79 protein-coding genes, 1 tRNA gene, 3 pseudogenes and 3 CRISPR repeat arrays are annotated in these 86715 nt (G+C 70.3%); of the genes and pseudogenes, 36 read left to right on the top strand and 47 right to left on the bottom strand.

Going from position 1 to position 86715, the window contains the following annotated elements; all coding sequences use genetic code 11:
* The 5 genes from HCJ92_RS00670 to HCJ92_RS00650 all read right to left on the bottom strand — a co-directional run.
* Nucleotides 1–1864: type I polyketide synthase (locus HCJ92_RS00670; protein WP_167931355.1), on the bottom strand; the 1864-nt coding region annotated here is incomplete at its 3' end.
* A gap of 295 nt (nucleotides 1865–2159) precedes the next feature.
* Nucleotides 2160–3428, bottom strand: coding sequence for a nucleotide disphospho-sugar-binding domain-containing protein (locus tag HCJ92_RS00665; RefSeq protein ID WP_167931354.1), 1269 nt, complete (start codon nucleotides 3426–3428; stop codon nucleotides 2160–2162).
* Between the two features lie 13 nt (nucleotides 3429–3441).
* The gene (locus HCJ92_RS00660) at nucleotides 3442–4419 is read right to left on the bottom strand and encodes an NAD-dependent epimerase/dehydratase family protein (protein WP_167931353.1); all 978 of its coding nucleotides are present in this window, start codon (nucleotides 4417–4419) and stop codon (nucleotides 3442–3444) included.
* Between the two features lie 119 nt (nucleotides 4420–4538).
* On the bottom strand, nucleotides 4539–5858 hold the full coding sequence (locus tag HCJ92_RS00655; RefSeq protein ID WP_167931352.1) for an activator-dependent family glycosyltransferase: 1320 nt from the start codon (nucleotides 5856–5858) through the stop codon (nucleotides 4539–4541).
* An 88-nt stretch (nucleotides 5859–5946) separates the two neighbouring features.
* Nucleotides 5947–7167 (bottom strand): FAD-dependent oxidoreductase, encoded by a 1221-nt coding sequence (locus HCJ92_RS00650; protein ID WP_167931351.1) that lies wholly within the window; start codon nucleotides 7165–7167, stop codon nucleotides 5947–5949.
* 335 nt (nucleotides 7168–7502) lie between these two features.
* Between HCJ92_RS00650 and HCJ92_RS00645 the strand changes: the two genes are divergently transcribed.
* Complete coding sequence (locus HCJ92_RS00645) at nucleotides 7503–8834, top strand: cytochrome P450 family protein (RefSeq protein ID WP_167931350.1); 1332 nt, start codon at nucleotides 7503–7505, stop codon at nucleotides 8832–8834.
* On the opposite strand, the gene rfbA is transcribed toward HCJ92_RS00645, so the two are convergent.
* Nucleotides 8806–9753, bottom strand: coding sequence for a glucose-1-phosphate thymidylyltransferase RfbA (gene rfbA, locus HCJ92_RS00640; RefSeq protein WP_167931349.1), 948 nt, complete (start codon nucleotides 9751–9753; stop codon nucleotides 8806–8808). The genes HCJ92_RS00645 and rfbA overlap by 29 nt on opposite strands.
* A gap of 402 nt (nucleotides 9754–10155) precedes the next feature.
* Here rfbA and HCJ92_RS00635 point away from each other — a divergent pair, with 402 nt between their 5' ends.
* From HCJ92_RS00635 to HCJ92_RS00625, 3 genes are all read left to right on the top strand, one after another.
* On the top strand, nucleotides 10156–11265 hold the full coding sequence (locus HCJ92_RS00635; protein WP_167931348.1) for a DegT/DnrJ/EryC1/StrS family aminotransferase: 1110 nt from the start codon (nucleotides 10156–10158) through the stop codon (nucleotides 11263–11265).
* Nucleotides 11266–11514: 249 nt separating this feature from the next.
* A complete protein-coding gene (locus HCJ92_RS00630; RefSeq protein WP_167931347.1) occupies nucleotides 11515–12999 on the top strand; it encodes an NDP-hexose 2,3-dehydratase family protein in 1485 nt (494 codons plus the stop codon).
* A 28-nt stretch (nucleotides 13000–13027) separates the two neighbouring features.
* A complete protein-coding gene (locus HCJ92_RS00625) occupies nucleotides 13028–14236 on the top strand; it encodes a methyltransferase domain-containing protein (protein ID WP_338053942.1) in 1209 nt (402 codons plus the stop codon).
* 83 nt (nucleotides 14237–14319) lie between these two features.
* Here the strand turns inward: HCJ92_RS00625 and HCJ92_RS00620 are convergent, their stop codons facing one another.
* The 3 genes from HCJ92_RS00620 to HCJ92_RS00610 form a co-directional block, all read right to left on the bottom strand.
* Nucleotides 14320–15678, bottom strand: coding sequence for a carotenoid oxygenase family protein (locus tag HCJ92_RS00620; protein WP_167931346.1), 1359 nt, complete (start codon nucleotides 15676–15678; stop codon nucleotides 14320–14322).
* Between the two features lie 86 nt (nucleotides 15679–15764).
* Nucleotides 15765–16595, bottom strand: coding sequence for an ABC transporter permease (locus HCJ92_RS00615; RefSeq protein WP_167931345.1), 831 nt, complete (start codon nucleotides 16593–16595; stop codon nucleotides 15765–15767).
* Nucleotides 16592–17569, bottom strand: coding sequence for an ATP-binding cassette domain-containing protein (locus HCJ92_RS00610; protein ID WP_338053941.1), 978 nt, complete (start codon nucleotides 17567–17569; stop codon nucleotides 16592–16594). Before HCJ92_RS00610 ends, HCJ92_RS00615 begins: the two co-directional genes overlap by 4 nt.
* 166 nt (nucleotides 17570–17735) lie before the next feature.
* Between HCJ92_RS00610 and HCJ92_RS00605 the strand changes: the two genes are divergently transcribed.
* Nucleotides 17736–18500 carry a TetR/AcrR family transcriptional regulator gene (locus HCJ92_RS00605; protein ID WP_167931343.1) on the top strand — a complete coding sequence of 255 codons (765 nt, stop codon included), beginning with the start codon at nucleotides 17736–17738 and terminating at the stop codon, nucleotides 18498–18500.
* A gap of 16 nt (nucleotides 18501–18516) precedes the next feature.
* Here the strand turns inward: HCJ92_RS00605 and HCJ92_RS00600 are convergent, their stop codons facing one another.
* From HCJ92_RS00600 to HCJ92_RS00590, 3 genes are all read right to left on the bottom strand, one after another.
* The gene (locus HCJ92_RS00600) at nucleotides 18517–19833 is read right to left on the bottom strand and encodes an activator-dependent family glycosyltransferase (RefSeq protein WP_167931342.1); all 1317 of its coding nucleotides are present in this window, start codon (nucleotides 19831–19833) and stop codon (nucleotides 18517–18519) included.
* Between the two features lie 30 nt (nucleotides 19834–19863).
* Nucleotides 19864–21144: an activator-dependent family glycosyltransferase gene (locus HCJ92_RS00595; RefSeq protein WP_167931341.1), complete on the bottom strand. Its 1281-nt coding sequence runs from the start codon at nucleotides 21142–21144 to the stop codon at nucleotides 19864–19866.
* A gap of 447 nt (nucleotides 21145–21591) precedes the next feature.
* Nucleotides 21592–22161 carry a TetR family transcriptional regulator gene (locus HCJ92_RS00590; RefSeq protein ID WP_167931340.1) on the bottom strand — a complete coding sequence of 190 codons (570 nt, stop codon included), beginning with the start codon at nucleotides 22159–22161 and terminating at the stop codon, nucleotides 21592–21594.
* 102 nt (nucleotides 22162–22263) lie between these two features.
* On the opposite strand from HCJ92_RS00590, the gene HCJ92_RS00585 reads away from it, so the two are divergent.
* Both HCJ92_RS00585 and HCJ92_RS00580 read left to right on the top strand, forming a co-directional pair.
* A complete protein-coding gene (locus HCJ92_RS00585) occupies nucleotides 22264–23172 on the top strand; it encodes an alpha/beta hydrolase family protein (RefSeq protein WP_167931339.1) in 909 nt (302 codons plus the stop codon).
* Nucleotides 23173–23563: 391 nt separating this feature from the next.
* Nucleotides 23564–23971, top strand: coding sequence for a hypothetical protein (locus HCJ92_RS00580; protein ID WP_167931291.1), 408 nt, complete (start codon nucleotides 23564–23566; stop codon nucleotides 23969–23971).
* Between the two features lie 1076 nt (nucleotides 23972–25047).
* On the opposite strand, the gene HCJ92_RS00570 is transcribed toward HCJ92_RS00580, so the two are convergent.
* The 5 genes from HCJ92_RS00570 to HCJ92_RS00550 all read right to left on the bottom strand — a co-directional run bounded on the left by HCJ92_RS00570 (nucleotide 25048) and on the right by HCJ92_RS00550 (nucleotide 29303).
* Complete coding sequence (locus tag HCJ92_RS00570; protein WP_167931364.1) at nucleotides 25048–26178, bottom strand: hypothetical protein; 1131 nt, start codon at nucleotides 26176–26178, stop codon at nucleotides 25048–25050.
* Nucleotides 26179–26180: 2 nt separating this feature from the next.
* Nucleotides 26181–26489 carry a helix-turn-helix domain-containing protein gene (locus HCJ92_RS00565; protein ID WP_338053940.1) on the bottom strand — a complete coding sequence of 103 codons (309 nt, stop codon included), beginning with the start codon at nucleotides 26487–26489 and terminating at the stop codon, nucleotides 26181–26183.
* A complete protein-coding gene (locus HCJ92_RS00560; RefSeq protein WP_167931338.1) occupies nucleotides 26486–27229 on the bottom strand; it encodes a hypothetical protein in 744 nt (247 codons plus the stop codon). Before HCJ92_RS00560 ends, HCJ92_RS00565 begins: the two co-directional genes overlap by 4 nt.
* 280 nt (nucleotides 27230–27509) lie before the next feature.
* Nucleotides 27510–28253 carry a hypothetical protein gene (locus tag HCJ92_RS00555; RefSeq protein ID WP_338053939.1) on the bottom strand — a complete coding sequence of 248 codons (744 nt, stop codon included), beginning with the start codon at nucleotides 28251–28253 and terminating at the stop codon, nucleotides 27510–27512.
* 153 nt (nucleotides 28254–28406) lie between these two features.
* Nucleotides 28407–29303: a cyclic nucleotide-binding domain-containing protein gene (locus tag HCJ92_RS00550; RefSeq protein ID WP_167931336.1), complete on the bottom strand. Its 897-nt coding sequence runs from the start codon at nucleotides 29301–29303 to the stop codon at nucleotides 28407–28409.
* A 134-nt stretch (nucleotides 29304–29437) separates the two neighbouring features.
* Between HCJ92_RS00550 and HCJ92_RS00545 the strand changes: the two are divergent.
* Nucleotides 29438–29680 (top strand): annotated as a pseudogene (locus HCJ92_RS00545) (transposase family protein); the annotation flags it as partial.
* Between the two features lie 115 nt (nucleotides 29681–29795).
* Here HCJ92_RS00545 and HCJ92_RS25475 read toward each other — a convergent pair.
* The 3 genes from HCJ92_RS25475 to HCJ92_RS25465 form a co-directional block, all read right to left on the bottom strand.
* Nucleotides 29796–30197, bottom strand: coding sequence for a CRISPR-associated endonuclease Cas1 (locus HCJ92_RS25475; protein WP_338053938.1), 402 nt, complete (start codon nucleotides 30195–30197; stop codon nucleotides 29796–29798).
* Nucleotides 30198–30442: 245 nt separating this feature from the next.
* Nucleotides 30443–30625, bottom strand: coding sequence for a type I-E CRISPR-associated protein Cas6/Cse3/CasE (locus tag HCJ92_RS25730; protein ID WP_420824654.1), 183 nt, complete (start codon nucleotides 30623–30625; stop codon nucleotides 30443–30445).
* A complete protein-coding gene (locus tag HCJ92_RS25465) occupies nucleotides 30600–30845 on the bottom strand; it encodes a hypothetical protein (RefSeq protein ID WP_338053943.1) in 246 nt (81 codons plus the stop codon). The genes HCJ92_RS25730 and HCJ92_RS25465 overlap by 26 nt, the downstream gene beginning before the upstream one ends.
* Nucleotides 30846–31220: 375 nt before the next feature.
* Between HCJ92_RS25465 and HCJ92_RS00525 the strand changes: the two genes are divergently transcribed.
* The 4 genes and pseudogenes from HCJ92_RS00525 to HCJ92_RS00510 all read left to right on the top strand — a co-directional run.
* Nucleotides 31221–31487, top strand: a complete 267-nt coding sequence (locus HCJ92_RS00525) for an integrase (protein WP_167931335.1) — start codon at nucleotides 31221–31223, stop codon at nucleotides 31485–31487.
* A 108-nt stretch (nucleotides 31488–31595) separates the two neighbouring features.
* Nucleotides 31596–31973, top strand: a pseudogene (locus tag HCJ92_RS00520) (hypothetical protein); the annotation flags it as partial.
* 101 nt (nucleotides 31974–32074) lie between these two features.
* Nucleotides 32075–32671, top strand: coding sequence for a YdcF family protein (locus tag HCJ92_RS00515; RefSeq protein ID WP_167931334.1), 597 nt, complete (start codon nucleotides 32075–32077; stop codon nucleotides 32669–32671).
* Between the two features lie 146 nt (nucleotides 32672–32817).
* Nucleotides 32818–33114: pseudogene (locus tag HCJ92_RS00510) on the top strand (HAD family hydrolase); the annotation flags it as partial.
* Between the two features lie 569 nt (nucleotides 33115–33683).
* Nucleotides 33684–34598: direct repeats of the CRISPR family, unit length 37 nt; unit sequence GTTGCGATCCTCGACCGCCCCGGAGGACGGTCGCCAC.
* A 108-nt stretch (nucleotides 34599–34706) separates the two neighbouring features.
* A CRISPR array of direct repeats spans nucleotides 34707–37820; the repeat unit is 37 nt; unit sequence GTTGCGATCCTCGACCGCCCCGGAGGACGGTCGCCAC.
* A gap of 144 nt (nucleotides 37821–37964) precedes the next feature.
* Here HCJ92_RS00510 and cas2 read toward each other — a convergent pair.
* The 11 genes from cas2 to HCJ92_RS00455 all read right to left on the bottom strand — a co-directional run bounded on the left by cas2 (nucleotide 37965) and on the right by HCJ92_RS00455 (nucleotide 49720).
* Entirely contained in the window at nucleotides 37965–38255 is a 291-nt protein-coding gene (cas2, locus tag HCJ92_RS00505) for a CRISPR-associated endonuclease Cas2 (protein WP_167931333.1), read from the bottom strand.
* On the bottom strand, nucleotides 38255–39289 hold the full coding sequence (cas1c, locus tag HCJ92_RS00500) for a type I-C CRISPR-associated endonuclease Cas1c (protein WP_167931332.1): 1035 nt from the start codon (nucleotides 39287–39289) through the stop codon (nucleotides 38255–38257). The genes cas2 and cas1c overlap by 1 nt, the downstream gene beginning before the upstream one ends.
* Entirely contained in the window at nucleotides 39286–39948 is a 663-nt protein-coding gene (gene cas4 / locus HCJ92_RS00495) for a CRISPR-associated protein Cas4 (RefSeq protein WP_167931331.1), read from the bottom strand. The genes cas1c and cas4 overlap by 4 nt, the downstream gene beginning before the upstream one ends.
* On the bottom strand, nucleotides 39945–40889 hold the full coding sequence (cas7c, locus tag HCJ92_RS00490) for a type I-C CRISPR-associated protein Cas7/Csd2 (protein WP_167931330.1): 945 nt from the start codon (nucleotides 40887–40889) through the stop codon (nucleotides 39945–39947). The genes cas4 and cas7c overlap by 4 nt, the downstream gene beginning before the upstream one ends.
* A 67-nt stretch (nucleotides 40890–40956) precedes the next feature.
* Entirely contained in the window at nucleotides 40957–42771 is a 1815-nt protein-coding gene (gene cas8c, locus HCJ92_RS00485; RefSeq protein ID WP_167931329.1) for a type I-C CRISPR-associated protein Cas8c/Csd1, read from the bottom strand.
* A 3-nt stretch (nucleotides 42772–42774) separates the two neighbouring features.
* Complete coding sequence (gene cas5c / locus HCJ92_RS00480; protein ID WP_167931328.1) at nucleotides 42775–43593, bottom strand: type I-C CRISPR-associated protein Cas5c; 819 nt, start codon at nucleotides 43591–43593, stop codon at nucleotides 42775–42777.
* 142 nt (nucleotides 43594–43735) lie between these two features.
* Nucleotides 43736–46021 carry a CRISPR-associated endonuclease Cas3'' gene (locus HCJ92_RS00475; RefSeq protein ID WP_167931327.1) on the bottom strand — a complete coding sequence of 762 codons (2286 nt, stop codon included), beginning with the start codon at nucleotides 46019–46021 and terminating at the stop codon, nucleotides 43736–43738.
* A gap of 303 nt (nucleotides 46022–46324) precedes the next feature.
* A CRISPR array of direct repeats spans nucleotides 46325–47019; the repeat unit is 37 nt; unit sequence GTGGCGACCGCCCTCCGGGGTGGTCGAGGATCGCAAC.
* Between the two features lie 280 nt (nucleotides 47020–47299).
* Nucleotides 47300–47920 (bottom strand): hypothetical protein, encoded by a 621-nt coding sequence (locus HCJ92_RS00470; RefSeq protein ID WP_167931326.1) that lies wholly within the window; start codon nucleotides 47918–47920, stop codon nucleotides 47300–47302.
* Nucleotides 47917–49119, bottom strand: coding sequence for an MAB_1171c family putative transporter (locus tag HCJ92_RS00465; RefSeq protein WP_167931325.1), 1203 nt, complete (start codon nucleotides 49117–49119; stop codon nucleotides 47917–47919). Before HCJ92_RS00465 ends, HCJ92_RS00470 begins: the two co-directional genes overlap by 4 nt.
* Nucleotides 49120–49125: 6 nt before the next feature.
* Complete coding sequence (locus HCJ92_RS00460) at nucleotides 49126–49449, bottom strand: M48 family metalloprotease (protein ID WP_167931324.1); 324 nt, start codon at nucleotides 49447–49449, stop codon at nucleotides 49126–49128.
* 112 nt (nucleotides 49450–49561) lie between these two features.
* Nucleotides 49562–49720, bottom strand: coding sequence for a hypothetical protein (locus HCJ92_RS00455; protein WP_167931323.1), 159 nt, complete (start codon nucleotides 49718–49720; stop codon nucleotides 49562–49564).
* 823 nt (nucleotides 49721–50543) lie between these two features.
* On the opposite strand from HCJ92_RS00455, the gene HCJ92_RS00450 reads away from it, so the two are divergent.
* Nucleotides 50544–50894, top strand: coding sequence for a Scr1 family TA system antitoxin-like transcriptional regulator (locus HCJ92_RS00450; RefSeq protein ID WP_167931322.1), 351 nt, complete (start codon nucleotides 50544–50546; stop codon nucleotides 50892–50894).
* Between the two features lie 572 nt (nucleotides 50895–51466).
* On the opposite strand, the gene HCJ92_RS00445 is transcribed toward HCJ92_RS00450, so the two are convergent.
* Complete coding sequence (locus HCJ92_RS00445; RefSeq protein ID WP_338053936.1) at nucleotides 51467–52891, bottom strand: MFS transporter; 1425 nt, start codon at nucleotides 52889–52891, stop codon at nucleotides 51467–51469.
* 577 nt (nucleotides 52892–53468) lie between these two features.
* Between HCJ92_RS00445 and HCJ92_RS00440 the strand changes: the two genes are divergently transcribed.
* Together HCJ92_RS00440 and HCJ92_RS00435 are read left to right on the top strand one after the other, a co-directional pair.
* Nucleotides 53469–54683, top strand: a complete 1215-nt coding sequence (locus tag HCJ92_RS00440; protein ID WP_420824653.1) for a tyrosine-type recombinase/integrase — start codon at nucleotides 53469–53471, stop codon at nucleotides 54681–54683.
* A 798-nt stretch (nucleotides 54684–55481) separates the two neighbouring features.
* Nucleotides 55482–56291 (top strand): hypothetical protein, encoded by an 810-nt coding sequence (locus HCJ92_RS00435; protein ID WP_167931320.1) that lies wholly within the window; start codon nucleotides 55482–55484, stop codon nucleotides 56289–56291.
* Nucleotides 56292–56803: 512 nt separating this feature from the next.
* On the opposite strand, the gene HCJ92_RS00430 is transcribed toward HCJ92_RS00435, so the two are convergent.
* A complete protein-coding gene (locus tag HCJ92_RS00430; protein WP_167931319.1) occupies nucleotides 56804–57268 on the bottom strand; it encodes an NUDIX hydrolase in 465 nt (154 codons plus the stop codon).
* A gap of 17 nt (nucleotides 57269–57285) precedes the next feature.
* On the opposite strand from HCJ92_RS00430, the gene HCJ92_RS00425 reads away from it, so the two are divergent.
* The 15 genes from HCJ92_RS00425 to HCJ92_RS00355 all read left to right on the top strand — a co-directional run bounded on the left by HCJ92_RS00425 (nucleotide 57286) and on the right by HCJ92_RS00355 (nucleotide 66742).
* Nucleotides 57286–58065 carry a GntR family transcriptional regulator gene (locus tag HCJ92_RS00425; RefSeq protein ID WP_167931318.1) on the top strand — a complete coding sequence of 260 codons (780 nt, stop codon included), beginning with the start codon at nucleotides 57286–57288 and terminating at the stop codon, nucleotides 58063–58065.
* Between the two features lie 131 nt (nucleotides 58066–58196).
* Nucleotides 58197–58526: an SCO3933 family regulatory protein gene (locus HCJ92_RS00420; RefSeq protein ID WP_167931317.1), complete on the top strand. Its 330-nt coding sequence runs from the start codon at nucleotides 58197–58199 to the stop codon at nucleotides 58524–58526.
* A 3-nt stretch (nucleotides 58527–58529) separates the two neighbouring features.
* Nucleotides 58530–59882 (top strand): FtsK/SpoIIIE domain-containing protein, encoded by a 1353-nt coding sequence (locus HCJ92_RS00415; protein WP_338053934.1) that lies wholly within the window; start codon nucleotides 58530–58532, stop codon nucleotides 59880–59882.
* Between the two features lie 74 nt (nucleotides 59883–59956).
* The gene (locus HCJ92_RS00410) at nucleotides 59957–60133 is read left to right on the top strand and encodes a hypothetical protein (protein WP_167931316.1); all 177 of its coding nucleotides are present in this window, start codon (nucleotides 59957–59959) and stop codon (nucleotides 60131–60133) included.
* A gap of 38 nt (nucleotides 60134–60171) precedes the next feature.
* Nucleotides 60172–60882, top strand: a complete 711-nt coding sequence (locus HCJ92_RS00405; RefSeq protein WP_167931315.1) for a DUF2637 domain-containing protein — start codon at nucleotides 60172–60174, stop codon at nucleotides 60880–60882.
* A gap of 12 nt (nucleotides 60883–60894) precedes the next feature.
* Nucleotides 60895–61080, top strand: coding sequence for a mobile element transfer protein (locus HCJ92_RS00400; protein WP_167931314.1), 186 nt, complete (start codon nucleotides 60895–60897; stop codon nucleotides 61078–61080).
* A 20-nt stretch (nucleotides 61081–61100) separates the two neighbouring features.
* Nucleotides 61101–61415 carry a SpdD-like protein gene (locus HCJ92_RS00395; RefSeq protein ID WP_167931313.1) on the top strand — a complete coding sequence of 105 codons (315 nt, stop codon included), beginning with the start codon at nucleotides 61101–61103 and terminating at the stop codon, nucleotides 61413–61415.
* Nucleotides 61416–61429: 14 nt separating this feature from the next.
* Nucleotides 61430–61669, top strand: coding sequence for a hypothetical protein (locus HCJ92_RS00390; RefSeq protein WP_167931312.1), 240 nt, complete (start codon nucleotides 61430–61432; stop codon nucleotides 61667–61669).
* A gap of 88 nt (nucleotides 61670–61757) precedes the next feature.
* The gene (locus tag HCJ92_RS00385) at nucleotides 61758–62288 is read left to right on the top strand and encodes a diguanylate cyclase domain-containing protein (RefSeq protein ID WP_167931311.1); all 531 of its coding nucleotides are present in this window, start codon (nucleotides 61758–61760) and stop codon (nucleotides 62286–62288) included.
* A gap of 97 nt (nucleotides 62289–62385) precedes the next feature.
* Nucleotides 62386–62562, top strand: a complete 177-nt coding sequence (locus tag HCJ92_RS00380; protein ID WP_167931310.1) for a hypothetical protein — start codon at nucleotides 62386–62388, stop codon at nucleotides 62560–62562.
* On the top strand, nucleotides 62559–62741 hold the full coding sequence (locus HCJ92_RS00375) for a hypothetical protein (protein WP_167931309.1): 183 nt from the start codon (nucleotides 62559–62561) through the stop codon (nucleotides 62739–62741). Before HCJ92_RS00380 ends, HCJ92_RS00375 begins: the two co-directional genes overlap by 4 nt.
* On the top strand, nucleotides 62738–63814 hold the full coding sequence (locus HCJ92_RS00370; protein ID WP_167931308.1) for a DNA cytosine methyltransferase: 1077 nt from the start codon (nucleotides 62738–62740) through the stop codon (nucleotides 63812–63814). Before HCJ92_RS00375 ends, HCJ92_RS00370 begins: the two co-directional genes overlap by 4 nt.
* On the top strand, nucleotides 63814–65199 hold the full coding sequence (repSA, locus tag HCJ92_RS00365) for a replication initiator protein RepSA (RefSeq protein ID WP_167931307.1): 1386 nt from the start codon (nucleotides 63814–63816) through the stop codon (nucleotides 65197–65199). The genes HCJ92_RS00370 and repSA overlap by 1 nt, the downstream gene beginning before the upstream one ends.
* On the top strand, nucleotides 65196–65483 hold the full coding sequence (locus HCJ92_RS00360; RefSeq protein WP_338053933.1) for a helix-turn-helix transcriptional regulator: 288 nt from the start codon (nucleotides 65196–65198) through the stop codon (nucleotides 65481–65483). Before repSA ends, HCJ92_RS00360 begins: the two co-directional genes overlap by 4 nt.
* Entirely contained in the window at nucleotides 65483–66742 is a 1260-nt protein-coding gene (locus tag HCJ92_RS00355) for a tyrosine-type recombinase/integrase (protein WP_167931306.1), read from the top strand. The genes HCJ92_RS00360 and HCJ92_RS00355 overlap by 1 nt, the downstream gene beginning before the upstream one ends.
* A 70-nt stretch (nucleotides 66743–66812) precedes the next feature.
* On the opposite strand, the gene HCJ92_RS00350 is transcribed toward HCJ92_RS00355, so the two are convergent.
* The 3 genes from HCJ92_RS00350 to HCJ92_RS00340 all read right to left on the bottom strand — a co-directional run bounded on the left by HCJ92_RS00350 (nucleotide 66813) and on the right by HCJ92_RS00340 (nucleotide 68618).
* A tRNA-Pro gene (locus HCJ92_RS00350) sits at nucleotides 66813–66886 on the bottom strand.
* 174 nt (nucleotides 66887–67060) lie between these two features.
* On the bottom strand, nucleotides 67061–67465 hold the full coding sequence (locus HCJ92_RS00345) for a PPOX class F420-dependent oxidoreductase (RefSeq protein ID WP_167931305.1): 405 nt from the start codon (nucleotides 67463–67465) through the stop codon (nucleotides 67061–67063).
* 91 nt (nucleotides 67466–67556) lie between these two features.
* A complete protein-coding gene (locus HCJ92_RS00340) occupies nucleotides 67557–68618 on the bottom strand; it encodes an ATP-dependent DNA ligase (RefSeq protein ID WP_167931304.1) in 1062 nt (353 codons plus the stop codon).
* 169 nt (nucleotides 68619–68787) lie between these two features.
* Here HCJ92_RS00340 and ligD point away from each other — a divergent pair, with 169 nt between their 5' ends.
* Nucleotides 68788–69804 (top strand): non-homologous end-joining DNA ligase, encoded by a 1017-nt coding sequence (gene ligD / locus HCJ92_RS00335; RefSeq protein ID WP_167931303.1) that lies wholly within the window; start codon nucleotides 68788–68790, stop codon nucleotides 69802–69804.
* Nucleotides 69805–69892: 88 nt separating this feature from the next.
* Here ligD and HCJ92_RS00330 read toward each other — a convergent pair whose 3' ends face one another.
* The 5 genes from HCJ92_RS00330 to HCJ92_RS00310 all read right to left on the bottom strand — a co-directional run bounded on the left by HCJ92_RS00330 (nucleotide 69893) and on the right by HCJ92_RS00310 (nucleotide 74897).
* On the bottom strand, nucleotides 69893–71020 hold the full coding sequence (locus tag HCJ92_RS00330; RefSeq protein WP_167931360.1) for an FAD-dependent oxidoreductase: 1128 nt from the start codon (nucleotides 71018–71020) through the stop codon (nucleotides 69893–69895).
* Nucleotides 71021–71154: 134 nt separating this feature from the next.
* Nucleotides 71155–71463 carry an FAD-dependent oxidoreductase gene (locus HCJ92_RS25725; protein WP_420824652.1) on the bottom strand — a complete coding sequence of 103 codons (309 nt, stop codon included), beginning with the start codon at nucleotides 71461–71463 and terminating at the stop codon, nucleotides 71155–71157.
* Between the two features lie 127 nt (nucleotides 71464–71590).
* Nucleotides 71591–73048, bottom strand: a complete 1458-nt coding sequence (locus HCJ92_RS00320; RefSeq protein ID WP_167931302.1) for an HTTM domain-containing protein — start codon at nucleotides 73046–73048, stop codon at nucleotides 71591–71593.
* Nucleotides 73045–73866, bottom strand: coding sequence for a DUF5819 family protein (locus tag HCJ92_RS00315; protein ID WP_167931301.1), 822 nt, complete (start codon nucleotides 73864–73866; stop codon nucleotides 73045–73047). The genes HCJ92_RS00320 and HCJ92_RS00315 overlap by 4 nt, the downstream gene beginning before the upstream one ends.
* Before the next feature lie 221 nt (nucleotides 73867–74087).
* On the bottom strand, nucleotides 74088–74897 hold the full coding sequence (locus tag HCJ92_RS00310) for a (2Fe-2S)-binding protein (RefSeq protein ID WP_167931300.1): 810 nt from the start codon (nucleotides 74895–74897) through the stop codon (nucleotides 74088–74090).
* A gap of 249 nt (nucleotides 74898–75146) precedes the next feature.
* Here HCJ92_RS00310 and HCJ92_RS00305 point away from each other — a divergent pair, with 249 nt between their 5' ends.
* Nucleotides 75147–76073, top strand: coding sequence for a 3-hydroxyacyl-CoA dehydrogenase family protein (locus HCJ92_RS00305; RefSeq protein WP_167931299.1), 927 nt, complete (start codon nucleotides 75147–75149; stop codon nucleotides 76071–76073).
* A gap of 39 nt (nucleotides 76074–76112) precedes the next feature.
* Here HCJ92_RS00305 and HCJ92_RS00300 read toward each other — a convergent pair whose 3' ends face one another.
* On the bottom strand, nucleotides 76113–77282 hold the full coding sequence (locus tag HCJ92_RS00300) for an MBL fold metallo-hydrolase (RefSeq protein WP_167931358.1): 1170 nt from the start codon (nucleotides 77280–77282) through the stop codon (nucleotides 76113–76115).
* A gap of 436 nt (nucleotides 77283–77718) precedes the next feature.
* On the opposite strand from HCJ92_RS00300, the gene HCJ92_RS00295 reads away from it, so the two are divergent.
* The 4 genes from HCJ92_RS00295 to metG all read left to right on the top strand — a co-directional run bounded on the left by HCJ92_RS00295 (nucleotide 77719) and on the right by metG (nucleotide 84420).
* A complete protein-coding gene (locus tag HCJ92_RS00295) occupies nucleotides 77719–79134 on the top strand; it encodes a transglycosylase family protein (protein WP_167931298.1) in 1416 nt (471 codons plus the stop codon).
* A 285-nt stretch (nucleotides 79135–79419) separates the two neighbouring features.
* The gene (locus HCJ92_RS00290) at nucleotides 79420–80232 is read left to right on the top strand and encodes an SAM-dependent methyltransferase (protein WP_167931297.1); all 813 of its coding nucleotides are present in this window, start codon (nucleotides 79420–79422) and stop codon (nucleotides 80230–80232) included.
* Nucleotides 80229–82388: a putative bifunctional diguanylate cyclase/phosphodiesterase gene (locus HCJ92_RS00285; protein WP_338053932.1), complete on the top strand. Its 2160-nt coding sequence runs from the start codon at nucleotides 80229–80231 to the stop codon at nucleotides 82386–82388. The genes HCJ92_RS00290 and HCJ92_RS00285 overlap by 4 nt, the downstream gene beginning before the upstream one ends.
* 313 nt (nucleotides 82389–82701) lie before the next feature.
* A complete protein-coding gene (gene metG, locus HCJ92_RS00280; protein WP_167931296.1) occupies nucleotides 82702–84420 on the top strand; it encodes a methionine--tRNA ligase in 1719 nt (572 codons plus the stop codon).
* Here metG and HCJ92_RS00275 read toward each other — a convergent pair.
* From HCJ92_RS00275 to HCJ92_RS00255, 5 genes are all read right to left on the bottom strand, one after another.
* Nucleotides 84389–85033, bottom strand: coding sequence for a GAF domain-containing protein (locus HCJ92_RS00275; protein ID WP_167931295.1), 645 nt, complete (start codon nucleotides 85031–85033; stop codon nucleotides 84389–84391). The genes metG and HCJ92_RS00275 overlap by 32 nt on opposite strands.
* Entirely contained in the window at nucleotides 84987–85616 is a 630-nt protein-coding gene (locus HCJ92_RS00270; RefSeq protein ID WP_167931294.1) for a GTP-binding protein, read from the bottom strand. Before HCJ92_RS00270 ends, HCJ92_RS00275 begins: the two co-directional genes overlap by 47 nt.
* Nucleotides 85594–85974: a DUF742 domain-containing protein gene (locus HCJ92_RS00265; RefSeq protein ID WP_167931293.1), complete on the bottom strand. Its 381-nt coding sequence runs from the start codon at nucleotides 85972–85974 to the stop codon at nucleotides 85594–85596. The genes HCJ92_RS00270 and HCJ92_RS00265 overlap by 23 nt, the downstream gene beginning before the upstream one ends.
* Entirely contained in the window at nucleotides 85971–86387 is a 417-nt protein-coding gene (locus HCJ92_RS00260; protein WP_167931356.1) for a roadblock/LC7 domain-containing protein, read from the bottom strand. The genes HCJ92_RS00265 and HCJ92_RS00260 overlap by 4 nt, the downstream gene beginning before the upstream one ends.
* A gap of 116 nt (nucleotides 86388–86503) precedes the next feature.
* Nucleotides 86504–86715: hypothetical protein (locus HCJ92_RS00255; protein ID WP_275942223.1), on the bottom strand; the 212-nt coding region annotated here is incomplete at its 5' end.

The raw sequence follows: 86715 nt of genomic DNA, 5'->3' as shown, positions 1-86715 counted from the left end.
CAAACGCAAACAACGACGACTGCGCCCACACCGTCTCGTTCAACCGCTCACCACCCCCCGCAACCACCTCACCAACCGAGCCCCCAAGATGCCGATCCAGCTCCCCACACACCTCATCAAAAGCCGCCCCGAAAACCGGGAACGCCCCACCAAGCCCCTCACCCATACCCGCCCGCTGCGACCCCTGCCCCGCAAACAAGAATCCTGCAGCGCCCTCACCACGAGCCACACCGGTCACCACACCACCGGCCGACTCACCATCCGCCACCGCCAGCAACCCCGCCAACAGCTCCTCACGACCGCCACCCATCACCACAGCGCGACGCTCGAAAGCCGTGCGGGTCGTGGCCAAGGCAGTCGCTACCGCTGCCGGTTCGTGGTCGGGGTTCGCCGTCGCCCAGGCGACCAACTGCCGGGCCTGGGCCCGGAGCGCCGCGTCCGAACCAGCGGAGACCAGCCAGGGGTGCGCTGCACCGTGGGGCAGGGGTTCTGCCGTCGGCTTCGTGATGTGCGCCGCGGGCGGTTCCTCGACGATCACGTGGGCGTTGGTGCCGCTGATCCCGAACGACGACACACCCGCCCGGCGCGGCCGGTCGCCGTCCGGCTCGGGCCATTCCCGGGCCTCGCTCAGCAGCTCGACACCACCCGCCGACCACTCCACCCGCGACGACGGCGCATCCAGATGCAACGTCGCGGGAAGCCGCCGCTCCCGCATCGCCAGCACCATCTTCATCACCCCGGCCACCCCGGCCGCCGCCTGGGCGTGCCCGAGGTTGGACTTCGCAGAACCGAGCCAGAGCGGTCGTTCGACGCTGCGTCCGCGGCCGTAGGTCGCCAGCAGCGCCTGCGCCTCGATCGGGTCACCCAGCATCGTGCCCGTACCGTGGCCTTCGACGGCGTCCACGTCGGTCGTCGTCAGACCCGCCTGGGCCAGCGCCGCTCGAATGACCCGTTGCTGGGCGGGGCCGTTGGGGGCGGAGGGACCGCTGCTGGCACCGTCCTGGTTGACCGCGCTCCCCCGGATCACCGCCAGCACCCGACGACCGTTGCGCTGCGCGTCCGACAGCCGCTCCAGGACCAGAACTCCGGCTCCCTCGGACCAGCCGGTCCCGTCGGCGGAATCCGCGAAGGACCGGCACCGCCCGTCCGCAGACAGTCCGCGCTGCTCGCTGAAGGCGATGAACGTCCCCGGGGTCGCCATCACGGTGACACCTCCGGCCAGGGCGAGCGGGGTCTCACCGCGCCGCAGGGCGTTGGCCGCCCAGTGCATCGCCACCAGGGAGGAGGAGCAGGCCGTGTCGATGCTGACGGCCGGGCCCTCCAGGCCGAGGGTGTAGGCGGTGCGACCGGAGACCGCACTGCCGAGGCTGCCGCCGGCGGAGTAGTCGTGGTACATCACCCCGGCGAAGACGCCCGTCGCACTTCCCCGCAGGGTTCGCGGGTCCACCCCCGCACGCTCCAGCGCCTCCCACGAGCTCTCCAGGAACAACCGCTGCTGCGGGTCGAGTTCCGCAGCCTCGCGCGGGCTGATGCCGAAGAACCCGGCGTCGAAGTCGCCGGCCTCGTAGAGGAACCCGCCGGAGCGCGTGTACGTCTTCCCGGGCCTGCCCGGCTCCGGGTCGTAGATCCGCTCCGTGTCCCAACCACGGTTGGTGGGGAAATCCCCGATCGCGTCACGGCCCTCGGACAACAGCTCCCAGAACTCCTCCGGAGAGGTGACGCCGCCGGGGAACCGGCAGGCCATGCCGACGATCGCGATCGGCTCGTCGTTCCGCCGGCGCAGCTCGGTGAGGCGCTGGCGGGACTCCCGGAGATCGGTCGTGGCGCGTTTCAGGTATTCGAGGAGCTTCGTCTCGTTGTCCATGCTTCACCCGGAGTCGACTCAAGAGCTCGTGTGTGTGAGAGGAAACCTCCTTCCCCTCCCCCTTAACGACCCCAGCGGCCCCCTAAGAGCCGCCGGTCGGTCGCCCCGTGGCCGCCCGGCGGCTGGGCCGCGGGGCGGCCGGCCGCGTACGGGGTGCCGGACCGCTGCCCCTGCCGTCGTCGCGCGGTGGCAGGGCAACGGGCCCGCGAGGGCTCGGAGTGGCGGCGACTGCCGCCCGCGGCGGTCCGGGGCGGGACGGCTGCTCTCGACCGCGACGGGGAGGTGCGCCCGCGGGTCAGGGGGCGGGGCGGCGGTTCCCTGCGGTCAGTGCTTCGAGGCGCGGCACCAGGTCGTGCGGGCTGGGGGTGGCCAGCATGTCCTTCTGGACCTGCGCGGCACCCTCCCGGAACGACGGGTCCTCCAACAGCTGCTTCAGCTGCTCGATGAGGCGGCTCTCGTCGGCGACCAGGCCGGCGCGCCGGGCTTCGAGCTTGCCCATCATCAGGGACTCGCCCCACATGTTTCCCGGGATCCCCAGCTGGGGGACGCCGTGCGCCACGGAGGCGGCGACGGTCCCGGTGCCGCAGTAGTGGACGATCGCCGCGCAGGTGGGCAGCAGGGGGTTCAGCGGAACGAAGTCGAAGAGCCTGACGTTCTCGGGGATGCGGGTGCCCGGCGGCACCTGATCCGCGTTGAGTGTGGCGATGACCTCGATGTCCAGCGTGGACAGGCCCTCCAGCACATCCTCGACCAGCAGCTTCTCACCGCCGACCGATCCGTGCATGCCGAGGCTGCGCCGCATGGAGCCGAGGGTCAGGCAGACCCTGGGGCGTCGCGGCTTCTTGCGCAGCCACGTGGGGATGACGGTGGGGCCGTTGTAGGGGACGTGCCGCAACGGCCAGTGGTCGACGTCGGGCAGGTCGTACCGCAGACAGCCCGGCATGGGGTCGAGCGTCGCCTGGCCGACGACCATCTCGTGGTCGAACTCGGCTCCGTAGGCGGCGAGTTTTCCACCGAGGTAGTCTGCGAGCGGGTCCGGTCCGGGGTCGTCGGGGTGCTCGGCAGCCAACTCCCGGTAGCGCGCGTACATCCGCGCCCAGTGGTCGGTGGCGGGCAGGATCCGCACGTGCGCGGCACCGACGACGCGCGCCAGGACCGGTCCGGCGTAGTTGTGGGCGTCCCACACGACGAGGTCGGGTTTCCAGGAGCGGGCGAAGCGCACCAGGTCCTTGAGCATCGCGTCGTCGGCCATGTACTCGCAGACCTGTTGCGTGTAGGCGGTCAGGGTGTCGCGGACGTAGTCGAGGGTGAGCACCTCGGGCCGGGTCTCGGCGATGTCGTAGCCGAGCCCGAAGGGGGTGTCGGGGTCGTTCTCCAGCCCTTTGGAGCCGGTCAGTTCCTCGCCGACGGGGACGAAGGTCAGCCCGGCGCTCTTGACCGACTCGGCGAAGTTCGGGTGGCTGGCCACGCACACCTCGTGCCCCGCGGTGCGCAGCGCCCAGGCCATCGGCACCAGGTTGTTCAGGTGGGAGTCGACCGCTGACGTGGTGACAAGAACGCGCATGGTTTCTCTCCGATCAGTGGTACCGGCGGTACCACTCGACTGTCTGTTCCAGGCCCTCCCGCAGGGGACGCGGGGCAAAGTCGATGAGGCCGTACAGCCTGCCGACGTCCAGCGTCCGGCTGGCGCGGCCACCGGAGCGGGAGAGGTCGAAGGTGATCCGCTCGGGTTCTCCGAGCGCCTGGCAGACGTACTGGGCCAGTTGCAGCACCGAGACGGTCTCGGAGGTGCCGATGTTCATGGTCTGGTGCTTGTTCGTCTCGACCATGCGGAGGATCGACCGGACGAGGTCGGTGACGTACATGTAGGTGCGCGTCTGGCTGCCGTCGCCCCAGATCTGGATGTCCTCGCCCGCGACGGCCTTGGCGAACATGCTGGGCACCACGCGGTCGGTGTCGGGCTCGAAGTTGTCCCTCGGCCCGTAGACGCTGGTCAGCCGGGGCAGGAAGATGTTCATGCCGTACTGGGTGCGGTAGGCCTCGGCCAGGATCTCCGCGTAGTTCTTCGCGAGGAAGTAGCCGTCAGGGGCGTAGCGCATCTGCTTGGTGAAGTCGTCCGACTCGTGGATCGGGTCGGTCTGCGAGGCGGGGTAGATATCGCTGGAGCTCAGCAGCACCACTTCGGGCACCTGGTGGTCGCGGGTGCCGCGGAGGATGTGGGAGACGGCCCGCATGTTGTCGTCGAGGATGCGCGCGGACTGGTCGCGTCGCGCCTCGACGCTGCCGGAGACGACGGCGCAGTGCACGAAGGTGTCGATACCGCCGGGGGTCTCGGCGAGCAGGCGGCGCAGCGCCTCCTCGTCGAGCAGGTCCAGCCGGACGGTGGTGAGCCGGTCGGTGACCGGTAGTTGGGGCAGAACGCCGCGGTTGTCGCGGCGGTAGAGGCAGATGACGCGGGCGCCGAGACCGAGCAGTTCCTCGATGACGTGTGACCCGATGAAACCGGTGCCTCCGGTGACGGCCACCGTCTTCCCGTCCCAGTGTCCTGTTGACATGTTCTTCCTTCCCACTGCGGGCGGTCTGGCGGAGCTCCGTGCGGTCCGTGCGGTGCACGGGGTTCTTGCGGTGGGCCGGCCGGTGGTGCCAGTGCGGCCGTCGGGACCGTCGGGAGGACCTAGCTTCGGTGTGCGGCCGTCAGCTCCTCGAGCTGCGGCACCATTTGGTGAGGGCTGGGGGTGGTGTGCATCTCGTCGCGGACGGCTGCGGCGTTCTGGCGGAACGAGGGGTCCTCCACCAGGCGGGAGAGCTTCTTCTGGAAGGAGCTGCCGTCGAGCTCGCTGCGCAGTCCGTCACCGGACAGCTGCTGGTAGTCGAGGAGCAGCCCGGCGCCGCGCTCCTCCAGGCGTCGGCCGAAGTCGACCTCGTCCCAGTAGCGGCCGGGTGCGACGAGGTGCGGGACACCGTGGGCCAGGGCGTTGCCCAGGGTGCCGAAGCCGCCGTGGTGGATGATCGCCGAGCAGCTCGGCAGCAGCTCGTTCAGCGGGACGAAGTCGACGGCGCGTACGTTGGGCGGTAGCGGGCCGCCCTCGGCGAGCTGCCGGGTGTCGAGGGTGGCGACCAGTTCGATGTCCAGTTCCGCCGCGGCCTCGATCATGTCGGTCACGGAGAACACGTCGCCGCCGAGCACCTCTCGCGCGGTCATACCGAGGGTGAGGCAGACGCGCGGACGCTGCGGCTTCTCGCGCACCCAGTCGGGGACTCCGGTCGGCCCGTTGTAGGGCAGGTACCGCAGCGGCCGTACGTCCAGGTCGAGGTCGGTCTGCATCCAGGGCGGCGTGGGGTCGATGGTCCACTGGCCGGTCATCTGCTCGGCGGTGAGCTCCGGTTCCCAGGTGCAGCCGAAGCGGTCGAGCCGTCCGGCGGTCCAGTCGCCGAGCACGTCGTCGCGGCGCTCGGGAGGCTGCTCGGCGAGCAGTCTCCGGTACACGCCGTACATGCGGCCGATGTAGTCGACCCCGAAGAGCATCCGGGCATGGGCGGCACCGGCGGCGCGGGCGGCGACGGGGCCGGCGAAGGAGAGGGCGTCCCAGATGACCAGGTCGGGCTGCCAGGAGCGGGCGAACTCCACGGTGTCGTCGAGCATGGTGCGCCCGCCGGTGGCGTGCTCGTAGTGGATGGAGCAGGCGATGGTGAAGGTACCGAGCACGTAGTCCCAGGTCAGTGCCTCGGGTCTGGTCTCGGTGATGCCGGCGTTGAGGTCCCGCCAGGACGTCCCGTTGGTCACGGCGGCGTCGCTGTCGGTGGTGGTGCGTTCCTCGGAGTCGGCCGCCTCTCCCACCGAGACGGCGGGCAGGCCGGTGCGGGCGATGGCGGGAACGAGTTCGGGCTGGCTGGCGACGCACACCTCGTGGCCGGCGGCACGCAACGCCCAGGCGAGCGGCACCATGTTGTAGAAGTGCGTCTTCGCGCCGTACACCGTGAACAGCACGCGCATCGTGGTCCCTCTCCGCCCTCTCTGTCGCTCGCTCGGCCCCGGTACGGCCCGGCCGCGCCGTCGGGCGGCGGCCGGGCGGTGTCTGTCGTCAGGTGGTGGGGCGCGGTACGTCGGCGTCCACGGGGGTGTCCCAACTGATGCGGTGGTCGTAGAGCCAGCGCATCTCGTCCAGGTCCTTCATCGCCGCCTTCTGGCTGAGGGCGAAGCGCATGAAGACGTCGCGGCCCACGCGCCGGAAGGAGTTGCGCACCTCCAGGGCGCGTCCGCACTCACGGCCGAAGCTCACGACCCGCTCCACCCGCTCACGGCGGATCTCCTCGTACGCGGCCAGCGCGGAGGGGATGTCGGGGATGTCCCGCAGGCACTTGCCGAGCACGATGGCGTCCTCGATGGCCATGGAGACGCCCTGCCCGGCGGAGGGGGACACCGCGTGGCAGGCGTCGCCCATGACGACCATCCGGTCGTTGCGCCATTTCGGGAGGTGCGGGATGTCCTGGATGGGGCGGGGCGGCCAGATGGAGTCGGTGGCCTTGATGATCTCGACGGCGGCGCTGTCGTCGCCCTCGAAGAGCTCCACCAGCTGGGTGCGCCAGTCCTCGGCGGAGATCGACGCCAGCTCCGCAGCGGTCGGCTCGTCGGGGCGCGTGATGCTGGCGTACCACCAGACCTGGCCCTCGTCGTCGGGGATGTAGCAGAAGAAGGCCCGCTTGCCGAGGTACATGAACTCGGTGCCGCGCTTGTGCGGGACGGAGACACCGGTGGCGTACCCGCCGGTGGTCATCAGACCGCCGTAGCGGAAGTCCAGTCCGGACGGGTCGATGACCGTGCGGGTCACGGAGTGCAGGCCGTCGGCCCCGATCAGCACGTCGCCCTCGGCCTGCGAGCCGTCGTCGAAGTGCGCGATGACGCCGTCGTCGGTCAGCTCGGCGTCGACCAGCCGCTTACCGAAGTTGATCTCGATTCCGCGCTCGATCGCGGCGTCGCGCAGCGTCGCGTAGAGGTCGGACCGGGTGATGGCGCGCGCCGTGGAGCCGTCGGGGAGCGGAGAGCCGTTGGGGACCTCGCAGAGCTGCTTTCCGTTGCCCAGGTGGAACCGGTATCCGGGAATGTCGAATCCCTCGGCGAGGTGGGAGACGCCGAGTTCCAGGAGGGCGCTGTAGCCGTTGACGGCCAGCACGAGGTTCTGCCCGATTCCGTCCGCGCCACGGTCGTAGGCCTCGTAGACGACGGCATCGAACCCCGCTTTCTGCAGAGCAATGGCGCTACTGGGTCCGGCGACACCGCCGCCGATGATCAAAGCCTTGGCCATGGGAATCCAATCGTCCGGTGTGGTGGCCGTCCGTCATCGTCCGGGCGGTCGCTGATCCGGCGCGTACGGCGCGATTTCCGACACCGGCTGCATTTCCGGTCACCAGCTCGCGCATTCCGGCGCGCTGCGACTGGTACTGGCAGCACCTTCACACAGGGGTACCGGCGAGTCAGCCCCTATCCACCCCTCTTCGCGCGGGTCGCGGGGGTGCGGCCGGCCCGCCGGGAGAGGCAGGGGTGGCACTGGCGGCGGGTTCGGACTAGGAACGGACGGGTGGAGCTGTGTGCCGATGGCCCGCTCGCGCGATGTGCTCCCGTCGAATGGAGGTCCGCACCATGACCAAGCACCAGATCGATCCGCGGCAGTGTTCGGACAGCGACCTGACCCGGCATCTGCTGGCGGCGCGCGGCACCCAGTGGATGCGCGGCAACCGCGGCGACCCGTACGCGCTGATCCTGCGGGCACAGGGCATCGACCCGCACTTCCTCTACCGGGGCATGCGTGGCCAACCGGTGCTGCGGCAGGCGGAGTCGGACGTCTGGGTCGTCGCCGACCACGCGGCAGGCGCGCAGATCCTCGCCGACGAGCGGTTGGCACCGGCGGCACCCGGCGGCGGGCGGCGACGCCGGCCGCGGGTCTTCGGCATCGACTCGTCCAGCACGCTGAAGCACGTGCTGTCCGTCGACGACAGCCTGCTCGCCCTGGACCACGAGGAGCGGCGGCGGCTGACCGAACTGGTGGGGCCCGCGCTCGGCGTGGCCGGCCTGGAGCGGTGGCACGGCCCGGTGCGGGAGGAGTTCACTGCCGCGTTGGACGCCGCGGGCGACTCCTTCGATCTGGTGAACGACGTCCTGCGGCCCGGTGTCGCGGCCGTGCTGGACCGGATGCTGGGCCTGGGTCCGGAGCGGCGCACGCGGTTGCAGGCGCTGGGTCCGGACCTGTCGCCGGTGCTGGACGCCCTGCTCTGCCCGCCCACCCTGAACGGCGCCCGGCGGCTGGTCGCCTCGGTGGACGCGCTGAGGGAGCTGCTGGACGAGGTGGTGGCGGAACGGGTCGGGGAGGACGCGGACGGCGGAGCGGAACGGGATCTGCTCGCCGCGCTGCGTGCGGTGGCCGGCGAGCAGGACACGGTGACCGCACTGATGCTGGCCGCGGGTGTCGGCTCGGAGGTCGCCGTGACCCTCACCGGCAACGCGGTCCTGGCGCTCCTGGACCACCCGGACCAGTGGGAGCTGCTCCGCGGTGATCCCGGGGCGGCCGGGGACGCGGTGGAGGAGACGCTGCGGTTCGAGCCTCCGGTGCGGCTGGACAGCCGGATCGCCGGTCAGCGCATGGAGATCGCCGGTCAGGAGATCGGCAAGGGCGACCAGGTGGTGGTCCTCGTGGACGCGGCCAACCGCGACCCGGGGCTGCTGTCGGGGGCGGAGGAGTTCCGGCTGGGCCGCCCCGGCCGCGCGGACCACCTGTCGCTGGCGGACGGCTCGCACCTGGCGTTGCTCGCGCCGATGGTCCGGCTGCTGGCGACGGGTGCGCTGGCCTCGCTGGCAGCGGCCCCCGGCGCGGCACTGCTGCGTCGCGACGGGGACGTGGTGCACCGGATGCGCACCCCGGTGACCCGCAGTATCGCCCGGTGCCCGCTCACGCGGCCGGGTGTGACGCCGCGCTGAGGGGGACCGCCGGGTCCACCGCGGCGTTCCCGTCGTCGGGGGACTCGTCCGTGAACTCACGGGCGATGTCCCTCACGTAGGCGCCGTAGGCGCAGTTGCCGAGCTCCTCACCCAGCCGGTGGCAGTCCTCCGCGGAGATGAACCCCATGCGCAGTGCGATCTCCTCCAGGCAGGCGATGCGCACTCCCTGGCGTTCCTCCAGGGTCCGCACGTACAGCGACGCCTGCAGGAGCGACTCGGGCGTCCCGGTGTCGAGCCAGGCGAAGCCGCGGCCTAGGTCGACCATCTTCGCGTTGCCTCGCTCCAGGTAGACGCGGTTGACGTCGGTGATCTCCAGCTCGCCCCGCTCGGAGGGACGGACGTTCTTCGCGATGTCGACGACGTCGTTGTCGTAGAGGTAGAGCCCGGTGACGGCGCGGTTGGTGCGCGGCCTCGACGGTTTCTCCTCCAGGGAGATCAGACGTCCGTCGGCATCGGTCTCCCCGACGCCGTACCGCTCGGGGTCCTTGACGCTGTAGCCGAAGAGGACGCAGCCGTCGATGTCCCGGGTGTTCTCCTCCATCACGGCTTGGAAGCGGTTGCCGTGGAAGATGTTGTCGCCGAGGACCAGCGCCACGGAGTCGTCGCCGATGTGCTCGGAGCCGATGATGAACGCCTCCGCCAGCCCGTTGGGTTCCGCCTGCTCCGCGTACGCGAAGTTCATGCCCAGGTGGGTACCGTCACCGAGGACGCGCCGGAACTGCGGAATGTCCTGCGGCTTGGAGATGATCAGGACGTCCCGGATGCCGCCGAGCATCAGAACGGACAGCGGATAGTAGATCATGGGCTTCTCGCCGACCGGCAGCAGCTGCTTGGAGACCGCGATCGTCACCGGGCTCAGCCGGCTGCCACTGCCACCCGCCAGAATGATTCCCTTCATAACCTTCATCCCTTGGTCGCGACCGGAAGTATCCGGGCTGTGAGAGGTTGCGTTGGGCCGAGAGGTTGCGCAGGCCTTTCCCTGAGGTGTCGGGAACGCGGCGCACGCTACAAATGCGGAGGGCTTCGCCGCGTTCCCGGTGGGCAGCGGCGAAGCCGGATGGCTTACGGCGACCCTGTTCCTGGCCCCGAAGCTTCACAAGTCGCCTGCGGCGATTTCGTACATGCACTTCCATCTACTGTGGAGACAGTAGATACGGGCCCGCAAAGCTGGCAAGCATATCCCCTTCGGACTGGGGTGACACTCCCCCCTCTGGGGCAGCTAGGGGTTGCCGGACACCACCCCTTGCACGCGATTATCGAGGCATTCTCAGGCCGTAATTAAATGGTGCAGGAGGTGGCCGTGACCACGTATGTATGGGACTACGCGGCGGAATACGAGGATGAGCGCGACGACATCCTCGACGCCGTCGACCAGGTCTTCCGTTCGGGCCGACTGGTGCTCGGCGACAGCGTGCGCGGCTTCGAGGAGGAGTTCGCCGCCTACCACGGGGTCGCGCACGGGGTGGGTGTCGACAACGGGACCAACGCCATCAAGCTCGGTCTGCAGGCCCTCGGAGTGGGCCCCGGGGACGAGGTCATCACCGTTTCCAACACCGCAGCCCCGACGGTGGTGGCCATCCACGGCACGGGCGCCACCCCGGTCTTCGTCGACATCCGTCGGGACGACTTCCTGATGGACACCGACCAGCTCGCCGCCGCCATCACCCCGCGGACCCGCTGCCTGCTGCCCGTGCACCTGTACGGCCAGTGCGTGGACATGGCGCCGGTCGAGCGGCTCGCGGCCCAGCACGGCCTGACGATCCTGGAGGACTGCGCGCAGTCGCACGGCGCCCGCCACCACGGACGACTGGCCGGCAGCATGGGCAACGCCGCGGCGTTCTCCTTCTACCCCACCAAGGTCCTCGGCGCGTACGGCGACGGCGGCGCGACGATCACCTCCGATCCGGAGGTCGAGGAGAACCTGCGCCGGCTGCGGTACTACGGCATGAAGGACCGCTACTACGTCACCCGGATGCCCGGCCACAACAGCCGGCTCGACGAGGTGCAGGCCGAGATCCTGCGACGCAAGCTGGGCCGCCTCGACCAGTACATCGCCGGTCGCCGCGCCGTCGCCGAGCGCTACGCCGAGGGCCTGGGCGACACCGACCTGGTGCTCCCCCGGCTGGCGGAGGGCAACGACCACGTCTACTACGTCTACGTGGCACGGCACCCGCGGCGGGACGACATCCTCGAGCGGCTCAAGGCGTACGGGATCGAGCTGAACATCAGCTACCCCTGGCCCGTGCACACCCAGGCCGGGTTCGCGGACCTGGGCTACGCACAGGGCTCCCTGCCGGTCACCGAGGAACTGGCCGGCGAGATCTTCTCCCTGCCCATGTACCCCTCGCTGACCCCGGAGCGCCAGGACAAGGTCATCAGCGCGGTCCGCGAGGTGCTGCGGACGCTCTGAGCGCCCGACAGCACCGCCCCGCGCGGCCCGGCGAGTGATCCGCCCCGGCGAGCGGGCTCCCCCTCGAACCTCGCCGGGGCGTCCGCCTCGGACCGTCCCGAGGCCGCGAAGCAGGTCACCCCGCGCGTCCTCGCGACGCGCGAGGGCCACCGCCCACGAGGCCGCGACGTCCCTTCCTCCCCGGAGCACCGCGCCGGACACCGCGACCCGACCACGACGATCCCGCAGCGGCCCCGAGGAGTTGTTCCCATGACGGATCTGTCGGCCGACCCCGGTCGCGCACGCCCGGACGGCCCGCCCCTCGCGGCGCGGCTGGCCGCCTCGGTACGCACCCGGGACAGCGGGCTCGGGCCGCTGGCGGGCTTCCACGACTGGTTCGCCGACGCCTCCCGTCGCGCCTTCACCCACGTCGAGCGCGTCGGGCTGGACGAGCTGTCCGGCTGGTCCACCGACCCGGCGACGGGCGACCTGGCGCACGACAGCGGACGGTTCTTCCGGGTGGAGGGGGTGGACGTGCACCACCCGGACGGCCCGCTGCCCCGCTGGGCCCAGCCGATCATCAACCAGCCGGAGACCGGGATCCTGGGCATCCTGGTCAAGGAGTTCGACGGGGTGCTGCACTGCCTGATGCAGGCGAAGGTCGAGCCGGGCAACATCAACGGCCTCCAGCTCTCCCCCACAGTGCAGGCCACCCGGAGCAACTACACCCGGGTGCACCAGGGGCGTGCCGTCCCCTACCTGGAGTACTTCCGCGACCCCTCGCGTCACCGGCTGATCACCGATGTCCGGCAGTCCGAGCAGGCGGCCTGGTTCCTCCGCAAGGCGAACCGGAACATGGTGGTGGAGACCACCGAGGACGTGGAGCTGCTCGGCGGCTTCCGCTGGCTGACCCTCGGCCAGCTGCACCGGCTGCTCCGTGAAAACAACGTGGTCAACATGGACACCCGTACGGTGCTGTCCTGCCTGCCGTTCTGCGACCCCGGTGCCGCGGGGCCGGCGGAGGCGAGCGGCGCGGGGGCCGACGCCTTCACCGCCGCGTTGCTGCGGTCGTGCGCCGGCGGCAAGGACCCCGTGGCCGAAGCGGAGGGGGTGGACGAGGTACTGCGGTGGGTCACCGAGGTACGAAGCCGGCCGGAGGTCGGCGTCACCCGGGTGCCGTTGCGCGGGCTGCCCGGCTGGACGCGCGCCGCGGGCGCGATCACCCACGAGAGCGGGCGCTTCTTCGAGGTGATCGGGGTGGACGTGCGGGCCGGAGGTCGAGAGGTGCGGGGGTGGACCCAGCCCATGGTCCGCCCGTGTGGCGACGGGCTGGCCGCGCTCGTGGTGAAGCGGGTCGACGGGGTGCTGCGGGTACTGGTGCAGGCCCTGGTGGAGCCGGGCTGTCTGAACGTCTGCGAGCTGGCCCCCACCGTGCAGTGCGTACCGGACGACCTGGCGGTACTGCCCCCCGCCGCTCGACCGGCCCTGCTGGACACCGTGCTGAACGCCCCGCCCGCGCGGGTCCTGTTCGACGCCACGCTGTCGGAGGAGGGCGGTCGTTTCCATCACGCCCTCACCCGCTACCTCATCGTGGAGGCCGACGAGGAGCTGGAGTTCGACCATCCGGACTTCCGCTGGATGACGGTACGGCAGCTGTCCGGCCTGCTGCGGCACAGCCACTACGTCAACATCCAGGCACGCAGCCTCGTGGCCTGCCTGCATTCGCTGTCCGAGCGGGACGACACCACCCACTGACCCACCTCACCCTCCGGAGTAGTGCGCCGTGCCGAATTGCCGGATCTGCAAGGACGTTGTCCACGAGTTCTTCGACTTCGGACGGCATCCGCTGTCCCAGGCCTTCCTCAGCGCCGAGGACGCCGCGGTGCCCGGCCGGGAGTACCGATACCGCCTGGCGATCGGCGTGTGCGAGTCCTGCCGGATGGTGCAGCTGCTGGAGGAGATCCCCCGGGAGCGCAAGTTCCACCGGGGCTACCCGTACCACTCCTCCGGCTCCACCGTGATGCACCGGCACTTCACCGAGATCGGCCGACGCTTCCTCGGGACCGAACTCAGCGGCGACGACCCGCTGCTGGTCGAGATCGGCAGCAACGACGGAGTGACCCTGCGGACGGTCGCCGAGGCCGGCGTGCGGCAGCTCGGCTTCGAACCGACCGGCACCGGAGGCGCGGGGCGGATGCACCGGGCCTTCTTCGACGCGGGATCGGCCCGTGAGGTCCGCGCCGCCGAGGGCCCCGCGGACGTGATCTACTCCGCCAACACCGTCTGCGACATCGCGGACATCGCCGAGGTGTTCGCCGGCGCGGACGCGCTGCTGACCGCGGACGGCGTGCTCGTCTTCGAGGACCCCTACTGGGGCGAGATCATCGAGCGGACCAGCTTCGACCAGATCTACGACGAGCACTTCTACTTCTTCACCGCCAGCTCGGTGGCCACGACGGCGGCCCGCTTCGGCTTCGAACTCGTCGATGTGGAACGGCTGCCGGTGCACGGCGGCCAACTGCGCTACTGGCTGGCGCGTTCCGGTCGGCGGGCCCCGGCCCCCGCCGTCGCGGAGGTCCTGGCCGAGGAGGAAGCCCGGGGACTGACCTCCGCGGAGACGCTCAAGTCGTTCGCCGCCACCCTGCTGGGCATCGGTGACGACCTGGTGGCGCTGCTGCGGAAGCTGAGCGCAGAGGGTCACAGCATCGTCGGGTACGGCGCGACCGCCAAGAGCTCCACGGTGCTCAACTACTGCGGCATCGGACCGGACCTGCTGCCCTTCATCTGCGATACCACCCCGGCCAAGCACGGCACGGTCACGCCCGGATCGCACATCCCGGTGCGGGAGGCGGCGGCATTCCGCTCGCCCTACCCCGACTACGCGCTGCTGCTCGCGTGGAACCACGCCGAGGAGATCCAGGCGAACGAAGAGGAGTTCCGCGCCGCGGGCGGCAAGTGGATCCTCTACGTGCCCGAGGTCCGCATCGTCTGACCGGCCGCGACCGGGCTCGACGACCGTGGCCACGGCACTGTGCGGCAGTTCGCCGGGCGGCCTGCGGGGCCGTGGGGCGGACCTCAGTCGGGCAGCCAGGAGCCGTGCAGCCCCAGCGGCACCCGCACCGGCAGATGGACCCGGGCGACCGGTTCCCCCAGGAAGTCCTCCGCGGAGACGACGAGGAGGTCGGCGGCGTCGCGCTCCGGATTGTGCGCGTAGGCCAGCAGGTACCCCCGCTCCTCCCCCGCCCCGCTCGCGGCGGGGGCGAAGGCGGCCTCGCCCACCGTCTCGTGGGTGCCGAGGTGGTGGACCTCGGTGGTGCCCCGCTCCAGGTCGTGCTTGATGAGGGCGTTCTCCCGTGCGGCGTCGGGTGCCCGCTCCCCCGTCGGCACGTACCGCCGGTAGAGGGCGGCGGTCGCGACGGTGTACCCGAAGCGGTGCCGCACGGAGGTCACCTCCTCGTTGACCCGGGGGAACTCCTGCGGCCGGTCGTCGAGCCGCTCCTCGGTGAGGTGGCCCGCCGTGAGGTCGATCGTCCAGCGGTCCAGACCGCCGTAGCCGGGTACCCGCATCGCGTCCACGTCGAAGCCCTCGGGGAAGGTCACCAGGTCGACGATGACACGGTCGCCGTCGTCGTACGCGTTGAGCGTGTGCGAGACGAAGCAGGGGGCGACCTCGAACCAGCGCACCGGGCCGCCGTCGCGGGGCAGCACCGCGACCCGCGAGGGCCGGTCGTGGTCCCAGACGAAGGGGACCCGCGCGCCGCCGGCATGTGCCTCGGCGCTGAAGACGACCGGGGAGTCGTAGATGACGACGTGGCGCTCGGTCAACGCGAAGTCGTGGATCATCGGGCTGCCGTCCATCGGCACGTCCCGCCAGTGCGTGACCGTCCCGTCGACGTCCATCACCAGGTGGCGAGCGGTGTCCGAGCCGGTGAGGTAGGAGACGCTGTGCAGCTCCCCGGTGTGCGGGTCGCGCTTGGTGTGCGCGGCGGCGGTGAAGTTGGGCGGGCTGCCACCGAGCGAGTGGGGGCCCACGGTGTCGAGCTCGCCGGTGAGCTCCTGCGGGCAGGCCTCCCCCTCGGTGAGGGCGAAGATGCGGCCCGCGTGCCGGATGACGTGGGTGTTGCAGGCGAAGTCGCCGCCGTAGGGCGGCCGGACGCCCTTCTCGGGTTCGCCGAGCGCCCGGCGCACGTGGTCGGAGCGGACCCAGCGGTTGCGGTACCACTCGGCGCGGCCGTCCTGCAGCCGCACGCCGTGCACCATGCCCGGCCCGTGCATCCAGTGCGCGGCGGCCGGGTCCTCCACCCCCAGTGCGTTGGGCCCGATGCGCAGGTATCTGCCCCGCAGCTCTGCCGGGATCCTGCCGGTCACCGACAGGTCGAAGGCGGTGATCTCCTCGGTGACCGGGTCGAACGGACCGGCCGGCACGGAACTCATCAGGCGGCACTCCTCGGGAGGGGCCGGCCGACTGCCCGGGGAGTCGTCGATGAGACGCTCCGGGCAGCCGGCCGGAGAGGTGACGGTCAGGCGAACCGGCGGCGGAACTGCCGGGTGGAGCCCCAGATGCAGAGCGCGGTGATCCCGCCCCACCAGAGGACGGCGAGCCACACGGAGTTCCCGACCGGCTGGTCCAGCATCAGCGCCCGCACCGAGTCGATCACGTGGGTGATCGGCTGGTGCTCCACGAAGACGCGGATGCCCGCGCCCATGGTCTCGGTGGGCGCGAAGACGTTGCTGGCGTAGGGCAGGAAGACCAGGATGAGCGCCATGCCGCTGGCGGCCTCGGTCGACTTGGCGAGCTGGCCCAGCAGTGCGGAGATCCAGCCCACGGCGAAGGCGAACAGCAGCAGCAGGGCAAAGGCGGCGATCCACTTGAGGATGTTCACCTCGGGCCGGTAGCCCACCGCGAAACCGAGGCCGAACAGCACCGTGACGGCGATGACGGCACGCATCACGGCGGCGGCGACGTGCGCGAAGACCACGGAGATCGCGAGGGTGGACATCGAACGCAGCCGCTCGACGAATCCCTCCTGCATGTCCATGAACACACCGGCGGTCGTGGAGACCGCGATGAGGGTGACACCGATCGCGAAAATGCCGGGGATGAGGAAGTTGACGTAGCTGCTGTCGCCGGGCTCGATGGCGCCGCCGAGCATGTAGCGGAAGAGCAGCATCATCACCACGGGGATCATCACGAACGTGACGATCTCCTCCGGCTGACGGGTGATGTGGCGCATGTACCGCCCAGTGAGGACCATCGTGTCGCTCACCACCCCGAGGACCGACTGGTTCGGGGACTGCCGCTGCGTCTGCTGCTGCGGCGTGGTCTGCTTCTGTTCTGTAGCGGTGCTCACTTGACAGCTCCTCCTTCCTGGACGAGAACGGGCTCCTGCTGCTTGGGCGTGTTCCGGGCGGTGAGCTTCAGGAACACGTCGTCGAGCGTCGGCTTGTCGATCGCCATCGAGGCCACGGACACGCCCACCTGCTCGATCCGCGCCACGACGCCGACGAGGGCAGAGGCGTCGGCGGCGGCGACGGTGAGGGTCTTCTCCTCCTCGTCGTACTCCAGGTCCGGGCCGACGAGCGAGGCGCGCGCCTGACGGAGGGAGCCCTCGTCCGCGAAGGTGATCACCATGCGGTCGCTGCCCATACTGCCCTTGAGCTCCGCGGGGGTGCCCTGGGCGACCACGGTGCCGTTGTCGATCACAGCCACCTGGTCGGCCAGCTGGTCGGCCTCCTCCAGGTACTGGGTGGTCAGCAGCACGGTCGAGCCGCCCTCCAGCAGCTGCTCGATCGCCGCCCACATGGTGCGCCGGCTGCGCGGGTCGAGCCCGACGGTCGGCTCGTCCAAGAAGACGATCGGCGGTGAGGTGATCAGGCTGACCGCGAGGTCCAGGCGCCGCTTCATGCCACCGCTGTACTCCATGACGGGGCGGTCCCCCGCCTCCACCAGGTCGAACTGCTCCAGCAGTTCGGCGGCCCGCCGCGTGGCCGCAGCGCGGCCGATGCGGTGCAGTCGGCCCAGCATCACGAGATTCTCGCGGCCGGAGTGCACGTAGTCGATCGCCATGGTCTGGCTGACCAGCCCGATCGAACGCCGCACCTCGGTGGCCTGCCGCACCACGTCGAGGCCGTTGACGAGCACCTGGCCCCCGGACGGGGGGATGAGCGTGCTCAGGATGCGAACGGTCGTGGACTTGCCCGCGCCGTTGGGCCCCAGCAGCGCCAGCATGGTGCCGCGCTCGACCTGGAGGTCGATCCCCTTCAGGACCTCCGTATCCCCATAGGATTTACGGAGATCGGAGATCTCGATTGCATTTTTACTCACCACGGGTCGATTTCTCCTCGCTCCTTGTCGAACCCTCGTGACCCCGACACCAGAGAGAGGAACAGACGCCGCCGCAAGGCGCGGGTCACCTGGATCCACGTTTGTGTGTACGGGATACACGGTAGTGTAGCCTATACACAGTGCCCTGAGAGTCAAGTGAGAACGGATGAAGAACATGCCTCGTGAGGGATCCGGTAGGCCGCGGACCACACTGGACCTGCTCTGGGGAACCGGCGACGGGGGCACTCGGGGCCCCAGGCCCACGCTCAGCCCGGAGAAGATCGTCCAGGCCGCCGTCGAGGTGGCGGACGCCGACGGGCTCGGCGCGCTGTCCATGCAGAAGGTGGCGGACCGACTCGGCTTCACCACCATGTCCCTCTACCGGCACGTGCCGGGCAAGGAACCGCTGATCGAGCTGATGATCGACCGCGCGGTGGGCACCCCTCCCGAGCTGTCCGCGCACCCGGACTGGCGCACGATGGTCGAGGCGTGGATCGAGGCGCTGTGGAACCGCTACCAGCAGCACCCGTGGATGCTGCACGTGCAGGCGGGCCCGCCGTTGGGTCCCAACCAGCTGTCCTGGCTGGAGTCGCTGCTCACCGCGCTCGCCGACACCGGCCTCACCGACGACGAGCGCTTCGTCATCAGCCTCTACCTCAACGGCGCCACCCTCGGCATCGCCCGGCTCGTCTCCGACGCCGAGCAGGTCACCGCCGACCGGGGTGTACCCGCCGAGCAGCTCAGCACCGACTACTCCGAGGCGATGGGGCGACTCATCGACTCCGACCGCTTCCCCGTCCTGACCTCGCTGGTGCGGTCCGGGGCCCTGAACGCGCCCGCCTCGGCGACGGGCCGCGCCGCACCCGACTACGAGTTCGGCCTGCGCCGACTCATGGACGGAGTCGAGGCCTACGTGGCGGAGCGCACCTGAGGGGCCGGGCACCGTCTCAGCCCCGTGCCCGGCGGGCCGCGCCCACCCGCTCGACCAGCTGCTCCACGATGCCCGCGGGCGGCGGCACCCGCATCAGCTCCGCGCGCACCTCGCGCGCGGCGGTGGCGAACGACGGCTCCTTCAGCAGTCGCGCGACTCCGTCCCGCAGCACCTCGGGCGTCGCCTCCTCGGGCTCGACGAGGATCCCCGCCCCGCGCTCCGCCAGATGCCGGCCGAGCGCGGCCTCGTCCCACCACGGGGCCGGGACGGTGACACTCGGGACCGCATGCGGCAGCACCGACCCCACCGTGCCGAACCCCCCGTGGTGCACCACCGCCGCACAGGTGGGCAGGAGGTCGTTCAGCGGCACGAAGTCCACTGCCCGGACGTTGTCCGGCAGCTCGCCGACCGCGGCACGCTGGTCCGCCGTGAGCGTGGCGACCAGCTCGATGTCCAGCTCCGCCAGGGCCCGCAGCACCGAGCCGACCGGGTCCTCCCCCCGTCCGTCGCCGGACACCGACACCTTGTCGCGTCCCAGCAGCTCCCGCCCCGACATCCCCATCGAGAAACAGACACGGGGCCGATCCGGCACCTCCGGCACCCAGGGCTGCACTCCGGTCGGCCCGTTGTACGTCACGTGCCGCATCCCCAGCCGGTCCACGGCCAGGGGCAGCTGCATCCACTCCGGCGTGGGATCGATGGTCCACTGCCCGGTCATCAGTTCCCGGTCGAGCGACGGGTCGTAGGGCACGTCGTAACGGGCCAGGCGCCCGGCCAGCCAGTCGGACACCGGGTCGTCGCGCTGCTCGACGGGCAGCAGCGCCATGCGGTCCTCGTAGACGTCCAGCATCCGCGAGGTGTAGTCCAGCCCGAACAGCATGCGGGCGTGGGCGGCGCCGCAGGCCCGCGCGGCGATCGCACCGGCGAAGGTCAACGCGTCCCAGACCACCAGGTCCGGCTCCCAGTCCCGACAGAACTCCACCAGGTCGTCCACCACGGAACGGCTGGTGATGTGCTCGTACTCCACGGCGCAGCCCAGGGTGAAAACGCCCAGGATGCCGTTCCAGTCGAGTCGCTCCGGGTCCGGGTCCGTCACCCCCGTCAGCCGTCTGCCGTCTCCCCCGGGGCCGCCGCCGGGGTCCCGGAAGGAGCCTGCGAGGTCCAACGCGTCACCGACCGGCACGGCGGTGAGCCCGGTACGGGTGATGGCCTCGGCCAGGTCCGGCTGGCTGGCCACGCGTACCTCGTGCCCGGCGGCCCGCAGCGCCCAGGCGAGCGGCACCTGGTTGAACAGGTGCGGCTTGGCGGCGAACACCGTGAACAGGACCCGCATGCGTCTCTCCGATCCGACGGGGTGGCCGGCTCAGCGGCCGGGACGGTACTGCTCGGTCAGCTCCCGCAACCGCGAGACGGTCGCGCGGGGGCTCGGCGTCTTCAGCAGCTCCTCGCGCACCCGGGCCGCGCCCTCGGCGAGTACCGGCTCGTGCAGCAGCCGGGACAGCCCGCTCCGCAGCTCGTCCAGGGTGAAGTTCCCCGGCTCGAGGAAGACGCCCGCGTCACGCGCGGCCAGACTCCGGCCGAGGTCGGCCTCGTCCCACCACGGCGCCGGGATCGTCATGCTCGGCACCCCGTGTCCCAGCACGCTCCCCAGCGTGCCGAAGCCGCCGTGGTGGATCACCGCCGAACAGGTCGGCACCAGCTCGTTCAGCGGCACGAAGTCCACCGCCCGGACGTTGTCCGGCAGGCTCTCCACCTCGGCGAGCTGCGCGCGGTTGAGGGTGGCCACCAACTCGATGTCGAAGTCCGCCAGTCCGCACAGCAGTTCACCGACGGACAGCACGTCGCCGCCGAGCAGCTCACGCCCGGACATGCCCAGCGAGAGGCACACCCGCGGCGCGGCGGGGCGTTCGTGGATCCAACCGGGCACGGCGGTGGGGCCGTTGTAGGGAATGTGCCGCACCGGAACCCTGAGATGGTCGAGCTCGAACTGCATCCAGCCGGGGGTGGGGTCGATGGTCCACTGGCCGGTGATCAACTCCCGGTCCAACGAAGGGTCGTAGGGCACGTCGTAGCGGGCCAACCGCCCGGCGAGCCAGTCGGATACCGGGTCCTCCCGCTGCTCCACCGGCTGCCGGTCCCGCAGCTCCCGGTAGAAGCCGTACATCCGGGCCACGTAGTCCATTCCGAAGAGCATCCGGGCCTGCGCGGCGCCGCACGAACGGGCGGCGACGGCCCCGGCGAAGGTCAACGCGTCCCAGATCACCAGGTCCGGCTGCCATTCACGGCAGAACTCGACCAGGTCGTCCGTCATCGCCTGCCCCGCCAGGTACTCGTACTGCACCGAGCAGGCCACGGTGAAGGCGCCGAGCACGCGTTCCCAGGTCAGGGTCTCCGGACGCTCCTCGATCATGCTCCCGGCGACACCCTGGAAGGTCTGCGCGGTGGGGCCCCCGCCGGCCGTGGCGCCCATCCCCAGCTCCTCACCGACCGGCACCGCCGTGAGGCCGGTACGGGTGATGGCCTCGGCCAGGTCCGGCTGGCTGGCCATCCGCACCTCGTGCCCGGCCGCCTGCAACGCCCAGGCCAGCGGCACCTGGTTGAACATGTGGGTCTTGGCCGCGAACACCGTGAACAGGACGCGCATGGATGCTCCCGGGGACTGCGTCGGCGGTGGGCTGACCGGCGGCGGTCGCATCGGGACGGTCCGACGCACCCCGGCGCCACCGCGGCGGGTCGCAGACCTGAGCCGCACGGGGCCGGGGAGCCGCCAGGCGGGTCCACGGTAGGAAGCCGACGAGGGGGCGGTAACCCCTAGCCACCCCTGATGGCGGGCGCACCACCCACCGCACCGGGCGCGGGGGACCGGTTCGGCCGCCGACCGCCGCCGCCGCGCGCGGAGAAGACCCGAGTGGCCGGCCGAGACGCGGGCCCCGGCCCTCGGGTTCCACCGGCCACGGCTGCGACGCACCACTCGATCGGGTCGGCGCCGCGACAAGCGGACGCGAGAGTGCGAGAACCGGCGGAGCAGATGCGCGGGTGCCCTCGCTCCGCCGCCGGCTCCCGGCGCCGAACCCCGGCGCCGAACCTGCCGTCACCGCTCGGTGCGGCACCCGGCCAGGAGGAGGGCGACCATCCGCCTGGCGTCGGCCTGGCCGTAGTCGGGACCGGTGATGCACAGGTTCCCGACGGCGCGCATGAGTGGGTAGGCGGTGACGTCACGCCGGAGTTCACCGGCCGCGGTACCGGCGTCGAGCAGCGTCGCGCATGCAGGTACCAGGGTGTCGAGCATGAGGGCGTGAAGGTTCTCCAGGCCCGGTTCACCGGAACCCAGCGCCGCTCCGAGGCCGTGCTTGGTCACGAGAAAGTCCACGAAGGCGTCGATCCACCGGGTCAGCGCGGTGAAGGGCGAGTCGGACTCCTCGAGGAGCCGGGGTGCGAGGTCGGCGCAGACCTCGACCTGGTGCCGGTAGACGGCGGTGACCAGGTCCGCCCGGGTCGGGAAGTTCCGGTAGATCGTGCCGACGCCCACTCCCGCACGGTGGGCGATGTCCCGGACGGGTGCCTGGACGCCCTGGTCGACGAAAGCCGCCGCCGCGGCCTCGAGTACACCGCTTCGGGTGCGCTGCGCCTGCGCGCGTCGCACCCCGCCCGACTCCGTCACGGATGCCTCCCGTTTGTTCGCGGAACAATGTTCCGTTAAATTGGCGGAACGACGCTCCGCCAAAGTATGGCAGAGCCCCTCCACAGAGAGCTCAGGTCACCCATGCCCTCGCACTCCCCCGGCCGACAGATCGTCTCTATCAAGCCCGTCACCGTTCCCACTCCGGAGCTCGGTAGGGACCTGCAGGTGAGAGTCACAGCCCCCCGGTCGGGCGCGGACCTTCCCGTGATCGTCTTCTCCCACGGCAACGCCTGGTCCATGGACGGGTACCAGCCTCTCGTCGAACGGTGGGCCGACGCCGGGTTCGTCGTCGTACAGCCCACCCACCCGGACTCCCGGCGCAACACCATCGGCTGGGACGACCCGGCCTTCGCCCGTATATGGCGCGTCCGGATCGACGACCTGCACGCGATCCTCGACCACCTGCGCGACGTCCTGGACCGGGCCGGCGTAGAGAACCGCGCCGACTGTGAACGCACCGCCCTGGTCGGCCACTCGTGGGGCGCCCAGACCGTCGGCGCCGTCCTCGGCGCACGTGTGCTGGACGCGGAGGGCCTTCCCGGCGAGGACTTCTCCCACCCCGGGGTGTCGGCCGGCGCACTGATCACGGCAGCCGGGACCGGGGACACCCTGACCCCGTTCACGGCGGAGCACCTGCCCTTCATGCGGCCGGATTTCTCCACCATGACCACCCCGGCCCTGATCATCTCGGGCGGCAAGGACCAGTCGCAGCTCTCCACCCGGGGGCCGGAGTGGTTCACCGACGCCTACCACCTCGCCCCGGCACCCAAGAGTCTGCTCACCATCGCCGAAGCCGAGCACACCATGGGCGGCATCGCCGGGGAGGCGGTCGCCGAGACCACCGACGAGAACCCGGCCCGGGTCACGTTCGTCGCCGACACGATCGCCGCCTATCTCCACGCGGCCCTCGGCCCCGACGACACCCGGTGGACCGCCCTCGGCGACTCCGGCACCAACGAAGGCGGCAACTGGACCCTCACCAGCAAGTGAGCCCGGTCGGTGAGGAGCCGTAGGGGCCACGCCCCGGCTCCCGCCGCGGTGCGGCCCCTACGGCTTCCACCCGAACCTGCCGGTGATTGCGGCCAGCCGACTGAGCCGCCGCCGACCCACCGGCCTTGCCGCCGGCGGGCTCGGCGCCGAGCACTCGAACACACCACCCGCTCCCGACGTCGCGATAGCGTGCTCGACCACCACCGAACAGGCGCCCAGCGCCGCGCACCACACCACGACCACCTGAGCGAGGGAGAGTCCTGACATGTCCCAGCGGCCCGCCGCGGAGGGCGCGACACCGGCACCCGCCCCACAGAGGAGCGGGCTCAGCGCCCTGCGCGAAGCGGCCTGCCGCCTGCGTGCTGGTGAACTTCGCCCCGAAGATCTACCGATGATCGCCGCCGAGGCAGTGGCAGCCGGCATCGACACCCCCGGCCTGTGCGACCTCGCCGGGTGGCCCCGCACTGCCGACCCCCGCGACACTCGCGACGCGTTTGAACACGCGCTCTCCGAAGCCGCGGTCACACCACCGGCGCAGGGCCTGGCGCGACGTCACGCCCTGCGCCGGATGGCCGCGCGACTCGTGTCCGAGAACGTCTCTCCCGCGGAGCTTGCGATCTACGACTGGGGGGACGTGCAGACCGACACTGCTGAGGAGGACGCGCTGGTGGCACTGTTCCCGTCCTGCGGATGCTGCATCAGGTACTCCGTCGGAATCGATGTCCGCAGGTGGGAGGTCGAAGTTCGCCAGGCCGCCCTGGCGCTCACACTGTCCACCTCGACCGGTCCCGGCTGCTGACCTGACTCGGGCGGCTGACGCCGGCGTCCCGCTCCACGTTCTGCGCAGGATCGCGGGACACGGTTCGCTGACCACGACGCAGCGTTACCTCCACCCGGACATGCGGGCGGTCGAACGTGCGGGGCGGTCGCTGAGCGGCTTCTCGGGGGTTCCGGGTCCGGCACTGGCCCGGCTGGTCCCACAGTGGTCCCACGGCGGGCGCCCGGCGGCCACCTGCGGAGCGTTCCCTGAGCCGTCGCAGAAACGACCAAAGGCCTGTTGAGCTGGATCTTCTCCAGTCCAACAGGCCTTTCGACTGCTGTCGGGACGACAGGATTTGAACCTGCGACCCCTTGACCCCCAGTGGGCGAACCACAGGTCGTCGCATACCTGCCAGTCCGCAACAAGCAGGTCAGGGCCGCCACGTCCGCCTCTCAGTCCGGCAGCTCGCTGGCCGTGACAGACAGTCCGTGAGAGACCCGTGAGAGGCAGTTACTCCTCTTCGGCTCTCGCGCAGCTTCACGGGTGCGTCGACATGTTCCAGGCGAAGCGATGACCCGCCGGCGCGAGGCGATAATGGGGGTGATGCCGCAGGCCTGCCGATCTCCCCGGGGGCGACGAGGCAGTCTCGTTTGAATCGGCGGGCGGACCAGGGGAAGGTGGCCGCGATGGCGAGTCCTGCCGGTGCATGGTCGCGATCTTCTCGTAGCGGGTGGCGATGCCGCGCCACAGCTTCAATCGATTGATGCACCGTTCGACGGTGTTGCGCCGTTTGACGGTCTTAGTGGTGCGTCCGCCGCAGCACCGGCCGAGGGCACGACCGTCGGGCTCGCCGGCCGGCACCCCTTTTCGCGGTCCGGGCCGTGCGCTGGTTGCGATTCTCGACCGCCCCGGAGGACGGTCGAGGATCGCTACGCACAGCCGTGCCCGATGAGGTGCACGCCGCCGAGTGGAGGCCTCCCTCCGAGGCAAGGGGCGAACACAAGGTGACGCATACCCGTGATCCCGAGCGCACAGTTCAGGGCGCCCTATCCACCGCCCAGCATGTTCCCCCCCCTGTGACACACCGCCCGTGAGAGGGCCCTGAGAGCACGGGGTCATGCAGCGTCGCCGCCCGCCAGCGCACGGGCCTTGGCCGCCCACTCCCCCATCCTCGTGATGGCGGAGGTAAGTTGCTTCACTGCGGCGGAGATCTCCTTCGCTGGCTTCCGGAGGTGCCGGCTCAGGCGGACCATGGCGCCAGCCGAGGCGCCGAAGGAGCTGATCTGCGCCAGACCATCCTGCGCGGCCTCATCCAGAGATATCAGTTGCTCGAGGAACTCCTCCCCACCCTCACCCCGGTTCTCAGGCGGCGTCATCTCGATGAGCCCCAGCGCAGCCCGTACACCACTGTCAAGGGTCATCATCCGTTCCGCGAACGCGGCCGCGAAAGCGTTCAGTTCGCCCGTGGGCGCGCTGATCGTCTCCGAGTACCGGGCGATGGCGGCAAGCCGCGCGCTCATGGGCACGTTCGCCTGGGTCAGATCGAGCATCTCGGTGCCGCACTGCTCGGTCAACACTCCGATCGTCTCGATCGTTTTCGTGATCGCTTCCATGTCGGCGGCCATCTCGTCCAACCCGTCGTCGATCACCGCGAAGTCATCGAGCAGCCCCGGTGTGTCCTCCTCCTCACCGTTCCCGTCGTTGCTGGCTTCGGGAGCAGGGGCCGGTCCGTCACTGGTCTGCAGTCCACGCAGCACCCGTGCCGGTGTGAGAAGTTCAAAGCCGTCCCGAAGTCCGGCTTCCAGAGCGCTCTCGATCTCCTTGCGCGCTCCGGCCAGATGGCTGCGCGCCCGCTGATAGCGGATTGTCCTGATCGACGCGATATCGAAGGGCAGCTGTCCTGCCTCCCCGATATGGATCGTCGGCTTGCCGGTAATGTGCCGCAGCCCCAACTCGTACATCACGTTGGAGTTGCCGCCACTGACGTCCGCGACGACCAGCTCGGACTCGACGACGTGCCGGCAGATCTGCTCGTTGATGTCACCGGCGTTCGCGATGCCATCAGCTCGCACCGCGGTGATGCCGTACTTCTCGCAAGCGGGGGCGATCACCTGCTCGAAGATGCCGAGGTGGTGCTCGTACGCCTCGCGCTCGGGACTGCCGTGCGCGGCATGTGGGTCCCCGATGGGGCCGATAACGAAACAACTCCGGAGCTGGTCGGACTCTTGTCGGAGCAACTGTGACATGATCACGCGAGAACCTCCGATGCGTGAGCGTGGATGTCGTCGGATTGGACTGCGAGCGCTGCATCGTCCGCCGGGGGGACGGCGTACACCGGCCGCTCCTCGATGCCGAGGGCGCGTAACAGGTAGGCGGTGGGGATGCGGTAGCGTCCACCGACCCTCAGCACAGGACACGGGAAGGCGCCGAGGCGGATCAGCTTGTACGCCGTCGCGGGGCAGATACCGAAGGCGCGGGCGGCTGTACGCAGGTCAACGCTCAGGGGTAGGTCGAGAGCCTCCGCGAAACCGAGCGGCAGGCTGGACCGGCCGCTCACCGCCGGGCTCCTGCCGGGCGCAGGACCAGCGTGCCGATGAGGTCGGCGTCCTCGTGGCGGCGGGCCCGGAACACCAGGTCGGGCAGGTGGCTGCCGGTCCGCGGGCAGCCTTCCCGGGGGCGCGGCTCGGCGAAGCGGAGCGTGGCGTACAGGCCCTCGCGGCGGGGCGGGGGTGTGATGTGCACTTCCCATCCCTCGGACGGACGGGGCCCTTCCTCCGGTGGGACGGCGGCGTTGCGAGTCTCGGCGAAGGCATCGATGTCGACCACGGAGGTCTCCCTCGTGACGCGCTTCGCGTAAGCCCACATCCCGTTCACCGCCTCCTTGATCAGGCGGCCGCCCGTGTCGGGGCCAGCCGGGGCTGCCGCGTCGAGGGCGGCAAGCACAACCAGGACGGCCTCCGCCTCCAGGTCTGCCCGGCCGAGCCACCGCCAGCGACGCAGGATCCGGTGGAGGTTTCGGTACAGCCCGGGCAGGGCCAGCCACACGACGAACAGCCGTCCAGTGCCGTCGCCGTCCCGCGGCTCCCGCCGGGCATCGGTGACGGCCTGCTGCCATACCGCCGCGCCCAGCGCCGCGTCCCTCCGCGAACCGTAGAGCACCCTCCTGCTCTCCTCCGGGGAGAGCTGGAGGGTGCGGGAGTCTACGTGCACTGTGAGGGACGGCTGCTTGCCACCGGGCAGTCCGGGAACACCCCGGTCGATCAGGGCGAAGACGCCACCTGATCCGGTTAATGTCATGTCTTCTTCTCCTTTCCGGCCCTATCGGGCCGGAAGTAGGCAAGGGCGGCGGCGGCCCGATCGCAGACGCGCGCGAGCTCGGTCAGGGCCGATCGCACAGCCGCGTGCCGCGCCATGCGAGCCGAGCGCGCCGTGCCGTTCCGGCGCCGCGACCGTGCGGCGGACGAGGCGGGCGGGTGGAAGTGAACGTCGCCATACACGGCGTGGCCGATGTTCACCCCATAGTCCGCCCACTGGCTGTCGCCCCGCTCCTGCCAGAGCGGGGCCGGGTAAGGGGCCGTCACCGGGTTGGCCCGGACCCAGCCGACGGAGGGGGCACAGGCAGGCCGACAGCGCCGATAGTGAGGCCGCCGACGACGTCCCGACCGACGGCTGCGCCCTGGTTGACGTGCTGGGACAAGGGCGTCCGGCTCGGGTCACCGGGGTCCCGTGAGGGCTCGGGCTCGGGCTTGGGCTCCGGCGCCTCTGCGACGGCCGACCGGACATCGTCGGGCGCGTGGCCCGGTACGCGGACCCAGCCGTATCCGCCGAACTCCTTCACCCGTATATGGACCCGCGTGTACTGGGCGGGGTCGAGGTCCGGCCACCCGGCCCGCACGACGTCCTGGTACAGCCGGTCCGACACGATCACGGCGAGGTCCGCCGCGGTGAGGGTAGCGAGTAGGGCTCTGAGCTGGGGCGCGTTGACGTAGCGTGCCACGGCGACCGGCGCCGGGCCGGCGTGGCCGAGGGCGGCGTCCACGGCCACGCCGGTGTCCAAGGCCATCCGCAGCCTGACCCGCTGGGCAGCGGGGCGGGCGTTGCGGTCCCAGAGACGGACCGCGAGATGATGGACGAGGGGACCCAGCACGGCGTCCTCCGGTGTGTCCTCGGGAAGTACAGCGAACTCCAGGTCGCCCTGGGGCTGACGTATCCACGCCGACCGGTCCAGTCCGGCCACCGCCGCCGCCTCGTCCAGCATCCGTACCAGCTCGGATTGGACAGCCGACTGTGTCCGAGTGTCGAGACGGCTGTACTGCTCCACGTCTACGGCCAGGCACAGCCGGCGATGCGGTCTGCAGGCCGAAGACCGGAGAGGAGGGATCTCTTTCATGACAAAACTCCACCTTCCAGGCGTGTTGGGTGTGGTACACGCCAACTGTGAGCGGAAGGGGCGAGGACGGCCAAGAAAGCCGCATTAGTGCGGCTTTCTTGGCGTGGACCCATTACGTGCCCCAAGGAGGGCTGTCTCGTGCAGCCCGTCCAGGTCCCGCACATAGGTCCGCCGGTTGTCGGTGGTGATGATTCTCTTCTGTCTCAGCCGCGCAAGTGCTTTCTGCACGCTGCGTGTTCCAGCACCGGTGAGGGCGGCGAACTCGGGCTGCGACAGGGCCACATCGATACGCAGTGAATTCCGTTCACGCTGCCCGTAGGTGGCGGCCAGCTCGAGGAGTACGCGTGCCAGCCGGACAGGGACCGGGTACCCGCCGAACTCAAGCCGCAGGCGGTCGGATCGACGCAGCCGACCACAGACCATCCTCATGAGCGACAGCGATATCTCGGGGTGGGCGAGTAGAAAGGACTCCAGTTCACGCCTCGGGACGACGGTGGCGGCCACTTCACCACAGGCGGTGACCGTGGCTGATCGCGGCCCCACGCCCATCGCAGCCACCTCGCCCACGATGTCCCCAGCGACCCTGATGTCCACGAGGGACTCCCGGTCCCGGTCCAGCCGGGCGGTCACCTTCACCAGTCCCACGTGCAGGACCACCAGCTCCTGTGCGTGGTCGCCCTCGTAGATAAGTACATCCCCCGCTGAGTAGCAACGCGGAGTGCCGAGCCGGTTAAAGGCGGCGCGTGCTTCGGACGGCAACGTGTCGAGGAAGGCCACGCGACCGTAGGAGAGTGAGCCGTGCATCATCAGCACAGCACAGCACTCGGTCTTCTCGGCGGCGAGCGCTTCCGTCCGGTGCGCCGGACGCACGCAGGGGCGCGCAACAGCGCACATTCGGCGTGTCCGTCGCACCTCCCGCGGGCCGGAAGTGCGGCGAAGCCGGAGGTTCAGTTCGGTCGGACTGGTGATCGCCTCGGCCACGCCGTAGGATCCGAGGAGCAGGAGCCAGACCAGCAGATCGCGGATCTCGGAGCGGCGCGCGGGTGAAGGTGCCTGACGGTTGTCCCGTCTAAGGCCTGTCCCGTAGTGCAGGTCAGCAGTGAGATGATCTTGTGGTGGCTGGTGTGATCACGGCGTCGGAGGCGTCCTGGATAGCCCCGTTCGCCGGGCTGAGCCCGCGGCAGTTCGGCAAGCTGGTCACCGCGCTGCGACGCGAAGGGGCGGACCCGGTGCGCAGGGGCCGGCCGTGGAGCTTGCCGTTGGAGGACCGGGTGCTGCCTGGTCGCCGCCTACTGGCGGACCAACCTCATCCTGCCGTAGCCCCGTTGTTCGGCATCTCCAAGTCCGCCGTCGGCCGACCGCTACCCGGCAACCGCAACGACTGCAAGGCCTAGACTCCGGGGTTGACTTCGAACATCCAATGTGTGACGTGGCAGCGGAGGCCCTCCGGGGCTGCGATAAGGACGGTGACGGTCAGCAAGGTTGGTCCGGTGCCGGGGCTGGCGAAGTGCTGTTCCCCAAGCCTGCCCGGGTGGTGGGCGGGCCCATGGGGTGGGTGGCCCAGTTGACACCAGCGGAGACAGAGTCCCTGCGTTCGTCGCAGAGTTCGCTGGTCTCCGGGGCTTCGTAGTCGGTGCCTGCTGGCGTCAGGAGGACCTTGACGTCCTGGACGACACGCGAAAGGAGTTTGGTCTCGGCGATTCTGTCGCGTAGGCCAAGGCGTACGTCGCGTTCCTCGGTGAGGCCGTTGGCTGCCAGGTAGAAGGCGAGAGGAATGGTGTATTCAGCCTTGTAGAGGTCGGCGATGTCGAGTCTGAAGGAGATCGCCGATCCGGTGTGTACGACGCCGAGCCCTGGGCCGGCGCCGAGGCCCACGATGACGGCGTGGCAGATGCCGTTGGCGGCCGACAGGAGCCGGTTGAGGTGGTCGCCGGCAGCGAACGCGTCACCGACCTTGACGACGGTGTTGTCCTCGCGGTCGAGGTGGCTGCGTTCGACTTAGACGCCGGACACACGGTCGACGATGCGGTGCAGGTCGTGTGGGTGAACCTTCCACCAGATGTCAGCCATGGCTGTGGGTGTTTCGGGCGGGCAGCGAGGCGAGGGTCAGACAGAAGGCCTCAGCCGTATGCCTTCTGTGGGCCGATGCCGTTGAGCAGGCGCATGGTGAAGTGCGCCGGGTCGGTGATGCGGAGGTGGCCTTCGAAGGTCACGGCGGACGTCTGGCCTCCCCTGGGTGGACACCGGGTTGCGATCCTCAACCGCCTCGGAGGACGGTCACCACTGCCGGAGCACCGGGGCATGTACAAAACGGTCGGCTTCCAGCAGCGCGACGGGAAGCATCCTGGACGGGATGGCAGCGCGGCGCCGGTCCTTCGCCAGACGGGCGGAGACGGAGGCGGCGGCCACTGCGTCGCTGTGGGCGCGGAAGGTGTCGAGCACCCGCTGGGGACTGCTCTCGGCGGCAGCCCGGTCCGCGCGTGCTTCTCCGGTGAACCAGGCCAGCGCCTCCCAGGTGGACACAGGCTGCCCGGGAGCACCTCGACGGTCGCCGTAGCGCCGAGAGGGAACAACAGCGCGATCGGCGGCACTTCCAAAGCTTTGGCCAGCACTAGGAACTCGGCGAGATCGACCGAGGTCCGGCGGCCGGTCTCCAGGTTCGTGATCGTCGTTTTCTGTACGGGAACGCCGAGGGCGGCGCAGGCGTCGGCGGTCTGTGCCACCGTGAGGCTGGCAACCCTGCGGGCTTCGCGGACCTGCTCGGCCACCCGTGTGGTGAGCTGGGTGGACCACTCATCATTTGCCATGAATGCAATTCATGCACCAAGAATGTGATGCTGCCATATCCGTGATAGCTGTTCTCCGTCAGCTGAGGCCCCACACGATCGGAGAGCGACTATGACCACCTTCGGACACCCCGCTCCCTCCACCGGCATGACCCGCGACGAGCTGCTCGCCCTGCCCGTCGTGATTAGCCTCGATACCGCGAACCGAGCGCTGGCGATCGGCCGCAGCACCGGCTACGCCCTGGCCAAGCGTGACCAGTACCCCGTGAAGGTGCTGCGGCTCGGCAGCGCCTACCGCGTGATCACCGCGGACCTGCTCCGCGTTCTCAGCATCGACAGCGGCACTGCCGTGAGCACTGACCCTGACCTATGCGCATAGCCCGAGCGCGGTGCCCTCGGCGCCCGAAGAGGACGGCCACCGTCAGGTGAGCAGGGTGCCCTCTACCTCCCAGCGCCGACGGCGCCCTCCGGCCCCGGTCTGCGGATGGCGCTGAGCAAGGACGGGCAGCACGACTACGCGACCCGGGTCATGAAAGCCGCCACCCGCGAGTTCGAAATCCTGACCGAACCCGAGGACTGGTCAGTCGCCCATCAGAAAATCGCCCTCGCCCGTCGTGGGGCCGGAGACCTCACCGCCGCCCTGCGCTTCATCGCCATCGCCCGCGACAGCGGCAACGCCGACTCCCCGATGCAGCGCGTCCGCCTGGACACAGCGCATGGCCACATCCTGCTGTCCGACCCAGCAACCAGGGACGACGGTTTCGTCGCTCTCGACAAAGCCGCGGCCAGAGCGGAGCGGTACGGCCTCGTGCACCAGCTGCGCAGTATCAGGAGCATCATGGTCGGCAGCAGTGGGACGAGCTGACAGCAGCGACGGTGACCAGGGGACACAGCGTGCGCAATAGCAACCGACCCATTACCGACGACCAGTGGCATCGGGCCAGGGCGGTGTGGGACTACCACCAGATGCACCACGAAGTGCGCCCCGTCGATGCAGCGATCGGCCTGGGAAGGCACGACCTCGGCGTGGCCTCGTTCGCCGCCAGTCTCTACCGCTCCGGGCTCTTCCCGGTGCTGGTCTTCACCGGCGGCAACAGCCCCACCACCAAGGCCCGCTTTCCCCGCGGGGAGGCTGTGCACTACCGCGAGCACGCGATCGACCTCGGCGTCCCGGAGGCGTCGATCGTGCTGGAGCCGAAGGCTTCGAACACCGGCCAGAACATCACGTTCTCCCGCGCAGCCCTGGCCTCCGCCGGCGTCACGCCGTCCGCCGTGCTTCTGGTATCCAAGCCCTATCTGGAGCGCCGTTCCTTCGCCGCGGCACGCAAGCTGTGGCCCGGGGTGGAGGCGATCTGCACCTCGGAGCCCATGGAGCTCGACCACTACGTCAAAAGCATCGGTGACGAGAAGCTGGTGATCGACATGCTCGTCGGCGACCTCCAGCGAATCCTCGAATATCCCAAGCGAGGCTTCGCCATCGAACAGGATGTCCCCGACGACGTACGCCACGCGTACGAGTCCATGATCCGCGACGGCTTCACCAGCCGCCTCATCACTCCTTGACCCCCTACACCCTCCTCGCCCCGCAGCCGCTCCGCTCCTCCTCCCGCTCTCGTTACACGAGTCCCCAGGAGGCCGCATTGCCAGCTACCTAGCGGGGCCTGATCCTCAACTTCGGCGGCGTGCTTACCACGCGCACCCCGGGCCTGATGCGGCGCGCCCTGGCCAACCTCCGGTCGGGGCCGCCCATCGTCGCCGCCGCTCGGCGGGCGCGTGCGGCTGAGATCAAGTTGGCTTTGCTCAGCAACTCGTTCGGCGTCGAGCCGTACAACCCGTACGAGGAGCTGGGCATGTGCGACGGCTTCTTCGACGCGCTCGTCATCCTGTCGGAACTCGAAGGTGTACGGAAACCGTCTCCGCTCATCTACCAGCGCTCCCTCGAGAGGCTGGACTCGACGGGCCACGAGTGCGTGGTCGTCGACGATCACGCGGACGACCTGCCCCCGGCCGCGGCGCTCGATGTCCGTCCTGTTGATCACCAGACGGCCCCGGCCAGCGGCAGCGGGCTGCCTGCTGGCCGAGGCTGGCAGACCGGCGCAGTAGCGCGCGAGACGTGGTCGGCGCCCGCGAGACGGGTGGACAACGGTACGCAGAACCTGGGCGCGGCAGCCGAGTTTTGCCTTGGCGTGCGTACGTCGTCGGAGACATCCTGTTCGATGGCGAAGCCCCGCTTGGGATATTCGATGACCCGCGATGGCCAAGGCCACTGCTACGCCTGCGCCAGAGGCAAGCGCGATGACTCCTCCGGCCATCGCCAGCACCCGTATCAGCGCCACGGTCAGCAGCACCACGCGCGGCAGGAGCCGGTCGGCGAGATGTCCGCCGACCGGCTAGGCCGAACGGTCGCGGGGCCCACTCAGCGGCGAACGCTGCTCCGGCCCACGCCGCCGAGCCCGTCAACTGATAAGCCGGTAGGGGAACGGCGCGCTGCGCAACTGCGGCGGACAGACCGTCGCCAGCCAAAAGAACGGTCGCCACCTGGTCGCAGGACGTCGCCGAGGGCGGCTCCGAAGACATTGCGATCCTCGACCGCCCCGAAGGACGGTCGCCACGCGGGACGCGCCGTGGCGACAGCAGATGAAATCATGGTTGCGATCCTCGACCGTCCCGAAGGACGGTTGCCACCGGAGCGGCGGTGCAGCCAGGCGCCGACCTTCTCCTGGTTGCGATCCTCGACCGCCCCGGGGCACGGTCGCCACTCTCCGGGCACACCACCGCCTGGTGGTGGGTCGGGAGTTGCGATCCTCGACCGCCCCGGAGGACGGTCGCCACATCGCGTGCTGCCGCAACGCCACCGCTGGCAACTCGTTGCGATCCTCGACCGCCCCGGAGGACGGTCGCCACCTTGCGGATGCCGTCGTTGTAGACCCGGTTGATCACGTTGCGATCCTCGACCGCCCCGGAGGACGGTCGCCACCATCGAGGACGACACGAGCTACGACGCCGACGGCTGGTTGCGATCCTCGACCGCCCCGGAGGACGGTCGCCACACCCATGACTCTAGGTCGATTTCATCGGCTGAGAGGTTGCGATCCTCGACCGCCCCGGAGGACGGTCGCCACACCTGGCATCTTGCCCTTCAGCCGGGCGACTTCGCGCCGGTTGCGATCCTCGACCGCCCCGGAGGACGGTCGCCACCGTTCCAGATGCTCATGGTCCCCACCGGGACGGAGAAGTTGCGATCCTCGACCGCCCCGGAGGACGGTCGCCACAACGTCAGCGGGATCGGGGTCCTCGTCGCGGTCGGGTTGCGATCCTCGACCGCCCCGGAGGACGGTCGCCACCGGTGACCGAGGTGGACGCGGTCGACATCGACGGGGTTGCGACCCTCGACCGCCCCGGAGGACGGTCGCCACATGTACAGGATGCGTCGTGGTCGGTCGTACCAGATCGGTTGCGATCCTCGACCGCCCCGGAGGACGGTCGCCACCCCGGCGCGGAGGCGCGGACAGGGCGGCGAGACGTTGTTGCGATCCTCGACCGCCCCCGGAGGACGGTCGCCACGCGGGTCTGCTCGCCGGCAGCGCCGCCGCCGTCGCGTTGCGATCCTCGACCGCCCCGGAGGACGGTCGCCACGGCCTCAGCGGCGGCGGCGCCGTTCACGGCGGCCCAGTTGCGATCCTCGACCGCCCCGGAGGACGGTCGCCACCCCGGCCCCACCACCAGGCGGTGGTGGTGGGGTCGGGGGTTGCGATCCTCGACCGCCCCGGAGGACGGTCGCCACTTACGACGTTCCCGATCTCCTTCCTCCAGCACTCGACGTTGCGATCCTCGACCGCCCCGGAGGACGGTCGCCACCCGCTGGCCCCAGCCCCACCCATTCGTGCAGCGGGAGGTTGCGATCCTCGACCGCCCCGGAGGACGGTCGCCACACGGAGCGCCCGAGCACCGCGACGCCTACGCCCCGCAGTTGCGATCCTCGACCGCCCCGGAGGACGGTCGCCACGCGGCGCTCGCCGTCGCAGCCGTCGCCCAGTGGGCGATGTTGCGATCCTCGACCGCCCCGGAGGACGGTCGCCACCATGTACCTTCGTAGGTGCAGGTCAACTTGGCTCACTCGTTGCGATCCTCGACCGCCCCGGAGGACGGTCGCCACATCGGGCCCAGCGAGATCGGCGACCCGTGCGAGCGGTTGCGATCCTCGACCGCCCCGGAGGACGGTCGCCACCACCGCCGCCCTGGCGCGGCGCGCGGCCGAGGACGAGTTGCGATCCTCGACCGCCCCGGAGGACGGTCGCCACCCGGGTCACGTCCGACACCCTCCCCGACCCGATGGTCCGGTTGCGATCCTCGACCGCCCCGGAGGACGGTCGCCACCCGGGGTGAGGCCCCGAAGCTTCTCCGGGTGCCGTCGTTGCGATCCTCGACCGCCCCGGAGGACGGTCGCCACCCCGGATCTCGGGGGCGACGTGGTCTCGGATCGGAGTTGCGATCCTGGACCGCCCCGGAGGACGGTCGCCACTAGCGGCCGTCTACGCCGAGATCCTGGCCAACGGAGTTGCGATCCTCGACCGCCCCGGAGGACGGTCGCCACGCTGCGCCACCTGCTGGACATGGCCGGGCGCCCGTTGCGATCCTCGACCGCCCCGGAGGACGGTCGCCACCACCGTCGGCGGGTGCCGCCCGAAGGGACGCGCCCCGTTGCGATCCTCGACCGCCCCGGAGGACGGTCGCCACGCCGCCCTTGCTGCTCTTGGTCCTGGTCGTGGTGGTTGCGATCCTCGACCGCCCCGGAGGACGGTCGCCACGCGGGCGGCGCCGGCAACCCACGGAAGGGGTTCAGGTTGCGATCCTCGGCCGCCCCGGAGGACGGTCGCCACGTGACCAGCCGCACGCACACGCGGACCGCCCGGGGGTTGCGATCCTCGACCGCCCCGGAGGACGGTCGCCACCCGCCGTCCCGACGTAGAGAGAGGACACGCCGTGAAGTTGCGATCCTCGACCGCCCCGGAGGACGGTCGCCACCCGCCGTCCCGACGTAGAGAGAGGACACGCCGTGAAGTTGCGATCCTCGACCGCCCCGGAGGACGGTCGCCACGCTCGGCCCCGATCACCCCGACACCCTGATCACCCGGTTGCGATCCTCGACCGCCCCGGAGGACGGTCGCCACGCCGTGCGCGTCGAACCGGGCTTCGCCAGGCCCGTAGTTGCGATCCTCGACCGCCCCGGAGGACGGTCGCCACGTGCGCTGCCCACGTGGCAGGGCCCTGCGATCTGCGGGTTGCGATCCTCGACCGCCCCGGAGGACGGTCGCCACCTGCACCGCATGGTGGGCGGCCGCGAGGTGATGGCCGTTGCGATCCTCGACCGCCCCGGAGGACGGTCGCCACTACAACCACCCACTTCCTGAACCTGAACCTCTACGGTTGCGATCCTCGACCGCCCCGGAGGACGGTCGCCACCACCGCTCGATGACACCGCCCGCGACCGTCTCGCCGTTGCGATCCTCGACCGCCCCGGAGGACGGTCGCCACCCTGCCGCTCCTTCAGCGACTCGGCACGGATGGCATCGTTGCGATCCTCGACCGCCCCGGAGGACGGTCGCCACCATCGGAGTGGAGCGCGGACCGCCGGACCGCGTACGCGTTGCGATCCTCGACCGCCCCGGAGGACGGTCGCCACGACGGTGCGCAGCTCCCCCACGTCCCGCTCGCAGCGGTTGCGATCCTCGACCGCCCCGGAGGACGGTCGCCACCGGTGGTACATCTCATCGGTGCGGTTGCCGGCCTCCTGGTTGCGATCCTCGACCGCCCCGGAGGACGGTCGCCACCCGTCGCGAGGATCGTGCAGGTTGACCGCCACCAAGTTGCGATCCTCGACCGCCCCGGAGGACGGTCGCCACGCGCGCCCCGACCGCCTCGCGGGCGGTCGGAAATTTGGTTGCGATCCTCGACCGCCCCGGAGGACGGTCGCCACGCCCTGCTCGTCGGTGCACTCGCTCAGCTCGATGAAGTTGCGATCCTCGACCGCCCCGGAGGACGGTCGCCACGCGGCGGCCGACTGACCCGCATGCGCGTCTGGCGAGCGGTTGCGATCCTCGACCGCCCCGGAGGACGGTCGCCACCCCCGACGTCGATCCCGTAGGCCATCACGCCGGGCGGTTGCGATCCTCGACCGCCCCGGAGGACGGTCGCCACACGGAGTACGTGACGCACCTGTCTGAGACTCCCCGCGTTGCGATCCTCGACCGCCCCGGAGGACGGTCGCCACACTCGGCATGTTCCAGCGCCCCGTCCTCTGCGCCGCGTTGCGATCCTCGACCGCCCCGGAGGACGGTCGCCACCGTGGTGGAGAGCTTGGAGACACGAATCGTCGTGAGGTTGCGATCCTCGACCGCCCCGGAGGACGGTCGCCACGGGGCGACGGCGCCGACAGGCGGGAGGGCGGCGCATGGTTGCGATCCTCGACCGCCCCGGAGGACGGTCGCCACCCCCTACGTCCCATCTGACCGCGACAACCCCATGACCGGTTGCGATCCTCGACCGCCCCGGAGGACGGTCGCCACTGTCGCTCCAGGGCGGGTGGCCGTGTGCCTTGAGGTTGCGATCCTCGACCGCCCCGGAGGACGGTCGCCACGTGCGGGTCCGGCGGCGGCAGATGCGGTCGACCTCGTGGTTGCGATCCTCGACCGCCCCGGAGGACGGTCGCCACAGTATCTGACCTGCGGTGTTGTCTGTACGGTGCCGGCGGCGACTCGCACTCTGCAGGGGCATTCCCGTTAATCCCGACATTCCGCTTCGGTGCGATCCGCGTGTCGTGTGTCCACTTGGGGTTCCGAAGCTGGTCTGGGGGTGGTCAGACGACCAAGTCGTCACGGTGTGACTGTAGCTGGGCGATGCCGCGGGTCTCGACTGAGGTGAGGCCGTTGTGGGGCAGACGGTAGATCCGGATGCTGTCGGAGTCCGCGTCGATGGTGGCGTCCATGCTGGCCAGGAGGCGCAGGAGGCCGGCTTCGTCGGCGACGATCTCGAAGACGGACTTCTGGACGCGTAGGCCGTAGCCTTCACAGAGCTTCGCGACGCGTCGGAGGCGACGGGCGCCCTCGGGGGTGGTGGTGTCGACGTCGTAGGTGAGCAGGAGGTCCATCAGGTGGCCGTCCAGGGCAGGTAGGCGGGTAGGTCTCCGCGGAGGTGGCGGGCGACGAGACGGGCTTGCATAGTGGGCAGCAACCCGGTGGGGACGTCGCGGCCGGCCAAGGTGTGGGTGGCAGGTTTATCCCTGAGTTCTTGCCAGGCCTGAAAGAGGACAGTGCGGCCGTCGTCGGTGAGGTTGACAGCGCCTCCGGGCAAAGCGTCGAAGTGCTCGGCACGCAGTTGGCGGCGGTTGAACAGGCTGAGAACCAGCCGGTCTGCCAGCGGAGCGCGGAACTCCTCCATCAGGTCCAGGGCAAGCGAGGGCTTGCCGGGGCGGATGCCGTGCAGGTAGCCGACGTAGGGGTCGAGGCCGACCTGTTCGGTGGCGCCGTGGACCAGGCTGCGAAGCAGTCCGTAGGTGAAGGACAGGGCGGCGTTCACGGGGTCTGTAGGTGGGCGCCGTTCGCGACGTTCGAAGGGAGGGATCCCGTCGTCGGGGCGCAGCGCGTGGCGGAGTGCTTCGAAGTGGAGTCGCGCGGCGTTGCCCTCGTAGCCCATGAGGGCGTCGATGTCGGCTGCGTCGGGGATTTTTGTGAGTGCTTGTGCGAGCTCGTTCGCTCTGGCGCGCATGGCGGTCTGTGGCGTGGGGGTTGCGTCACGTGCCGCGCGGAGGATGATCCATCGGCTGTTGCGAACTTTGGCTGCGACGACCTGGCGGGCGATCGCCACGCGGGTTTCGGTGTCGTCGTGTGCCTGGTGTTGTGCGTGTCGGAGCAGGACGTTGCCTCGAACCGCACCGTCGAGGCGGCCGAGGTATCGACCGGTGCGGCTCATCCAGGTGACGGTTCGGCCGTCTTGGGCGCATCGAGTGAGAAGTTCGGTGGAGAGGGTGACGTGGCCGTAGACGACGATGGCGTTGACTCGACGTAGCGGGAGGATGCGTCGACCGGGTTGATCGGGGTGCCGGATACGGACAGAGTCTTCTTCAAGGCGGAGTTCGATGCCTTGGGTTTGGACGTAGAGGGTGTTGAGGAGTTCGGTGGTCATTCCTGTTCCGCCGGTGGGTCGGGGTGGTAGAGGTCGTGGAGAGCGCGCTGGAAGCGGTCTGTACCGGTGAGGACGCGGGGCATGCAGGAGGTGGCCATGGAGCAGCGTCGGCAGCGGTTGTCGGCGACGGGGGTGGGGAGGGCACTGGTGGTGAGCATGTCGCGGATTTCGTGGGTGAGGTCGGCTACGCGGTCGCGTAGTGGCTGGTCGATGGTGATGGTGTGGCGGCGGCGGTCTGCTGCGGAGTAGACGGCGGCGCGTTGGATGGTCGTGTTGAACATGGCCTCCAGGCACAGTGCTTGGCCTGCTGTTTGCAGGTCGGCGGGGCCGCCTGGGAGGTAGCGGCCAGACTTGTGCTCTACGGGGAGGACTCGGCCGCTCGCGTGGAGTTCGACGGTGTCGCAGTAGCCGTAGAGGCCGAGTGCGTCGTGGTAGACGGGGAGGCGGTGGAGGGTGCGGATGGTGCCACGGCCCCGGTTCCCTGGGGTGTCGACGCGTTGGTGGAGAAGGGTGCCGCGGACGGTGGAGGCGTCGTCCTCAAAGGCGTCTTCCAGGAGGATGAGGCCGCTTTGGCGGGGGCAGTAGGCGTAGTGCTCCAGAGCGGAGAGGGGCACCTGGGGAAGGGGCCCCTCTCCGCCCTGGCCGGTCGTGGTGGTCACGCCGGCTGGGTCTGAGGGAGGAGGGTGGTGAGGGTGATACCAGGGGGGAGGGTGGCCGGGGTGGTGAGCTTGTAGTCGTCGAGGCTGCGGGCGGTGGCGTCGGCGCGGCCGGTGATCTCGATGAGGTCGGCGAGTTCGTGAGCGGGTGCGCGGCCGAAGGCGTCGTCGTGGGTGAAGATGTGGAGTCCGCGCAGCGCGAGGCCGGCGCGGGCGGCGGCGCGGTCGTGTTCGAACATGAGGGTGAAGGCGCGCCAGAAGGTGGCGAGATCGTCGGTGGTGACGCCGGTCTTCTTGGCGAGGGGCGCACTGAAGTGACCGGTGCCCTTGTAGAGGCCGTAGGGCACGATGTGCTTGGAGCCCATTTCGGTCTCCTTGCCCGTGTTTTCCTTTGTCTTCTTCTTCTCGCCCTTGTCCTTGCTGTCGGGCTCGGGCTTGTTCCAGGCGTCGACGTCTTCCTGCCGGGTGGGGGTGAGGCGGGTGATGCCGATATCGAAGGGGGTGACGGGGTCGATAGAGCGGGCGAACCCGATCTGGACGGGACCTTGGACGCGGCCGGCCCACCTGTCCCTCTTACCGGTGGTCATGACAGCGCCGAACATGCGGACGTCGAAGAAGTTGCGGCACATCCAGGCCTGGGCACTCTTGGTGTCGGTGGCGGCACCGTCGGTGTAGGCGCGTTCGTGCTGGGCGTTGAGGGCGACGCCTGCTTCGACGTAGATGTGGTTGCCGGGAGTCTCTTCGTAGTCGTTGATCATGGCGACGGCGTTGCGGATCTTGCGCTTGATGGCGACGTCGGTGATCAGACCCTGGCCGGTGACGGGGTCGGTTCGAGGGATGCCGCCGTTGTCGGGGTCACCGTTGGGGTTGGAGTCGACGGCTTCGATGAGGAACACGAAGTCGTGCTTGCGGGTGGGGTCGAGGTGAGCGTTGGCGGTGGTCATGGTGGTGCAGGTCCTCTGTTCGTCGGGGGCGGGGAGGTGGCGGGGCAGTTCTGAGCGGTGGGGGGGCTCACGGGTCTGTGGTGAGCGGGGTGTCCCCGTTGGGCGCCTGGCCGTCTCTCTTGTCGTTCTTCTTCTGCTTGGCCGCGGCGGCGGCTTCGATCGCGGACTGGCGCTGGTGGAAGTAGCCCAGGACGAAGCGGGCCTGCTCCAGCGGGGTGAGGTGCTGGGGCAACGGCCGAACCAACCTGGACTGCAGCTCGGTCAGCCGGTTCATCAGCGCGACGCCAGCACCGGGGTTGTCACGCGAGAGCCGCTTGAAGTGGGCGAGAGAGCCGGCCGTCAGCTGTGTGAACGTGGTGCGTGGCGCGATCATCGCCGTGCGGAAGTGCTTGTCCCGAAGCGAGGTGTTCAGGTTGTGCAGCGCGAGCCGCTGCACCTCCTCCAGCACGTAGAACATCCGGCCCGCGGTGTAGACGGGGTCGGTGCTGTTCTCGTCGAGCTTCTCGTCGCAGCTCTGGTCCGGCTTTCCGGTCGTGGTCACAGGGGTCCCATCGCGGTTGAAGGGTCGGTTGAGGATCAGGCGCAGCAGGGCTGCTCGAGGGTGGTCGACGTGGCAGTCTGCTTGGATGCGCTGCAGCACCAGCGGAAGGATGCGTGCGGGAAGGGGGATGCCCCGCAGCGCTGCGTGGAGGAAGGCGTGGTCCAGACCGCGGGGGGCGCTGTCTTTGACGTACCGGTCGCCGTTGAAGCGGCCGCAGGCCAGGGCGAGTCGCCAGATCGGCATCCAGTGGGTGCGGCCGGTCCATCCGTCGTGGACACCGTGTTGCTGGTACCAGGCGCCGAGGGTGGCGTTGAGGGTGGGGATGGCGACGTCGATCCAGTCGCGGACGACGATGCGGGCGTTGTTCAGGCCGAGTGTCAGGCCGTAGAACGCATCGCTGTCCAGGTCTTCCACGGCCAACGGGCCCGGGTTCTTCTGAAGGCTGTTCAGCAGGTCCGTGATTCTGCCTTCGTCGACATCGTCATTGAGGAGTGCTTCGAACGTGTTGTCGTTCAAGCCGTGGCGGGTCCACCACACCAGCGCGCCGTGATCGCGGAAGCGGCGGCTGTGCCGGTCGGATCCGAGGAGGTGGTTGAGGCTGGCCATGGCCCGCCCGCCGCAGGTGTGGCAAATCGGGGTGTTCACCAGTTGCGTGGTGCCCTGCCGGCCTTGAGCTGCGGCGTTGATGGAGATCAGCTGGCCCTCGTTGCTCCCGCCGGCCGTGGGTACCGCGCCCTTCTTGATCGGCTCGGGGATCGTCGACAGCAGCGGAGCACGCGTGCCGCACACCAGGCACAGGCCGGCACGTTCGGTCCGGTCGCTCTTCCGTAGCCGCACCTCTTTGGCCCAGTGAGCCTGGACGGACGGCAGCGTGTGCAGCCACTGCGGCCCGACCCGCACCGCGACGACGTCCTTGGCCGTGGCCTTCTCCGGCGCCACCGCACGAGATACGGAGGGGTCCGTCAGGTAGGTGCGCAGTGCTACGGCCGCCGGCTCGTCGTGCCGCTGGTTGGCCCAGGCCAGAGCCAGCTCTCGCCATGCCTGGTGCCGCCGGCCGGCCTCACTGAACGCTTTCTCGCTCGCCGCCTTCGGGACCTGAAGCACGAACTCCGCGGAGTCGACCAGCAGGTAGGGCGGGACCCTGGTGCCCGACCGTTGCACATGTGGAACCTGCTCCACCAAGGCCTGCCCGGGAGGAAGCGGCCCTTCGCCCTGCACCACCGCGCTGAGGCCGTCCTCCGCGATCCGCAGCACCCAGTGAATCGTCTTCGCCCGGTAGTACTCAGCTGGCAGCTCCGACGCGGAACGGGAAGCAAACTCGTTGAGCTTCTGCAGCAGCACGCCTCACACCTCCGCGCCGTCAGCGCGCCACGGGCCCTGCGGCATGGCAACAGCCTCCTGAGGCAACGGCTCCCGCGGCACATCCAGCGCCCCGTTCACCACCTGGGCCCTGAACCACCGGTACCGCTCACCACCACCGGCCGGGTACTCGATGGAGTGGAGCATCAACCCCAACTCCTCCGTCCACCCCTCCGGCGCCACCCCACTGAGGCCTGTCCCCTCCCCCACACACCGACCCCGCAGCGCCTTCTCACCAGAGCCGGCGGGGCCGAATGACGCAGTGAACTCCCGACAGCCGAAGAACGGCTGCGAGAAACACGCACCACGCTCCACCCGCCGCCGCAGCTGCTCGCGGTACTTCTCCTCCGACGCCGGCGGGAACCCGTTACCGCCGGCCTTGGCGGCCCTGTCGACCACGACCTGGGCGTGAATCCGGTACCAGACATCCGTCAGCGCCATCGTGGAGCGCTGGTCGCGGTCGGCCTCGACGTCGTAGCGCTGTGCCCGGTCCTTCGCCATCGCTTTCACTCCGGCCAGCGAGGTCACCGACCGGACCTCGTTGCGCCGGATCAAATGCCACTGCACCGGCCGCAACACCTCGATCCGCCGCACCACGTACTGGAACTGCGGCTTCCAGAAGATCGCCTGCAGCAGCCCGTTGGCCGCCGACGGCGTCATCAGCTGGTAGCTGACCCGCTCCGACTTCAGCTCCGGACGAGTGAAGCATGCGAGGTCACCCCACGCCTCCACCACCAGATCTGGAAACGCCCAGCCGTCATTGCCACGTGCCTGCCGTCGAGCTCCGACGGTCGTGTCAGGCATAGGTCCTCCAAGGATTCGGTCAGTACAACAGGGGCGAGGTTCGGCTCCGAGAACGGTTCACCAGTCCGTCCGCACAGACCCCGCCGACGCACTGGAGCGCCTGCGGAGACAGCCGCAGCGTCCAGGCCGGGTCGGCGAGAGGTCACACGAGGTACTGGTGGCGGTCCTCGGGTTGGTCGCGGTCTAGGCCGCGGTGTTCGTCGTAGTGGCCGAGCCACTCGACGAGGTCGCCTGTGATGGGGCTTGCCAACCCCGCATCCACGGCCGCCGCCGCCTCGTGCCGGGGCAGCGACGCGGTGTGCGGCTGGAGGCGGCGCAGTGCGCCCGGGCCGCACGGCAGACCACGACGCAGCCGATCGATGTCCTGCCGGGTGCGTTCACGGTCGGCGTCGTCCACGCTGTCCCGCAGGTACACGACCGGGGTAGTGTGATCCGTCTCGATCATTTGAAAGGCCTCGGCGACCTTGGGGAAGTCCAGATTCCGGCGCAGGGCCTGGATGGGCTCCCCGAACGCGTGACCGTCGGATCCCTGGGCGCTGTACCGGTCCTGGTAGTAGCGGGTCAACGCAGCCAAGTCATCCGGGTCGCTGAGATCCGGGCCGAAGAACATACCCGTGGCGTCGCACGCTGCCACGTACGCCTTGTCCTGGGGGGCACCACCGTCAGCAGGCCTCACGATGACCACGCGACCTCGGTCCCGTCTGCCCTCGCGGTTGCTGCGACCGGCTGCCTGCTGCAGCGACTCCGCCGGCGCCATCGCCCGGTACACACACGGGAAGTCCAGATCCACCCCGGCCTCGATCAGCGACGTCGACACCACTACGGTGGGCAGCCCCTCGAGCAGGCGCTTCTTCACCTGGGCGATCACCTCTCGTCGGTGGCCGGCCGTCATCCGCGTGGACAGGTGCAACACCAACAGCAGCCCGCCCTCGACGCCGCCCGCTGAACCGACTCCGGGATCGTCAGCCACCGCCTCGCTCACCGCTCGGTGCAGCCGCGCCGCATCAACCGTGGTGTTGACCACCGCCAGGACCTGACGCTCCGGCTCCTGAAGGATGTCGCCCGCCAGCACATCCCACGTCAGCCCCTCCTCGAGCCGCCAGACGTACTCCACCCTCCGCAGCCGCTCGAACAGTTCCTCGACGTCCTGGACCATCTCCAACCGAGATGTCCCCGCCAACTCCCGAAGGCTCCAGAACTCTGGCTGCGTCGCCGACGCGAACACCACCGTGGCACCGAAATGATCAACCAGCGACCGCAACGCACTCAGAATCGGAGCCAGCAACCGGTCGGGCAACGCCTGTACCTCGTCCAGCACGATGACCGAGCCCGCCAAACGGTGCAGCTTCCGCATCGCCGACGGCAGCCGATCGAACAACGACTGGAACAGCTGCACCGTCGTCGTCACCACCACCGGCGCATCCCAGTTCTCCGCGGCCAACCGCGCCCACCGCGCCGCACCACCGCCGTCCAGGTCAGCCGAGCTGTGGTGCTCCAGCACCACCCGCTCCCCCACCTCCCCCTCCAGCGGATCCAGCATCTCGCGATACACCTGCGCGTTCTGCTCCGTCACGCTGATGAACGGCACCGCCACCACCACCCGCCGCAGCCCATGCTCTGCCGCATGCCGCAACGCAAACCCCGCCGACGCCAACGTCTTACCGCCGCCCGTCGGAACGTGCAGCACATGCATCCCCGGCGCCCCCGCCCCCGCTGCAACGACCTGCTGATAGATCTCCTCACGCACCCCGTCCACCGAACCACCACTGCGCCCCGCAACAAACCCCTCACGCCGTACCTCAAACCGCTTCCGCAGCGCCTCCATATCCGCGTCAGCTCGAACCGACGGCGCACGGTCAGCGAAGTGAGCCGCTGTGTCGAGGAAATCCGCGTCGACAAGAGTGCTGAACAGCATCCGCGACAGCATCTCCAGCATCAACGCACCGTCACCGCCCCCAGGACGGCACGCCCATGCGGGTAAGGCCACTTTGGTAGCCGGGACGATTTCCGGGACCAGCTGCTGCACCGCGGCGGTCGCCTCCCCCGCCGTGACCGCTTCCGGCCCGCCGGTAGTCAGAGCCCTCAACACATCCCGCACCCGATTCCGGTCAGGAAGGCCGCCATGGTGGCCATCGACCAGCGCAGCAAAGGACCTCCCGACGAACCGCGACGCCAGCAACGCGCCCGCGCTCTTGTGAGGCACGCCGACACGCTCATTGCACGCCTCCGCCCGGACCAGGCCTTCCTGCCACACGCACGTGCCCTTACCAACGTCGTGCACGAGAGCCAGGTACGCCGCAGCCTCACCAGCACCAAACACCTCACCAAACCGCCGCGCCAGCGCCGCCGAACCCCGCAGATGCGCCGCCAACTCATGGCGGACTCCGGCCCCATTGACACTGTGCGCATGCAACGCCCTGTCACCCATACAGACTCCACTCCCTCAGACGCGCACACCGTAAAGCACGCCACTGACACACATGCCGCACACGGCGAAAATCGCACGAAACAGGCCACTCATCAGGTAAAGAGCCCGCACAATCTCGCGGCCCTCAGGCTGCCCGGCATGCCAGACTGACCAAGGCAACACCCACACCGCCGCGCTTCGGAACCACAAGCGCACACACGACACTCGGATCACACCGAAGCAGAATGCCAGCAATGACCGATATCTCCCGGAGTCGGCTCGCTTCCAGGGCGGCACGTCAGGGCGAAACCGCAGGTCAGGCACGTGGCGACCGCCCTCCGGGGTGGTCGAGGATCGCAACGCGGCGGCCTTGGAGCACATGAGGGGGCACACCAAGTGTGGCGACCGCCCTCCGGGGTGGTCGAGGATCGCAACACGCCGCGCGGCTTCGCCCGGTACGGCGTCGCCCCGGTGGCGACCGCCCTCCGGGGTGGTCGAGGATCGCAACTACCGGGACCAGTGCAACATCCTCCGGAGGAAGCACGTGGCGACCGCCCTCCGGGGTGGTCGAGGATCGCAACGATGTGGTGCTGGACGTGGCCCTCTGGCGTGTCGGGTGGCGACCGCCCTCCGGGGTGGTCGAGGATCGCAACGTCGTCGCCGGGGCGATCGTCGCCACCCACGCCCGGTGGCGACTGCCCTCCGGGTTGGTCGAGGATCGCAACAGTTGTGAAAGATCGGCCGTCGCAGGGGGTCCCGGGTGGCGACCGCCCTCCGGGGTGGTCGAGGATCGCAACAGTTGTGAAAGATCGGCCGTCGCAGGGGGTCCCGGGTGGCGACCGCCCTCCGGGGTGGTCGAGGATCGCAACTCGTCCAGCATCGAGTCGCAGCTGTCCCGGGCGGCGTCGTGGCGACCGCCCTCCGGGGTGGTCGAGGATCGCAACTCGTGCGCGGTGAGCCCGCGCTCGGGGTCGAAGACGGTGTGGCGACCGCCCTCCGGGGTGGTCGAAGATCGCGATGATGCGCTGATCTCCGTGATGACGGGGCGGGGGCGGTCTCCGCAAGGTGGCCTGCGGCACGAGTGCGACAGGCGGCACGGCCGATGCCCCGGCGGCGGAGATGTCCACCGCCGGGGCCATGCCATTCCTCGACGCGAGCGCACCGGTGGGGACCGTCCGGGGTAGTGGGGTCATCTCGGAGCGCCTCGGCCCCATCACAGTCCAGTGAACTCGGCCGGCCCCGGGCGAGTCCAGCGGAATGGTTTGCAGCAGGGCCGGGCGACAGGCGCCAGGGCGCCTGTCAACGGAGCAGGATGAAGACCAAGGCGGACACCGCTCCTAGCGCAGTGCCGCATAGGAGCTGGGCGACAGTGTGTGCCTTGAGGACGCGGCGCGACCATCCGACGAGCGGCACGAGGAGAACTGCCGGGAGCGCAGGCGCGCCGAACACCAGCACGAGGATCATGACCGAGCCGCCGGCCACGGCGTTGTGAACGGAGATCTGCCACCGGACGGTGACCGCGAGGGTGCAGGCCAAGCCTGTGAGCATGGCGACAACCAGCGCCGTGACATCGACGGGGGCGCCTGTTGCAAGGAGCAGCACGACTCCGGATGTCACCGACAGCACGCTTGCCGCAAGGGGCACCAGGCGTTGCCTTCGGACGCGGATGTGTTTGTCTGTCACGCGCCCGCTACGGACGGCGAGATGCACGAAACATGCAGGTACGACGCCGCAGAAGAGCGCTGCTATCAGCCCCCACCCGAGTCCGCTGTTTCCGGGCGTGCTGTGCCATCCGACGAGAAGCAGCAGGCAGATCACGAGGTGCGCGGGGGCCAAGACGTCTGTGATGATCTTCGCCGCACGAACCCGGGAAGATGCTTGTGCGTACGTCGGTGGGGGTGGGGCCGAGAAGTTGCTCATGGTGGCTCCGGAGCGCGGGTCTCAGCGTCGGCCGAGGCGGCAAGGAAGTCGTGGGTGAGATCGGAGAAGTACGCAGCGGACAGCTGTTCGAGGGCGCGGCTTTCGCTGGGAAGATCGCGCCCGCCGCCGGACGGTTCATTTGGTTGGGGCTGACCGATATCACCGCGCAGACACGCGGCACGGGCCGATGCGAGCCGGCAGGCTTCGGCGGCGGTCTCAGCCTGTGTTCCGATCAGGCCCGCGGCGGTGACATGTGCGTAAGCAGATCGCCGAATGCACGGTGAGGCGTAGTCGTTGAGAACAAGACTGGCGTCGCGAATCTCCATGGTTCGCCGGTACAGCCTCTCACCGGGGCACCGCGGGTCCAACCGCTCGACGACGGGGTGCCGCAGGGAGTGGAGGCGAACCGCAGGGACCGCGTCGGTGAGCTCGCGCCACAGGGGACGCAAGCGCAGCAACGCCAACCGGTTCCGGCGCCACGCACCCGCCTTGTCGAGAAGCGGCAGCGAGGTGCCGCTGATGATCAGCAGAAGGGCTGCGAGAAGAAGGCCTGTGGCCAGTACGTCCTCCTGGTTCCGAGGCAGTATGCCTTCGCCGACCAACTGAGCCGTCAGAACCGCGACCCGCACCACTGCATAGCCGACCCCGGCAGCCAAGCCGATCCCGACCAGACGCAGGCCCCAGCCGAGCACGCCGTTCCCGGATGCACGACCCCAACGCCAGCACACACGCATGCCGGCGATCAGCACGTAGCTGAGGTATCCGAGGAAAATCACCGTATATCCCAGGAGAGCCAGGTGGGCAGCGGTGTCCTGGTAGATGACCGAGGTCCTGTACGGCTGAAGTTTTGCGAAGAACAGCGCCGCCATCGCCACCGCGGTCGAAGCCGGGAGTGCGTACCACGTCACCCCTCTCGACCGTCTGGCTTGACCTGGACCCGCGACCTCACGCAGGAAGGCTGATACCGCGGCCGCGGCCAGAACGCCACCGAAGAGGTGTTTCAAGAGGTATGAGAGGTCCTCAATTCCGGTCGCCCGATCAAGGACGCCTCCGAGGGGAAGCCGCAACGTCATCATCACAGCCAGCCCGGAGAACGCCCACGAGAGCGCCCGACTACGACCGGGGCGGTGATCCTTGGCCATCCGCCACGTCGCACTGATCCACAAAAGAGTCGTGATGGTCAACTCAACGGTGCTCACCGGGATTCACTCCCCACGCAGCGCCGTGTCGATTCGGGCAAGTTCGGGATCTTTTCGCTTCAGCGGCGGCAGCAGGGCACGGCGTGCAACGCGAGTGGCGAACTCCTCGGCCTCCCGTTCCTGGTGATTGCTGAAGCTTGCCCGACCCAGGACGCCGCGGACCGTCGCCGGGTCGATCCCGGTGAACAGGGCATCGAGGTTGGCGCCGGGACCGGTGGCGTCGCTGCCGACATGGCCATGAAGGATGTGCCCGATCTCGTGCAGGACGATGTGGTCCCGGTGGAGGGACGAACCTGCGTCGGCGGTAGTCGTATCCGCCAGGCACTTCATCCACCACAGTTACTCCCTGAAACTCTTCGAACACAGAGAGGGATGCGCGCTCACGGTGCTTCGAGCGGGATGCCGACAGGCAGGCTGCGCCTGCCAGCACCCCATATGCGCGTCAGCGGCGGCGAACCCGCAGATAGGCGATGACGCTGCGATCGGCGAGCGCGAGGGGGACCAGCGCCCAGACGAGGCTGTCCGTGCCGGACAGCACAACGACCGTCGCCATGATCGGCGTCCAGTGGGCCTGCACGGCGAGTGCGGACCACGTGCCCACGTCAATCTATGGCGGGGGCGAGATGATACTTTCGCGATGCGCCGGAAACGCCTTGAGCAGCAGGCGGCGTGCGTTCTTCACGCGATGTGCCTCTCGATGAGATGGATAGAGATGGAACCGGATCGCAGAGAGCGCGGGGGCCTCGAATTGCCGTTCGGGGTCCTCTCTGCGTTGGCCCGAAGCTAACCCACCGCGCTCGCGCTTTCCAAACCATGAAAACGGAACCATGGCTTCCGTTTTCAATAGTGTGACTGGCGACTCCCCCGACATAAGGGACTTCACTGCCTGAGGTGGTGCGGATTCGGGCGCTAGTGGCCACGACCTCGGACACTTGACGGCCGGGCACGATCAGAAATGATCGGTATTCTCGTCTCGTCGTACTGTCGCGGCGCCCCTCGACGGAGTGGTCGTGAAAACGGGGCAAGCCCCGACGGCGGCTTCGATCGTCACGGTGGTCGCAGCCGGACGTAGGCGAGGAGTCGGTCTCGCAGGGTGCTCTTGCCGGCGCCGGGTAATCCTTCCAGGGCCACGAGCACGGGGCGTCAGCTACTCGGTTCTTCGGCGGCGAGCGAGCTGATGAACTTCGCGCACCGCCCGGTGGCGACCGGCAGGGTGCCGAGGCGGCGGAGTTGTCAGCGCGGTCGTGGGCCAGCCACATGCCTTCCGCGTAGCCGTTGGTCGCCGCGGCCGTGGCCTGGCGGGGCCAGAGCCGGTCACTGGAGGAGACCCAGAAGCCGCCTCCGGTGTCGGCCTGGGCGATGACGACGCTGATGCCGGCGATCTGGCGGGGCCAGGCAAGCGGGCCGGGGGCAATGCCGTCGAGATGGCTGGTGATGTACTGGCCCGGGCCGTACGCCTGTTCCAGGTCCCCGCCGACGAGCGGGCGATCGTCGAAGGCAGCCGGGCCTGGTCCACCGCCGACGACATCGAGCGCTTCATCGCCATGCGTGCCGAGCATCACCAGGCCATGACCGAGCGCCAACCGCCCCTGAAGATATGGTCCGTGATCCCCGAAGGACTGCTGCGACAGGAGGTCGGCGGCCGGGCCGTCGCCAAGGCCCAGGTCGAGCACCTCATAGACCGGCTGAGGGGCGATCCGAACACCACGATCCAGGTCCTACCGCTGAGCGCCGGCGCGCACACGGGCATGGACGGACCGTTCATGTTGATGTAGTTCGCCACCGGCAGCGACACGTTCACCATCGAGGCGACACGCACCCGGCTCCACCCCACCGACCCCGAGTCGGTCGAGGTATACCGCACTACCAGCAACCACCTGAAACTTACTGGGCGCTCACTGCCCCAGGGTCAGGCCGGCTACGCCCGCTTTGCCAAGCGGCTGCGCCTCACCTCCGCGGCCGCTCTCTTCAACTGCACCGGCTTCCGGACCGCATCCCGCCAACGTGTTGCCTCCGCCAGATGCCGCCCGAACGCCCGCCGAGCCAGCCGTCCCGACCCCGCTCCGCCGCTCTGATCCACGGGCACTGGACAATCCAGTCCCCGCGCCCCAGAGAAAACGTGACGTTCGGGAAGGACGCCTCCCCCTGGGAACCGGCAACGCGCCCCGGGCCACGGCCGCCCACCGGAACCTCGCCATCGACGCCCTCCGCATCGCCGGAATCCGCAACCTCTCCTCCGGGCTCCCCCGCACAGCCCGCTACCAGGTGCGCTCCCTCACCCTCCTCGGCCTCGACAGACCAAAAGGGAGACGGTCGAACTACGCCGAAGCCCCGCCCGAGAAGACAGTCACCCCTCCGATCTCTGCGAAGCGGCCCGCGCCGCACTTTCCCGGCGCCTCATCCACACGGCGAGGACCGCGCTCGCTGCCAGTGCACCGAACGCGGTGAGCAATAGTGCCGTGGCCGTTGCCGCTTCGGAGCCCACGCCGCGTTCTTGGTCGGTGACGGCGCCGGCCAGCCCGACGCCGAGGCCAGCGGCCACGGTGATAATCGTCTTGGTGACCCCTGACGCCTCCCCGGCCCGTTCGGGCCGGATCACTGCTTGGGTGGCGATGAGTGTCAACGAGTTCGCCACTCCGAGCACAGCACCGCCGACGGTGGCGACGGCCAGGTATGCGGTGAGTGAGGGGGCCTGGGTGAGGCACACCAGAACCAGCGCTCCCCCGCCCAGGCAGCCCGCCATCATCCGTACTGCCGCGCGTTGCGGCACTCGACCGGCGAGTGGTCCGGCGATCGCCATTGCCACCGCGGGGAGGAGAAACGCGGTGCCCGCCAGGGCTACCGAGAGATCCCACTGCCCCTGGAGGGTCAGGGGTACGACGAACAAGAACATCACCGTGGCGGTGTTGGCCGCGGCGCCGGCCAGGGTGAGCGCCATGTACGGTCCGTTGCGGAACAGGCTGAGCTCCACTAGCGGATTGGCTGCGACCCGCTCTCGCCGCACGAAGAGAATCAGCAGGACTACCACCACGGCGGCGCCGGCCAAGGCGGCGGGCCACGGCCAGCCCGGTCCGCGGTCGATGACCACACAGAGCACGGCGAGCGCGGCCGTAGCGCCGACAAGGCCACGCCAATCGACGCTGCGCGGCGCCCCCCCGTCAAAGCTCTCAGCGGTACGGGAGGCACAGAGCACGCCAAGGACAGCGAGTGGGATGTTCAGCCAGAACACGGCTCGCCAGGACACCAGCTCGGTCAGGGCGCCACCGACGAAGGGGCCGCTCGCGGTGGCGATCCCGCCGATCCCGAGGGCCAAGCCGATAGCACGGCCCCGTAGGTCGGCCGGGTAGACGTTGGTCAGCAGGGACAACCCCACCGGCATGATCATCGCTGCGCCGGCGCCCTGCACCACCCGGGCGCTCACGAGAACGGGGAGGGTCGGGGCGAGTGCGCAGACCAGGGAGGAGGCGCCGAACAGGACAAGCCCCGCGATCAGGAGCCTTCGCCGCCCGAAGAGGTCCCCGAGCCGTCCTGCCCCCAGCATCAATGTGCCGGTCGACAACAGGTACGCGCTGATCACCCACTGGAGACCGTCTCCGCCCGCATGCAGGTCGCGCCCAATCTGCGGCAGTGCGAGATTCAGCCCGAACGCGTCGAGCTGGATGCAGAAGACGCCCACGCACATGGCCAGGAGCGCCCATCGGCGAGATGCGACCGGTGACGTCGCCCCCTCCCCGACGCCGTCTCCGAGGGCCACACTCTTGCCCACGATCACCAACTCCTCCGCATAGTCGACCTCTTGAAGGGCGCTCCCACCGCCGAAGCGGGGTCGAGCACCGGCACGAACACTGCTGGCGGGGAGATTGCAGCCGAAGAGCGCTCCAGATGATCAGGAGCCGCTGCGAGAAGGGGCAGCACCGAGGAGAGAGTCGGAGCGTAGAGGTCGCCCACGGAAGCCCGAAACGCCATACCGACGGGGCCGCGGCATGACTCACACCGGCCCTCAGCCGTCAAAGAATGGCGGGACACGATCACCGTAACTGGCCCCGGGGCCGCTGGCCAACAGCGACCGCCACTTATCTACGCGCCTGAGCCAGGAGGGCTCGGGCCCTGTCCACGCATCGGAACCGTCCCACGAAGACAGCCCCAACATCTGGGGCTCAGCCGGCGCCCGCCGTCACTCCCTCGCCCGAGGTGTCATCAGAGAAATCCATCGCCTGCACCCTCCAAGGGGGTCTCGCCCCTCCTGAGGCCATCCGCAGGCGAGCAATTACTGAGACCACCGCGTCTGCTGCGAGCGAACTTGCCACTCCCCGCTGGGTACGGCCGCATCATCGGGCTAACGTTCCGCGGTGCCGCGCAGGGCGGTGACCAGTAGCGGAAGGGAAGTTCTCTTGAAGGATCCGATACGGAAAGTGCTCCACAAGGACGGTCGCACTCGTTATCGCCTGGTGGTGGATGTCGGCACTAGCGAGGACGGCAAGCGGAAGCAGCTGACGCGCACCTTCGACACGAAGAAGCAGGCGGTCACCGAGCTTTCGCGTATCCGGCACCAGGTTCACCAAAGCACCTTCGTCGCACCGACCAAGCTGACGGTGGACGAGTGGCTCGACACCTGGCTCACCAGCGCCGTTCGCGAAGTCGAGGCAGCGACTGCCGCGAACTACGAGGATGCCCTGCGGCCGGTGCGGACCCACCTCGGTGACAAGGCTCTGCAGGCGCTCACCGAGCAGGACGTCGAGGGCCTGGTCGACTGGATGCTGACCAGTGGCCGGGTGCGGGGAGGAAAGCCCGGCACCGGCCTCGGAGTCCGGTCGGTCCGGTTGACTCTGGGCCGGCTCCGTGCAGCGCTGAACATGGCGGTGCGCCGCCAGCTCGTGCCCCGGAACGTCGCGCAGTACGTCACCATCCCCCGGAAGGCACGCGACGCCGCGCTGGAGGCGAAGGCCGAGCGGAAACCGTGGACGGAGGAGGAAGCACTCCCCTTCCTGCGGTACATCGCCGGGGACCGCCTGCACGCTCCGATGCTGCTCCTGCTCCTCGGCCTGCGCCCGGCCGAGGTATGTGGCCTTCGCTGGCAGGACGTGGATCTCAAGGCCGGGACGCTGCAGGTAGCGATGACCCGGACCAACGTCGAACGCATCGTGGTCGAGAAGGCTCCGAAGACAGCGGCGGGACGGCGAAGGCTGCTCCTCCCCCGCGTTGTCACCGAGGCCCTGGGCAGCTTCCGTACCCAGCAGGCGGAGGAGCGGCTCGCGGCTGGCGAGGCATACTCCGCCAGCGGTCGCGTCGTGGTCGACGAGCTCGGCGGGGCGGTGAAGACCGACTGGCTTCGACGCCGCTGCTACCGCCTCATGGAGACCTCCGGAGTACGGCGGGTCCGCCCCTACGACGCCCGCCACGCCGTCCTCACCTGGCTGGCCGCCTCGGGGGTACCGGACGTCGTGGTCTCCGCCTGGGCCGGACACAGCGATCTGTCCTTTACCAAACGGGTCTACGTACACCCGGACGTACAGCACCTCCAACCCGCGGTGGACCGGCTCAATGCCGTGTTCGACCAGGCCTGAGGCGGCACCGCGGACGAATGTGAGAAGTTGTGAGAGGTAGCCCTGAAACACAAAACAGGGCCCCGTCTCACATGAGTGAAACAGGGCCCTGACCTGCGATGGAGCCTTGCGCTCCTGTCGGGACGACAGGATTTGAACCTGCGACCCCTTGACCCCCAGATCGTTAGGGATGACCTTGTCGCAGGCCGGACAGCGCGTAGCCGACCACGCACCGTTCCTACGAGCTGCAGATGTTCGGCAGCGCGCACAGCGTGTGGTCCCAAGCTGGTCCCAAGGCGCGGTTCCCCTCCTGACAGGCCTCATAGCCAGACTCTCACTTGCCCGTCAAGGCGTCCGCCGCTGACTAGCGATCGGCTCGGAACACTTCGCAGCACGACAGAACCCGATGCCAATCCGTCAACCGGCAGACCCCAGTGGCTCAAAATATACCGAAACCCGCATATCAGCAGATATGCATCTTTCCTGACTCAATCAGTACCCTCACTGAGAGACTCTCTCGACTACTGACTAACCGATCTCCGCCCGCGCCACGAGACCCCATGACAGACTCTCCTCGTGACACCGAGGAAGATCGTTTATCTTGACCAAAACAAATGGGTCGAATTACTCAAAGCCGAAAGCGACGGCACCGATTCACCCACCTTGTCCGCAAGCAGGTCCCTCCATCGAGCCGTAGAATCAGGAGCTGCAGTAGTCCCAATCTCAGCCGCCCACTATCTCGAAACATGGCATCGATCAGACTGGAAATCACGGCACGCCCTAGCGCGACTAATGCGCACACTCTCAGGATTTCAGTCCATGGCACCAATTCAGCACGTAAGGCGCTGGGAAATCGAACTTGCTCTTTCCGAGTACCTCGACATGCCAATCAGCCACGAAGATGCTCGACCGACCACGGAAAGAGTCCTCGGCCGGGGCGTAAACCACGCTTTTGCGTCACCGACTGGCCGCTTGCGACTCGTGAGTAATATTGCTTCCGATACGGTTCAAGAAGGAGAAGAACTCGATCCAGAACCCGATCTTTTGAAGCTGATCGACAAGGCTCGCGCCTTGCCTGACGATGCATACGAGTGGTGGTCCCTGGCGGGGAACGAAAACGACCCCATGATCTACGAAGACTGGGAGACGCGGGGCCAGCACCGCATCGGCGACTCATTCGCACACCAAGAGAGAGCCCTCTCGGAGCACCTAGCCGCCAACCCCGAATATAAGAAGCGTCTCGATGACCTGATCGCCGCACAAGAGATCACGGAGATTTCCGAGAGCCTCCACGAGGTAGCTACAGAGTTTGACATAGATTCAAATCTAATTTACGGAAAACTGATCGAGATGGGAGGCCCCGTAGCGGTTAAGGGATTTCTGCGCGCCATGCCCGCATCTGCCACAGTCTTCGAGGCTCGCCGCCTCAAACACCGCAACACACAGTGGCCCTGGCAGCAGCACGACCACATCGACCTAGCCGCACTAGCCGTCGCGATTCCCTACGCCGATATCGTAGTGACCGAACGCCAATGGTGCCATCTCTTCAAAGTCGCTAAACTGGACAAGAAATTTCGAACGCAGGTGACGAGCCGACTCAGAGACATCCCGGAGCTGCTAATCAATTGATGATCCAGATTAAGACCTCACTCAACTACCTCCTCCTTTCCTTCTTTACCTGCTTCGACGTGCAATCGATGGTCAGGGGAGCGCAATTCCGTCCTCACGCTCGCCGCACAGCGGTCCTGCTAACTGGCGCAACGGAATCGCCAAAGTATCCCGTTGCTGCTCCGCGATAGGTCGGCGGAGGGGCTTTGGGCGGGAGCTGCCATGGGGCGAGTGATCATGGCCCTTTAAGCTGGTCCGCGAATCGGGCAGTCCTTGGACCTGCCCGCAATAGCCCGATCTTGGGCCATGATCTTCGAGGCTCGCCCCATGGTGGCTGCCTAAAGCCCTGGAGCCGACCGCCCCAGCCACCCACGTTCCCCACCACCGCGCCGCCGCACCCGCGCGGCCGGCGGACCGGGCCGGAGCGGGGCGGAGACAGGAGCGGCGGCCCGGGGGAGCCGGGCCGCGCAGCGAGCGGAGCGAGCCTTGATGAAGTAGGGAAACTTGTACCGCGTGGCCAACCGGCTTCGCCGTCAGGCAGCTACGAGGCGAACTCCGTCATGGTTCCGGACGTGCGGGCCGTCTTCGCGCAAGGCATCGAGTACCCGGACTGCGTAGGCCTCGGACATGCGCTGCGAGACCTCGTCAGCCGTCAGCCACTCGACGGCTGTTGACTCGTCGCTCAACGTCTCGCTTCCCCCTGCGGGACTACAGCGGAAGACCAGGGCGACGACGCCGCGCTTCATGTTCTTGTAGACGCCCGAGAGCTGCTCGACCTCGACCCGGATGCCGGTCTCTTCCCAGACTTCGCGTGCCACCCCGGCCTCCGGGGACTCGTCCACTTCGAGCACGCCTCCCGGAGGCTCCCACGTTCCGTTGTCGGCGCGCCGGATCACGAGGACTCGCCCGTCCTCCCGTACGACTGCACCGGCGACCGATACGGAGTGGAGCGGCGTTGACCTCGTTGATGGGCGGCTGTTACTCATGTAGAGGAGCATAGAAGGAGTCGAACTCAATGGGGACCCCCAGCACGCGGGACTCGGGCAAGCCGGTCTACTTGCAGATCGCCGACGACCTGGCGGAACAGATTCGGACCGGCACCCTGAGCGCTGGCGACAAGCTGCCGAGTGAGTCAGAGCTCATGAAGCGGTACGGCGTCGTCGCAGGAACCACTCGCCGCGCCGTCGCAGAGCTAAGGTCGCTCGACCTCGCGGAGACACACCACGGCAAGGGGACGTTCGTCAAGCGACGCCCCACCCACCAGCGCAAGGCCGCGGACCGCTTCCGCCGGTCGCATCGCAAGGCAGGCAAGGCGGCCTTCCTCGCCGAGAGCGAGCAGATGGGCTCGTCCTCCTCGGTGGAGGTGCTGCATGTGGGCAGGATGCCAGCACCTGACTCCGTGGCTGAACTGCTCGACCTCTCCCCCGCCTCGGCGGTACTCGTCCGCCGGCGCCTCTACTTCCGGGATGGCACCCCAACGGAGGAAGCGACCTCTTACCTGCCATGGGACGTCGTAAGCGACATCCCGGAGATGCACCAGGACAACCCCGGCGGCGGCGGCATCTATGCGCGCCTTGAAGACCACGGCCACACCCTCGGCTCGTTTCATGAGACCGTGCGCGCCCGTCTCGCCAGCAAAGAAGAGCGTGGACGACTCAAGCTCAGCCCCGGCGCCCCGATCCTGCACCTGACCCGAGTTGCGAAGACCGAGGAAGGGCAGGCGGTCGAGGTGTGCGACACCGTCATGGCCGCTGACCTGTGGTCTCTCGACTACATCGTGCCCGCCGAGGACTGAGCCGCTGCCGCTTCGGCCAAAGCCGCAAGTCTCCCTTCAACGAGAGGACTTGACTCATGTACATGAGTCGGGCACTCTCGAATCAGCACTCATGCACATGAGTGCTCGTGCACACAACTGAGGAGACAGCTATGCGTCAGATCCCGGTGGACACCAGCGGCGCGATGGTCGTGCTGGCCCAGGCGCCGCAGATCAAGATCGCGAACCGGCAGACGGGTGAGATCGCTCTGGATCGTGAGACGAACGCGAAGCTGATGACGGCGGACGTGCTGTTCGTCCGGGACGGGAACGCGGAACTGGTGACCGTCACGGTCCCGGAGACGGGGGTCTCGGGTGAGCTGGACTCGGGTGCTCGGGTGTCGCTGACGGGGTTGATCGCGCGGCCGTGGGAGAACGAGTTCAACGGCCAGAAGCGCCACGGGATCGCGTTCCGGGCCGTTGCGATCACGCAGGCTGTGTGAGTCGTGCTCGGCTTGGTGCTCGTCCTGGTCCTGGTTGCCGCGCTGGTTGCCCTGCGGTGGGTGCGTCCGGCGTGGTGGTGGCTCACCGTCGGGTGGGTGCTGGCGGTGGTGCGGGTGCTGCGTCGGTGGTCGTCGGTGATGGACGCGTGCGGGCTGGTGGAAGACCCCTCGCGGATGCGGCTGGCGGTGGCCCGGTGGGTACATCGGCCTCTTCCCTCTCCGCGGGTTCCTCGGCTGGTCCGGTTACGGGTCACTTCGACGGGGCTGGTGGTTCGGGTCCGGTTGCTGCCGGGGCAGGATGCCTACGACTTCCGGTCGGCCGCTGATCGGTTGCGGCACTCTTTCGCGATGCAGCAGGTGACCTGCCGGGAAGTGCGGGCGGGGCTGGTGGAGTTGCGGATGACCGGGTTCGATGTGCTGGCCCGAGTCCGGATGAGCGAGGTTGCCGGCACCTCTGGGGATGGTCTGCGGCTGCCTGTCGCGGTGGTCGAGGACGGCTCGACGCATTGGCGGGACTACCGCCGTATCCCTCACGCGCTGACGATCGGCGCGACGCAGTCGGGGAAGTCGGTCTACCAGCGGCGCCTGGTCAAGCTCCTCGCGCCGCTGCCGGTCGCTCTGGTCGGGATCGACTGCAAGGAAGGCGTCGAACTTGCCCCCTACGCGCCCCGCCTGTCCGCCTTGGTCTCCACTCCCGAGGACGCTCTTGGCCTGTTGAACGGGTTGCTGGAGCGGATGGAGGCGGTCTACCAGCTCATCCGGCGCGAGCAGCGCATCAGCGCCGACACCGCGGCGGCTGAGATCACTTCCGATATCTGGGGTCTGCCCGCAGGGCTGCGGCCGACTCCGGTGGTGGTGATCGTGGATGAGGTCGCCGAACTGGCCCTGGTCGCCTCGAAAGCCGAGGAGAAGCGCCGCGATGCGATCATCACCGCTCTGGTTCGGCTGGCTCAGCTCGGCCGCGCCGCGGGCATCTACTTGGAGGTGTGCGGGCAGCGCTTCGGCGCCGATCTTGGCTCCGGCATTACGATGCTGCGCGCTCAGCTCTCCGCCCGGACCGTGCACCGCGTCAACGATGAGGGCACCGCGAAGATGGCGCTCTCCGACGCCGCCCCTGATGCTGTTGCTGCGGCTGTCCGCATCTCCCCGGACCGGCCCGGGGTCGCCGTCGCCGCGACCGCTGCCGGTGGCTGGTCCCTGATCCGCACCCCGCACACCACGATGCGCGAAGCGGTCAGCGCCTGCGCCGAGCACGCCGCGGCCACACCCCGCATCAACGAGATCGCCGCTTGGCAGCCCTCGCCCTCGGTCTCCCTGAACAAGGCACCGATGCGGCCCGCGGCCACCCCCGCGTAACCCCTCCTCTTCGAACGCTCCGGCCCCGCCATGGGCCGCCTCCCTACCCCTCCCATGACGAAAAGAGGCCCGCCATGCCCCGCAAGAAGAACCCGCCCGCGCCCCCGCCGAACGACACGACCCAGCACAACTGCGGCGACTGCAAGGACGGCACCGTCACCACGACCGTCCTGGTCGGCCGGTCCCGCCGGAAGGTCGGCGAGCAGACCTCGCTGTGCCTGTCCTGCCTCGGCACCGGCAACCCCACCTGACCCCGCCCAACCGCCGCACAACGGAAGGAGAGATGGCCGTGCGCGAGTACCTGGCCCGGATCGACGCCGTATTGATCCAAGCCGTCATCGCCGGTGCGCTGTCCTTCGCCCACCTCCACGAGATCGCCGAGGCAGCCGGACAGACCGGCTGGAAAGCCTGGGCCTACCCCATCTCCGTTGACCTCCTGCTAGTCGCCGCTTGGCGCCGCATTCACATCCAGCGCGAAGCGGGCCACTCGGCCGCTCTGCCCTGGCTGTGGTTCGTCATCGCCCTCGCGGCATCGCTCGGCGCCAACATCGGCACCGCCGGAATGATCAACCTGGACGACGTGCCCCAGTGGCTGTCGATCCTCGTCGCCGGATGGCCAGCGCTCGCCTTCTTCGGCGGAACCCTCCTCGCCCACACCCCGGCCCGACCCGAGGCAACCGAGGACACCCCGCCCATCGAAGTCGAGCAACTGCCGGCAGAAACCCCGGCCCAACCGACCGACCCCCGGCCCGAACTCACCGCGGCCAACCACACCGAACCCGAACCGGCCCCGCCGCCCCCGGACACCACCCCCGAACCCGATCCGGCTCCGGCTCCGGCTCCGGCGGTGAGCGTCCCGCCCGGCCTGGTAGCTCACGCCCAGCAGATCGCCGACTCCCACCGGCAGACCACCGGCACCTCGATCGATCCCGACACGCTCTCGGCCCGGCTGAACCTGCCCGCACCGATGATCCACGCCATCACCGCCCAACTCACCTGACAGGAGAACCTCATGACCGCCTTCCGCCGCCTGCGCTCGATCGGCCCCGTGGAGATCGCCACCGGAGTCAACCGCCGCACCAACAAGCGCGGCTACCTCGCCTCCTGCACCGCCAACGCCTGCGGCTGGTCCGCGACCTTCGACACCGAGGACGCCGCCGACCTCGCCGCACGACACCACAAGTGCACCGCCCGCTGACACCCACCGGAGCGTCTTCGATGACTCACCACGACCGAACCCCGCGGCTCCCCGACGCCATCCACCACGGCCAGATCTGCGGCTGCGACCACCCCGCCGTTCCCCCGGCGCCGATCGGCCGCCCGCAGATCCAGATCTCCACCGGCGGCATCCTCGCCATCACCGTCGGCGGAACGGTCCTGGTCGTCGCGGTCGGCGTCATCCTCACCTCCCTCCTGCTGGCCGTGGCGATCGTCGCCGGTTCCCTCGCCGTCATCGCCCTCGCCCTGGCCATCACCGCCCGCACCCTCACCACCCAGCAGCCGAACACCGACCACCACCGCAACCAGCGCTGAAAGGAACCGACCCCATGGGCTTCTTCCGCAAGAACACCGACAACGGCCCCTCCAACCCGGAGATGGCCGAACTGGGCCGCGAGTTCGCCATCGCCAAGCGCCACGGCGACCGCCGCAAGGTCCGCGAGATCAACCGCACCCTCGCCGACAACGGCATGACCGACACCGACCGCGACTCCTTCGACCACGGCCGCGCCGGATACGACAACCTCCCGGCCGTCCCCGGCAGCAAGCGCCGCAACCGCCGCCGCTGACCCTCGACACCCGGCGCCACCGATACCGCCACCCATCCGGCGCCCCGCATCCTCCCCACCTCACTCGCGCTCTGCGACAAGGAGAAACGTGTACTCCTACGCCTTCACCGCGCTCGCCTTCTCCGGCTGGCTCCTCCACAGCGGATGGCTCACCCACCGCCTGCGGACCGCCCGCCGCGACCCCCTCACCGGGCTGCACACCCGTAGCGGCTGGTCCGCCCGCGCCGAACGCCTCCTGAACCAGCCCGGCGCCGCGGTCCTCCTGGTCGACCTCGACCACTTCAAGCAGCTCAACGACACCTACGGCCACCCCGCCGGAGACGCCGCCCTGACCGCGACCGCCCAGCGGCTCGCCGCCTGGTGCCACCGCACCGGACTTGCCGGCCGAATCGGTGGCGACGAGTTCACCGCCATCACCACCGACGCAACCGCGGGCCGTCTGGACGACCTCGCGCGGCTGCTGAACCGGCCCGTCCCCCACAACGGCGCCCTCATCCCCGTGACCGCCTCCATCGGCACCAGCCACGCCGCAGAGCTGCCGGTCCCCACCCTCAGCGACGCCCTGTCCGCCGCCGACCAGGCCATGTACGCGGCCAAGGGCCACACCCGACGCCCCTGAACAGCGCAAAACCCCGGGGCGGCACCGATACCGCCAAGCATCCGCCGCCCCGGGGCTCCTCCCACACCAGACCGAAGCCCAGCGAAAGGGAAATCCCATGATGCCCCACACCACCGGCCGCGTCTGCAACGGCTGCGACGGACACGCCACCGCCCACATCACCACCGGCACCCGCGCCCCCGACGGCACCCGTACCACCCTGCCCGTCCACTGCGGCACCTGCCACGGCACCGGCACCACCGCCCCGCGAGCGGCCCAGGCGGCCACCCGATGACCCTCCTGAACTGGCGCGCGGCTAAGCACTACGACCACAGCGGCGACAAGCCCTGCGTCCTGTGCGGCGCCTCGACCCCGCTCCGCTCCGACAACGGCACCCCCGTCCACAAGGTCTGCGCCGAGAACTGGCTCAACGCCCACCCGGTGCGCCCCGGTCTCGATGGGGAGGCGGCATGACCACCTTCGATGTCCTCGACCTCTTCGCCGGCCCCGGTGGCTGGTCCCACGGTCTACGGTCCCTTGGCCTGCGTGACCTTGGCGTGGAGATCGACCGTGCAGCGCTGGCGACCCGGACCGCCGCAGGACACGCGACCGAACCCTCCGATGTCGCCGCACTCGACCCCCGGGACCTCCCCGCGACCGAAGGGTTGATCGCCTCGCCACCCTGCCAGACATTCAGCACCGCCGGCCTCCGCGCGGGCGCCGACGACATGCCCCTCTGCCACGCCGCGCTCTCCGATCTCGCCGCCGGCCGCGACACCCGGGCAGAGATGCGGGCCCGGTGCGCCGACCCCCGCTCGCTCCTGGTCGTCGAACCACTGCGCTACAGCCTCGCCCGGCGCCCCCGTTGGATCGCGTTGGAACAGGTGCCCGCCGCACTGCCGCTCTTCCAGCACACCGCACGCCGCCTGGGCTCGGTCGGCTACTCGACATGGACGGGCATCCTCAACGCCGCCGATCACGGACTACCCCAGACACGCAAACGCTGCTTCCTCATCGCCTCCCTCGACCGCTCGGCGCTGCCGCCCGAACCCACTCACCACCGCGCGGGCACCCCACCGACGCTCTTCGGCCCCGGGCGCCTCCCTTGGGTCTCCATGCGGGACGCGATCGGCTGCCCGACCGGAGACATCATCACCCGGGGCCACCACACCACCGGCGGCACCCGTTTCCCCACCGGCGGCCCCTCCTGGGCACTCACCGGCCGGGCGCGCTCCTGGACACTGCGGGTCGGGAATCAGAAGCGCGCCACGCGCCGGGTGTTGGACTCGCCGGCGCCCACCCTGCTATTCGGCCATAGCCTCAAAGATGTCTCCTGGCACGACGAACACGGCCACAAGGTTCGCCGGCTGTCCGTCGCCGAAGCGGCCCTCCTCCAGGGCTTCCCCGCCGACTACCCCTGGCACGGTTCACGCACCAAGCAGTTCGAACAGATAGGCAACGCCGTCCCGCCCCCGGTCGCCGCCGCTGTCGCGGCAGCAGCCACCGGCACGATCGTGCCGACCGCGCTGCGGAAGGTGGCGGCCTGATGCACACCGCCACCGCGGCGGGCCCCTGCCCGGTCACCCTCGCTGACGCGCTGAGGGTGACCGGGCAGCCGGACTACCGCCGCTGGGAACAGCAGGTTCACCGCACCGGAGGATGTGCCGACCCCATCCACCTGCGCGGCTTCACCCTCACCAAGGACCGGATCACCGGCGCCACCCTCCATCACTACTCCACCCGCGACGAACCCGGCGGCAGGCTCCGCATCGCCTGCGGCAACCGCCGCGCCACCCGTTGCCCCTCCTGCGCCCGCACCTACGCCGGAGACACCTTCCACCTCATCCGCGCCGGACTCACCGGCGACCCGACGAAGAACGTCCCGCTCACCGTGCGGGAACACCCCCGGGTCTTCGCCACTCTCACCGCACCCTCCTTCGGCCCCGTCCACAACCGCCCCGACACCGGCCCCTGCCGCTGCGGCACCCACCACCCCGCAGACGCCGCCACGCTCGGTACCCCGCTCAACCCCGACACCTACGACTACGCCGCCGCCGTGCTGTTCAACAACCACGCCGGGGACCTGTGGCGGCGCTTCACCAATCGCCTCCGCCGCGAGGTCGCCGCCCGTGCCGGCATCACGCAACGCGAACTCGCCGACACCGCCCGGCTCTCCTTCGGAAAGGTCGCTGAGTTCCAAAAGCGCGGCGCGATCCACTTCCACGCCGTTATCCGCCTCGACGGACCCGAGGGAGCCGACACCCCGCCCCCGCACTGGGCCAGCGTCGCCCTGCTCACCGACGCCATCCGCGCCGCCGCCCACCACACCTACACCGCCATCACCGCCCCCCGCAGCGGCCCCCACTCCGCCCGAACGCTGCGCTGGGGACAGCAGCTCGACATACGCCCCATTACTGCCCTCGGCGCCGGCACGCAGCTCACCGAACAGGCCGTCGCCGCCTACGTCGCCAAGTACGCCACCAAGGCCGCAGAAACCGCCGGAGGGCTCGACCGCCGCATCGGTGAGATCGCCGAACTCGACCGACAGGCCGTCCCCGACCACACCCGCCGCCTCATCACCGCCTGCAAAGACCTCGACCCCCACTACCCCGAACGCCGCCTCTGGGACTGGGCCCACATGCTCGGCTTCCGCGGCCACTTCTCCACCAAATCCCGCGCCTACTCCACCACCCTCGGCGCCCTCCGCCAGACACGTGCCGACTACCGCGCCGCCCAAGAACGCGCCTCCCTCGGCCTCGACCCCGACACCGGACCCGACCCCACCACCCTCACCCTCGCCGACTGGACCTACGCCGGACACGGCCACTCCCCCGGCGAATCCTGGCTCGCCGCCACCATCGCCGACGCCATCCGCACCAACCGCGAAACCGCCTACGAAGCACTCCACGACGCCCAAGGGGACCCATCGTGACTCAGCTTGTGACGCTCCATCACCTCGCGCACCTGCTCCGCGCTGGAGCCCCGGCATCGCCCGGACCTCGTCCCGTCGACCTGTTGCACGACGGTTGGTACACGACCGACGAGGTAGCCGCACTGCTCGGGGTCGACGCCTCCACCCTTCGTCGCTGGCGCACCTCCCAGCCTGTGCAGGGTCCGCCCTTCGTTCGTTTGACCTCGCGAGTCACGATGTACAGCGTTCCTGACGTTCAGCGGTGGCTTGAGTCCCGCCGTGTGGACCCGGCGGAGGCGGCCTGATGGCGAAGGCACAGCTTCCACCTCTCGGGGTCAAAGTCTCCGGCGACATCGAGCACCGGCCGGGCGGCCCCAACCCGCATCGGGCACGCGTTCGCTGGTTCGACCCTCGGTCGGGTCGCCGCCTGTCCCGCTCCGAGATGCTGCCGACGCCAGAGGCCGCTGAGGACTGGATCAAGCGCATGCGTCGGCTCGCCGCCCGGGGTGTCACGCCCGACACGGCGACGATGACGTTGGCCGAGTACGGGGCTGAGGACTCCGAAGTCTGGCCCCTGGCCATGCGCGGGTTGGAGGCGAAGACCCTCGACCCGTACCGGGCTGGCTGGCGTCTGCGTGTGGTGCCCACGCTTGGGCACATCGCGGTTGCCGGCGTGACGAACGGCATCGTTGACCGTGCCGTGCACTCCTGGATTGCCGACGGTCACAGCCGCTCGACGGTGAAGAACAGCCTTGCTGTACTCGTCCGGGTGATGGAACAGGCAGTCCGGGACGGGCTCATCGACGTGAACCCCGCACGGGTCGTCGGCTGGCAGCAGCAGTACAAGCAGGCTGAGGACGAGTTGGACGACCCGCGCTCGCTGGCTCTACGCAACTGGGCGGACCTACAGCGCCTCTCCTCCGCCCTGGTGGCGCGCTCGGCTGGCGAGTACATCGGATGGGGCGACGCCGTGGAGTTCAGTGCCTGCACCGCGGCCCGCATCGGTGAGGTCTCCGGCGTCCGGGTCCGCGACATCGATACCGACTCCTGGCTGTGGACCGTTTGCCGGCAGACCACGCCCGGCCCCGGCGGCCTGATCGACAAGGGGACCAAGGGCAAGCGCCGCCGGGTCGCTCCGATCATCCCGGAGATTCGCCCGATACTGTCGCGCCGGATCACCGCTGTCGGTCGCCGACCGGATGCTCGGATCTTCACCGGACCACGCGGAGGCCGTATCACCACGGCCGTGCTCCGGGATGCCACCCACTGGGACGCTGTCGTGCTGAGCCTTGGCTACGAGTTCCTGCGGCGTCACGATCTTCGGCACACCGGTCTTACCTGGATGGCTGATGCCGGCGTCCCGCTGCACGTTCTGCGCAAGATCGCGGGGCACGGTTCACTCACCACGACACAGCGCTACCTCCACCCCGACCTGCGGGCGGTCGAACGGGCGGGCCAGTCGCTGAGCGGCTTCCTGGGAGCCTCCCCCGGCGCCGCGGACCCGTCTGGTCCCACAGTGGTCCCACGACAGGCGGCCAGCGGCCACCTGCGGAGCGTTCCCTGACCCGTCGCAGAAACGACCAAAGGCCTGTTGAGCTGGATCTTCTCCAGTCCAACAGGCCTTTCGGCTGCTGTCGGGACGACAGGATTTGAACCTGCGACCCCTTGACCCCCAGTCAAGTGCGCTACCAAGCTGCGCCACGTCCCGTGCTCGTCCCGCCGGTCTCCCGGCGCTCCGTGCACAAAGAACAATACCCCACTTCAGTGGTGGCCCGTGCACGCCCCTCGTGGGCATGTTCGGGTGCCCGTCCGCAGCTCCGGACCGGCTCCGGACCGGCTCCGGACCGGCATCGGACCGGCTCCGGAGTGGGTGGGGGCGCTGTCAGTCGGCGACGGTGATGCGGATACCGACCGTGCCTCGCACGCCGTACCGGAGGCGGCTGCCGAGCAGGACGAGCGGGCCCGCGAGCGGGTAGCGGCGGGCGATCAGCCGTCGGTACCGGCGGTTGCCGTCGTCGTCGAGCAGCTCCGCATACCCGCGCACCTCGTCGCCCGTGGGGCGTCCGCGGACGTCGCACGGGGTGAGCAGGACGTCGCCGCGGTTGCGGATGCGTTTGACCTTGCCGGAGCCGGCGTTGGTCCACACCCCGAGCGCGTCGCCGTCGCGGACCTTCCAGACCGGGGTGGGCACGGTCCTGCCGTCGCGGCGGTACGTGGTGACCAGCACGTACTTGCCGGTGTCGAGTCGTTCCAGTTCGCTGCTGCGTGCATCCGCGCCGTCGCTCATGCCGTAACCCTACGGTTCGGCGGTCATGACGGGGAGAGCCCGGCACGGCCGCGCAGCGACGGGCGCCGGGCGCGGCGGCGCGACCCCGGCTTCAGCCGAGGACAGCCCCCAGGTCCGGACCGACGGGGCGGTCGAGCTGGGCGTAGGTGCAGCTTTCCGGGGTGCGGTCGTCACGCCAGCGCCGGAACTGGGCGGTGTGCCGGAAACGGTCGCCCTGGAGGTGGTCGTACGCCACTTCGCAGACCCGCTCGGGCCGGAGCGGCAGCCAGCTGGGGTCCTTCTGGCCGCTCCACCGGTTGGGCGTCCCCGGCATGCGGTCCTCGGTGTGGGCGTCGGCGTTCCGCCAGTCGGCCCAGGGGTGGCCGGTGGGGTCGTCGTCCATGAGCAGGGGGCGCAGCTCGTCCATCAGTTCCGCGCGGCGTCGCATCGGGAAGGCACCGCAGGCCCCGACCTGCTGGAGCCTGCCCCGGCCGTCGTGGAGTCCGAGCAGCAGGGACCCCACCACGGGGCCGCTCTTGTGCAGCCGCAGCCCCGCCACCACGCAGTCGGCGGTCCGCTCGTGCTTGATCTTCACCATGGTCCGCTCCCCCGGCCGGTACGGGGCGTCGGGGCGCTTGGCGACGACGCCGTCGAGACCGGCGCCCTCGAACTCCTCGAACCACCGCTGCGCCAGTCGGTGGTCGTCGGTCGCGGGCGCCAGGTGGACGGGCGGGGCTGTCTGCCGAAGGGCTTCCGTGAGGAGGGCCCGGCGCTCGCGGAAGGGTTCCGCCAGGAGGGACCTCCCGTCGAGGGCGAGCAGGTCGAACACGATGTAGGCGGCGGGGATCTCGGCGGCCAACCGTCGCACTCTCGACTCGGCCGGATGGATGCGTTCCTGCAGGGCGTCGAAGTCGAGGTGGCCGTCGCGTGCGACGACGATCTCGCCGTCCGCGACGCAGCGCCGGGGGAGGTTGTCGCGCAGGGCGGGGAGCAGTTCGGGGAAGTAGCGGGCGAGGGACTTGCCGGTCCGGCTGCCGATCTCCACCTCGTCACCGTCGCGGAAGACGAGTGCCCGGTATCCGTCCCACTTGGCCTCGTAGCTCATGCCGAGGGGGATGCGGTCGGCGGCGCGAGCGAGCATGGGAAGCACGGGGGGCATCACCGGTAGGTCCATACCGGCTGATTGTGCGCGTGCGGCGGCGGGCTCGCGCGTCGGCCGCCGCCCTGCGGCAGGCCGGCCCGGGGGTGGCCAGGTCACGGGTGGGAAACCGGCGGGCACGGGCGGCCCGGGCTGCGGGGTCGCCGGGAGGCGGCAGCGGGGGCGCGCGTCTACCGTTTAGGCCATGGCGCGCTACGGAGATCCCCTGGAGCTGACGGTCGGGGGCCGTGCGGTCCGGGTCACCAGCCCGGACAAGCCGTTCTTCCCGGAGCGCGGGTGGACCAAGCGGGACGTGGTCGAGTACTACCTCGCGGTCGGCGACGGCGTGGCTCGCGCGCTGCGGGAGCGCCCGACCACGTTGGAGCGCTTCCCCGACGGGGTCGACGGCGAGTCCTTCTACCAGAAGCGGGCGCCGCGGAACCTGCCGGAGTGGATTCCCACCGGGGAGGTCACGTTCCCCAGCGGGCGGACGGCCGAGGAGTTCTGCCCGCAGGACGCGGCGGCGGTGCTGTGGGCGGCGAACCTCGGCACGTTGACGTTCCACCCCTGGCCGGTGCGCCGGGACGCACCGGACCACCCCGACGAGATGCGGATCGACCTCGACCCGCAGCCCGGGACGGCGTTCGCCGACGCGGCCCGGGTGGCGCTGACCCTGCGTGAGGTGCTGGCGGAGTTCGGGTTGGAGGGATGGCCGAAGACCTCCGGCGGGCGGGGGTTGCACGTCTTCGTTCCGATCGTCGCCGACTGGTCGTTCGTGGAGGTGCGGCGGTCGGTGATCACGGTCGGTCGGGAGCTGGAGCGGCGCGAGCCGGACCGGGTGACGACGTCGTGGTGGAAGGAGGAACGCGGGGAGCGGATCTTCGTGGACTTCAACCAGATGGCGCGGGACCGGACGATGGCCGGTGCCTACTCGGTGCGGCCCGGCCCGCACGCCCAGGTCTCGGCTCCCCTGCGGTGGGACGAGGTTTCGCGGGTCGAGCCGGGAGACTTCGACATCATGACGATGCGGAAGCGGTTCGCCTCGGTCGGCGACGTGCACGCGGTGATGGCGGAGGACCCGGGGCGCCTGGAGCAGGTGCTGGAGCAGGCGGAGCGGGATGCGCGGGACCACGGTCTCGGTGACCTCCCCTACCCGCCCGAGCACCCGAAGATGGCCGGGGAGCCGAAGCGCGTGCAGCCGAGCCGGGCCAAGCACGAGTGAGGTCGGCTCCTCGTCCGGGACCGCCCCGGACGACCGGACGGGATGACCGTGCGGAGGCGCGCGCGCCCGGTGCGCGGGCCGGGTCGGCTCAGGCCGCCACCGGCCGTCGCGTCGGGGCTGTCGTCCGTCCCGGAGCGCGACCGCCGAGCAGCGCATCGATCTCCCGCGCTGCGGTCCGCCCCGCGCGGTTGGCGCCGATGGTCGAGGCGGAGGGCCCGTAGCCGACCAGGTGGACCCGGGCGTCACGGACGGCCCGGGTGCCGTCGATGCTGATGCCGCCTCCCGGCTCGCGGAGACCGAGCGGCGCGAGGTGGCGCACGACGGGGCGGAAGCCGGTGGCCCACAGCAGCACGTCTGCCGGGACGAACCGCCCGTCCGCCCAGGTGACGCCGTCCGGGGTGATCCGGTCGAACATCGGGAGCCGGTCCAGCGTGCCGTCCTGCCGACCACGGCGTACCGCCTCGTTCATCGGCAGGCCGGTGACCGAGACGACGCTGCGGGGTGGCAGCCCGGCGCGGACCCGGCGGTCGACGAGGGCGACCGCCCGGCGCCCCTCCTCGGGGTCGAAGTCGGTGCTGCGGAAGACCGGCGGCCGGCGGGTCACCCACGTGGTGGCGCGGGCGCGGGCGGCGATCTCCAGCAGGTGCTGCACGGCGGAGGTGCCGCCGCCGACGACCACGACGCGCGCGTCGGCCATCGCTTCCGGTCCGCGGTAGTCGGCGGTGTGGAGCTGCCTCCCCCGGAACGCCGCTCTACCGGCCGCGTTCGGCCAGAAGGGGCTCTCCCAGGTCCCGGTGGCGTTGACGAGCGCCCGGGTGCGCCACGTCCCGTGGTCGCTCTGCACCAGGAGTCGGCCCGCGCCGTCGTCACGCACGCCGTGGACGCGGACGGGCCGCCGGACCCGCAGGTCGAAGCGGTCCTCGTAGTCGGAGAAGTACTCGCCGAGGACGGCCGAGGAGGGCCGCTGCGGGTCGGCACCGGTCAGCTCCATCCCGGGGAGGGCGTGTATGCCGTGGACCTGGCCGTAGGTGAGCGTCGGCCAGCGGTGCTGCCAGGCACCTCCGGGGGCGGGGGAACCGTCCAGGACGACGAGCTCGGACCCCGGTGCGTAGCCTCGGCGGGCGAGATGGTGGGCGGTGGACAGCCCGGCCTGCCCGGCGCCGACCACCACGACCTCGCTGTCGATGACCTGGGCCGTGCCGGTGTCGGTGTCCATGTCGTCGGCAACGCCCGGCACGGCGGTTGTCTTCCCGCGCCGCGGCCGGTGGCCGTTGGGTCAGGGTCAGCGGTCAGCGGTCAGCGGTAGGCGACCTGCGCACTCGTGGCCGGAGGCACCGGGGAGCGGGAGAGCTACTCCCGGCGGTCTCCCGTTCCCGGGGCGTCCTGCCGCCGCGGTTCGGGAACGGACCGGGGCGGAGCGGCTCCGGTGCGCTCGGCGGGCGGCTCCTCGGCTGACGATCCGGGCGAGTGCTGCCAGGCACCTCCGGGGGCGGGGGAACCGTCCAGGACGACGAGCTCGGACCCCGGTGCGTAGCCTCGGCGGGCGAGATGGTGGGCGGTGGACAGCCCGGCCTGCCCGGCGCCGACCACCACGACCTCGCTGTCGATGACCTGGGCCGTGCCGGTGTCGGTGTCCATGTCGTCGGCAACGCCCGGCACGGCGGTTGTCTTCCCGCGCCGCGGCCGGTGGCCGTTGGGTCAGGGTCAGCGGTCAGCGGTCAGCGGTCAGCGGTCAGCGGTAGGCGACCTGCGCACTCGTGGCCGGAGGCACCGGGGAGCGGGAGAGCTACTCCCGGCGGTCTCCCGTTCCCGGGGCGTCCTGCCGCCGCGGTTCGGGAACGGACCGGGGCGGAGCGGCTCCGGTGCGCTCGGCGGGCGGCTCCTCGGCTGACGATCCGGGCGTCGACGCGGAACGGCCGGGGGCGGGTGCGCCCGGGAGACGGGGCTGTGCACCGCGCCGCGGCGGCCACCAGCACTCGCGCCCGGACCGGGCCAGTCGCTCGACGTGCAGCAGCCACAGTGTGGGGAGGAAGACGAGGTCGACCGCGATCATCGCCAACGAGAAGAACGGCAGGCCCATGAGGACGGCGATGCCGAGGTGTTCCGCGACGATGACGCAGAGCAGCACGTTCTTGACCTGCCGGTTGAGCAGGCAGAACGGAAAGGCGACCTGCACCGCGACGGTGAGGTAGGTCAGCAGCAGCACGATGCCGCTGTTGGCGGTGACGAGGTCGGTGAGCGCGGGCCACGGCTGGAGGAACCCGATGTGCAGGGACCAGTAGACGGCGGTGCCGTCCTGCCAGGCGCTGCCCTGGATCTTGTACCAGCCGGCGGCAGCGTACACGAGGCACACCTGAGCCATCAGGAGCAGCACACCGGCGTTGTGCAGCAGGTTGCTCAGCCGCTCCACCAGTTCGCCGGTGGCGGGGGAGCCGGCCGACCGCAGCCGGGCAGCGACACCGTGCGCCGCCCAGACGCCGCCCAGCAGCGCGGTCCAGACGGGCGTGAGGTTGCCGGTGAGGGCCGCGACGGTCAGCAGGCCGCCGAGCACGATCCAGACGGCGGCGGCGGTGCGGTCGTCCGTCGCTGTGTGCGGGGCTGACCGGTGCCGTCGCGCCCGGCGTGCGTCCAACGACCAGACGTGCGCGCAGCGGGTCAGCACGAGGTAGACGGCGGCGATCCGGAGGATGTTCTCGCCCGCGTTGAGCACGAAGTCGTTGCGGTGCTGGAACGACATGACGGAGAGGGCGAGGAGCACGGTTGCCGCCCGGGCGCGCCAGCCGACGACGACGCAGGCGGCGACGCCGATGGCGGCGAGGTAACAGAGCTCGAACCACCAGAGGCCGTCGACCCAGGTCAGGAACGTGAAACCGCCGCTGTCGGCGACCGCGCGGCGCGCCGCGTCCTGCGCCCAGGGCGCGTCCGGGCCCCAGATGTGGTGGCGGTTGGGCCACTCGCGCAGCAGGATCGCGAGCCAGATCATCCCGACCGCGATGCGGACGACGGCGGACTGTCGGGTCGCGTACGGGAGGCGGGTGGCGCGGTCGGTCCAGCCGCCGCTGAAGCCGTCGTCGGGCGGGTCGGGCGGCGGAGCGGCGGCGGTCGTGACGGGCCCGGACGGGACGGCGGGGCCGGTGGCCCCCGCCGCTTCGGGGGGCTCGGCGGCCCCGGCGGCGGCGATGCCCCCGTCTTTCGGGGTGCCGTCCCGTTCAGCGCTGCCGGAGGCCCGTTCGTGATCGGTCATCGGCCCGCCTCCGGCTGCGGGGCGGAACCGCGGTTCTCTCCGGCGTCCGACGTCCGGCCCACGGGGAGCGGCCACGAGTCGTGCTCCGAGACGACGGGTTCACCCCCGGGTTGTACCGAGGCCCATGGCGGGGGCGGAATGGGGGTGGTGACGGTGCGGAACTGGATCGACTCGACCTCGCCGTCGGGCAGCGCGATGCGGTCCAGCGCGATCCGGGCCGTGGCGGCCCGCAGGTCGTCGGCGCGATGACCGGTCACCCGGCCGTCCTCGGCTCCCAGCGCCCTGATGTCGTTCCAGAGTTTGCGGAGCTGGTGCCGGCCCCGGCTGGGCAGTGGGCCGGAGCTGAGCTCGGCCAGGTCGGGCGCGGAGACGTCGGTCCAGGGCGTGGTGGTCACCTCCCCCGTGGCGTCGCGCACGGTCGCTCGCGCGTGCAGGGTGACGTCGGTGGTGGGCAGTTCCGGCGCGAAGAGGTTCCACGCCTGCCGGAACTCGGGGTTGAGGTAGCCGCGGATCGCGGGCCCGTGCTCCTGGCGCAGCACGTTCTCCGGTGCGACGTGCAGGAAAGTGGCCCCCATGTGCAGGGCCACGGCGAGCGCCGCCGCGCCGGTGGCGGAGACGAGCACCGCCCGGTGGAGCCGAGGCAGCGCGGTGGGGGCCGGTGCCGCCGCCCCGTCCGGGTCGGCGACCGGTCGGGGCTCGCGGGCTCCGCCGCCGCCCGAAGTCTCCTGCGGCGGGGGGACCCGACCCGGCTGCGGGGTCCCCCCTGCCGCGTGGTCGGCGGGGCGTTGACCGCGCCCCTGTTCCGGAGGTGTCCGCATGGCCCGCCCCTCCTACCGCGCCGCCACGCGTCACTCGCGTGCGGTGCGCGGTGTCCCTCCCCGGATGTGGTGGCCGCGAGCGGGGCCGGAGCCGGGCGCGCGGACCGCTGTGACACTAGCGCAGCCGGTGCGGACCGCCGCCGGTCGCGTCGCGGGAACGGGCTGTTCTGCGCCACCGAACGAGCGCGCCGCGGGCCCGGGTCCGCTCCCCCGACGCCGCGTCACGCCCGGCCGGTGCGGGGCGGACTGTCGAGGACGCAGTCGCCGCAGAGCCCGCCGCCGGGGACCCGGTAGTACAGGCAGCAGCTGCGGCGCCGGAGAACGCCGGCGGTCTCCGTCCACTCCGGGCGGACCTGCGGGTGGTGCAGCAACGTCGCGGTGAGTTCGGCGACCCGCTCCGCCACCTCCGGGGCGGCGGAGCGCCGCGCCCAGCCGATCAGTTGTCGGCCTGCTCCGGCCAGGGCGGACGCCGAGTTGCCGCGCAGCAGCGCCGGGGCGACCGGGGTGCGGGCGCGTAGCGTCCGCGCCAGTGGAGCCAGATGGGTGGTGTGCACGGCCCGGTGGACGGCGTCGGCGGCGGATGGCTGCGGCACCCGCGCACCGGCCGGGGGCGGGTTCCCGGTCGGGGGCCGGATCCGCTCGCGACCTTCGGGGGCGGCTAGTTGCTCGGTCGTCCAGAGGTCGTCGGGCGTGCTCCCCTCGGGGAGCCAGTACAGGCGATCAGGGGACAGTCGGGGGACGGTGCCGAGGACGGCTGTGGCTGCGAGGGCGACGGACCACAGGCGCGAGGCGAGGCCCTGGTGGGCGAGGGAGGCGGCGACGCGGCGTTCGTCGGTGCCGAGTCGGGACGCGACGTGGCCGAGGCGGCGTTCCCACGGGTCGGGGTCCCCGGCGTACAGGGCTGCGAGGGGGACGGCGGCGGCCGGGGGGCGTGTGGTGCGGAGGGCGAAGAACGTTCCGACGTCGGCGAGCCGGTCCCAGGTCGCGAGGGCGGGATCGGCTGCGGCGGGGGTTCGGTCCTCGGCGGCCATGCCCGCACCCTACCGACCCGCGCGCCGTCCCTGGACCGTCCGCCGGAACTCCCCCGCCCGGGACCCGACCGAACATTCGGTTCAGCCGCTACGCTGGGGCCACCGCGGATCCCGCCGGTGTGCGTGCCCGTGTTCGGCAGCCCGGCGGGGTCGGCGCCGGGTACCCGCCGCAGGATCGGCCCCGCAGTCCGGGGCCGACGGCCGACGGCGTGGGCCCGGAGCACGGACCGCCGATCGGACGGAGCAGAGATGACGCAGGGACCACCCCCCGCAGACACCACCACCGGCATCACCGGGGAGGGCAGCGGGACACCGCCCGCCCCGCCCCGCGTGGCCGCGGTCATCGGGGGCGGACGCATGGGCGCGGGCATCGCGCAGTCCTTCGCGACCGCCGGTTCCCGGGTCGTCCTGGTGGAGAGCGACGGCGGCCGGGCCGCCGCGGCGCTGGCGTCGCTCGGCGAGAGCCTGCGCCGGGCACACGACCGCGGCCATCTCGACGAGGACCCCGAAGCCGTGGCCGGACGGCTGTCGGCGACCACCGCGGTCGCCGAACTCCCCGCCGAGACGGAGCTGGTGGTCGAAGCGGTCCCGGAGGACGCCGCGCTCAAGGCCCGGCTGCTCGCGGCGGCGGAGGCGGCGGTGGGCCCCGGGGCGGTGCTCGCCTCCAACACCAGCTCGCTGTCGTTGACGGAGCTGGCGACGGCGCTGCGGCGGCCCGACCGCTTCCTGGGCATGCACTTCTTCAACCCGGTGCCCGCATCGGCGCTGGTGGAGCTGGTCACCACGGACGCCACGGCGACGGACGTGGTGGACGCGGCGCTGGCCTGGACCGCCGCCCTGGGCAAGGCGGACGTGGTCGTCCGGGACTCTCCGGGGTTCGCGTCCAGCCGCCTCGGGGTGGCGCTGGGGCTGGAGGCGATCCGCATGGTCGAGGAAGGGGTGGCGGACGCCGATGCCATCGACCGGGCGATGACGCTCGGCTACCGCCACCCGATGGGGCCGCTGCGCCTCACGGACCTGGTGGGCCTCGACGTACGCCTCGCGATCGCCGACCACCTCCATGCCACCCTCGGCCCGCGGTTCGCCCCACCGCGGCTGCTCCGCGAGAAGGTGGCCCGCGGCGAGCTGGGCCGCAAGAGCGGTCAGGGCTTCTACGGCTGGACCGGCGGGGAGTGACCACCGGCGGCCCCGGCCCGCCGGCCGTCCCCACGGGGTTCAGCCGGAGGCCGCGCTCCCGGTGGTCTCCCCCGGCGCGAGCCGGCCGGCCGGGGTCGCGGAGCCGTCACCGCCCGCGTGGTCGCCGCCGACCGGTCGCGCACCGCGCTCCGCGGGACGGCGCGCCACGGCGTGGGGCCGCCACCACGCCTCGGTCGGCAGCTGCCCGCCGGGCTCGAACGACCCGCCGGGCACGGGCACGGCACAGCGGACCGCCGTCGCCCGTGCGGCGGCGACGGTACGCTCCACCGGTTCGTCCCAGGAGTGGAGCGCCAGGTTGAAGGTGCCCCAGTGGATGGGGAGGAGCACTCCGCCGTCGAGGTCGCGGTGGGCCCGCAGCCCTTCCTCCGGCGTCATGTGGACGTCGGGCCAGTAGTCGCTGTAGGCGCCGATCTGCATCATGGTGGCGTCGAACGGGCCGTGCTCGGCACCGATGCGCGCGAAGCCGGGGAAGTAGCCGGTGTCACCGCTGTGGAAGACGCGGTGTTCCGGGCCCGCCACCACCCAGGACGCCCACAGGGTCAGCGCCCGGCGGCGCAGCCCGCGGCCGCAGAAGTGCTGGCCCGGTGTGGCGGTGAGGGTCAGCTCGCCGACGGCGGTGGACTCGTTCCAGTCCAGCTCGGTGATCCGCGCCGACGGGACGCCCCAGTGCTCCAGGTGCGCCCCGACGCCCAGCGGCACGGCGAACCGCGCGCCGCTCGCGGCCAGGGCCCGCACGGTGGGCATGTCGAGGTGGTCGTAGTGGTCGTGGGAGATGACCACGACGTCGACGGCGCCGAGGTCGGCGAGGTCCACCGGTACGGCGTGGACACGCGCCGGCCCGGCGAAGGAGAAGGGCGAGCAGCGGCGTCCCCAGACGGGGTCGAACAGCACGCGGTGGCCGTCGATCTCGACGAGGACGGTGGCGTGGCCCAGCCAGGTGAGTCGCAGCCCGGTGGCGGGCGGCTCCGAGGGGAGAGCGCGGTGCAGCGGCAGCTCCCCTGCGGGGCGCCGGCGCCGGCGGTCCTCACGGCGCAGCATGGCCCGCAGGAGTGAGGGGGTGCCGTCGCCGCTCGGCACGGTGGAGACGGTGCGCTCGTTGTGGAAGCCCCCCTCGCGATAGTGCGGCGAGTTCCGCAGCCGTTCCAGACGCTCCCCGCCGGGTTCGGCCCCGAAGGACGCCGGGCGCATCGCCAGGGCGGCGGACCGCAGCCGGGCGAGCGGGGTGGTCCTGGTGGCGGTGGTCACGGTGCCTCCCGGGGCAGGACGGCGAGCAGGGTCAAGTATGACGCTGCGGCCGGTGGCGGGCCACCGCTGCCGGCGGCCCTGGTATGGAGTGCGGGCCCGGCCCGGTGCCGGTTCCCGTTGTCGCCTACCCGCCGCGGCGCGGTCCCCACCGCCTCGTTCCGGCCGTACCGGGAGGCGAGGTGGACACCTCGGCCGGACGGCGGGAGGTGGTTCGGTCGACGCTGCCAGGGAGCTTTCGGCCGTAGGCGGCGGGCGCGGCGCCGGCTCCTGGCCGGATACCGCCCGGCACCCCGGGCATTATTCCGGACTTACGGACAACTCGCTTCATCGGGCCATATGCTGAGGGCGCCACAGGGACGCCCCATGCCCGGAGGACTCGATGACTGCACGCGGACGCCATCGCCGCTACCGCCCCGGCCCCGTCTCCCGGGCCTCCCTGACGGTGACGGCCGGCGGCGCCGGCCTCGCCCTCCCGCTCCTCAGCGCGGCGACGGCCGGAGCGGCGTCCTCGGCGACCTGGGACAAGGTCGCCGAGTGCGAGTCGGACGAGAACTGGGCGATCAACAGCGGCAACGGCCACTTCGGCGGCCTCCAGTTCCGGCAGAGCACCTGGGAGCAGTTCGGCGGGACGGCCTACGCCGCCCGTGCCGACCTGGCCACCCGCGAGGAGCAGATAGCGGTCGCGGAGAAGGTCCTCGACGGCCAGGGCCCGCAGGCCTGGCCCACGTGTTCGGAGCGCGCCGGGCTCACCGCCGGCACCGCCGCCGGCCCGGCGCCGGGTACGGAGCGGGCGGCGCCCCCTCAGCAGGTGGCGACGACCGCGCCCGTCGCGGAGCGCGGCAGCGGCAGCGGCAGCGGCAGCGCCGACGGCGCGGCGACCGCGCTGCACGAGGTAGAGGCCGGTGACAACCTCTCCGAGATCGCCGACACCCACCGGGTGCCGGGCGGCTGGCAGTCGCTCTACGAGCTGAACCGTGCGGTCATCGGGAAGGACCCGCACCTGATCCACCCCGGTCAGCGGCTCACCGTCAAGGACGCCTCGGGCCCGGTCCGTTCGAAGGACGTGGCCGAGCCTGTTCCCACCGAGCGACAGCGCAGCTCGGGGTCGGTGACAGCGAGCGGCTCGGGTGCCACTGCCGATCGGGGCGAGGAGCGGGCGGCTGCGGAGAGCGCGGCTGCGGAGGAGCGGGCCGCCGCGGCGAAGGCTGCCGAGAAGGAGAAGGCCGCCGCGGCGAAGGCTGCCGAGAAGGAGAAGGCCGCCGCCGAGAAGGCGGAGCGCGAGCGCGCCGAACAGCGCGAAGCCGAGGAACGACGCAAGGCCGAGGAGAAGGCCGCGGCGGAGAAGGCCGCCACCGAGAAGGCGTCCCGCGACGCGGAACGGGCGTCGACGGCGGCGTACACCTCGCCGGTGGCCGGCGGCACGGGCACCTCCTACCGCGCGACCGGCAGTTCGTGGTCCCAGGGCTACCACACGGGGGTCGATTTCCCGGTCGGCATGGGGACCTCCGTGCGCTCGGTCACCAACGGCACCGTGGTCTCCGCCGGTTGGGCCGGCTCCTTCGGTTACGAGGTGATCGTGCGGCACAACGACGGCAGGTTCAGCCAGTACGCCCACCTCTCCGCGATCTCGGTGTCCGCCGGGCAGAAGGTCACCACCGGTCAGCAGGTGGGCCGGGTGGGGTCGACGGGCAACTCCTCCGGCCCCCATCTCCACTTCGAGATCAGGACCGGTCAGGGCTTCGGCAGCGACATCGACCCGGTCGGCTACCTGCGAAGCAACGGCGTACCGCTCTGAGCGGGGTTTCCGCACCCCCTCACGACTAGAACGGGGTCCGGGCGGCGCGCGCGGCCCGACGAGCGGTGCTGCCCGGCGCGTCACCGCGCCCGGTTTCTCCCGGAGCGCGCCCGACCTCGGTGCGGTCCGCCCGCGCGGCTCCGGGCGCGCGCGCCGTCGACGCCCGCTCGATGCCCGGAACACGGCTGTCACGCGCCTCCGGTCGGCCACTTCCTTCCCACCGCTCCCGTATGGTCAGTACGCTCTGGCAAGCGCCGCCAATTCACTGATGATCAGGAGCTGTTGATGGAGCGACCCGCGTGGGCACCCCAGGGTGTCGACCTGTCGGTGCCGAGTGTCTCCCGCATGTACGACTACTACCTCGGGGGCTCCCACAACTTCGAGGTGGACCGGGCCGCCGCCCGGCGGGCCGTCGACGCGTTCCCGGGGCTGCCGAAGATCATGCAGGCCAACCGGGCGTTCATGCGGCGGACCGTGCGCTTCGCCGTCTCGGAGGGCATCACCCAGTTCCTCGACATCGGCTCCGGGATACCCACCTTCGGCAACGTCCACGAGGTCGCGCAGGCCGCCAGCGACGAGGCCCGGGTCGTCTACGTGGACAACGACCCGGTCGCGGTCGCCCACAGCCAGGCGGTGCTGGACGGTGACGAGCGCACGGGCGTGGTCGCCGCCGACTTCCGCTCGCCGCGTGCCGTTCTCGACAGCCCGGAGGCCCGCCGGCTGCTGGACTTCGACCGGCCGGTGGCGCTGATGCTGGTGGCGCTGCTGCACTTCATCGAGGAGTCGGACAAGCCGGCGCAGATCATCGCCGAGTACCGCGAGCGGCTCGCTCCGGGCAGCATGCTGATCCTGAGCCACGCCTCCACCGATGGCGGGCCGCGCACCTCCGAGCAGGGGGACGCCGTCACGGACGTCTACCGCAAGAGCGGGTCGACCTTCGTGATGCGGGACCGCTCCGAGATCGAGGCCCTCTTCGACGGCTTCGAACTCGTGGAGCCGGGCGTCGTCCTGCTGCCGAACTGGCGCCCGGACACCCCGGTGGACAAGGAGGACCCGGCGGCGTTCACCGGGCTCGCGGGGGCAGGGCGCAAGGCGTGAACCCCCCGCAGGAGGAACCTCCGGCGGCCGGCGGGGACACCGGCCGCCACGGCGACGGACCGCAGCGGTTCGCCCGCATCTGGTGCCGCGCCGTGTACCCGGAGACCGCGACCTCCATGACGCGCGACGAGTTCGAGGCGCACCTGGTGAGCCTCACCGAACAACTGACGGACGCTCTGCACTCCCGGCACTTCTCGCCCGAGGCGGGCCGGCACGTGGGCGAGGCACTGGTGGACGCCCACTGCACGACCGCCGAGGCGCTGCCGCGCATCCTCGGGATCATCGACGCCTACCTGCCGCTGTACTGCGGCGCTGGCAGCGGACTGGACGTCGAGGAGATCCGGGTGCGCTGCGGCCGGCTCCAGCACGCCATGGCGGCCGGTTACGCCGCATCGTTGCAGCAGCGCACGCGCAGTGAGCAGGAGGCGCTGTCGCGCGCGACGCTGTCCGCCCAGGCGGCGGTGGCGCGGGCGCTGCACGAGAGCGAGACGCGGTTCCGGGCGGTGTTCGAGGACGCGGCGGTCGGGATCGGCATCGCCGACATGGACGGCCACATCATGGACACCAACCGCGCCATGAACCGGATGCTGGGGATCGCCCGCCACCAGGTGCGGGCCAGCAACATCGGGGACTGGACGCATCCGGACGACGGTCCGGAGGTGTGGCGCATGCAGGCGGAGCTGCGGCGCGGCGAGCGGGACCACTACCAGGTGGAGAAGCCGTACCAGCGGCTGGACGGTACCTCGCTGTGGACCAACCTGACCGTGTCGCTGCTGCGGGACGCCGACCAGCGCCCGCAGTACATGCTTGCCATGGTGGAGGACATCACCGAGCGACGGCTCCTCAATCTGCGGCTGCGCTACCAGGCGACGCACGACGCGCTGACGGAGCTGCCCAACCGGGCGATGTTCTTCGAGCGGCTGGAGCAGGCGGTCTCCCCCTCCTCCGGCAAGCGCCGGGTCGGGCTGTGCTACCTGGACCTGGACGGGTTCAAGGCGGTCAACGACAGCCTCGGCCACGCCGTCGGGGACCGGCTACTGATCGCCGTGGGCGAGCGGCTCAGCATGTGCACCACCGAGCCGGGCCAGCTGATCGCACGCATCGGCGGCGACGAGTTCGTCGCGCTCTACGTGGACCCGCCGTCGCGCAACGCGGTGACCGACCTCGCGCAGGCGCTGCTGGACGAGTTGGCCGCCCCGGTGGAGGTCGACGGCCGGGAGCTGATGGTGCGCGCCAGCATCGGCGTGGTCGAGGGCCCTACCGCGGACCTCAACGCCAACGAGATCCTCCGCAGCGCCGACATCACGATGTACCGGGCGAAGGCCGACGGCGGGAACCGGTACGCGTTGGCCGACCCGGACTCCGACGCACGGGCGATCAGTCGGCACCACCTCACGCACCACCTGCCGGCCGCGCTGAAGGGCTCGGAGTTCTTCATCGAGTACCAGCCGCTGATCCGGATGGAGGACGGGTCGCTGGAGGGCGCCGAGGCGCTGGTGCGGTGGAGCCACCCCCGCCACGGGGTGCTGGGGCCGGACCGGTTCATCCCGCTCGCCGAGCACACCGGGCTGATCGTTCCGCTGGGCCGGTGGGTCCTGCGGGAGGCGGTGCGGCAGGCGTGCGAGTGGCAGGTGCAGGGCATCGGCGGGTCCCGGCCGCTGCGGCTGAACGTCAACCTCTCGCCGCGGCAGCTCAACCACCCGGACCTGGTCGAAGAGACCGTCTCCGTCCTGGACGAGTTCGGGCTGCCGCCGGGCTCGCTCTGCCTGGAGATCACCGAGTCGGCGATGGTGCGTGCCGACGACCACGAGCTGAAGCCGCTGCGGCAGCTCGCCGACCTCGGCGTGGGGATCGCCCTGGACGACTTCGGAACCGGCTACTCCAACCTGGCGAGCCTGCGGCGGCTGCCGGTGAGCACGCTGAAGCTGGACCGGTCGTTCAGCGAGGGGCTGCAGCAGCACCCGGCAGACCCGGTCGACATGAAGATCGTCGAGGGCATCGTCTCGCTGGCGCACGCCCTGGAGCTGTCGGTGACGGTGGAGGGTGTGGAGACCTGCAACCAGGCCGAGCGGCTCCGGGAGCTCGGGTGCGACTCGGCCCAGGGCTGGTACTACGCGCGGCCCGGGCCGCCGGAGCGGCTGCCGGAAGCGGTCTGAGGCCCGTCCCGGGGGGGGAGAAGCGGGGCCCCGGATGCGAGGCGGGACGCCCCGCGCCCTGTGGCGCGGGTGAGGGCGCGCCGACCCTCCGGCCACCCGCGGCCCCGGCCGGTGGTGCCCCGTGGCGCCCACCCTGCGGATAACGGCGGGAGGCGCCTCTCCCGGATCGTTAGGATGAGGGCGGCGCCGCCCCGTCCCGGGAGCACGGCCGCCCCGCACCGCGCGCGCACCGGCCCGCGCGACGCGGACGCCTACCGCCCGGTCCCCGTCTGCGGACCGGCCGCCGATACTCGAACATTTGGAGCATCCGAGGATGACCCGACACCTCATCACCAGTGCCCTGCCGTACATCAACGGGATCAAGCACCTGGGGAACATGGTCGGCTCGATGCTCCCCGCGGACGTGTACGCCCGCTACCTGCGGCAGCGCGGCCACGAGACGCTCTACATCTGCGCCACCGACGAGCACGGCACCCCGGCCGAACTGGCCGCCAAGGCCGCGGGGCTCCCCGTCGACACCTTCTGCTCCGGTCAGCACGACGCCCAGAAGGCCATCTACGAGGGGTTCGGCCTGCGGTTCGACCACTTCGGTCGGTCGTCCTCCGAGCAGAACGTCGAGATCACGCAGCGCATCGCGCGGTCGCTCCACGCCAACGGCTTCATCGAGGAGCGCCCCGTCCGGCAGGTGTACTCGCCCGCCGACGGCCGGTTCCTGCCCGACCGCTACATCGAGGGGACCTGCCCGCACTGCGGCTACGACAAGGCCCGAGGGGACCAGTGCGAGAACTGCACCCGGGTGCTGGACCCGACGGACCTGGTCGAGCCGCGCTCCGCGATCAGCGGCAGCAGCGACCTGGAGGTGCGCGAGACCAAGCACCTCTTCCTGCTCCAGTCCGCGCTGGCCGGCGAAGTGGAGCGCTGGATCGACGAGGTGGGCGACAGCTGGCCCACCCTGTCGTCCTCCATCGCCCGCAAGTGGCTGACCGAGGGGCTCCAGGACCGTTCGATCACGCGTGACCTGGACTGGGGCGTCCCGGTCCCGGCCGACACCTGGCCGGAGCTGGCCGCCGAGGGCAAGGTCTTCTACGTCTGGTTCGACGCCCCGATCGAGTACATCGCCGCGACGAAGGAGTGGGCGGACCGGGCCCCGCAGGAGCGGGACTGGCAGTCCTGGTGGTACGGCGACGCAGCCGCCGACGTGCGCTACACCGAGTTCATGGCCAAGGACAACGTCCCCTTCCACACCGTGATGTTCCCGGCGACCCAGTTGGGCACCCGGGAGCCGTGGAAGAAGGTCGACCAGGTCAAGGCATTCAACTGGCTGACCTACTACGGCGGCAAGTTCTCGACCTCGCAGCGCCGCGGGGTGTTCACGGACGCCGCACTGGAGATCCTGCCGGCCGACTACTGGCGCTACTTCCTGATGGCGCAGGCCCCCGAGTCGGACGACACCAGCTTCACCTGGGAGGTGTTCGCCGGCACCGTCAACAAGGACCTGGCCGACATCCTCGGCAACTTCGTCAACCGGGTGCTCTCGTTCTCCCGCAAGCGCTTCGGGGACGAGGTCCCCGCCGGCGCGCCCGCGGGCGAGGCCGAGGCCCAGCTGGGTGAGGAGATCGCCCGCCTCCTGGCCGAGTACGAGGAGCACATGGAGGCGCTGCGGTTCCGCAAGGCGGCGCAGGCGCTGCGGTCGCTGTGGAGCGCCGGCAACTCCTACCTGGAGGAGAAGGCCCCCTGGTTGGAGATCAAGACCGACCAGGACGCCGCCGCCCTGACGCTGCGGACCGCCATGAACCTGATCCACCTGTACTCGGTGGTGTCCGAGCCGTTCGTGCCCGCCTCGGCGCGCGCCATGCGACAGGCGTTCGACCTTCCCGGCGACACCGCGTCGTGGGTCTCGCCGGAGCAGGCACGGGCGCTGGACGCCGTTCCGGCCGGCACCCCGTTCACGGTGCCCCCGGTGCTCTTCGCCAAGATCACCGAGGACGACCTCGACGGCTTCAAGGAGCGGTTCGGCGCCGGCCAGGAGTGAGGACAGGGCCCTGGGCCCAGACGCGCGGGGCGGTGATGCGGGCGGTCAGCTCCGCCGCGAACTCCTTGATCGTCTCCAGCCCACCACGGCCCCAGGGGCGCGGCCGGACGTCGGCGACGCACACCGTTCCCAGCGCCGGCCCCGCGGCCTCCAGGAGCGGGGCGCCCAGATAGGCCCGGATCCCCAGCTCCTCGACGGCAGGGTTCCCCGCGAAGCGCGGGTAGTCCAGGACGTCCTCCAGCACCAGCGCAGCACGGCGGACCACGACGTGCGGGCAGTAGCCGTGGCTGCGCGGCAGCGACCGGCCCGGGACGTCGCGTTCGCTCTCCGCCGCCCCGCGCCCGCCGGGGGGACCGCCGCCACCCGTGGGGTGGAGCCCGACGAGGAACTGCCGCCGTTCGTCGATGAAGTTGACCATCGCCAGGGGCGCCGACAGCTCGGTCGCCATCCGGCGGGCGAACGCGTCGAAGGCGTCGCACCCGGCCGAGGTGGTGGCGCCACCCGGTGCGCCCGGTCCCAGGCCGAGTTCCGCCAGCCGCCCGACCCGGTCCGCGGCCTGCGGGTCGTCAGGGGTGAGCAGCAGACGGCTCGAAGGGTCGTACCGTCTCCTCATGGTCGCTCCTTGTCTCGATCAGGTGCTTGACGAGAGTGACGAGGACCGAGGTCCCGGACGAGGAGAGCCGCGCGTCGCAGTTGATGACGGGAACCGTCGGCGAGAGGTCGAGCGCCGCCCGGATCTCCTCGGGGCTGTACCGGTGGCCCTGGTCGAACTCGTTGATGGCGACGACGAAGCCGAGGTCCCGCCGTTCGAAGAAGTCGACCGCCGGGAAGCAGTCGGCGAGTCGTCGGGTGTCGGCGACGACGACGGCACCGAGCGCGCCGGCGCAGAGCTCGTCCCACATGAACCAGAACCGCTCCTGGCCGGGTGTGCCGAACAGGTACAGCACGTGGCGCTCGTTGAGGGTGATGCGGCCGAAGTCCATGGCGACGGTGGTGGTGTGTTTGTCCTCCACCCCCTCCAGGCTGTCGGTGCCCGCGCTCACCTGGGTGAGGAGCTCCTCCGTGGAGAGCGGCTCGATCTCGCTGACCGCCCCGACCAGGGTGGTCTTGCCGGCGCCGAAGCCGCCGGCCACCAGGATCTTCAGCGGGGTGGGAAAGGGTCGCGGTGGGGCGTCAGAGCCGCGTACGGAGTCCATGCAGGACCGCCTCCAGCAGGTGTCGGTCGGGGTCGACGTCGGGGTCGGGCGGTGCGGACACGGTGACCGCGCCGCACTCGACCAGGTCGGACAGGAGCACCTTGGTCACCGTCGCGGGCAGCCGCACGTGTGCGGCGATCTCGGCGACCGGGGTCGCGTCACGGCAGAGCAGCAGAACCCGGCCGTGGTCGGGGTCGAGGTAGCCGTGGGTGCCCCGACCGGTGGCGCGTACCAGCGTGAGCAGGTCGAAGTCGGAGGTCGGCCTGGTCCTGCCCCCGCAGACGGTGTAGGGGCGGATCAGGCGACCCGCCTCGTCGTCGAGGAGGACGGGTTCGGGCGCGCGCGCCGCCGCCCTCACCGCCCTGCCGACCGGCGGTCCGGGGTGGCCAGCGACGGGCGGGCGCTCTTGACGAGCATCGCCATCTCGTAGCCGAGGACGGCGGCGTCGGCTTCACGGCCGGCCAGCACGGCGAGCACCGCGCCGTGCCCGGCGGTGGCGACGAACAGCAGCGTCGAGTCGAGTTCGACCACGACCTGCCGGACCTCGCCACTGTCGCCGAAGCGGACGCCCGCGCTCCGCGCGAGCGAGTACAGGCCCGAGGCGAGCGCGGCCAGGTGGTCGGCGGCGTCGCTGCCCAGCCCGTCCGCGGCCTTCACCAGGCCGTCGCTGGAGAGCAGTACCGCGCTGTCCGCGTGGGGGACCCGCTGCAGCAGGCCGGCCAGCAGCCAGGAGAGGTCCGCTGGCCGGCCGTCGGGGCCGTCGGTCACCATCGTCGCCACTGTCTCCTTCGTCTCCTCGTGTGGACCGGTCGTCGGTCCGGGCGGCGGGGGCCGCGGATGCGGTCCCGGCCCGGTGCCGGGGTGGGGGTGGGGGGTGGTACGTCCGCTCACGCGTCGGGCTCGGCGAGGCTGATGCCCCGGCGGAACGCGGCCATCAGCCCCGGGTCGTGCACCGCTGTCTCCCCGCCGCCGGCGGCGAACACGGGGGTCTCCGTGCGCAGTTCGGGGACGAGGTGCTGCTGTCGACTGCGTTGCGGCAGGTCGGGTCGGCCGGGAAGCTGCGGTGTGCGGGGGCTTCCCACGCGCGGCACGCCGGCGC

The sequence above is a fragment of the Streptomyces spiramenti genome, from assembly GCF_012034385.1.
Classification (GTDB): Bacteria; Actinomycetota; Actinomycetes; order Streptomycetales; family Streptomycetaceae; genus Streptomyces; species Streptomyces spiramenti.
The sequence above is the reverse complement of the archived record's forward strand: the minus strand, read 5'-3'. Positions and strand labels throughout refer to the sequence as shown.

What these genes read in the sequence shown, in the direction of transcription:
- HCJ92_RS00665 (WP_167931354.1), bottom strand. Translation starts at nt 3,428, where the DNA reads ATGCGCGTTCTTGTCACCACGTCAGCGGTCGACTCCCACCTGAACAAC.
- HCJ92_RS00660 (WP_167931353.1), bottom strand. Translation starts at nt 4,419, where the DNA reads ATGTCAACAGGACACTGGGACGGGAAGACGGTGGCCGTCACCGGAGGC.
- HCJ92_RS00655 (WP_167931352.1), bottom strand. Translation starts at nt 5,858, where the DNA reads ATGCGCGTGCTGTTCACGGTGTACGGCGCGAAGACGCACTTCTACAAC.
- HCJ92_RS00650 (WP_167931351.1), bottom strand. Translation starts at nt 7,167, where the DNA reads ATGGCCAAGGCTTTGATCATCGGCGGCGGTGTCGCCGGACCCAGTAGC.
- HCJ92_RS00645 (WP_167931350.1), top strand. Translation starts at nt 7,503, where the DNA reads ATGACCAAGCACCAGATCGATCCGCGGCAGTGTTCGGACAGCGACCTG.
- rfbA (WP_167931349.1), bottom strand. Translation starts at nt 9,753, where the DNA reads ATGAAGGGAATCATTCTGGCGGGTGGCAGTGGCAGCCGGCTGAGCCCG.
- HCJ92_RS00630 (WP_167931347.1), top strand. Translation starts at nt 11,515, where the DNA reads ATGACGGATCTGTCGGCCGACCCCGGTCGCGCACGCCCGGACGGCCCG.
- HCJ92_RS00620 (WP_167931346.1), bottom strand. Translation starts at nt 15,678, where the DNA reads ATGAGTTCCGTGCCGGCCGGTCCGTTCGACCCGGTCACCGAGGAGATC.
- HCJ92_RS00605 (WP_167931343.1), top strand. Translation starts at nt 17,736, where the DNA reads ATGAAGAACATGCCTCGTGAGGGATCCGGTAGGCCGCGGACCACACTG.
- HCJ92_RS00600 (WP_167931342.1), bottom strand. Translation starts at nt 19,833, where the DNA reads ATGCGGGTCCTGTTCACGGTGTTCGCCGCCAAGCCGCACCTGTTCAAC.
- HCJ92_RS00595 (WP_167931341.1), bottom strand. Translation starts at nt 21,144, where the DNA reads ATGCGCGTCCTGTTCACGGTGTTCGCGGCCAAGACCCACATGTTCAAC.
- HCJ92_RS00585 (WP_167931339.1), top strand. Translation starts at nt 22,264, where the DNA reads ATGCCCTCGCACTCCCCCGGCCGACAGATCGTCTCTATCAAGCCCGTC.
- HCJ92_RS00580 (WP_167931291.1), top strand. Translation starts at nt 23,564, where the DNA reads ATGATCGCCGCCGAGGCAGTGGCAGCCGGCATCGACACCCCCGGCCTG.
- HCJ92_RS00570 (WP_167931364.1), bottom strand. Translation starts at nt 26,178, where the DNA reads ATGTCACAGTTGCTCCGACAAGAGTCCGACCAGCTCCGGAGTTGTTTC.
- HCJ92_RS00560 (WP_167931338.1), bottom strand. Translation starts at nt 27,229, where the DNA reads ATGACATTAACCGGATCAGGTGGCGTCTTCGCCCTGATCGACCGGGGT.
- HCJ92_RS25730 (WP_420824654.1), bottom strand. Translation starts at nt 30,625, where the DNA reads ATGCCCCGGTGCTCCGGCAGTGGTGACCGTCCTCCGAGGCGGTTGAGG.
- HCJ92_RS00525 (WP_167931335.1), top strand. Translation starts at nt 31,221, where the DNA reads ATGACCACCTTCGGACACCCCGCTCCCTCCACCGGCATGACCCGCGAC.
- HCJ92_RS00515 (WP_167931334.1), top strand. Translation starts at nt 32,075, where the DNA reads ATGCACCACGAAGTGCGCCCCGTCGATGCAGCGATCGGCCTGGGAAGG.
- cas2 (WP_167931333.1), bottom strand. Translation starts at nt 38,255, where the DNA reads ATGGACCTCCTGCTCACCTACGACGTCGACACCACCACCCCCGAGGGC.
- cas1c (WP_167931332.1), bottom strand. Translation starts at nt 39,289, where the DNA reads ATGACCACCGAACTCCTCAACACCCTCTACGTCCAAACCCAAGGCATC.
- cas7c (WP_167931330.1), bottom strand. Translation starts at nt 40,889, where the DNA reads ATGACCACCGCCAACGCTCACCTCGACCCCACCCGCAAGCACGACTTC.
- cas5c (WP_167931328.1), bottom strand. Translation starts at nt 43,593, where the DNA reads ATGCCTGACACGACCGTCGGAGCTCGACGGCAGGCACGTGGCAATGAC.
- HCJ92_RS00475 (WP_167931327.1), bottom strand. Translation starts at nt 46,021, where the DNA reads ATGGGTGACAGGGCGTTGCATGCGCACAGTGTCAATGGGGCCGGAGTC.
- HCJ92_RS00470 (WP_167931326.1), bottom strand. Translation starts at nt 47,920, where the DNA reads ATGAGCAACTTCTCGGCCCCACCCCCACCGACGTACGCACAAGCATCT.
- HCJ92_RS00460 (WP_167931324.1), bottom strand. Translation starts at nt 49,449, where the DNA reads ATGAAGTGCCTGGCGGATACGACTACCGCCGACGCAGGTTCGTCCCTC.
- HCJ92_RS00450 (WP_167931322.1), top strand. Translation starts at nt 50,544, where the DNA reads ATGGCTGGTGATGTACTGGCCCGGGCCGTACGCCTGTTCCAGGTCCCC.
- HCJ92_RS00435 (WP_167931320.1), top strand. Translation starts at nt 55,482, where the DNA reads ATGGCACCAATTCAGCACGTAAGGCGCTGGGAAATCGAACTTGCTCTT.
- HCJ92_RS00430 (WP_167931319.1), bottom strand. Translation starts at nt 57,268, where the DNA reads ATGCTCCTCTACATGAGTAACAGCCGCCCATCAACGAGGTCAACGCCG.
- HCJ92_RS00425 (WP_167931318.1), top strand. Translation starts at nt 57,286, where the DNA reads ATGGGGACCCCCAGCACGCGGGACTCGGGCAAGCCGGTCTACTTGCAG.
- HCJ92_RS00420 (WP_167931317.1), top strand. Translation starts at nt 58,197, where the DNA reads ATGCGTCAGATCCCGGTGGACACCAGCGGCGCGATGGTCGTGCTGGCC.
- HCJ92_RS00410 (WP_167931316.1), top strand. Translation starts at nt 59,957, where the DNA reads ATGCCCCGCAAGAAGAACCCGCCCGCGCCCCCGCCGAACGACACGACC.
- HCJ92_RS00400 (WP_167931314.1), top strand. Translation starts at nt 60,895, where the DNA reads ATGACCGCCTTCCGCCGCCTGCGCTCGATCGGCCCCGTGGAGATCGCC.
- HCJ92_RS00395 (WP_167931313.1), top strand. Translation starts at nt 61,101, where the DNA reads ATGACTCACCACGACCGAACCCCGCGGCTCCCCGACGCCATCCACCAC.
- HCJ92_RS00390 (WP_167931312.1), top strand. Translation starts at nt 61,430, where the DNA reads ATGGGCTTCTTCCGCAAGAACACCGACAACGGCCCCTCCAACCCGGAG.
- HCJ92_RS00380 (WP_167931310.1), top strand. Translation starts at nt 62,386, where the DNA reads ATGATGCCCCACACCACCGGCCGCGTCTGCAACGGCTGCGACGGACAC.
- HCJ92_RS00375 (WP_167931309.1), top strand. Translation starts at nt 62,559, where the DNA reads ATGACCCTCCTGAACTGGCGCGCGGCTAAGCACTACGACCACAGCGGC.
- HCJ92_RS00370 (WP_167931308.1), top strand. Translation starts at nt 62,738, where the DNA reads ATGACCACCTTCGATGTCCTCGACCTCTTCGCCGGCCCCGGTGGCTGG.
- repSA (WP_167931307.1), top strand. Translation starts at nt 63,814, where the DNA reads ATGCACACCGCCACCGCGGCGGGCCCCTGCCCGGTCACCCTCGCTGAC.
- HCJ92_RS00355 (WP_167931306.1), top strand. Translation starts at nt 65,483, where the DNA reads ATGGCGAAGGCACAGCTTCCACCTCTCGGGGTCAAAGTCTCCGGCGAC.
- HCJ92_RS00345 (WP_167931305.1), bottom strand. Translation starts at nt 67,465, where the DNA reads ATGAGCGACGGCGCGGATGCACGCAGCAGCGAACTGGAACGACTCGAC.
- HCJ92_RS00340 (WP_167931304.1), bottom strand. Translation starts at nt 68,618, where the DNA reads ATGGACCTACCGGTGATGCCCCCCGTGCTTCCCATGCTCGCTCGCGCC.
- ligD (WP_167931303.1), top strand. Translation starts at nt 68,788, where the DNA reads ATGGCGCGCTACGGAGATCCCCTGGAGCTGACGGTCGGGGGCCGTGCG.
- HCJ92_RS00330 (WP_167931360.1), bottom strand. Translation starts at nt 71,020, where the DNA reads ATGGACACCGACACCGGCACGGCCCAGGTCATCGACAGCGAGGTCGTG.
- HCJ92_RS00320 (WP_167931302.1), bottom strand. Translation starts at nt 73,048, where the DNA reads ATGACCGATCACGAACGGGCCTCCGGCAGCGCTGAACGGGACGGCACC.
- HCJ92_RS00315 (WP_167931301.1), bottom strand. Translation starts at nt 73,866, where the DNA reads ATGCGGACACCTCCGGAACAGGGGCGCGGTCAACGCCCCGCCGACCAC.
- HCJ92_RS00310 (WP_167931300.1), bottom strand. Translation starts at nt 74,897, where the DNA reads ATGGCCGCCGAGGACCGAACCCCCGCCGCAGCCGATCCCGCCCTCGCG.
- HCJ92_RS00305 (WP_167931299.1), top strand. Translation starts at nt 75,147, where the DNA reads ATGACGCAGGGACCACCCCCCGCAGACACCACCACCGGCATCACCGGG.
- HCJ92_RS00300 (WP_167931358.1), bottom strand. Translation starts at nt 77,282, where the DNA reads ATGCGCCCGGCGTCCTTCGGGGCCGAACCCGGCGGGGAGCGTCTGGAA.
- HCJ92_RS00295 (WP_167931298.1), top strand. Translation starts at nt 77,719, where the DNA reads ATGACTGCACGCGGACGCCATCGCCGCTACCGCCCCGGCCCCGTCTCC.
- HCJ92_RS00290 (WP_167931297.1), top strand. Translation starts at nt 79,420, where the DNA reads ATGGAGCGACCCGCGTGGGCACCCCAGGGTGTCGACCTGTCGGTGCCG.
- metG (WP_167931296.1), top strand. Translation starts at nt 82,702, where the DNA reads ATGACCCGACACCTCATCACCAGTGCCCTGCCGTACATCAACGGGATC.
- HCJ92_RS00275 (WP_167931295.1), bottom strand. Translation starts at nt 85,033, where the DNA reads ATGAGGAGACGGTACGACCCTTCGAGCCGTCTGCTGCTCACCCCTGAC.
- HCJ92_RS00270 (WP_167931294.1), bottom strand. Translation starts at nt 85,616, where the DNA reads ATGGACTCCGTACGCGGCTCTGACGCCCCACCGCGACCCTTTCCCACC.
- HCJ92_RS00260 (WP_167931356.1), bottom strand. Translation starts at nt 86,387, where the DNA reads ATGGTGACCGACGGCCCCGACGGCCGGCCAGCGGACCTCTCCTGGCTG.